108 protein-coding genes and 1 riboswitch (1 of these 109 running past the window's edge) are annotated in these 115,343 nt (G+C 56.9%); of the genes, 70 read left to right on the top strand and 38 right to left on the bottom strand.

Features of this window, described 5'->3' with window-relative positions:
• Positions 1–1,005, bottom strand: partial view of an ABC transporter ATP-binding protein gene (locus tag ACR0IU_RS15775; protein WP_480716911.1) — the 5' portion only. It extends 768 nt beyond the left edge of the window; 1,005 of the gene's 1,773 nt are visible here — the first part of the coding sequence; its start codon is at positions 1,003–1,005; the stop codon falls past the left edge of the window.
• A gap of 230 nt (positions 1,006–1,235) precedes the next feature.
• Between ACR0IU_RS15775 and ACR0IU_RS15770 the strand changes: the two genes are divergently transcribed.
• From ACR0IU_RS15770 to ACR0IU_RS15745, 6 genes are all read left to right on the top strand, one after another.
• Positions 1,236–1,733 (top strand): class I SAM-dependent methyltransferase, encoded by a 498-nt coding sequence (locus ACR0IU_RS15770; protein WP_029621662.1) that lies wholly within the window; start codon positions 1,236–1,238, stop codon positions 1,731–1,733.
• 91 nt (positions 1,734–1,824) lie between these two features.
• On the top strand, positions 1,825–2,454 hold the full coding sequence (locus tag ACR0IU_RS15765) for a glutathione S-transferase family protein (protein WP_480716910.1): 630 nt from the start codon (positions 1,825–1,827) through the stop codon (positions 2,452–2,454).
• Between the two features lie 99 nt (positions 2,455–2,553).
• Positions 2,554–4,956: a GcvT family protein gene (locus ACR0IU_RS15760; protein ID WP_480716909.1), complete on the top strand. Its 2,403-nt coding sequence runs from the start codon at positions 2,554–2,556 to the stop codon at positions 4,954–4,956.
• A 2-nt stretch (positions 4,957–4,958) separates the two neighbouring features.
• Positions 4,959–6,503 (top strand): trimethylamine methyltransferase family protein, encoded by a 1,545-nt coding sequence (locus tag ACR0IU_RS15755; RefSeq protein WP_480716908.1) that lies wholly within the window; start codon positions 4,959–4,961, stop codon positions 6,501–6,503.
• On the top strand, positions 6,504–7,187 hold the full coding sequence (locus ACR0IU_RS15750; protein WP_170545690.1) for a TetR/AcrR family transcriptional regulator: 684 nt from the start codon (positions 6,504–6,506) through the stop codon (positions 7,185–7,187). It abuts the gene before it with no gap.
• Positions 7,174–8,478: an NAD(P)/FAD-dependent oxidoreductase gene (locus tag ACR0IU_RS15745; protein WP_480716907.1), complete on the top strand. Its 1,305-nt coding sequence runs from the start codon at positions 7,174–7,176 to the stop codon at positions 8,476–8,478. The genes ACR0IU_RS15750 and ACR0IU_RS15745 overlap by 14 nt, the downstream gene beginning before the upstream one ends.
• On the opposite strand, the gene ACR0IU_RS15740 is transcribed toward ACR0IU_RS15745, so the two are convergent.
• A complete protein-coding gene (locus ACR0IU_RS15740; RefSeq protein WP_480716906.1) occupies positions 8,475–11,870 on the bottom strand; it encodes an indolepyruvate ferredoxin oxidoreductase family protein in 3,396 nt (1,131 codons plus the stop codon). The genes ACR0IU_RS15745 and ACR0IU_RS15740 overlap by 4 nt on opposite strands.
• Positions 11,871–12,014: 144 nt before the next feature.
• Between ACR0IU_RS15740 and ACR0IU_RS15735 the strand changes: the two genes are divergently transcribed.
• On the top strand, positions 12,015–12,476 hold the full coding sequence (locus ACR0IU_RS15735; protein ID WP_480716905.1) for an Lrp/AsnC family transcriptional regulator: 462 nt from the start codon (positions 12,015–12,017) through the stop codon (positions 12,474–12,476).
• A gap of 3 nt (positions 12,477–12,479) precedes the next feature.
• Here ACR0IU_RS15735 and ACR0IU_RS15730 read toward each other — a convergent pair whose 3' ends face one another.
• Positions 12,480–12,869 carry a DUF3307 domain-containing protein gene (locus ACR0IU_RS15730; protein WP_010437966.1) on the bottom strand — a complete coding sequence of 130 codons (390 nt, stop codon included), beginning with the start codon at positions 12,867–12,869 and terminating at the stop codon, positions 12,480–12,482.
• 169 nt (positions 12,870–13,038) lie between these two features.
• On the opposite strand from ACR0IU_RS15730, the gene ACR0IU_RS15725 reads away from it, so the two are divergent.
• Positions 13,039–16,080 carry an ABC transporter transmembrane domain-containing protein gene (locus tag ACR0IU_RS15725; RefSeq protein ID WP_170781557.1) on the top strand — a complete coding sequence of 1,014 codons (3,042 nt, stop codon included), beginning with the start codon at positions 13,039–13,041 and terminating at the stop codon, positions 16,078–16,080.
• 5 nt (positions 16,081–16,085) lie between these two features.
• Here ACR0IU_RS15725 and ACR0IU_RS15720 read toward each other — a convergent pair whose 3' ends face one another.
• The 8 genes from ACR0IU_RS15720 to ACR0IU_RS15685 all read right to left on the bottom strand — a co-directional run bounded on the left by ACR0IU_RS15720 (position 16,086) and on the right by ACR0IU_RS15685 (position 23,138).
• Positions 16,086–16,373 (bottom strand): ArsR/SmtB family transcription factor, encoded by a 288-nt coding sequence (locus ACR0IU_RS15720; protein WP_480716904.1) that lies wholly within the window; start codon positions 16,371–16,373, stop codon positions 16,086–16,088.
• Positions 16,374–16,486: 113 nt separating this feature from the next.
• On the bottom strand, positions 16,487–17,719 hold the full coding sequence (locus ACR0IU_RS15715; protein ID WP_480609257.1) for a mandelate racemase/muconate lactonizing enzyme family protein: 1,233 nt from the start codon (positions 17,717–17,719) through the stop codon (positions 16,487–16,489).
• 20 nt (positions 17,720–17,739) lie between these two features.
• The gene (locus ACR0IU_RS15710) at positions 17,740–18,834 is read right to left on the bottom strand and encodes a Zn-dependent alcohol dehydrogenase (protein WP_260023117.1); all 1,095 of its coding nucleotides are present in this window, start codon (positions 18,832–18,834) and stop codon (positions 17,740–17,742) included.
• Positions 18,835–19,064: 230 nt separating this feature from the next.
• Positions 19,065–19,778 carry an alpha/beta fold hydrolase gene (locus tag ACR0IU_RS15705; protein ID WP_480716903.1) on the bottom strand — a complete coding sequence of 238 codons (714 nt, stop codon included), beginning with the start codon at positions 19,776–19,778 and terminating at the stop codon, positions 19,065–19,067.
• Positions 19,779–19,789: 11 nt separating this feature from the next.
• Complete coding sequence (gene pcaD / locus ACR0IU_RS15700) at positions 19,790–20,578, bottom strand: 3-oxoadipate enol-lactonase (protein ID WP_480716902.1); 789 nt, start codon at positions 20,576–20,578, stop codon at positions 19,790–19,792.
• 75 nt (positions 20,579–20,653) lie between these two features.
• Positions 20,654–21,628, bottom strand: coding sequence for a threonine ammonia-lyase (locus ACR0IU_RS15695; protein ID WP_480716901.1), 975 nt, complete (start codon positions 21,626–21,628; stop codon positions 20,654–20,656).
• The gene (locus ACR0IU_RS15690) at positions 21,625–22,452 is read right to left on the bottom strand and encodes an alpha/beta fold hydrolase (protein ID WP_480716900.1); all 828 of its coding nucleotides are present in this window, start codon (positions 22,450–22,452) and stop codon (positions 21,625–21,627) included. The genes ACR0IU_RS15695 and ACR0IU_RS15690 overlap by 4 nt, the downstream gene beginning before the upstream one ends.
• Entirely contained in the window at positions 22,452–23,138 is a 687-nt protein-coding gene (locus ACR0IU_RS15685) for a haloacid dehalogenase type II (RefSeq protein ID WP_480716899.1), read from the bottom strand. The genes ACR0IU_RS15690 and ACR0IU_RS15685 overlap by 1 nt, the downstream gene beginning before the upstream one ends.
• Positions 23,139–23,262: 124 nt before the next feature.
• Here ACR0IU_RS15685 and ACR0IU_RS15680 point away from each other — a divergent pair, with 124 nt between their 5' ends.
• On the top strand, positions 23,263–23,691 hold the full coding sequence (locus ACR0IU_RS15680) for an FKBP-type peptidyl-prolyl cis-trans isomerase (RefSeq protein ID WP_480716898.1): 429 nt from the start codon (positions 23,263–23,265) through the stop codon (positions 23,689–23,691).
• 11 nt (positions 23,692–23,702) lie between these two features.
• On the opposite strand, the gene ACR0IU_RS15675 is transcribed toward ACR0IU_RS15680, so the two are convergent.
• The 4 genes from ACR0IU_RS15675 to fabA are packed head-to-tail and all read right to left on the bottom strand — an operon-like array spanning position 23,703 to position 26,517.
• Positions 23,703–23,891, bottom strand: coding sequence for a hypothetical protein (locus ACR0IU_RS15675; protein ID WP_170397589.1), 189 nt, complete (start codon positions 23,889–23,891; stop codon positions 23,703–23,705).
• A 59-nt stretch (positions 23,892–23,950) separates the two neighbouring features.
• A complete protein-coding gene (locus ACR0IU_RS15670) occupies positions 23,951–24,742 on the bottom strand; it encodes an enoyl-ACP reductase FabI (RefSeq protein ID WP_010437983.1) in 792 nt (263 codons plus the stop codon).
• A gap of 5 nt (positions 24,743–24,747) precedes the next feature.
• Positions 24,748–25,977 (bottom strand): beta-ketoacyl-ACP synthase I, encoded by a 1,230-nt coding sequence (fabB, locus tag ACR0IU_RS15665; RefSeq protein ID WP_480716897.1) that lies wholly within the window; start codon positions 25,975–25,977, stop codon positions 24,748–24,750.
• Between the two features lie 30 nt (positions 25,978–26,007).
• Positions 26,008–26,517 (bottom strand): bifunctional 3-hydroxydecanoyl-ACP dehydratase/trans-2-decenoyl-ACP isomerase, encoded by a 510-nt coding sequence (gene fabA / locus ACR0IU_RS15660; protein ID WP_170477575.1) that lies wholly within the window; start codon positions 26,515–26,517, stop codon positions 26,008–26,010.
• Between the two features lie 187 nt (positions 26,518–26,704).
• On the opposite strand from fabA, the gene irrA reads away from it, so the two are divergent.
• Positions 26,705–27,121, top strand: a complete 417-nt coding sequence (gene irrA, locus ACR0IU_RS15655) for an iron response transcriptional regulator IrrA (protein ID WP_170477572.1) — start codon at positions 26,705–26,707, stop codon at positions 27,119–27,121.
• 3 nt (positions 27,122–27,124) lie between these two features.
• Here irrA and ACR0IU_RS15650 read toward each other — a convergent pair whose 3' ends face one another.
• Entirely contained in the window at positions 27,125–28,021 is an 897-nt protein-coding gene (locus ACR0IU_RS15650; protein ID WP_480716896.1) for a LysR family transcriptional regulator, read from the bottom strand.
• An 85-nt stretch (positions 28,022–28,106) separates the two neighbouring features.
• On the opposite strand from ACR0IU_RS15650, the gene ACR0IU_RS15645 reads away from it, so the two are divergent.
• Entirely contained in the window at positions 28,107–28,904 is a 798-nt protein-coding gene (locus ACR0IU_RS15645; RefSeq protein WP_480716895.1) for a phytanoyl-CoA dioxygenase family protein, read from the top strand.
• Positions 28,905–28,907: 3 nt separating this feature from the next.
• Here ACR0IU_RS15645 and ACR0IU_RS15640 read toward each other — a convergent pair whose 3' ends face one another.
• A complete protein-coding gene (locus ACR0IU_RS15640) occupies positions 28,908–29,771 on the bottom strand; it encodes a hypothetical protein (protein ID WP_480716894.1) in 864 nt (287 codons plus the stop codon).
• A gap of 120 nt (positions 29,772–29,891) precedes the next feature.
• Between ACR0IU_RS15640 and miaB the strand changes: the two genes are divergently transcribed.
• From miaB to ACR0IU_RS15590, 10 genes are all read left to right on the top strand, one after another.
• Positions 29,892–31,211 carry a tRNA (N6-isopentenyl adenosine(37)-C2)-methylthiotransferase MiaB gene (gene miaB / locus ACR0IU_RS15635; protein WP_480716893.1) on the top strand — a complete coding sequence of 440 codons (1,320 nt, stop codon included), beginning with the start codon at positions 29,892–29,894 and terminating at the stop codon, positions 31,209–31,211.
• A 194-nt stretch (positions 31,212–31,405) separates the two neighbouring features.
• Complete coding sequence (locus tag ACR0IU_RS15630; protein ID WP_120981289.1) at positions 31,406–32,140, top strand: outer membrane protein; 735 nt, start codon at positions 31,406–31,408, stop codon at positions 32,138–32,140.
• 147 nt (positions 32,141–32,287) lie between these two features.
• Complete coding sequence (locus ACR0IU_RS15625; RefSeq protein ID WP_029621672.1) at positions 32,288–33,310, top strand: PhoH family protein; 1,023 nt, start codon at positions 32,288–32,290, stop codon at positions 33,308–33,310.
• Positions 33,311–33,352: 42 nt separating this feature from the next.
• Positions 33,353–33,847, top strand: a complete 495-nt coding sequence (gene ybeY, locus ACR0IU_RS15620; RefSeq protein WP_319545222.1) for an rRNA maturation RNase YbeY — start codon at positions 33,353–33,355, stop codon at positions 33,845–33,847.
• Between the two features lie 36 nt (positions 33,848–33,883).
• Positions 33,884–34,768: a hemolysin family protein gene (locus tag ACR0IU_RS15615; RefSeq protein ID WP_010438005.1), complete on the top strand. Its 885-nt coding sequence runs from the start codon at positions 33,884–33,886 to the stop codon at positions 34,766–34,768.
• A complete protein-coding gene (lnt, locus tag ACR0IU_RS15610; RefSeq protein WP_480716892.1) occupies positions 34,765–36,291 on the top strand; it encodes an apolipoprotein N-acyltransferase in 1,527 nt (508 codons plus the stop codon). The genes ACR0IU_RS15615 and lnt overlap by 4 nt, the downstream gene beginning before the upstream one ends.
• Positions 36,292–36,312: 21 nt before the next feature.
• A riboswitch (SAM-SAH riboswitch) is annotated at positions 36,313–36,361 on the top strand.
• 5 nt (positions 36,362–36,366) lie between these two features.
• Positions 36,367–37,548: a methionine adenosyltransferase gene (gene metK / locus ACR0IU_RS15605; protein WP_480716891.1), complete on the top strand. Its 1,182-nt coding sequence runs from the start codon at positions 36,367–36,369 to the stop codon at positions 37,546–37,548.
• A gap of 98 nt (positions 37,549–37,646) precedes the next feature.
• The gene (gene trmB / locus ACR0IU_RS15600) at positions 37,647–38,357 is read left to right on the top strand and encodes a tRNA (guanine(46)-N(7))-methyltransferase TrmB (RefSeq protein ID WP_480716890.1); all 711 of its coding nucleotides are present in this window, start codon (positions 37,647–37,649) and stop codon (positions 38,355–38,357) included.
• 69 nt (positions 38,358–38,426) lie between these two features.
• Positions 38,427–39,785, top strand: a complete 1,359-nt coding sequence (gene aroA / locus ACR0IU_RS15595) for a 3-phosphoshikimate 1-carboxyvinyltransferase (protein WP_480716889.1) — start codon at positions 38,427–38,429, stop codon at positions 39,783–39,785.
• Positions 39,785–40,408 (top strand): (d)CMP kinase, encoded by a 624-nt coding sequence (locus tag ACR0IU_RS15590; protein WP_480716888.1) that lies wholly within the window; start codon positions 39,785–39,787, stop codon positions 40,406–40,408. Before aroA ends, ACR0IU_RS15590 begins: the two co-directional genes overlap by 1 nt.
• Before the next feature lie 24 nt (positions 40,409–40,432).
• On the opposite strand, the gene ACR0IU_RS15585 is transcribed toward ACR0IU_RS15590, so the two are convergent.
• Positions 40,433–40,909: a YHS domain-containing (seleno)protein gene (locus tag ACR0IU_RS15585; protein ID WP_170774915.1), complete on the bottom strand. Its 477-nt coding sequence runs from the start codon at positions 40,907–40,909 to the stop codon at positions 40,433–40,435.
• A 218-nt stretch (positions 40,910–41,127) separates the two neighbouring features.
• Here ACR0IU_RS15585 and ACR0IU_RS15580 point away from each other — a divergent pair, with 218 nt between their 5' ends.
• The 9 genes from ACR0IU_RS15580 (at position 41,128) to ACR0IU_RS15540 (ending at position 47,963) form a co-directional block, all read left to right on the top strand.
• A complete protein-coding gene (locus ACR0IU_RS15580) occupies positions 41,128–41,664 on the top strand; it encodes a hypothetical protein (protein ID WP_480716887.1) in 537 nt (178 codons plus the stop codon).
• 88 nt (positions 41,665–41,752) lie between these two features.
• Complete coding sequence (locus ACR0IU_RS15575) at positions 41,753–42,103, top strand: DUF6525 family protein (protein WP_480716886.1); 351 nt, start codon at positions 41,753–41,755, stop codon at positions 42,101–42,103.
• 237 nt (positions 42,104–42,340) lie between these two features.
• Positions 42,341–44,017 (top strand): 30S ribosomal protein S1, encoded by a 1,677-nt coding sequence (gene rpsA / locus ACR0IU_RS15570; RefSeq protein WP_010438032.1) that lies wholly within the window; start codon positions 42,341–42,343, stop codon positions 44,015–44,017.
• A 270-nt stretch (positions 44,018–44,287) separates the two neighbouring features.
• Positions 44,288–44,572 carry an integration host factor subunit beta gene (gene ihfB, locus ACR0IU_RS15565; protein ID WP_008758048.1) on the top strand — a complete coding sequence of 95 codons (285 nt, stop codon included), beginning with the start codon at positions 44,288–44,290 and terminating at the stop codon, positions 44,570–44,572.
• A 6-nt stretch (positions 44,573–44,578) separates the two neighbouring features.
• Positions 44,579–44,929, top strand: coding sequence for a LapA family protein (locus ACR0IU_RS15560; RefSeq protein ID WP_170477764.1), 351 nt, complete (start codon positions 44,579–44,581; stop codon positions 44,927–44,929).
• Positions 44,930–44,937: 8 nt separating this feature from the next.
• The gene (locus tag ACR0IU_RS15555; protein ID WP_480716885.1) at positions 44,938–45,582 is read left to right on the top strand and encodes a phosphoribosylanthranilate isomerase; all 645 of its coding nucleotides are present in this window, start codon (positions 44,938–44,940) and stop codon (positions 45,580–45,582) included.
• A gap of 46 nt (positions 45,583–45,628) precedes the next feature.
• Entirely contained in the window at positions 45,629–45,964 is a 336-nt protein-coding gene (locus ACR0IU_RS15550; RefSeq protein ID WP_480716884.1) for a hypothetical protein, read from the top strand.
• Between the two features lie 68 nt (positions 45,965–46,032).
• Entirely contained in the window at positions 46,033–47,280 is a 1,248-nt protein-coding gene (gene trpB, locus ACR0IU_RS15545) for a tryptophan synthase subunit beta (protein ID WP_480716883.1), read from the top strand.
• A gap of 50 nt (positions 47,281–47,330) precedes the next feature.
• Complete coding sequence (locus ACR0IU_RS15540) at positions 47,331–47,963, top strand: class I SAM-dependent methyltransferase (protein ID WP_480716882.1); 633 nt, start codon at positions 47,331–47,333, stop codon at positions 47,961–47,963.
• On the opposite strand, the gene ACR0IU_RS15535 is transcribed toward ACR0IU_RS15540, so the two are convergent.
• From ACR0IU_RS15535 to ACR0IU_RS15505, 7 genes are all read right to left on the bottom strand, one after another.
• Entirely contained in the window at positions 47,960–48,340 is a 381-nt protein-coding gene (locus ACR0IU_RS15535; protein WP_170477497.1) for a DUF2237 family protein, read from the bottom strand. The two genes, ACR0IU_RS15540 and ACR0IU_RS15535, sit on opposite strands and share 4 nt — an antisense overlap.
• A gap of 9 nt (positions 48,341–48,349) precedes the next feature.
• The gene (locus ACR0IU_RS15530) at positions 48,350–49,513 is read right to left on the bottom strand and encodes a serine hydrolase domain-containing protein (RefSeq protein ID WP_480716881.1); all 1,164 of its coding nucleotides are present in this window, start codon (positions 49,511–49,513) and stop codon (positions 48,350–48,352) included.
• Positions 49,514–49,585: 72 nt separating this feature from the next.
• Entirely contained in the window at positions 49,586–50,269 is a 684-nt protein-coding gene (gene pth, locus ACR0IU_RS15525) for an aminoacyl-tRNA hydrolase (protein WP_170703638.1), read from the bottom strand.
• Between the two features lie 130 nt (positions 50,270–50,399).
• Complete coding sequence (locus ACR0IU_RS15520; RefSeq protein ID WP_010438055.1) at positions 50,400–51,059, bottom strand: 50S ribosomal protein L25/general stress protein Ctc; 660 nt, start codon at positions 51,057–51,059, stop codon at positions 50,400–50,402.
• Positions 51,060–51,312: 253 nt separating this feature from the next.
• Complete coding sequence (locus tag ACR0IU_RS15515; protein WP_170477489.1) at positions 51,313–52,479, bottom strand: alpha-hydroxy acid oxidase; 1,167 nt, start codon at positions 52,477–52,479, stop codon at positions 51,313–51,315.
• 160 nt (positions 52,480–52,639) lie between these two features.
• Entirely contained in the window at positions 52,640–53,431 is a 792-nt protein-coding gene (gene trpA, locus ACR0IU_RS15510; RefSeq protein ID WP_480716880.1) for a tryptophan synthase subunit alpha, read from the bottom strand.
• A 79-nt stretch (positions 53,432–53,510) separates the two neighbouring features.
• Positions 53,511–53,996: an acyloxyacyl hydrolase gene (locus ACR0IU_RS15505; RefSeq protein WP_480716879.1), complete on the bottom strand. Its 486-nt coding sequence runs from the start codon at positions 53,994–53,996 to the stop codon at positions 53,511–53,513.
• 201 nt (positions 53,997–54,197) lie between these two features.
• Between ACR0IU_RS15505 and ychF the strand changes: the two genes are divergently transcribed.
• The 4 genes from ychF (at position 54,198) to fdhF (ending at position 61,467) form a co-directional block, all read left to right on the top strand.
• A complete protein-coding gene (gene ychF, locus ACR0IU_RS15500; RefSeq protein ID WP_480716878.1) occupies positions 54,198–55,295 on the top strand; it encodes a redox-regulated ATPase YchF in 1,098 nt (365 codons plus the stop codon).
• A 700-nt stretch (positions 55,296–55,995) separates the two neighbouring features.
• Positions 55,996–56,877 carry a LysR family transcriptional regulator gene (locus tag ACR0IU_RS15495; protein WP_010438067.1) on the top strand — a complete coding sequence of 294 codons (882 nt, stop codon included), beginning with the start codon at positions 55,996–55,998 and terminating at the stop codon, positions 56,875–56,877.
• A gap of 85 nt (positions 56,878–56,962) precedes the next feature.
• A complete protein-coding gene (locus ACR0IU_RS15490; protein WP_480716877.1) occupies positions 56,963–58,666 on the top strand; it encodes an NAD(P)H-dependent oxidoreductase subunit E in 1,704 nt (567 codons plus the stop codon).
• 14 nt (positions 58,667–58,680) lie between these two features.
• Positions 58,681–61,467, top strand: a complete 2,787-nt coding sequence (gene fdhF / locus ACR0IU_RS15485; protein WP_480716876.1) for a formate dehydrogenase subunit alpha — start codon at positions 58,681–58,683, stop codon at positions 61,465–61,467.
• Positions 61,468–61,520: 53 nt separating this feature from the next.
• Here fdhF and ACR0IU_RS15480 read toward each other — a convergent pair whose 3' ends face one another.
• The 3 genes from ACR0IU_RS15480 to ACR0IU_RS15470 form a co-directional block, all read right to left on the bottom strand.
• A complete protein-coding gene (locus ACR0IU_RS15480) occupies positions 61,521–65,603 on the bottom strand; it encodes a translocation/assembly module TamB domain-containing protein (protein WP_480716875.1) in 4,083 nt (1,360 codons plus the stop codon).
• Positions 65,603–67,408 (bottom strand): autotransporter assembly complex protein TamA, encoded by a 1,806-nt coding sequence (locus ACR0IU_RS15475; RefSeq protein WP_480716874.1) that lies wholly within the window; start codon positions 67,406–67,408, stop codon positions 65,603–65,605. The genes ACR0IU_RS15480 and ACR0IU_RS15475 overlap by 1 nt, the downstream gene beginning before the upstream one ends.
• A gap of 153 nt (positions 67,409–67,561) precedes the next feature.
• Positions 67,562–68,785: a urate hydroxylase PuuD gene (locus tag ACR0IU_RS15470; RefSeq protein ID WP_480716873.1), complete on the bottom strand. Its 1,224-nt coding sequence runs from the start codon at positions 68,783–68,785 to the stop codon at positions 67,562–67,564.
• 96 nt (positions 68,786–68,881) lie between these two features.
• Between ACR0IU_RS15470 and ACR0IU_RS15465 the strand changes: the two genes are divergently transcribed.
• Positions 68,882–69,796 (top strand): LysR family transcriptional regulator, encoded by a 915-nt coding sequence (locus ACR0IU_RS15465; protein ID WP_480716872.1) that lies wholly within the window; start codon positions 68,882–68,884, stop codon positions 69,794–69,796.
• A gap of 2 nt (positions 69,797–69,798) precedes the next feature.
• On the opposite strand, the gene uraH is transcribed toward ACR0IU_RS15465, so the two are convergent.
• Entirely contained in the window at positions 69,799–70,155 is a 357-nt protein-coding gene (uraH, locus tag ACR0IU_RS15460) for a hydroxyisourate hydrolase (protein WP_480716871.1), read from the bottom strand.
• Between the two features lie 163 nt (positions 70,156–70,318).
• Here uraH and puuE point away from each other — a divergent pair, with 163 nt between their 5' ends.
• The 3 genes from puuE (at position 70,319) to ACR0IU_RS15445 (ending at position 73,714) form a co-directional block, all read left to right on the top strand.
• Positions 70,319–71,737 (top strand): allantoinase PuuE, encoded by a 1,419-nt coding sequence (puuE, locus tag ACR0IU_RS15455; RefSeq protein WP_480716870.1) that lies wholly within the window; start codon positions 70,319–70,321, stop codon positions 71,735–71,737.
• Positions 71,734–72,219 (top strand): ureidoglycolate lyase, encoded by a 486-nt coding sequence (locus ACR0IU_RS15450; RefSeq protein ID WP_480716869.1) that lies wholly within the window; start codon positions 71,734–71,736, stop codon positions 72,217–72,219. The genes puuE and ACR0IU_RS15450 overlap by 4 nt, the downstream gene beginning before the upstream one ends.
• 67 nt (positions 72,220–72,286) lie before the next feature.
• Positions 72,287–73,714 carry a nucleobase:cation symporter-2 family protein gene (locus ACR0IU_RS15445; protein WP_170774872.1) on the top strand — a complete coding sequence of 476 codons (1,428 nt, stop codon included), beginning with the start codon at positions 72,287–72,289 and terminating at the stop codon, positions 73,712–73,714.
• Between the two features lie 40 nt (positions 73,715–73,754).
• On the opposite strand, the gene ACR0IU_RS15440 is transcribed toward ACR0IU_RS15445, so the two are convergent.
• The 3 genes from ACR0IU_RS15440 to ACR0IU_RS15430 form a co-directional block, all read right to left on the bottom strand.
• Positions 73,755–74,744, bottom strand: a complete 990-nt coding sequence (locus ACR0IU_RS15440) for a type I glyceraldehyde-3-phosphate dehydrogenase (protein ID WP_480655068.1) — start codon at positions 74,742–74,744, stop codon at positions 73,755–73,757.
• A gap of 54 nt (positions 74,745–74,798) precedes the next feature.
• Positions 74,799–75,122 carry a hypothetical protein gene (locus tag ACR0IU_RS15435; protein ID WP_480716868.1) on the bottom strand — a complete coding sequence of 108 codons (324 nt, stop codon included), beginning with the start codon at positions 75,120–75,122 and terminating at the stop codon, positions 74,799–74,801.
• 91 nt (positions 75,123–75,213) lie between these two features.
• Positions 75,214–76,047 carry a bifunctional allantoicase/(S)-ureidoglycine aminohydrolase gene (locus ACR0IU_RS15430; RefSeq protein ID WP_170477427.1) on the bottom strand — a complete coding sequence of 278 codons (834 nt, stop codon included), beginning with the start codon at positions 76,045–76,047 and terminating at the stop codon, positions 75,214–75,216.
• Between the two features lie 744 nt (positions 76,048–76,791).
• Here ACR0IU_RS15430 and ACR0IU_RS15425 point away from each other — a divergent pair.
• From ACR0IU_RS15425 to ACR0IU_RS15410, 4 genes are all read left to right on the top strand, one after another.
• On the top strand, positions 76,792–78,027 hold the full coding sequence (locus ACR0IU_RS15425; RefSeq protein ID WP_480716867.1) for an acyl-CoA dehydrogenase family protein: 1,236 nt from the start codon (positions 76,792–76,794) through the stop codon (positions 78,025–78,027).
• Between the two features lie 16 nt (positions 78,028–78,043).
• Positions 78,044–78,844: a thioesterase family protein gene (locus ACR0IU_RS15420; RefSeq protein WP_480716866.1), complete on the top strand. Its 801-nt coding sequence runs from the start codon at positions 78,044–78,046 to the stop codon at positions 78,842–78,844.
• Between the two features lie 70 nt (positions 78,845–78,914).
• Positions 78,915–79,562, top strand: a complete 648-nt coding sequence (locus tag ACR0IU_RS15415; RefSeq protein ID WP_480456767.1) for a DUF1007 family protein — start codon at positions 78,915–78,917, stop codon at positions 79,560–79,562.
• A complete protein-coding gene (locus ACR0IU_RS15410; protein ID WP_480456765.1) occupies positions 79,547–80,485 on the top strand; it encodes a nickel/cobalt transporter in 939 nt (312 codons plus the stop codon). Before ACR0IU_RS15415 ends, ACR0IU_RS15410 begins: the two co-directional genes overlap by 16 nt.
• Before the next feature lie 2 nt (positions 80,486–80,487).
• Here ACR0IU_RS15410 and truA read toward each other — a convergent pair whose 3' ends face one another.
• Positions 80,488–81,255: a tRNA pseudouridine(38-40) synthase TruA gene (truA, locus tag ACR0IU_RS15405; protein WP_480716865.1), complete on the bottom strand. Its 768-nt coding sequence runs from the start codon at positions 81,253–81,255 to the stop codon at positions 80,488–80,490.
• A gap of 107 nt (positions 81,256–81,362) precedes the next feature.
• On the opposite strand from truA, the gene ACR0IU_RS15400 reads away from it, so the two are divergent.
• From ACR0IU_RS15400 to ACR0IU_RS15355, 10 genes are all read left to right on the top strand, one after another.
• Positions 81,363–82,778, top strand: coding sequence for a YcjX family GTP-binding protein (locus ACR0IU_RS15400; protein ID WP_480716864.1), 1,416 nt, complete (start codon positions 81,363–81,365; stop codon positions 82,776–82,778).
• On the top strand, positions 82,775–83,230 hold the full coding sequence (locus ACR0IU_RS15395; RefSeq protein WP_480716863.1) for an N-acetyltransferase family protein: 456 nt from the start codon (positions 82,775–82,777) through the stop codon (positions 83,228–83,230). Before ACR0IU_RS15400 ends, ACR0IU_RS15395 begins: the two co-directional genes overlap by 4 nt.
• On the top strand, positions 83,223–84,212 hold the full coding sequence (locus ACR0IU_RS15390) for a YcjF family protein (protein WP_480716862.1): 990 nt from the start codon (positions 83,223–83,225) through the stop codon (positions 84,210–84,212). Before ACR0IU_RS15395 ends, ACR0IU_RS15390 begins: the two co-directional genes overlap by 8 nt.
• A gap of 54 nt (positions 84,213–84,266) precedes the next feature.
• Positions 84,267–84,977, top strand: a complete 711-nt coding sequence (locus tag ACR0IU_RS15385; protein WP_480716861.1) for a VIT1/CCC1 transporter family protein — start codon at positions 84,267–84,269, stop codon at positions 84,975–84,977.
• Positions 84,978–85,063: 86 nt separating this feature from the next.
• The gene (locus ACR0IU_RS15380; protein WP_480716860.1) at positions 85,064–86,377 is read left to right on the top strand and encodes an SDR family oxidoreductase; all 1,314 of its coding nucleotides are present in this window, start codon (positions 85,064–85,066) and stop codon (positions 86,375–86,377) included.
• The gene (locus ACR0IU_RS15375) at positions 86,377–86,856 is read left to right on the top strand and encodes a DUF2269 family protein (RefSeq protein ID WP_480716859.1); all 480 of its coding nucleotides are present in this window, start codon (positions 86,377–86,379) and stop codon (positions 86,854–86,856) included. The genes ACR0IU_RS15380 and ACR0IU_RS15375 overlap by 1 nt, the downstream gene beginning before the upstream one ends.
• Before the next feature lie 101 nt (positions 86,857–86,957).
• Positions 86,958–89,666: a DUF2339 domain-containing protein gene (locus ACR0IU_RS15370; protein WP_480716858.1), complete on the top strand. Its 2,709-nt coding sequence runs from the start codon at positions 86,958–86,960 to the stop codon at positions 89,664–89,666.
• A gap of 164 nt (positions 89,667–89,830) precedes the next feature.
• Entirely contained in the window at positions 89,831–92,749 is a 2,919-nt protein-coding gene (gene ileS, locus ACR0IU_RS15365) for an isoleucine--tRNA ligase (RefSeq protein ID WP_480716857.1), read from the top strand.
• A gap of 136 nt (positions 92,750–92,885) precedes the next feature.
• Positions 92,886–93,344 carry a methylated-DNA--[protein]-cysteine S-methyltransferase gene (locus tag ACR0IU_RS15360; RefSeq protein ID WP_480716856.1) on the top strand — a complete coding sequence of 153 codons (459 nt, stop codon included), beginning with the start codon at positions 92,886–92,888 and terminating at the stop codon, positions 93,342–93,344.
• 76 nt (positions 93,345–93,420) lie between these two features.
• Complete coding sequence (locus ACR0IU_RS15355; RefSeq protein WP_480716855.1) at positions 93,421–93,888, top strand: hypothetical protein; 468 nt, start codon at positions 93,421–93,423, stop codon at positions 93,886–93,888.
• Here ACR0IU_RS15355 and ACR0IU_RS15350 read toward each other — a convergent pair.
• The 4 genes from ACR0IU_RS15350 to fsa all read right to left on the bottom strand — a co-directional run bounded on the left by ACR0IU_RS15350 (position 93,873) and on the right by fsa (position 97,115).
• Positions 93,873–94,586, bottom strand: a complete 714-nt coding sequence (locus tag ACR0IU_RS15350; RefSeq protein ID WP_170477379.1) for a CDP-alcohol phosphatidyltransferase family protein — start codon at positions 94,584–94,586, stop codon at positions 93,873–93,875. The two genes, ACR0IU_RS15355 and ACR0IU_RS15350, sit on opposite strands and share 16 nt — an antisense overlap.
• Positions 94,587–94,640: 54 nt before the next feature.
• Positions 94,641–95,561 (bottom strand): tyrosine recombinase XerC, encoded by a 921-nt coding sequence (locus ACR0IU_RS15345; protein WP_480716854.1) that lies wholly within the window; start codon positions 95,559–95,561, stop codon positions 94,641–94,643.
• Positions 95,558–96,265: a DUF484 family protein gene (locus ACR0IU_RS15340; protein ID WP_010438120.1), complete on the bottom strand. Its 708-nt coding sequence runs from the start codon at positions 96,263–96,265 to the stop codon at positions 95,558–95,560. Before ACR0IU_RS15340 ends, ACR0IU_RS15345 begins: the two co-directional genes overlap by 4 nt.
• Positions 96,266–96,461: 196 nt before the next feature.
• On the bottom strand, positions 96,462–97,115 hold the full coding sequence (fsa, locus tag ACR0IU_RS15335) for a fructose-6-phosphate aldolase (protein WP_010438122.1): 654 nt from the start codon (positions 97,113–97,115) through the stop codon (positions 96,462–96,464).
• Positions 97,116–97,203: 88 nt separating this feature from the next.
• Between fsa and ACR0IU_RS15330 the strand changes: the two genes are divergently transcribed.
• The 4 genes from ACR0IU_RS15330 (at position 97,204) to ACR0IU_RS15315 (ending at position 102,101) form a co-directional block, all read left to right on the top strand.
• Positions 97,204–99,399: a primosomal protein N' gene (locus ACR0IU_RS15330; protein WP_480716853.1), complete on the top strand. Its 2,196-nt coding sequence runs from the start codon at positions 97,204–97,206 to the stop codon at positions 99,397–99,399.
• Between the two features lie 79 nt (positions 99,400–99,478).
• A complete protein-coding gene (locus ACR0IU_RS15325) occupies positions 99,479–100,711 on the top strand; it encodes an MFS transporter (protein ID WP_170545492.1) in 1,233 nt (410 codons plus the stop codon).
• Between the two features lie 67 nt (positions 100,712–100,778).
• On the top strand, positions 100,779–101,657 hold the full coding sequence (locus tag ACR0IU_RS15320) for a 50S ribosomal protein L11 methyltransferase (protein WP_480716852.1): 879 nt from the start codon (positions 100,779–100,781) through the stop codon (positions 101,655–101,657).
• Between the two features lie 99 nt (positions 101,658–101,756).
• A complete protein-coding gene (locus ACR0IU_RS15315; RefSeq protein WP_170477760.1) occupies positions 101,757–102,101 on the top strand; it encodes a hypothetical protein in 345 nt (114 codons plus the stop codon).
• Between the two features lie 113 nt (positions 102,102–102,214).
• Here ACR0IU_RS15315 and ACR0IU_RS15310 read toward each other — a convergent pair whose 3' ends face one another.
• A complete protein-coding gene (locus ACR0IU_RS15310) occupies positions 102,215–102,427 on the bottom strand; it encodes a DUF1127 domain-containing protein (RefSeq protein WP_170477359.1) in 213 nt (70 codons plus the stop codon).
• 332 nt (positions 102,428–102,759) lie between these two features.
• On the opposite strand from ACR0IU_RS15310, the gene ruvC reads away from it, so the two are divergent.
• From ruvC to ACR0IU_RS15240, 14 genes are all read left to right on the top strand, one after another.
• Positions 102,760–103,257, top strand: a complete 498-nt coding sequence (gene ruvC / locus ACR0IU_RS15305; protein WP_170781487.1) for a crossover junction endodeoxyribonuclease RuvC — start codon at positions 102,760–102,762, stop codon at positions 103,255–103,257.
• Entirely contained in the window at positions 103,254–103,931 is a 678-nt protein-coding gene (ruvA, locus tag ACR0IU_RS15300) for a Holliday junction branch migration protein RuvA (RefSeq protein ID WP_480716851.1), read from the top strand. Before ruvC ends, ruvA begins: the two co-directional genes overlap by 4 nt.
• Before the next feature lie 4 nt (positions 103,932–103,935).
• A complete protein-coding gene (gene ruvB, locus ACR0IU_RS15295; protein WP_480716850.1) occupies positions 103,936–104,955 on the top strand; it encodes a Holliday junction branch migration DNA helicase RuvB in 1,020 nt (339 codons plus the stop codon).
• A 63-nt stretch (positions 104,956–105,018) separates the two neighbouring features.
• On the top strand, positions 105,019–105,642 hold the full coding sequence (locus ACR0IU_RS15290) for a hypothetical protein (RefSeq protein WP_480716849.1): 624 nt from the start codon (positions 105,019–105,021) through the stop codon (positions 105,640–105,642).
• Complete coding sequence (ybgC, locus tag ACR0IU_RS15285) at positions 105,639–106,022, top strand: tol-pal system-associated acyl-CoA thioesterase (protein WP_170545473.1); 384 nt, start codon at positions 105,639–105,641, stop codon at positions 106,020–106,022. The genes ACR0IU_RS15290 and ybgC overlap by 4 nt, the downstream gene beginning before the upstream one ends.
• Positions 106,023–106,127: 105 nt before the next feature.
• Positions 106,128–106,823 (top strand): protein TolQ, encoded by a 696-nt coding sequence (gene tolQ, locus ACR0IU_RS15280; protein WP_010438152.1) that lies wholly within the window; start codon positions 106,128–106,130, stop codon positions 106,821–106,823.
• 2 nt (positions 106,824–106,825) lie between these two features.
• Positions 106,826–107,296 (top strand): protein TolR, encoded by a 471-nt coding sequence (gene tolR, locus ACR0IU_RS15275; protein WP_010438155.1) that lies wholly within the window; start codon positions 106,826–106,828, stop codon positions 107,294–107,296.
• Positions 107,297–107,311: 15 nt separating this feature from the next.
• Positions 107,312–108,415: an energy transducer TonB gene (locus tag ACR0IU_RS15270; protein WP_480716848.1), complete on the top strand. Its 1,104-nt coding sequence runs from the start codon at positions 107,312–107,314 to the stop codon at positions 108,413–108,415.
• Positions 108,412–109,731, top strand: coding sequence for a Tol-Pal system beta propeller repeat protein TolB (tolB, locus tag ACR0IU_RS15265; protein WP_260023063.1), 1,320 nt, complete (start codon positions 108,412–108,414; stop codon positions 109,729–109,731). The genes ACR0IU_RS15270 and tolB overlap by 4 nt, the downstream gene beginning before the upstream one ends.
• 86 nt (positions 109,732–109,817) lie before the next feature.
• Positions 109,818–110,321 carry a peptidoglycan-associated lipoprotein Pal gene (gene pal, locus ACR0IU_RS15260; protein WP_010438162.1) on the top strand — a complete coding sequence of 168 codons (504 nt, stop codon included), beginning with the start codon at positions 109,818–109,820 and terminating at the stop codon, positions 110,319–110,321.
• A 4-nt stretch (positions 110,322–110,325) separates the two neighbouring features.
• Positions 110,326–111,156 (top strand): tol-pal system protein YbgF, encoded by an 831-nt coding sequence (ybgF, locus tag ACR0IU_RS15255; protein ID WP_170775036.1) that lies wholly within the window; start codon positions 110,326–110,328, stop codon positions 111,154–111,156.
• Positions 111,153–112,406, top strand: coding sequence for a tRNA lysidine(34) synthetase TilS (tilS, locus tag ACR0IU_RS15250; protein WP_480716847.1), 1,254 nt, complete (start codon positions 111,153–111,155; stop codon positions 112,404–112,406). Before ybgF ends, tilS begins: the two co-directional genes overlap by 4 nt.
• 77 nt (positions 112,407–112,483) lie before the next feature.
• Positions 112,484–114,400: an ATP-dependent zinc metalloprotease FtsH gene (gene ftsH / locus ACR0IU_RS15245; RefSeq protein WP_010438169.1), complete on the top strand. Its 1,917-nt coding sequence runs from the start codon at positions 112,484–112,486 to the stop codon at positions 114,398–114,400.
• Positions 114,401–114,495: 95 nt separating this feature from the next.
• Entirely contained in the window at positions 114,496–115,071 is a 576-nt protein-coding gene (locus tag ACR0IU_RS15240; protein ID WP_480716846.1) for an MOSC domain-containing protein, read from the top strand.
• Positions 115,072–115,343: the final 272 nt, after the last annotated feature.

The following is a 115,343-nucleotide window of genomic DNA, read 5'->3' as shown; positions in this document are numbered from 1 at the left end:
AGCGATACGCGCTGCGGTGGTTTTGCCCGATCCGCTTTCGCCTACGATCGCAAGTGTTTTGCCGCGCGCCAGCTTCATATCGACGCCGCGGCAAGCGTGGATCAGCTTGTCGGCTCTCCAGCCTTTGCTGGACCGCATTGTGTAGGTCTTCGAAACCCCGGTCATCTGCAATATCAGATCTTCATCGGGCATCGGCATGCCCACCGCATCCTGGTCAGGTATTTCTGGCGCTGCATCGAACAGTTGCTGGGTGTAGGGATGGGCCGGGTCGTTCAGGATCAGGGCGGCTGGACCGGCCTCCATCACACGACCTTTGTGCATGACAACAACCTGCTCGGCCATGTTGGCGACGACACCCAAATCATGCGTGACCAGAATTAGTGCCATACCGGTTTCACGCTGCAGTTCTTTGATGAGCCCAAGAACCTGCGCCTGAGTTGTTACATCCAGCGCAGTGGTTGGTTCGTCCGCGATGAGCAATTCAGGTTTGGAAACCATCGCCATCGCGATCATGGCCCGCTGTCGCATGCCGCCGGACAATTCAAACGGATAGCTGTCATAGGCGCGGGCCGGGTCGGGAAAGCCCACCCGTTCAAATTGCGTCAGTACTTCTTTGCGTGCCTCAGATTCAGATGCGCCGCGGTGCAGCCAAAGAACTTCGCTGACCTGGTTTCCAATTTTGTGAAGCGGAGAGAGCGAGCGCATCGGCTCCTGAAAGATCATCGACACCCGATTGCCTCGAATGTCACGCATTTGACGTTCGCTGAGTTGAGTTAACTCCGCTGTGCCTCTAGAATCGTTCAGGGTAATCGTACCGCTGCGGATTTGAGCGGTGCGCGGCAGGATGCGCAGAGCAGCACGACACGAAATCGTCTTGCCCGATCCAGATTCACCAACCAATGCAAGTGTCTGTCCAGGCTCAACATCAAAGCTGACATCTTGAACCACGGAAGGACCCTTGCCGAAGCCGATGCTGAGATTCCGAACGGACAACAACGCACTCATGCGGGTTTTCCACCCGTCTGGCCGCTAGGTAACATCGGCTTTGTGAACTCCCTGTCTTTTTTTTCGTAGTTTCGCGCGGTTCGGGCGGGGTAGTCAAACACCTTCTGCACCTGAAACGTCGCGGAATCGTGAATTCTTGGCGGTGCGCCTACACATTCCCTTGAGAATTTGTCACTACCTGATCGAAAGGCACACGTAAGGTGCCGTGTCTACAAATAGGGGTAATCGTTGTGCCGGAAGCTCAAAGTCGTCTAGATTTGTTTATTGATCGCATGGTTTCGCAGCGTGCTTGTTTGGATTATGCAATCGCGCAGACCACTGGGCATGAAGGCCCGGTATTTGAGCTTGGACTGGGAAATGGGCGCACTTATCATCACATGGTTCAGCATATAAAGGACCGCCCAGTTTATGTTTTTGAACGTGCGGTCGCCTCGCACCCCGATTCAACACCGCCGGATGATCGCGTAATTTTGGGTGACGTGCGTGAAACGCTGCCCGCATCGGTCGCGCAGTTTGGCGCGTCGGCCAGTCTGATCCACGCCGATCTAGGGGGACATAACCGGCAAAAGAACGATACATTTGCTCGTCTCGTCTCACCTTTGATCGAGCCGCTGTTGGCGCGTGGTGGGTTGATGGTCTCGAGTGATCGCATGTATTTCGAGGATTTGACCGAGCTGCCGCTGCCGAGTGGTGCGGTTGAGGGTCGCTGCTTCATCTATCAACGCTGATCTGCCGTAGGGTCACTTTGTGATCGGACTCGCGCTGTTGCACTGGGGCGGTCTAACGTTTGGGGTGTGAAGCCTCAGAAGGGATCGTCAAATGCTGTTCTATGATTGCTCGACCGCGCCCAGCCCACGCCGAGCCCGGATGTTCATTGCAGAAAAAGGGTTGGAGATTGAGACACGCGAAATCTCGATCGCAAACGGCGAGCAACTAAGTGATGCTTTTCGGGCGGTAAACCCCGGCGCGACGATCCCGGTGCTGATCACGGATGAAGGTACCGTGCTCACCGAAAATCTCGGCATTGCGGCCTATCTCGAAACGCGTTTTCCTGAACCTGCGTTGATGGGCCGAACAGCGGATGAAAAGGGCGAAGTTTTGATGTGGAACGCCATCGCCGAGCAGCAATGCGGTGCGCCGATTGCCGAGACGTTGCGCAATACCCATCCCTCTTTCAAAGACCGTGCCATCACAGGAACCGCGAACTATGCGCAGATTCCCGAACTGGCGCAGCGCGGAACTGCACGGGTGGTCGCGTTTTTTGATTTATTAGAAGCTCGTCTGTGCGAAAACGAATTCGTATCAGGCGGCTCATTCACGCTCGCTGACATCACCACATTTGTATTTGTCGATTTTGCACGTGTCATCAAGATGCGCATTCCTGACGACAACACAGCCACACAAGCTTGGTTTGATTCCATTCGCGCGCGACCAAGTGCTCGGATTTAAAGCGCGTTTTTATAGAACGCACAGAACTGTACAGAAATGTCTAGACAGAAGTGAACAGTGCGTCTAGCGTCCCTTGCGAGTCACCCGGGGGAGGTTGGGATGAAATCGCAGTATCGCGTAGTGGTAATTGGCGGCGGCGTTGTGGGCGCTTCGGTTCTGTATCACCTTGCCAAGTTCGGCTGGTCGGATGTGGTGATGTTGGAGCGTCGGCGCCTAGCCTCGGGCTCGTCCTGGCATGCGGCGGGGGGCATCCATGCGCTGAACGCCGATCCCAACATGGCATCGCTTCAGGCCTACACGATTGATCTGTTAAGCGAGATCGAAAAGGAATCGGGTCAGAACATCGGCCTGCATATGACCGGCGGCCTGACGTTGGCCGGAACGCCTGAACGGTGGGAGTGGTTGCAGGCCAACTACCGCATCTTTCAATCTATCGGTATTGATGATTGCGAATTGTTATCCCCGGAAGAGGCACAGAAACGCTGCCCGATCATGTCAACCGACGGCGTGCTTGGCGCAATGTGGGCGGACCGCGAAGGCTATATCGATACCACTGGAACAGTTCAGGCCTATGCCACAGCAGCCAAAAAGCGCGGAGCCGAGTATTACGAGGAAACCAAGGTCGAACGCCTGACGCAGACTGCGGATGGCTGGGAAGTTGTGACCGACAAGGGCACCATCACGTGTGAGCATGTGGTCAATGCCGCAGGTCTCTGGGCCAAGCAGGTGGGCCGTATGGCAGGGGTGGAACTGCCGGTGTCGCCGCTCAAACATCACTATCTTATTACTGATACCGTGCCCGAGGTGGCTGAGGCAGATTTCGAGATGCCGATGACCGTGGACCTCGAAGGTTTCACCTATATGCGGCAGGACCAGAAGGGTGTTCTGGTTGGTATCTACGAAGTCGATCATGAACACTGGGCCATGGACGGTGCGCCTTGGAATTACGGCGAAGAGCTGTTTCAGGAACAGCTTGACCGGATTGAGAATGAGCTGACTTTGGGCTTTGAACGGTACCCGTCGATCCAGAATGTTGGCATCAAAACATGGGTGAATGGCGCGTTTACCTTCTCGCCTGATGGTAACCCGTTGGTCGGTCCGGTCCCGGGCAAGCGCGGTTATTGGTCAGCCTGTGCGGTGATGGCCGGGTTCCTACAGGGCGGTGGCGTCGGCAAGACGCTGGCCGAGTGGATGATCCATGGCGAGCCCGAAGCCGACGCTTGGCCGATGGACGTGGCACGTTATGGTGATTTCGCTCAGAACAAACGCTACATCCGCGAAACAACTGGTCAGTTCTATTCCCGTCGTTTCGTGATGACCTACCCGAACGAGCAACTGCCCGCAGGCCGCCCGCTGAAAATGGCTCCGGCCCATGACGCGATGACCGAGGCAGGTTGTAAATGGGGTGTTAGCTGGGATCTTGAAGTGCCGCTTTATTTCGCGCCGAACGGGTTCGAGGAGACGCCGACGCTCAAGCGGTCCAACGCGCATGACATCGTGGCTGAGGAGTGCAAGGCCATCCGCGAAGGTGTGGGCCTGCTTGATATCTCGGGTTTCTCGCGGTTTGAGGTCTCAGGTCCGAATGCCGAGGCGTGGCTCGACAAAGTCATGGCCTCAAAACTCCCCGCGCCGGGTCGGGCTAAACTGGCTCCAATGCTGGGCGAGAACGGACGGCTCAAGGGTGATCTGACTGTGCTCAACTGGGGCGATGGCACCTGGTGGATCATGGGCAGCTACTATCTGCGTGCCTGGCATTTGCGTTGGTTCGATGATCACATGATGGATGGCGTCACGGTCCGCGATTTGGGTGAAGAATACTGTGGATTTGCCGTGGTTGGGCCGAGGTCAGAGACTGTGGTCGAGAAGCTGGCAGAACAGGACATCTCGGGCCTGAAATTCATGGGTTGTGGTGACTTCGATATCGGACTGGTCCGCGCCCGCGTTGCCCGGATGTCAGTGACGGGCGAAAAGGGATATGAGATCAACTGCCGCTATGGCGACCATATCAAGCTACGCCGTATGCTGTTGGAGGCCGGGGCCGATGAGGAAATCCGCGAATGCGGTTTCAACGCGATGCTGTCGACGCGGCTTGAGAAGAGCTTTGGTATCTGGTCTGCAGAATTCACCCAACTCTATACGCCCGGCATGACCGGGATGGATCGCTGGATCGACTGGGACAAGGAATTTGTCGGCAAAGATGCGGCGCTGGCCGAGCGCGATGGCAACGGACCAGCGCAGGTACAGGTGACGCTTGAGGTCGACGCGTTGGACGCGGATGCCAGCGGGTATGAACCCATTTGGGCAGGCGGCGAACGTGTGGGTTTTGTGACGTCGGGAGGCTATGGGCACTACACTGGCAAGTCCTTGGCCATGGCTCTGGTAGATCGCGACAAGGCTAATTCAGGGACAGAGCTGTCGGTGCATGTGGTTGGCGTTGAACGCCCAGCCCGCGTGGTTGAGCCGTCGCCGTACGACCCGCAGGGCAAAGCGATGCGGGGTTGATCATGGAAGCAGAGGCCGGAAGACGCCGTCGCCGAGGGCGTGGGGCCGAGGCGGTCCCGCAACCCAGTCGTGACGTGAACTATCGTCAGCTGCGCAACCCGTTTCCGCAGATGGAAGTATTTCCGGCGGATCAGATTGCTGAGATGCACGAGACGGCCTTGCGCACGCTGGAAGAATTGGGTGTTAAGGTCCTGCTGCCCGAGGCGCGCCGGATTTATGCGCAGGGTGGTGCGCGCGTGAATGAAGATAATGAGATGGTCTTCATCGGGCGCGACATGGTCGAGGCTGCGGTGGCGTCGGCCCCGAAATCCATTGCCTGCCGCGCCGGGGCGCGGCGCAGGGATTTCACGCTGGAGCTAGGTTCTTTGGTGTTCCAACCCGGGGCTGGTGCTCCGAATGCGACTGACCTGGAGCGCGGGCGCAGGCCTGCAAACGGGCAAGACTATTTGGAGTTCCTCAAGCTCACGCATCATTTCGATGTCTTCCAGATGATCTCGCCTCAGGTCGAACCGCAGGACGTACCCACCAACGTCAGGCACTATTTCACCACCCAAGCGCAAATGGAATTGACGGACAAGTTCCCCTTCTTCTTCTCGCGCGGAACGCCTCAGGTGATCGACTGTTTTGAGATGCTGTCCATCGCGCGCGGGTTTAGCGATGATGAGTTCCGTGGCAATCCGCATTGTTACACGATCATCAACACCAATAGCCCGCGGACGCTGGATATTCCGATGGCGCAGGGGCTGATCGATTTTGCGCGCCACGGGCAGATGTCGATTATCACTCCATTTACCCTGATGGGTGCAATGGCGCCAATCACCGTTGCCGGAGCCATCACCCTGTCGCATGCCGAGGCGCTCGCTGCTTTGACACTGACGCAGTTGACAAACCCCGGCGCGCCAGTGTGCTATGGGACCTTCACCAGCAACGTTGATATGAAATCCGGTGCGCCTGCGTTTGGAACGCCTTCGCATTTTCAGGCGTCGTTGGCCGCGGGGCAACTCGCACGATACTTAGGCCTGCCTTGGCGATCGGCGGCAGGGTCGGCTTCGAACCTCAATGACGTACAGGCAGCCAACGAGAACCAGTTCGGTCTTTGGGGCTGCCTAATGGCCGGAGCGACAGTGATCATTCACTCAGCCGGTTGGCTTGAAGGTGGCCTGACGGTGTCCTTCGAAAAGATGATCTGTGATGCAGAAGTCCTGAACATGGTGGCCGAACTTTGCGCCGGAGCGCAGGCGGGTAGTTCAGAGATAGGTTTCGATTCCGCGCTGAGCGAAGTTGACCCCAGCGGGCATTTCTTCGCGACCAGCCAGACGATGGAACGCTACAACACTGCATTTTACGAGCCACATATTCATGACTACGCCAATTTCGGGACTTGGACCGAGCGTGGTTCGGTCGACGCAAATCACCGGGCAACAGGCGTTTGGAAAGAAATTCTAGCGAATTTCGAAGCCCCAACCCAGGATGTGAGCCGTCTTGGCGCGTTGCATGAATTCATCGCACGTCGCACGGAAGCAGGCGGTGCACCGCCGGAGAGTTGAATGAGCACAAAACCAATCCTCCACCGGGACGATCCGGAAGCTGAACCCTTGACCGGCAATATCAAGGTCACACGTGATGACTGGTTGAACGTCGCCATGGACGTCTTGATCTCGGATGGGGTCGAGCAGGTGAAGGTCATGAACCTGGCGGAACGTATGGCGGTCTCGCGCTCCTCGTTCTACTGGTACTTCAAGTCCCGGCAGGAGTTGTTGGATGCGTTGCTGGCGCGATGGCAGGCGACCAACACGGCAGCATTGATCGCACAATCCGAACTGCCTGCAGAGACGATAACGGCGGCCGTTTGCAATGTTCAGCGTTGTGTCGTGAACTCAGAGCTTTTTGATACGGCGCTTGATTTTGCCGTTCGAGATTGGGCGCGACGATCGGGAAAGGTGCGACGCATGTTGGATCAATCCGACGCGAGACGTCTGGCAGCGCTGTGCACGATGTTCATCCGTTTCAACTATGATGAGACCGAAGCCGAGACTCGTGCACGCGTACTGTACTATATGCAGATCGGATATGATCTGGCGCAGTTGAACGAGCCGATGGCGACCAGGCTATCGATGGTGCCACACTATCTTTACGTCTTCACTGGGGTTGAGCCGCGACCCGAAGAAGTATCCGAATTCAGCGACTATGCGAAACGCCTTTGGGAGAGGACAGGACATGAGCCAACCTGATGCAATCATTATCGGAACCGGCGTAATTGGGGCCGCCATCGCCTTCGAGATGGCTAAGGCGGGTTGGAAGACTCTGTCACTGGACCGCAATACGCAAGTTGGGCATGGATCGACCGCCGGTTCATGCGCCATCGTTCGGATGCATTATTCGACTTTTGATGGCACGGCCTTCGCCTGGGAGGGATACCATTATTGGCGTGATTGGGCAGATTATCTGGGATTGTCCGATGATGCCAATCTGGCACAGTTCCGTGAAACCGGCTGTATGGTCATGAAGACGGAGGCCAATGGATTTCTTGAAAACCATAAGAAGTACAGTACCGAACTGGACTGTCCTTTTGAAGAATGGACACCGGAGAAGATTACGGAACGTCTGCCGATTTACACGTTAGACAGCTTCGCTCCGGCGCGGCGCATGGATGATCCAGAGTTTGGGCAATCGAACGGGGCACATGTTCAAGGCGCGGTTTTCTGGCCTAACGCGGGATATGTGACAGATCCGGCGTTGTCTGCCCAAAACCTGATGGATGCGGCGAAGTTGCATGGTGCCGACGTTCGCACCGGTGCTGAGGTGCGTGAAATACTGACCAGCGAGGGCCGCGTTGCGGGTGTCAAACTTGCCTCGGGTGAAGAGATCCATGCCAAAGTGGTTGTAAACGTCGCTGGGCCCGGGTCGGCAATTGTTAACGAAATGGCTGGGGTTCTGGGTGACATGACCATCCAGACCCGCCCGCTGCGGCAGGAAGTCGTGCATGTACCGGCACCCGAAGGGTTTGATTTTGAGACACAAGGAACAATTGTCTCAGATAGCGACATCGCCCTTTATTGCCGCCCTGAGCATGGCAACCACATTCTGATCGGCTCGGAAGATCCGGCGTGCGATCCGCATCAGTGGTGCGAAGATGACGTGAATTATAACCACGAATTTACAGACCAGTGGACAACGCAAGCAATGCGCTACGCGCAGCGCGTTCCCAGCCTGGGGATACCCTCACGCACGCGGGGCGTCGTGGATTTGTACGATGCATCGACAGATTGGATTCCGATCTATGATAAATCCAGCCTTCCGGGGTTCTACATGGCCTGCGGCACCAGCGGGAACCAATACAAAAATGCTCCGATCGCGGGCAAGATGATGACCGCTTTGATCGGCTATGTCGAAGGCGGCGCAGATCATGATGCCAATCCGTTGCAGTTCGAGTTGCCCTATTTAGGCCGAACAATCGACACTGGATTTTATTCCCGCAAACGGCCCATCAATACCGAAAGCAGCTTTTCGGTTCTCGGTTAAGACACCTCTGCGCGCGCTGTTTCGAAGCTCTCTTCGCGTACCGGTCCGAACCCTCGTATCTGGTCCGCCGCCGAGAACGCGCGCAACCACTCTGCTTCTGATCGTGCTGTCGGATTGGTCTGATACATGTTCAGAAGCTCTTCAAACCAATTCAGGATATTACGGCGCAGCCGCGCTTCGGCGTGATATCCGAACGGGTTCAGAGGTGATCCGCGCAATCCGCGCAACCGTGAAAGACCACGCAGAACCGGGTGCATCCATGCGCCCAACGCAATCTTGACCGGTCGCCCGCGCTCATCCTTGCGCCAACTCAGCAGCGGCGGGGCGAAATGGTATTTGGCTTTGAAATCACCTTCGAACTGCTGTGCCAACTCCTCAGAAAAGTCAGAAGATGTCTGCAGTCGGGCGACCTCAAACTCGTCCTTATAGGCCATGAAACGGAACAGATTTCGAGCAATCGTCTCAACAAGGCGGTCCGAGATATCAGACTTTGACGATCGGATCGCCTTGATCCGCTGTGCGTAGCAGTTGGCATATTCGGCGTCCTGATAGTCAGTAAGAAAGGCAACCCGCCGCTCGATCATCTGGTCCAGTGTGTCCTCTGTCTCGGTCGGCTGAGCCAATCCCTGAACGCGTTCCGGATCAACTGCCAAACACCGTCCAAGGGCAAAAGCCAGTCGGTTCTTTTCGACCGCGACACCGTTTAGAAGAATTGCCTGCGACAGCGCGGTGTGTGACACAGGTACCAGCGCCTTTTGCCAAGCATAGCCCAACATAATGACATTGGCGAAGACCGTATCGCCTAACAGCGCCTCGGCCATCGCGTTTGCGTCAAGGCTGGTTAAATTTTCCGCACCCACTACGTCTGCAATCGCCTGCTCCCGCGCGTCAACCCGTAGTTGGGCATCACGATGCAGCACAAGATCTCCGGTAGGCATCTCGGCCCGGTTCAGAACGACGCGCGTCCCCGGCGCATAGTGAGCCGATGCTTTGGGGGCCGAGCTTACGACCACATCGCATCCGATCACCGCATCCGCAGCGCCCTGATCAATGCGCACCTGGTTGAGCGTATCAGGTTCTAGACCGAGGCGGATATAGCTCAGTACGGTTCCGAATTTTTGTGCAAATCCGGTGAAATCCAGAACCGAAGCACCCTTACCTTCTAGATGCGCCGCCATGGTGATCAAGGCCCCGACTGTAACCACTCCGGTGCCTCCGACGCCTGTCACCAGCAGATCAAAGGGGGACTCCAAAGATGCGGCTGAGGGCAGGGGCAGTTCCGCCACAAGCGCATCAAGATCCATATTAACGCTCTGCCTGCGCCGAGTTGCGCCCTCAATGGTGACGAAACTGGGGCACAACCCGTTCAGGCACGAGAAATCCTTGTTGCAGGAGCTCAGATTAATCTTGCGCTTGCGGCCCAGCGGCGTTTCACGCGGCTCAACGCTTAGGCAGTTCGACGCGACGGAGCAATCGCCACAGCCTTCGCAGACGAGATCATTGATCCAAACAAATTTCTGTGGGTCTTCCATCGTGCCGCGCTTGCGGCGGCGTCGCTTTTCGGTCGCGCAAGTCTGTTCGTAAATCAGAACGGTGACACCGGGTATGTCGCGCAGCTCGCGTTGCAGGCTGTCCATTTCTGCCCGGTCATGAAATGTAGTTCCCGCAGGGAATTCGGCACGGCCGAACTTGGTGATGTCATCCGAGACCAGTGCGATCCGCTCGACCCCCTCGGCGCGGCAGGTTTGCGCGATGCCTGCCACGCTGACTGGCCCGTCCACTGGCTGCCCTCCGGTCATTGCGACCGCATCATTGTAGAGGATTTTATAGGTGATGTTCGTTCCTGCCGCGACCGCCTGTCGGATCGCGAGGGATCCCGAATGGTACCACGTCCCTTCGCCCAGATTCTGAAAGATATGCTTGCCGCCATTGAATTGTGAGGCCACCACGTGAGGCACGCCTTCTCCGCCCATCTGAGCGTAGCCGACGGTTTCGCGATCCATCCATGATGCCATGACATGGCACCCGATGCCGCTGGCAGCAGTGGAGCCTTCGGGTACTTTAGTCGAGGTGTTGTGCGGGCAACCCGAGCAGAAATAGGGCGTTCGCGTTGCACCCGGGACGTTGATCACGGGCGCTTCCGTCTCGGTCAGCGCGCGCGCTTTAGCAGGCAGGTTTTCTTCTGGAAAGAACGTGTCAAGGCGGGCGGCTACGATGGGGGCTAGCATCAACGGGCTGAGTTCCCCGGTCCACGGGATCAGCGGTTCACCATGGCTGTCATATTTGCCCACCATCTTGTGGGGTTTGTCGCCGGGCCAGTCATAGAAATACTCTTTGAACTGGCTTTCGATGATGCCGCGCTTTTCCTCGACGACCAGAACCTCGGCCTTGCCTTTCACAAAGCGCAACGCGTTGCGGCGGGCCAGCGGCCAGACCATCCCGACCTTGTAGATGTCGATCCCCAAGCGACGGCAAGCGGCTTGATCAAGGCCCAACAAACGCAGCGCCTCCATCAAATCAAGATGACCTTTGCCGGTGGTCACAAATCCGAATTTGGCGTTGTCGATGTCATAGATGCGTCGGTCGATGGGGTTTTCTTCGGCAAATGCCCGGACGGCACGCAGTTTGTGTTGTATGCGGGTCTCGATTTCAGGCGAGGGCAGGTCGGCCGTCCGCACATGCAAGCCGCGTTCTGGCAGATCGATCCGGGGCAGGGTGAAACTGCGGTCCGGGCGCAGGTCGACCGAACGCGCGCTTTCTACTGTTTCCGAGATCGCCTTGAACCCGACCCATGTGCCCGAAAAGCGGGAAAGAGCGAATCCGTATTCGCCGAATTCCAGATATTCCTCGACCGAGGCCGGGTTCAATGTGGGCATAAACCACGCCATGAAGGCCACGTCCGATTGGTGCGGCATCGACGAACTGACGCAACCGTGGTCGTCGCCCGCCACCACAAGCACGCCGCCTTTCGGGGCGGAACCATAAGCATTGCCATGTTTTAACGCATCGCCTGAACGGTCGACGCCAGGGCCTTTGCCGTACCACATCGAAAAGATGCCCTCGACTTCGCAATGTGGGTCCAACGTGGCCTGCTGAGCACCCAGTACGGCTGTTGCGCCCAGGTCCTCGTTCACAGCGGGCATGAAGGTGATTCTGTCTGCTATTAATCGCTCTCTGGCACGCCACAGCTCTAGGTCCAACCCGCCCAGTGGCGATCCGCGATAGCCAGAGACAAAACCTGATGTATTCAAACCTGCCTGCCGATCGCGCCGCGCCTGATCCATCATGATCCGCGCGAGGGCCTGAGTGCCCGTCAAAAAGACCCGGCCTTGAGTTAGGGAATAGCGATCGTCGAGTTGATAGGTGCGAATATTTCGGTCGAGGTGGCTCATTGCATCGGGTCCATGGGATTAGGCCTTTGGTTGAGGATATTTTAACCCAGTTCGAATGGTTAACCGTTCCATTTTGTGTGCCGAGATATGATATTTTGGAAAAAAAACTCACAATATATCAAAATTCCGATTAGAATATCCAATATGATTGCTCTAGATGACCGAGACCGCCGAATTCTGACGCTGCTGCAGAATGACAGCCGAATTTCGAATGCAGATTTAGCCGACACAGTGGGGATGTCGGCCTCGGCGCTTTGGCGCAGAGTGCGCGCTCTTGAAGACGCAAGGATAATCGAACGCTATGTTGCCTTGGTGAACCCACCGGCGATGGGATTGACGTTCGAAGCAATCGTACATGTGCATCTGACGCGACACGATCCGGACAAAATCGTCGACTTCATCCGAGCGGTGGAACTAAGCCCCGAAATCCAGGAATGCTATGCAACCACGGGGCAGGCGGACTACCACTTGCGTGTCCTTTGCCGAGATCTGGCGGCTTACAATACGTTTCTGGAGGACTTCCTGTTTCGGCTGCCAGCAGTTGCCAGTGCGCAGACCAATGTGGTGTTGCGTACAATCAAAAGAAATCAACCGATCGTGCCTTAAGCTTCAGGCTGCAAAGACCACCCAGGCCCAGGCCATCCCGATATAGGTCAGGTTATGAAGCAATTGATCCAGACCAGCAGCGCGCCAGAAAGCTGCCTGATTGGGTTGTAGCTGTTTGCGATCTGAGTAATTGGCTTTTGCGAAATCTATGTGGAAATGCACGATCCATTCCAATGCAGCAATGATCAGAATAAATTCTATCGGCGCACGAAAGAGCGCAAAGATAATAACAGATCCCACAACATGCACAGCTGCATGTTGCGCGCGTCCCATGTGGAAATACGTGCCACGCCCGGAAAGCATTTTGGGCGTCTGTAAATAATAATCGGCGAACATGTGCTTGATCTGAAGCAGGCAGAGCAACAGAAACACAGCGCCAAAGTTGGCAGGCAAATGAATCCTCCCGATATCGTCCTGAATCAGAAGATTAGGGGGTAATGGCCTGCCGCGCAAATGAACTTGTTCACACAACGCGAAATAAGCGCAAATCGGATTTTCATTTGCGTCTGAGGATACGATTGCGGTAAATTCGTGCCGTTGTATTCACACCAAAATCAGTGATTTGAGCGGTGGGTCATTAGTAGGGGCGGGTTCAATCGAGCGAACGATCTTTCGGTTCATCTGGAAATACTCCAAACGCGATCAGCTGATTCTACTGGCCGTGACTGCGACGCTATTTCCATTACTTTATCTCACCTTGGAGCTCCCCAAACGCATCATCAATGATGCAATCGGTGCGACCAGTCAGATTGTCGACGTTTGGGGATATAGCCTGACACAAACTGCATTCCTGACGATTCTCTGCTTTGCCTTTCTGGCTGCGGTGCTGGCGCATGGTCTGATGAAAATGCGCATCAACACCATGAAGGGTGTTTTGAGCGAACGGATGCTGCGTCGATTTCGGTATCAGTTGATCAATCGCGCGCTTAGATTTCCGCAGCCCTATTTTGAGCGTGTGAGCCAGGGCGAAATGGTGTCGATGGTCACCGCTGAAAGCGAACCCATGGGAGGCTTGATGGGGGATGCGATCAGTCAGCCTGTGCTGCAGGCAGGTCAGATGATCACGATTCTGTCCTTTCTGTTTCTGCAAAGCGTCTGGTTCGGTCTGGCTGCCGTCGCCCTGATTCCTTTACAGGCCTGGTTGATCCCCAAACTGCAGCGTCAAATCAATTTGCTGAACAAGAAGCGCATTCAGGAGGTCCGCGTACTGGCCGCCCAGATCGGTGAGAATGCCGCCGGTGCATCGACTTTGCGTGCCAATGGGGGGTGGCGGTATCGTCGTGCGATGATCTCGGATCAGCTGGGGCGGTTGTTCGCCATCCGCTTTGAGATCTATCAGAAAAAGTTCTTTATGAAGTTCATCAACAACTTCATCTCGCAGCTGACGCCCTTTATGTTTTATCTCGTCGGAGGCCTTCTGGTATTGCAGGGATCGGTTTCTTTGGGCGCATTGGTGGCCGCGCTGGCCGCCTACAAAGATCTGAGCTCTCCTTGGAAGGAACTGCTGACCTACTACAACCAAACGCAGGATATGTCGCTGCGGTGGGATGTTGTGATCGAGCGATTCGCACCGGAAGGCATGATTGACGAGTCGCTGTTCGAAGGCGAGCCTTCTGAACGCCCCCACTTGAATGGTGATATCGTGCTGGACCGGGTCTCGGTTCGCGATATTGATGGCAATCAGGTGCTTGACGATCTGAACCTGACTTTTCCGGCCGGCAAGACCATTGGTATCTCGGCAACCAGCGAAGAAGATCGTGATGCACTGACCGAATTGCTGATCCGAGAGATTGCACCGACCTCTGGACGGATCGAAATCGGCGGCATCAATATGGCAGGCCTGCATCAGAGCGTTGTGGCAGCGCGGATCGGCCTGGCTACCTCTCGGCCGGTGATGTTTCAGGGTACGTTGGGCGAGAACGTGATTATGCCGATGCGCCCCCGCCCATTGTCCACCTCATCTGATGATCCGAATTTTGCGGAAACGCTGCGCGCGGGTAACAGCGCGGATCCAATAGATACCAAATGGTTTGATCCGGGATTGGCCGGTTTTGACGATACCGATCAGTTGCGTGAATGGTGGCTGCAGTTGATAGACGGCATGGGTTCAGGTGCCGCTCTGTTTCAGCGCGGGGCAGAACAGGCATTTGATCCCAATGAACATCCGCAGTTGGCGGCCAAACTGATTGAGCTGCGGCCATTGGTGCAACAGGCAGTGCGCGAGGCTGGTCTAGCCGAGCAAGCTTTGGTTTTTGACCGGTCCACTTATAACCCCGCATTACCGGTTGCTGAAAACCTCTTGTTCGCGACGCCCTGCGTGCCAGTCAATCAACAACTTTTGGCGCGCCAAACCGTGTTTCTGGGTCAGTTGCGTGAGCTGGGGCTGGATGAAACTCTGGTCAGTCTGACCCGTGACGTGATTGAAATGCTACGCCAGATCTTCGGACTGGATGGAACCGACCACCCATTGTTCCGCAAACTCGGGCTCGAGGCTCAAACCTACGAGGCGGCGGTCGAATTGGTTGAGCAAACCCGCAAAGAAGGCACACAGGGCTTGGACGACGAGCAATTGGCCAGCTTGTTGTCGGTGCCGTTTGTGATCTCGGCGGAACAGATCGGTCCTGCGTTTTCGGACGAGCTAAAAAATCGCATCCTCGAGCTTCGCCACAGCCACTCGGAAAAATTGCTGGAACCTCTGCACGATGTTTTTGTGCCTTTGAATGAGAACGCCTTTGCGCCTGGCCTGACTGTCATGGAAAATGCGTTATTCGGTAAGGTCAGCCAGATTGGTGGTGCGCGAACCGATGAGGCACGCAAGCTGATCGTCGATGCGTTGGCTGAAAATGGCGCGCGTCCGTTGGTGGTTGAATTGATCTATGATGTGCCGGTTTCACTTGGTGGTCAGAACTTGCCGGCGGTGTTTGCTGAACCCTTGGCCTTTACGCGCGCAACAATCAAAAAGCCGGACATTTTGATCCTGGAAACTGCGTTGGCCAGCTATGACATGGAAACGCAGGTCGCGGTTTACAAAAATCTGCGTGAACTTTTGCCCGAAACTACGGTAATCTACCTGAATGATACATTCGAAAATCCAGATGTTTTCGACATGCATGTCGAAATTCGTCAGGGTCGGGTCGTGACTGGCGAAGGCCCAACCGACGTCGAGGGTGACAGCGCTGCATCTGCCGACCTGAGTCGCAAATTGCGAGCGCTGGAACAAACACCGTTGTTCTCGGGTCTTGACCGCCGTCAGCTCCGCCTGCTGGCCTTTGGTGCGCGTTGGTTCGAGGCCAAGGCCGGCCAGGTGGTGTTTCTAAAGGACGACCAGCCAACCGATGGGGCCTATGTCGTCCTCGAGGGCGAAGCGGGTCTTTATCTGCCGCGTTCGGGCGAGGACGACCAACTTATCATAACCGTTGGCGCTGGTGCTTTGGTCGGTGAGCTCGGATTGATCCGTAAAGAGCCACGGGCCTTGAGCATGGTGGCAGAAACGGACCTGTCCTGTCTGCGAATTGGTGAAGAAGAATTCCTGGCCGTGGTCGAAAATGATGCTGCCACAGCCTTCAAGCTGCTGCAGGTTATCGCAGGATATGTCTCGAACTGATCGGCCTAGGCATCTGGCTCACAAAACAGGCTATAGAGAAGTTCGATCATCTGCGCAGCTTTGCCATCATTCAGTGCGTAATAGATCGTTTTACCATCGCGTCGGGTTTTTACCAGTCCTTCGTCGCGTAAGCGTGCAAGCATTTGGCTGACCGCTGCCTGCCGAAGCTCCAGCAAATCCTCCAACTCTCCAACAGAACGCTCGCCGTTTCCCAGATGGCACAGGATCATCAGGCGACCTTCATGTGCCAGGGCCTTGAGGAATACCGCTGCCCGTGCCGCACTTTCTTTCATATCTGCGGGGGTTTCCCCCGACAAAATTTGAGTGTCGTTATCCTGAGGTCTCACGCAACAACCTAAGATCTACTTCTGGGTCGGATCAATATGCCTTACTTGCCGTCCGATTGTCACCCCTCGACCACAGGAGCGCCGCCCTGAAATGCATTTCCATTTACATAGTCGCAGGGCGCTTCCTGCATCTCTAAGTGCAGACCATCACCTATGTAGGGGTGTGCGCGCGCAAGGTCCTCGTCAACGTCAATACCAAGCCCGGGCTTGGTGGGAGGAGTGACAAAGCCCTCGTTGACGCGGATGCTTCCTTTGATCAGTTGGTCGTGAAACGGCGTTTCGATACTTTCCAGAAGCAACAGGTTTGGAATCGATGCGGCCAGATGAATGTTGGCAGCCCATTCAACCGGGCCCGCATATAGATGCGGCGCCATCTGCGCGTTAAAAACCTCAGCCATGGCGGCGACCTTCTTCATCTCCCAGATACCGCCTGCACGGCCAAGTGCGGGTTGCAGTATTTCGGCGGCGCCTGCGCGCAATACCGCGCCGAATTCGGCCTTGGTCGTCATCCGCTCACCCGTCGCGACAGGTATGCGGACATTGCGCGCCACGCGCGCCATATCTTCAATCATGTCCGGAGGAGTGGGTTCCTCAAACCACAAAGGTGAATAGGGCTCCAGCGCTTGCCCTAGACGAATTGCTCCGGCGGTGTTGAATTGGCCGTGGGTGCCAAATAGCAGGTCGGCCTTGTCTCCGACCGCCTCGCGGATGGCCTTACAGAATGCGACTGACATTGAGATATCCGACATAGCAGGCATATGCCCACCGCGGATCGTGTAGGGCCCGGCCGGATCGAATTTGATAGCTGTGTAGCCGCGTCGAACCATTTCCGCCGCACTTTCACCGGCCTGTTCCGGCGAGGTCCAGAAGTCAGCCAGATCGTGCTGAGGAAGCGGGTAGAGATAGGTATAGGCCCGGATACGGTCGTTCATCCTGCCGCCCAGAAGTGCATAGACCGGTCGGTCCCGATCTTTGCCAAGAATGTCCCAGCACGCGATCTCTAAGCCCGAAAACGCGCCCATGACAGTTAGATCCGGGCGCTGCGTAAATCCGCTGGAGTAGGCACGGCGGAACATCAATTCGATATTCTCGGGATTCTCCCCTTGCATGTGCCGCTCGAACACATCGCGGATGACATGGGTCATAGCATCCGGTCCGACTGAGGATGCATAGCATTCACCCCATCCCACCACACCCGTATCGGTCGAGACTTTGACCAGAATCCAATAACGCCCACCCCAGCCTGGGGCCGGAGGGGCGGTAACGATGACATCGAGATCCTGCAGTTTCATCAGGCGCTCCTTTCAGGGGTTCAGTCGTGGTCGAACATGATCACATTGCGCTTGGCAGCACCGGTCTTGGTATCCTCGATGGCTTCGTTGATCTGTGAAAGGGTCCAGCGACCCGAGATCAATTCGTCCAGTTTCAGCCGCCCCTGTTCATAAAGATCAATCATCCATGGAATATCGCGCTGGATCACGACGTCTCCCATTTTTGACCCAACCATGCCTTGCCCAAGCGCTGCCAAAACAACGGGTTCATAGCTGGACATGTCACCAGAATGCGGCATCCCGATCATGATCGCTTTGCCACCGCGGCCCAGATAGCGCGGGGCCTGGTCATAGGCTGGGATTGCGCCAACGGTAATCAGAACCGCGTCTGCTCCACGCCCGCCAAGCGCTTTATACGCGGCTTTCCACGGCTCCCTGAGGTTGCCCAGAACACCATGCGTCGCTCCGAACTCTTTAGCGATCTCAAGCTTTTCTTCGGTCATGTCGACAGCAACGATACGGCGCGCGCCGGCGATACGTGCGCCTTGAATCGCATTTAGGCCAACCCCACCGGCACCAATCACTACAACATCCTGCCCGGGGCGCAATTCAGCGGCGTTGACGGCTGCACCGACCCCGGTGATCACGCCGCACGAGAGCAGGCTTGCGAGATCCTTTGGTAGTGTTTCGGGAATTCTGACGATCTGACGATGGCTGACCACGACTTTCTCGGCAAATGCACCGCAAGCCATCGCTTGTTCCAATGCGCCCCCGTCTGCGGTTCGTAGCGGTCCTTTGATCGTGTCATAGGGCGTTTCGCAAATTGTGGGTTTTCCCCCAGCGCAAGAGGGGCATGACCCGCACGCACGGATCAGTGTCACGACCACCGGATCACCAACCTTAAAATCGCCCGCACCGTCTCCGACTGCCGAGATTATCCCAGCGGCCTCATGCCCGTAGACGGCAGGTAGGTGACCGCCCCATGCCCCGCTGGCGAATGAGATATCCGAATGGCAGATTGCCACGGCCTCCAGCGTAACTTCTACCTCACCCATTCCAGGTGGCGCGATCAGAATGTCTTCGATGATCAGCGGTTCACCGAACGCCCGGCACACGGCTGCTTTGATGGATTGCATGTTTTTCCCCGTTCCCGTTTGAGCTCACGGTGGCCCGTCCTGGCCTAACCTGCAAGGTGGTTTCCGTCACGTATATGTCGTTGTTATGCCAATGCGGCGCGCGCGTTCATAAATGCAGCAGGCTGTTATCAATCTTTCCGCCTCGCATTCCACAAGAGCCGAACGAATAGCTGGGCCAGTTTTACACCCCGCCTTCGCGGTGATTGCAATCGCTTGTCATCGGGCCCCGGTCACATTCGTTCCGAGATCTGGTGCATCAATCCGGCCAGATGCTCAGGGTGCGAGAAGAACGGTGAATGAGAACTGTCGATGGTCAGGCACATACCGGCGTCTGCGCATCCAGCCATTTCGGCTTGATACTCGGTCGGCACTGTACGGTCATCAGTCGTTCGGATGTATCCTTTTGGGACGCTGGCGAAGTTTTTGCCTGTATCTAATGGTGTCGCTTGCGGCGCGATAGCTTGGGGGCATAAGCGACCAAACGCGTAGGCCACAACCTCATGCGGGCAGTCATGATAAAACAGATCATGAACCCGATCCGGCACAACCGTATACGATAGACCATCAGAAGATTTTTCGACGGCATCACCTATCAGCTGGCGAGGCGCGCGTTTACGCATTTCAATCATGGAAAGCCCGGATTGCGGGACATATGCGCTGAGATAAATTACACCCCGCATGACGTCCGGATCAGCCTCGGCAGCTGCGCTGACGGGATAACCGCCCCAGGAGTGTGCCACGATGATCGATTGTGGTGTTGAGGCTTTCAAAATTGAATCCCGGCACGACTCGAGGGTCACATCCTGAATTGGAGTTGGGTCCGAACCATGGCTTGGCATATCGATAGCGCGGGCAGAATGCCCGAATGTGGTCAATTCCGGAATCAGGTCACGCCAGCACCAGGCACCGTGGCATGACCCGTGGACAAGCAAGAAATCCGCCAACTGTTTCTCCCTCAGATATGGCCGATCTCGATCAGGAAATTGCCAAGCAATTCGGCATATTCCTGCGGGCGCTCGACACATGGCAGATGACCCGCCCGTCGGATCAGTGCAAAGCGCGAGCCAGGTATCAGATCAACCGTTTCACGTACTAGATCGGGCGGAGTCGAACCGTCCTCGCTGCCGGCAATTCCCAATGTGGGCAGCCGCAGGCCGCTAGTGGGCGTATAGAAATCTGTGCCCGAAATTGCGGCACAACACCCCAGATAGCCCTCAACTGGTTGCCGAACCATCATGTTTCGCCACAAGGGCATCTCAGGGCCGGACTGGAAGTGTTTCGAGAACCAACGCTCCATTGTGGCGTCAGCAAGCGCTTCGATCCCACCGGCGCGAACGGTTGCCATACGGTCTTGCCAGATCTTAGGCGTCCCAATCTTGGCAGCGGTATTCGACAGCACCAGTGCGCGGATCTGGTCCATGCGTTTTACCGCCAATCCCTGCGCAATCATACCGCCGATGGACAGGCCGACAAACACGCAGTCTTTTACCTCGAGATGATCCAGCAGTTGTTCAGCATCTCGTACCAAGCTCCCCATTGAGTAGGGGGCGGCCGGTTGGGACGATAATCCGTGTCCGCGTTTATCGAATCTGATGATCCGTAAACCTTTGGGCAGAACGGGTATAATCGGGTCCCAAAGGCGCATGTCGGTACCCAGTGAATTGGCGAATACAATGGGGGCTCCATCGACATCTCCGTCAATTCGATAGTGTAGACTTACGTCTTTCAGGTCAGCGATACGCATGTAATCGGTCCCCGTCTGTTCAGGGTGCCTAATAAAACAAACTCGATCAGATTTTGCACCGATCGCTTCCGATTGTCAGGTAAGGAATTCCAACGCCTGTTCAAATATCTGCGGATCTACATTCCCGCCCGAGGCCACGACGATCACGGTATCCCCTTCAATCTGATCTTTCCGAAACAGCGCTGACGCCAAAGACACCGCTCCACCTGGTTCCAGCACAATCTTGAGGCGCAAAAAGGCGAGGGCCACGGCGTGCAGTGCCTCTTGTTCAGATACTGCAAGTCCGGGGCCGCAAAGCCGTTGAAGAATCGGAAAGGTAATTCGCCCCGGTTGCGGTGTCAGGATTGCGTCGCAGATGTTGCCGGATGAGGCATTGTTGCTCTGGATCACGCCAACCTGCAGAGAGCGTTTAACATCGTCAAACCCCTCGGGCTCACATGGGCGCGCGCGTAGGCCGGGTGCATGAGGTTCCAGAGCCAGTGCAATGCCAGAGGTCAACCCACCTCCGCCGCAACATACGAGGACATCGCCTTCGGTCACGTCAAGCTCGAGCGCCTGACGCGCCAACTCCAATCCCGTCGTACCTTGCCCTGCAATCACTTGCGGCTCATCATAGGGTCGGATCAGCGTCAAACCGCGCTCAGTAGCCAGCGCTTCACCGATGTCTTCGCGGCTTTCGGTTGCACGGTCATAGAGGACCACTTCACCCCCCAGCGCGCGGGTGTTTTCAATCTTCAGCTTCGGCGCATCTGACGGCATGACGATGACCGAAGATATCCCGTGTTGTGCTGCTGCATAGGCAACGCCCTGCGCGTGATTGCCCGAGGAATAGGCGATCACCCCGCGGTTGCGCGCCGCGTCATCCAGCGCAGAGATGGCTGACCACGCGCCGCGAAACTTGAAACTACCGGTGTGTTGCAGGCATTCGGGTTTTACCAATACGCGGCGACCCGCGATTTCATCCAGAAAAGGTGATGACAGAAGCGGGGTCTCGCGCGCGTGCCCCTTCAGCCTGTCGGCTGCGGCTTCGATCATGTCAATGTTGCTCATGTGGCATCCAATATTTGGTGGATAAGGTTGAGGGATTGCAGTTCGTTCAGGAATGGAACGTGACCACGGTCCGGTACTTCGGTTGAGATCAGTTTAGGGTGGCGCGCGTGCATTTCTTGTACTGTGGCAGTGCTCAGCAGGTCGGAATTCGCACCCCGGATAACGCCAGTCGGGATATCGTGCAACGCGTCGAACATAGGCCAGAGGTCAGGAGCGGGCGTGTTTGCCGCCTGTTCGATCAGAGCGTTTCTCAGGGTAGGGTCATAGCGCAGGTCCAGTCCGGTATCGGTCTGGATGTATTGGTTCTCAACCTGCTGCCTCCAGATGTCCAAAGAGATACCTGGGAATTGCGATTCCATCATGACCCCAAGGGCGTGAGCCGCATCGTCGTAGGTTTTTGAGGTTGGGCGGTTGCCGACATAGCCCATGATCTTGGCAATACCACCGAGTTCGATCACCGGACCAACGTCGTTTAGGATCACACCTGCCAGACGGTCAGGATGGCTGGTGGCCAGCGCCATGGCGACCAGCCCACCGCGCGACGTGCCCAACAGGGTCACATTTTCCAAGCCCAGATGATCCAGCAGTTCAACTGCATCCTGCCCCTCGCGTAGAATGTTGTAGTTCATATAGTCCGCATCAAAATCGGATTTTCCGCGCCCGCGATAATCCATCGAAATCATTCGAAGATCCGCCACATGCGGTGCAAGAAATGAAAAGTCTCGGCAATTTCGGGTCAAACCCGCCAGGCAAAGCAGTGGCTGACCTGTACCTGTATCTTCGTAATAGAGGCGCTTGCCGTCCGAAGTGGTGAAATACGCCATCAAAGCCCCGCCAATTGCGGGATCGTTGTCAGGTCAGACAGCACATGGGCAGGTTTCCAGGGCAGGCGGTCCATCGGTTCCCCTGCGCGATTCACCCAAGCGGTAACAAATCCATAACCGCTTGCCCCAGCGGCGTCCCAGCCGTTTGAGCTGACGAACAGCACTTCGTCACGCGCGCAGCCAAACCGGTTTTGCACGAGATCATAGACGCTGGCATGGGGTTTGAAGACCCCGACGCTTTCAACCGACAACACGTCATCAAGCACATCTCCGATCCCAGCAGATTGAACCGCACCATCCAACATAGGAGGCGAACCGTTGGACAGGATGGCCGTCTGCATCCCGCCCGCTTTCAGTGTTTTAAGCATCTCGGGGACCTCAGGATAGGCCTGCAACTCCCAATACAAATCCAGCAGGCGCTGCCGAAGGGTGGTATCCCCTTGCAGGCCAACCGCTTCCAACGCCCAATCCAGCCCATCTTGCGTGACGTCCCAAAAGTCACAGTGCGTATCAGCGACAGCACGCAGCCAAGTGTATTGCAGTTGCTTCAGACGCCAGTGACTGGCCAATTCGGGCCATTTATCCGCCAGCGCCTCGAACCCCTGTTCCGCTGCGGCCTGCCGGGCAGCAGCAGCCACGTCGAACAGAGTGCCATACGCGTCGAATACACAAGTGGTGATAGCCATCCGATCCTCCCCTGATCGGGCGCAGGTAACCACAACCGGTTCCCGGGTTAAAGAGGGCAGGGTTTACAATGCCGTGTCAGCCTCTAGGCTGCGCCGTTCATTTCTTTTCAGGCCGGAGGCCATCATGACCGCAATCAAACAAGGCGACACGGTTCGCATCCACTACACCGGAACTTTGTTGGACGGCAAAGTCTTCGACAGTTCCGAGGGACGCGATCCGCTTGAGTTTGCGGTTGGTTCAGGCCAGATCATCAAAGGGCTTGATGTTGCGTTACCGGGCATGGTGGTCGGTGAGAAGAAGCGCGTCGAAATCGATTGTGTTGACGCCTATGGGCCGATCAATCCGGGCATGCGGCAGCAGATCCCGCGTGAAGGCATCCCGGATGACATTTCGCTTGAACCCGGCACGCAGTTACAGATGCAAACCCCTGACGGTCAGGCACTGCCAGTGACTGTTGTCGAAGTAGATGAGGCGACGGTGACCTTGGATGCAAATCATCAACTAGCGGGGCAAGATCTGGTCTTCGATATCGAAATCGTTTCGATCAACTGACGCTGATTGGATCAAAGGCCCGGGATATGTGACAACAACGGCTCAATCGCATCGCGCACGGGCGGTTGGGTCAGAAACACAAAGGCAATCAGCAGCGATGTGAGAATCAGCAGCAAAAGACGCGCACGTCCGCTTCCTGATTTGCGTTTCAAAGCTGGCGAGCGCGTGTTGCTCGCAAGGATCTGTTCAAGTTTGCTCATATCGTAATCCCTGCGGGGCAAAGATGTTCAAATCTTGGCACCCGCAGGGAAAGATATGGTCACATGGCCTCTGGCTGGGGCATGCCCAGAATATGATACCCGCCGTCGACGCGGATGATCTCACCCGAGGTGTAGCTTCCCGCATCTGAAGCCAGATAAACGGCAGTGCCGCCAACGGCTTCAAGCGTTGCATTTGAACGCATCGGAGCGTTTTGGTCGCAGAACTTGTAGGTTTTGCGCGCTCCGCCGATGGCGGCACCGGCCAGCGTCTTCATAGGGCCGGGTGAGATGGCGTTGACGCGGATGCCGTCGGGGCCCAGATCGTTTGCAAGATAACGGGTCGCGGATTCCAGCGCCGCTTTGGCTACGCCCATGACGTTGTAATTCGGCACCACCTTGTTCGAGCCCTGATAAGTCAGGGTCAGAAGCGTGCCGCCATTGTCCTTCATCAGCGGATAGGCGCGGCGCGCGACCTCGATAAACGAATAGGCCGACACATCCATTGAATGCTTGAAGTTCGCGCGCGTGGTGTTCAGGAAACGACCCGTCAGTTCGTTCTTGTCCGAATAGGCGATAGCGTGGACGACAAAATCGATGGTCGGCCAGCGCTTTCCCAACTCACCAAACGCGCGGTCTAGTGAAGCGTCATCGGTGACATCCGCATCGACCATGAAGTCGCTGCCAAGGCTCTGGGCCAGAGGTTCCAGCCGCTTACCGAACGCCTCGCCCTGATAGGTGAAAGCCAGTTCAGCGCCCGCCTCGTGCATGGCTTTGGCGATGCCCCATGCAATCGAGCGGTCGTTTGCCACGCCCATGATCAGGCCGCGTTTGCCCTTGAGAATATCCGACATCTTGTTCACCCGTTATACTTCGACAGAACCATGGATCCGTTGGTGCCGCCAAAGCCGAAGCTGTTGGTCATCACGCTGTCCAGGCCTGCATTTTCAACTACTTGAGTTGCAATTTCACCGGGCAGGATGCCTTCGGCAAGTGTGTCGACATTGATCGACGAAGTAATGAAATCATGTTCTAGCATCAGCAGACAGAAGATCGCCTCAAGCGCGCCAGCCGCGCCCTGCGCGTGACCAGTCATCGATTTGGTCGATGAAATCGGAGGGACATTGCCTTCGCCAAAGATACGGCGCACCGCTTCGACTTCTCCGACGTCGCCAACCGGGGTCGAGGTGCCGTGGGCGTTGATGTATCCGACCTTGCGGTCTTCGGGCACGGTCGACAGCGCCAGACGCATCGCGCGCTCGCCACCTTCTCCAGAAGGGGCCACCATATCGTGCCCATCCGATGTAGCGGCATAGCCGGTCACTTCGGCATAGATTTTCGCACCACGCGCCAGCGCATGTTCGAGGTCCTCAAGAACTACGATGCCGCCACCACCGGAAATCACAAATCCATCGCGGTTCTGATCGAATGCGCGCGAGGCTTTGTCGGGCGTGTCGTTATATTTGGACGACATCGCACCCATCGCGTCGAACAGGCAGGAGAGCGTCCAGTCCAGTTCCTCTCCGCCGCCCGCGAACATTACATCTTGCTTGCCCAGCATGATTTGTTCCGCAGCGTTGCCGATGCAATGCAGCGACGTCGAACAGGCCGAAGTGATCGAGTAATTGATGCCCTTGATCTTGAACGCGGTCGCAAGGTTCGCTGAAATCGTCGAGCACATGCATTTAGGCACTGCAAACGGGCCGATCCGTTTGGTCGCGCCGGTTTTCAGCACGGTTTGGTGTGCGGTCAGCATCGCGCTGGTCGAAGGTCCGCCCGAACCCGCGACCAGACCCGTGCGCGGATTGACGACCTGATCTTTGGTCAGCCCGGCATCAGCGATGGCCTGGCTCATCGCGATATGGGCATAAGCTGCGCCCGGTCCCATGAACCGCAGCGTGCGCTTGTCGACGTGATCTGCCACGTCGATTTTCAGCGATCCGGCGATCTGGCTGCGAAAGCCATGTTCGACCATCTGTTCGTTGGCCTCAATGCCGGATTTGCCTGCTTTCAGCGAGGCAAGCACCTCTTCAGCGTTGTTCCCGATCGAGGACACAACCCCCAAACCGGTGACGACTACTCGACGCATGTGCGTACTCCTTGTTTCGGCCGGTCAGGCTCAGGCGTCTGACAGAACGACCTTCATGTCCTTGACGTCGTATATCAATTCACCATCGGCTTCGACGATGCCATCTGCCACACCCATCGTCAGACGGCGCGTTTGGATCGCTTTTTTGAAATCAATTTTATAGGTCAGCATCTTCCGGTCCGGGCGTACCATCCCGGTAAGCTTGACCTCACCGACGCCAACGGCCATGCCACGGCCTTGCCAGCCGCGCCAACCGAGGTTGAAGCCGGTCAGTTGCCACAGACCGTCCAAGCCCAGACAGCCGGGCATGATCGGGTTGCCGGGGAAATGGCAGTCAAAGAACCAAAGGTCGGGTTTAATATCAAATTCGGCCAGTACATGGCCTTTGCCATGCGCACCACCATCGCCCGAGATATCGGTGATCCGGTCCATCATCAGCATCGGCGGGGCGGGCAACTGCGCGTTGCCAGGGCCAAAAAGCTCGCCGCGGGCGCATTTCAGCAGATCGTCCTTGTCAAAACTGCTTGGGAATTGGGCCATTCTGCCGCCTCTCCTGCCTGGGTCTGTTCGTTATATCTGGTCTCGTCTAGCACCCGTTTGCAAGGTCCTGCAAGACCAGCACGCCATATCATGCCGTGACACGTATACTTCTTGCGAATGAATTTCATTTGAAATTGCAGGTCGGGCGCACTTATATTAAGGGCAGCAAAACACAGGTATCGGATTCATGACACCTCAGAGCCGTGACATCGCTGCAAATTGGTTGGTTGACGCAGGTTTGCGCCCCACGCGCCAAAGGGTTGCTTTGGCCGAATTGCTTGTGGGTGACGGGTTGCATCGTCATGTGACCGCAGAAAGCCTGTTTGAATCCGCAAAAGCCAAAGGTGACGCGGTTTCGCTGGCGACCGTATACAACACATTACGCGCGTTCTGCGATGCCGGGGTTCTGCAGGAAATCACTGTGGACGGATCCAAAAGCTATTTCGACACCAATACGCACGACCATCCGCATTTCTATTGGGAAGACGAAAGCCGCCTAAGCGATGCGCCGTCAGACCAATTGGTGATTCAGCAACTGCCGGAAGCGCCTGAAGGCGTCGAAATCGCATCGGTCGATGTGGTGATCCGCTTGCGGAAGAAATAACCGCTAATCCTTTCGCAACAGCGTAACCAATGCATGTTCGGCCTGCGTGATCAGTGGATCAGTAGGCCCCGTGCCATGCCGCGCCAAAACGACGGATTCGGTTGCGTCCGGATCGATGATCGGCAGGCTTACCAGGCGGACCTGATCATAGCTGAAGCCGCTTTTAGGGCTGGTATAACTTATCCCGATACCTTCCCCATGAGCAGCCAGACTACGCGAAAGCTCGAGTGATTCCGCCCGGTGCGAGATTGTGGGATTCAGACCTTTGCGTCTGAAGAGCGCGAGCACATGTTGCGCGGACAGACCCTCTTTGGACAGAATCAATGGATGTGCCGCGAGCTCGGTTAGGGTCACCTGCTCGGCCCTCGCCAGTGTATGATCGGGTGAAAGCAGTGCATGTGGCGTGCTGTCGAACAGCTTCTTGCACAAAAAACCGGCGTCCATGCCCAGATCATACGTAAACGCAAAATCATATCTGCCATCGATCAGGCCGGAAATCAGACCTTCGAACGTTTCAACCCCGTGTGTCAGGACGACATCGGGCAAGGACTCTCGCAGACGGTGCAGAGACTGGGCCAGAAGAAATGGGGCCAGATCGACGAAGCATCCCAGGCGCAATCTGTTCTCGCCGGTTAGCGGCTGCTTTGACTGTTCTAACAGGGCTGCTCGGTTCAACAAGGTTTCGGCTTCTTCGATAAACTTGCGGCCTTGCGGGGTTAATGCCATCGCGGCACCCCGCCTTCGGGCAAAGAGTGGATATCCCAAATGTGATTCGACCCGGGTCAGTGCATTGGACAAGGCGGGTTGCGAGACGTTCAGGTGCTGTGCTGCCGCAGACAGGCTGCCATGTCGACCAATGGCGCAGACATATTCGTATTGGCGCAGAGTGAGATATAACATCAAGTTAACACCTAAATCGAAAGATATGATTTGAACAGAGGGCTCATTCATGCGCAGATCGGGCGACAAATCCAAGGAGACCGCGATGACTCACCCTCTTGTTTCCCAAGCCATAATTGACGACTTCCAGACGGACGGTGTTGTGTTGGTCAAAGGTCTGTTCGCCGATCACATTGAAACCCTGCGGGCTGGGGTTGCGGCAAATATGGATGAACCGGGTCCCTATGCGTCAGAGAACAAGAAAGACGGTGAGACTGGCCGTTTTTTTGACGACTATTGCAACTGGTCTCGTATCCCGCAGTTTCGTGAAGTGATCGAAACATCCCCTGCTGCCGAAGTTGCAGCCGACCTTATGCAATCGCAATCCGTGCAGATGTTCCACGACCATGTACTGGTGAAGGAGCCCGGAACCTCAATGGCGACTCCGTGGCATCAGGATGGGCCATACTATTTTGTCGATGGCCAACAAAATATAAGCTTCTGGTCTCCACTGGACCCGGTGAAACAAGCGACCTTGCGTTGCGTCGCCGGTTCGCACCGCTGGGAAAAAGAAGTGCTGCCTACTCGCTGGGTCTCGGAAGAAGGGTTCTTTCCTGATGAGGGGCAATACATGCCGATCCCGGACCCGGATGCCGAGGGTATGAAGATTGTGGAGTTTGAAATGGAGCCCGGTGACGCCGTGGCCTTCAATTATCGCACGCTACACGGGGCCCGAGGCAATACTTCTGACAGTCGGCGCAGGGCCTTCTCGCTGCGGTTGGTTGGTGATGACGCGCGTTATGTTGAACGTCCGGGGCGGACTTCGCCGCCATTTCCGGGGCATGACATGGTGCCGGGGCAACGGCTGCGCGAGGACTGGTTTCCGGTTCTGTTGCAGCGTTAGGACCTAGAACCACTGGCCCGATTCAATCAGGCCCAGATCCAGCAACTGGCGCGAATCCCACTCGAACGGAGTTGAATGGTTCCAGCAGAAGTCAGAGATATCGTACGTCGACCCGGCGTTCGTCTTCAACGCCTTGGCCGCACGGAAGGAGCAGATCGCGGCGGTCAGGTTGTTGTGCCAAGGGCATGCGTAGGTGTTGTATTCCGCCTCGTTGAACGTGTGATCCGGCAGAAGCTTCAGATCGGATTTTGCTTTAAACAGCGAAATCCGATCGATGCGGCGCCGTTCATAGGGGATATGATCTTCGAACCGCCAGCGGAGGCCACCGGACATATCCAGCTGCCGCTCTAGCGGCTTGCCAGATGCATCATGCCGCGTGTGGGCGTAGTATCCGGTCTTGTCCAGCATTGCTTGATCAGGGGCCACGCCGTTGGGAAAGGCCGTCAGATCGTTCGCATACAGATCGATCACATGGGTCAACATCGCCTGACGCCGCTCTTCTGAATGGAAGGCGAGCAATTCGCCAACCGAGCGGGTCTCGCAGAACGGATAGAACAGGTATTCCGCGTTGTAGCAGTAGTATATCCAGACGCCTTGCGTGGCTTGGATGATCCGGTTTACGGCGTCAAAAACGACTGTTCTGGGCGCGCATGTCATCACAACCCGGTAGACCCTCTCGCTCAGATCATCGTCGATCGCAAATTCCTGTGGCAGGAACGCGATCACCGATTTGAACCCCAGTTTTAGGTGGTGATGCAGCGTGCTTTCCAATTCGACTTCATCTTCGGCGAAGATCAGCGCTATAGGGCCCTTGTTCAGGGCCTCACCGCCGGATTTCAGAAGGTGATCAAGGGAATCGTACTGCATCGTTGGCTTTGTTTCCGCCTCGCTGGAAATTCCCGCCAAATTCGGGTAATTGCGCCAGCATTGCAAGCGGCGTTCGATACGTATAGACGACGCCGACCCAGCGACTGCAAAGGCCAACCCATGTCTGAACCGAAAAAGCTGTTTATCAAGACCTATGGCTGTCAGATGAACGTCTATGACAGTGAACGCATGGCCGAAGCGCTGGGCGGGCAGGGGTATGTCGAGACCAAGTCGGCCGATGATGCGGATATGATCCTTCTTAATACTTGCCACATCCGTGAAAAGGCAGCTGAGAAAGTCTATTCCGAACTGGGCCGGTTCAAGGGTCTGAAAGCAGACAAGCCGGATTTGAAGATTGGTGTCGCGGGTTGCGTAGCCCAGGCCGAGGGCGAAGAGATTATGCGCCGTCAGCCTCTGGTCGATCTGGTGGTGGGTCCGCAAAGCTATCACCGCCTGCCTGAGATGGAGGCGAAGACGCGCGCGGGTGAAAAGGCGCTGGATACCGATTTCCCCGAAGAAGACAAATTCGAGAAGCTCAAGAACCGTCCCAAAGCGAAGCGCGGCCCGACTGCTTTTCTGACCGTGCAGGAAGGCTGTGATAAATTCTGTGCATTCTGCGTGGTGCCCTATACCCGCGGGGCCGAGGTCAGCAGGCCTGCAGACCGCATTATTCGTGAGGCGCAGGATCTGGTCGAACGCGGCGTGCGCGAGATCACGTTGCTGGGGCAGAACGTAAATGCCTATCACGGGGCTGGGCCGAATGGGGACATGACCCTTGCGGGCCTGATCTGGGAGTTGAACAAGGTCGATGGGTTGGAGCGCATCCGCTTTACCACCTCGCACCCGAACGACATGGACGATGCGCTGATCGAGGCACATGGGACCTGCGAAAAACTGATGCCTTATCTGCACCTGCCGGTGCAGTCGGGATCGGACAAAATTCTGAAACGCATGAACCGCAGTCATACGGCTGAAAGCTATCTGCGATTGATCGAACGCATCCGCGAAGCGCGGCCCGATATTCTAATGTCCGGCGATTTCATCGTAGGCTTCCCCGAAGAGACAGATGAGGATTTTCAGGCTACTCTGGATTTGGTGGAAGAGGTCAAATACGGCTACGCGTATTCATTCAAGTATTCTACCCGCCCCGGTACGCCTGCGGCAGAACGGCCACAGGTCGATGCCGAAGTGGCAGACGAGCGTCTGCAACGGTTACAAGCCTTGATTACACGTCATCAGCGAGTGATTCAGGATTCCATGGTTGGCAAAACAGTCAGTGTCCTCTTTGAGAAAACTGGGCGTCAACCGGGCCAGATGGTTGGAAAATCCGAGTATCTTCACGCGGTTCACGTTTCGGATGCAGATGTGGCACGTGGAGATTTACGTAAGGTAAGGATCAAATCCTCTGGCGCGAACTCGCTGGGCGGCGACGTGATTTAATCCAATATACGGATGCTGCAAGGGTTCCTTCCGACCAAATTTAACCCTTGATTTATGACTTGGAACTATGCTCCGAGAGAGGCCAGATTTCTCGGGTGTGGGTATTGCGGCCTACGAAACTGTTGACCCGAAGAGGCAAGCCATGATGGCGGAGGGTACGAGTAGTGAGCTGGATATGTTTTCCAAAATCGAAGATGTCCCGCGTTTTGACGGCCCTCTTATTGATGTTATCTTGCGCTGCTCCGACTTTGGCTGGGGATGTGACCGGGGAAGTCACTGAACCTGACGTGATTTCGTCCGAACGATATGCCAGCGATATCCGGGCGTTTTATCTGGGGGTGAGCGCCAGTCGTGCAACGGGTGGTTCCGATGAGTTTGGCTTGCAGGTCAATGGCGGCTCAGTTTTCGGGATCGGAGAGGTCAGTACCGACGGCAACTTTGCCGGGTTTCGCGGGGGTTGGCGCGGGATTTTGCCTGCGAGAGGCGGGCGCGACTATGTCTATGGTCTGGAAGTCGGCTACGACTTTGGCACTCTGGACGGAAGCACGTCGGGACAGATCGGCGGAACACCCGTCAGCGGCAGATCTGCGATTTCCGATGTATTCTCGATCCGCCTTCGAAATGGACTTACAAACCGCAGCAAGAGTGTCCTTTACTTCGTTACAGTGGGCTATGTGCGTGGTGATATCACAACGTCGGCTTCTGTGACCGAAGTGGGTGGGACTACCCGCTTTGAAGACGTTGATCGACGTCAGGGTTTTTCTGCCAGCCTGGGTGCCGAGCATAGACTGAATGACGATTGGTCGATTACAGGTGAGCTCGAATATCTGCAGTTCGAATCAAAAACCGTAGAACTGGGCCCTTCTTTCAGCACCAAATCGACGCCAAGCTACCGCGGATTGCGGATCGGATTGAATTATACATTCTGAACCATTCGCAAAAACTGATATTTTATGCGCAACAACGGCGTTGATCGGCGCATTTGTCATCCCGTTTGCAAAAAACGAAACTGCGCCTTGCGTCCACCTCAATATGTTGTCTACGCTCGGGGTGAAACGCCAAGACAGGAGAACGGATTGGCCATCGGTGCCCTGACCCCACCGCAAGAAGATATGCCCCAGCGTGAGGCGCTTGTTGAGTTCCCAGACAACAGACTACTAATCGATTTGTGCGGCGAATATGACCGTAACCTGACCGATATCGAGCAAAAGCTTTCGGTGCAGATCGTGCGGCGTGGAAATCAGTTGGTCGTGCTGGGTGATGAAGAATCGCAAAAGCAGGCCATTGAAGTGCTGCAGGCGCTCTACACTCGGCTTGAAGGTGGGCGAGATGTCGAGGCAGCAGATGTCGATCGCGAGTTGCGCATGGGCACTTCCGAGGCCGGAACTGGTACACGGGATGGTGACCAGCTTGAGATGTTCAAGGGCGGAACGGTCGAAATCAAAACCCGTAAGAAGCTGGTTGAGCCGCGGACAGACGCCCAGAAGGCATATGTTCAGTCGCTCTTTAACAATGAGCTGGCCTTTGGAATCGGCCCCGCAGGTACGGGTAAAACTTATCTGGCTGTTGCTGTGGGTGTGTCGATGTTCATCGGAGGCCATGTGGACCGGATCATTCTCAGCCGTCCAGCGGTAGAGGCCGGCGAAAAGCTGGGTTACCTGCCCGGTGACATGAAGGATAAAGTCGATCCCTACATGCAGCCGCTTTATGATGCGCTGAATGATTTCCTCCCGGGCAAGCAGCTGGCCAAGCTGATCGAAGAAAAACGGATCGAAATTGCGCCTCTGGCGTTTATGCGTGGGCGGACGCTGGCAAATGCCTTTGTCGTGCTGGACGAGGCGCAAAATGCCACCACCATGCAAATGAAAATGTTCCTGACCAGACTTGGCGAAGGCAGCCGCATGGTGATCACCGGAGACCGGTCACAGGTCGATTTGCCGCGCGGTGTGCAATCGGGTTTGGCGGATGCGGAAAGACTGCTGAAGACGATCCCGAATATCAGTTTCAATTATTTCACGTCGAAAGATGTCGTGCGCCACCCGCTTGTCGCCGCCATTATTGAGGCGTATGAGGCCGACTCGGGCCGCGAAACGGGGTGAAACCCAAGGTTCCGATGGGTTTTGGAGCCTTGGAGAGCCGGTATGATTCTGGATGTAACGATCGAAGACGAGCGCTGGAGGGAATTGGAGCCGCTGGCGCAACGCGCACTCATTGAAGTTCTTGATTATTGCGGTCTCAAATCGGATCTCTGCGAAATCAGCTTGTTGGGTTGTAACGATGAACGGATCGCAGTTCTGAATGCCGAATTCCGGGAAAAACTGAAGCCGACAAATGTTCTAAGCTGGCCTGCCGAAGATTTATCCCCTGATCAGCCTGGGGGCATACCAATGTTGCCCGAGCCCGATTTCACTGGGGAAATCGCATTGGGAGACATTGCGATTTCATATGACACCTGCGCGCGTGAGGCCATCGCAGCGGGTAAATCAATGGAAGATCATGTGACCCACTTGATAATTCACGGCACGTTACATTTGTTAGGATACGATCACATTCGTGACCTCGACGCCACTTTGATGGAACGGGTTGAGATCGAAATACTTGGCAAACTGGGTATAGATAACCCATATAATGTATGACAGGGGCAGCATTGCCCGATCATTTGGAACAGGATAATGGGCGATACAGACGGCAGTTCTAGGGCAGCGCAAGGCGCGCATTCACAGAACAGCAACACGGATAGCGATGAAAAAGGCGGGCTTTTATCCCGGATATTCGACGCATTTTCACCTCCGGGCGATGAAGCCAGTCAGGTGAACGGGGCTAAGGTCACGGATTCACAACCGAGGGGTATGATCAACCTGCGCAGAATGCGGGTCGAAGATGTCGCGATACCCACGGCCGAGATTATCTCGGTTCCCTCGACAACACCCAAGGACGAGTTGGCGCAAATTTTTCGCGATAGTGGATTGTCGCGAATCCCTGTGTACGAGGGAACGCTCGACACGCCACTGGGCTTTGTCCACCTCAAGGATTTCGCGCTGACCCATGGATTTAATGGCAACTCGTCCGAGTTTGATTTGACGTCAATGCTAAGGACCTTGCTGTTCGTTCCGCCCTCGATGCCGATTGGCGTACTTTTAACCAAGATGCAAACTGAACGTCGTCATATGGCGCTGGTCATTGACGAATACGGTGGTGTCGACGGCCTGTTGACCATCGAAGACCTAATCGAACAGGTTGTGGGCGAAATTGCCGACGAACATGACGCCGATGAAGATCAGCTTTGGATACAAGAAAAACCGGGCTGCTACGTGGTTCAAGCTCGGGTTCCGCTTGAAGATTTCGAAGCCGAAATTGGTCGTTCATTGACCAGCCACGAAGATGTGGACGAAGAAGAGATCGACACCTTGGGCGGTTTGGTCTTCATGCTATCCGGGCGCGTCCCGGCGCGTGGTGAGGTGGTATGCCACCCCGAAGGTCCTGAATTCGAAGTTCTTGACGCAGACCCACGCCGCATAAAGCGGTTGCGCGTCATGTTGCCGGATATCGCTGCATGAATCCTGCCCAGGGGTGGCCCTATTGGTTGCGGTTGCTGCTAGCGGCATCCTTGGGAATCGTGGCTGCTTGTGGGCTTGCCCCGTTGGGTTTTTGGCCAGCGGCATTGGTGGCGCTGATCCTGCTTACTCCATTGTACTTGAACTCTGAAACATCCCGCCGCGCGGCTTTGCTGGGGTGGGTGTTCGCCACCGGGTATTTTGCCCATGCGCTAAACTGGATCATCGAACCATTCTTGGTTGACGCAGAACGCCATGCCTGGATGGCACCCTTTGCACTGATCTTCTTGTCAGGCGGGTTGGCATTGTTCTGGGCGCTGGCCTTTGGAGTTGCAAAACGCATCGATGGATCGCCGATCTTGCAGGGTATGCTACTGGCTTTGACGCTCTCTCTGGCCGAGTTTGCGCGGGGTTACATACTAACAGGGTTTCCTTGGGCGGGTATTGCCCAGATCTGGGTGGATACGCCTTTTGCTCAACTCCTGTCGCTGATAGGACCTTATGGCTTGGGCGCGCTGACGCTGATTGCGACTTTGCCACTCGGTGCAGCCATCGCCAGTGATCGGACTCCCCGCGGTCTGGGGATGCCAATCTTTGTGCCTGCGGGGTGCGCTGTATTGGCTCTGGCTTACGCCGCGAACCGGCCGTCGGTTGAATACACCGGCCGTATCGTGCGGCTGATACAGCCTAATGCTCCACAGCACCAAAAGTGGGACCCGGAATATGCACCCCTGTTTTTTGCCCGCCAACTTGAATTCACGGTAGCCGAGCCCAGGCCAGATCTGATTGTCTGGCCAGAAACTTCGGTTCCGGCGTGGCTTGGCAGTGCGCAGCCCTATCTTTCAGCAATTGGTGAAGCGGCGCAGGGTACGCCTGTTTTTCTAGGTATCCAGCGTGCTGACGGACGGCAGATCTATAACTCGATGATCTATTTGAATGGAGATGGTCAACAGGCAGGGCTGTATGACAAACACCACCTGGCCCCATTCGGAGAATATGTGCCCTTTGGTGAATTGATGGCGCGGTTTGGAATTCACGGAATGGCGGCAACCACGGGAAGTGGTTTCAGCGCTGGGCCGGGCGCTGCCCTGATGGATGCAGGAGGGCTTGGGAAAGCTCTGCCGCTGATCTGTTATGAGGCCGTATTCACACAAGATGTTCTGTCCGCGCCGGGCCGGGCAGATTTTCTGTTGCAGATCACTAACGATGCGTGGTTCGGGACTCGCTCCGGTCCGTATCAGCATCTTGCACAGGCACAGATGCGCGCTATCGAGCAGGGTCTGCCGATGTTGCGCTCGGCCAATACCGGTGTTTCTGCGATGATTGACCCTTTGGGGCGAATTACTGACGCGTTGCCGCTTGGGCAGGCTGGGTTTATCGATGCCGAATTGCCGCAGCCCCAAGCCGCGACGATATATTCCCGGATCGGGGACAAACCTGTGTTTTTCCTTCTATTAGCAGCTTGGGCGTTGCTCTGGCGTCATACCCGTAGGTTCAACGATCAAATACCGATTGACCCTACCTGACTGCGCGCGTATTCGGTCAATTGCCCTTCACAACGGCTTCCTGACGTGATGGGAAAATCTTAATGGAGCACATTTATGTCCCGACAGAATTACACTTTTACTTCGGAGTCCGTATCCGAAGGACACCCTGATAAGGTCTGCGATCGTATTTCCGATGCGGTGCTAGACGCCTTCCTGCGTGAAGAGCCAGAAGCCCGCGTTGCGTGCGAAACTTTTGCCACAACGGACCGTGTGGTCATCGGTGGCGAAGTGGGATTGTCGGATCAGGACAAGCTCCACGATTACATGGCGCATATCGATGATATCGCGCGCGCCTGCATCAAAGATATCGGATACGAGCAAGACAAGTTTCACCACGAAACCGTCGAGGTGACCAACCTGCTGCACGAACAGTCGGCTCATATTGCGCAGGGCGTCGACGCCGCTGACAACAAAGACGAGGGCGCAGGCGATCAGGGTATCATGTTCGGGTACGCCACGACCGAGACACCTGCGCTGATGCCAGCTCCGATCCAGTATTCGCATGCAATCCTTCGGCGTCTGGCCGAAGTTCGTAAGAACGGAACCGAGCCCGCGCTGGGTCCGGACGCGAAATCGCAGCTGTCGGTCATCTACCGGGATGGCAAACCAGTTGGTGTCAGCTCAATCGTGCTGTCCACTCAGCATCTGGATGAGGCGCTGACCTCGGATGATATCCGCCAGATTGTCGAGCCTTACATTCGCGAAACCCTGCCCGATGGCTGGCTGACCGCACAGACTGAGTGGCATGTAAACCCCACCGGCAAGTTTGTTATCGGCGGGCCGGACGGCGATGCGGGGCTGACCGGACGCAAGATCATCGTTGACACCTATGGTGGCGCTGCGCCGCATGGCGGCGGTGCGTTCTCAGGCAAAGACCCGACCAAGGTTGACCGTTCGGCTGCTTATGCTGCCCGCTATCTGGCTAAGAACGTGGTCGCTGCAGGCATGGCGGAACGCTGCACCATTCAGTTGAGCTATGCGATCGGTGTCTCCAAACCCCTGTCGATCTATGCCGACACACACGGGACAGGCCAGATCGCTGACGCGGTTATCGAGAAGGCTGTCGGTCAAGTCATGGACCTGACACCACGCGGCATTCGCGAGCATCTGCAACTGAACAAGCCGATATATCAGCGTACTGCAGCCTATGGCCATTTCGGACGCGAACCCGATGCAGATGGCGGATTCAGCTGGGAGCGCACCGATTTGGCCGACGCTCTAAAGCAGGCTGTCTGAGCGCCGTTCACCTATTCAAAAAATACGCCGGAGGTGTGGGGGCCAGCCCCCAACCTCCACCCTTGCCTCAGGCACGAGTCAGCAGTATGGGCACGGGCATGAGCAACCAGACCCCTCAACGCCCCCGCAGGAACTTTTATGGCCGCTTCAAGGGCAAGACCTTGAAGCCCAGTCAAAAGACTTATCTTTCAGAAGATCTGGCCGCCCTGTCTCCAGGCGCGGTAGATTGGGACACCAACCCAGAACGCACCGCTTTGGACCTAGAGGGCCTGTTCGGTGGCAAGCCTGTCTGGCTCGAAGTCGGATTTGGCGGTGGCGAGCATTTGGTGCATCAGGCGCAAAACAATCCCGGTATCGGCATTATCGGGGCAGAGCCCTACATCAATGGTGTCGCAATGTTGTTGGGCAAAATTCGTAAGGCTGGTGCCGAAAATCTCGCTGTGCACCCTGGCGATGCGCGGGATCTGTTTGATGTGCTACCCGAGGCCAGCATCTCTCGCGCCTTTCTGCTCTACCCTGATCCGTGGCCGAAAACACGTCATCATCGGCGCAGGTTCGTGACCCCTGAACATCTGGAACCTCTCGCGCGTGCATTGAAACCGGGGTCGATATTTCGTGTTGCCACCGATATCCCCGACTATGTGCGCCAGACTCTTGAAGAGGTACCGCGTGCCGGTTTCGAGTGGCTGGCCGAGCGCCCTGCTGACTGGCGCGAGCCTTGGGATGACTGGATTTCCACCCGCTACGAACAAAAAGCCCTACGCGAGGGGCGTACCCCACATTATCTGACCTTCCGACGCAAAGACTGATTGCCGCTGGACCAACCGGCCCCAATTCGCTAATCGGCCTGAGGACTGATAGCGAAAACAGGAGCCCCCATGTCCGGACACGGCACGCCCATCCCGATGACGTCGCATCCATGCGGCCCGCTGACCGGCACGGCAGAGGTGCCTGGCGACAAATCAATCTCGCACCGGTCCCTGATCCTGGGGGCGATGGCTGTTGGCGAAACCAGGATTTCGGGCCTGCTTGAGGGCGAGGATGTGCTGGACACGGCCAAGGCCATGCGGGCCTTCGGGGCCGAAGTTACGGATCACGGAGGCGGCGAATGGTCGGTGCACGGCGTAGGCGTAGGCGGCTTTGCGGAACCCGATCAGGTGATCGATTGCGGGAACTCGGGCACCGGTGTGCGCCTGATTATGGGAGCAATGGCAACCTCTCCGATAACGGCGACCTTTACCGGGGATGCCAGCCTGAACAAGCGTCCGATGGCTCGGGTCACCGACCCTCTGGCGCTTTTCGGCACGCAATCTGTCGGCCGGGATGGTGGACGCCTGCCGATGACCATAGTTGGCGCTGCGGACCCCATCCCGGTTCGTTACGAGGTGCCTGTGCCATCGGCTCAGGTGAAATCCGCTGTTCTGCTGGCAGGGCTGAATGCTCCCGGCAAGACCGTGGTAATCGAGAAAGAGGCAACCCGTGATCATTCCGAACGGATGCTGGCCGGGTTCGGCGCAGAAATCACCGTCGAGGATACCGACGAGGGTCGAGTGATTACCCTGACCGGGCGTCCAGAATTGAAGCCGCAGGTCATTGCGGTGCCGCGTGACCCATCTAGCGCAGCCTTCCCGGTATGTGCCGCACTGATTACCCCCGGATCGGATGTTTTGGTGCCGGGCATCGGATTAAACCCCACGCGTGCAGGTTTGTTTACAACGCTACGCGAGATGGGTGCGGATCTGACCTATGAGAACGAGCGCGAAGAGGGTGGTGAGCCCGTTGCGGATCTGCGGGCAAAATACTCGCCGAATATGAAGGGAATTTCCGTCCCACCAGAACGCGCTGCCTCGATGATTGACGAATACCCTGTGCTGTCCGTTGTTGCCGCCAATGCAACCGGCACAATGATGATGAGCGGCGTCAAAGAGTTACGCGTCAAGGAAAGTGACCGGATCGATGCAATGGCGCGTGGCCTGCGCGCGAATGGCGTGACGGTAGACGAGGGTGACGATTGGTGGTCAGTCGAGGGCCTGGGCATTGGTGGTGTTCCCGGCGGCGGCATTTGTGAGAGTTTCCTCGATCACCGCATTGCCATGTCTTTCATGGTGATGGGTATGGGCGCGAAAAAGGCGGTTTCGGTAGATGATGGTGGTCCGATTGCAACTTCGTTCCCGATCTTTGAGCCGTTGATGACGGGTTTGGGTGCCAAGCTGCTTCGCGACAACCGGCCCGTCTGATGCTCGAGCAGCGGTATACGGTTGCGATCGACGGCCCTGCTGCGGCAGGTAAGGGCACGATCTCGAAGGCGGTAGCCTCGCATTTTGGGTTTGCCCATCTGGATACTGGATTGCTTTACCGAGCGGTTGGACGACGCATGCTGCAAGGTGAAGAGCCTGTTACGGCGGCGCAATCTCTAACCGCAGAAGAGTTGGGTCAAGGTGACCTTCGTACGGCCGAGATCGCAAAGGCGGCCTCAAAAGTGGCTGTTATACCCGAGGTTCGCAGCGCACTGGTTGATTTCCAACGTGCCTTTGCGCGACGTGTCGGAGGCGCAGTTCTTGACGGGCGTGATATTGGAACCGTTATTTGTCGGGACGCCGAGGTCAAACTGTTCGTCACGGCCAGTGCCGAAGTGCGCGCGGAACGGCGATATCTGGAGCTTGCAGCCAAAGGCGATGATGTCTCGCGCGAACAGGTGCTGGCAGACGTCAAAGAACGCGATGCCCGTGACGCTGAACGCAGCATTGCACCGATGAAGCCCGCAGTTGATGCTGTGCTGCTGGATACCTCGGACCTGAGTGTCGATGCTGCACTGGCCCGTGCGATCGAAGTCATCGAAATGACCCTGCCTAAAGCATAATCGCCTTCAGGCAGGGCCAATTCCTTACAGCTCGCCTACAGCGATGCTTTTGATGTTGGCCCACTGATCATCGGCGGTTTTTGCTGTCCCGGTGACGTCTTTCAGGAAAGATGCACGGGTGTCTGCGTTCAGGAACAAGAACAGCTTTCCGTCGGCAACCAGATATTGATCCGGGTCGCCGTCAAATTTCTTTCCGACCGAAACACCGAATGAGCAATATCCGCCGTGTTGAGGCAAGTATGCTGCTGGGTTGGCCTCAAACGCTTCAAGGTTTGCTGCACTGGTGAAATAGTAGGACGCGCCGTCATAGGTCGCTGTATGGGTTGCAAAACCCTCGACCGGATTGCCGTCATTCACCAGGGCCACCAGATCTACACCATGTACCGCCAATGGAGCGCCAGCAGCAGAGATACCCTTTGAGACGTTTATTTCATCCGCAGCAAATGCAGGGGCAGTTAGGGCAAGTGTCATCGCAAGGGCCGTAAGGGCAAGAGATTTCATTTGGTTATTCCTTTCCATTTGGTTCTTGGCCGCAACAGTCGTCGGCCGATGGGGTGAAAATAGGAAAGGCTTTTCGGACGTGTAATCGCCGATAGGACGCAAAGTATTGCAGATCGTCCTAACCGATGCATGATATGTGATAAGTGTTCACAGAGCTTTGTTTGGTTCGTCAAAGCTGAACGTCATATTGTCGTTTCTATATCTGTAGGAGGCGCCACATGATCCGAATAGTTCTGTTTCTGGTGTTAACAGCCACCGGCATCGCTGCTCAGGAAGCTGAAACCCCGTCTCCGATCAATGAACCCCCGATGACCTACGAACGTCTGGGTAAAATCCTGTTTGCACTGGATCCCGAGGCGCAACCCCACGGGCCTGGTTTTGAACTGACGATCTCGGAGGTGCGCGTATTTGTTGTGACGGATATCAATGCGGACCGTATGCGCGTGATGGTTCCGATCCGACCTGCAGACGGTCTGAGTCAGGCTGACATGCAACGGATGATGCAGGCCAATTTCGATACGTCATTGGATGCGCGATATGCGATCGCGAACGGTAGGGTTTGGGCGGTGTTCTTACACCCGCTTTTGTCGCTGGAAAGGGATCAATTGATTTCGGGTATCGCGCAAACTGTGAACATCGCACAAACATATGGCACCCTCTATTCCAGCGGAGGAGCACAGTTTGGCGGCGGCGACAGCGGTGAGTTGCAGCAAGAGCTGTTCAAGGAACTGTTAAAAAAGGGCGAGGAAATCTAATTTCCGACTGTACGGCCCAAAGAACGTCTTGCTAAACAGCTTATGTTATATGATATCGTAACGCAGGCTCGAAAGATGGAGTTTCTTTGTGTCTGTGCGTTACGATGTAAAACGAGGTGTGATCCCTGCCAACGCCGGTAGGGCGATCAAAGGCAATTCAGGCCGTAATTTGCGGACTCAGCTCAAACGTCGTAGGCGCCGGGGCTCGCCGATGCAGGCCTTTGACGCATTACCGCAAGGCCTTAGGCAGTGGCTGGCGTCTGCATGTTTGCCATGGAGTCCGGCCTCGGCTCTCAAAATCTGGGACCAAGCTGGGGGTTCGGCAAATCCCATGACCGCTATTCTGCGGCTTGACGCCATTGAGCGATCCATGTTGCAGCAAGATGCGTTGATCTGGGGCACGCCGGGTAAGCAATCAAGCGCTGATCCCGCCGCATAAGCCAGCGTTTGTTGGCTTTGCACTTGCGCAAGCATTGGAATCCGCCTATACGCGCGCTGTCGATACAAGGGCGGTCAACGTCCGGATGACGTTTCTGAGCAGGGCCGGGTAACCTCGGCCCTTTGTGTTTGTTTGCTCAGGGGCGCACCGGATCACGCCTGAAGACATCATGAAACAAGACCGGCGGAGACAACCGCTCGGCCAGCAAAAACGTACTGTAAAGGAAAACAACGCCACATGGCTAACGCATCCATGGAGGAATTCGAAGCCCTCCTGAATGAAAGCTTCGAAATGGACACACCCGAAGAGGGTTCTGTTGTCAAAGGCAAGGTTCTGGCGATCGAAGCCGGCCAAGCCATCATCGACGTAGGCTACAAAATGGAAGGCCGCGTTGATCTGAAAGAATTCGCAAATCCCGGCGAAGCCCCTGAAATCGCTGTTGGTGACGAGGTCGAAGTTTACCTGCGCGCCGCAGAAAACGCCCGCGGCGAAGCCGTCATCTCGCGCGAGATGGCCCGCCGTGAAGAGGCATGGGACCGTCTGGAAAAAGCATATGCCGACGACCAGCGCGTCGAAGGTGCAATCTTTGGTCGCGTCAAAGGTGGCTTCACCGTCGATCTGGGTGGCGCAGTTGCGTTCCTGCCCGGCTCGCAGGTTGACGTTCGCCCCGTGCGTGACGCTGGCCCGCTGATGGGTCTGAAGCAGCCGTTCCAGATTCTGAAAATGGACCGCCGCCGCGGCAACATCGTTGTTTCGCGTCGCGCAATCCTGGAAGAATCGCGTGCCGAACAGCGTGCCGAAGTTATTGGCAACCTGTCCGAAGGTCAGACCGTCGAGGGTGTTGTCAAGAACATCACCGAATACGGTGCATTTGTTGACCTGGGCGGTGTTGACGGCCTGCTGCACGTCACCGACATGGCATGGCGTCGTGTGAACCACCCGTCCGAGATCCTGACGATCGGCGAAACCATCAAGGTTCAGGTCATCAAGATCAACAAAGAGACCCACCGCATCAGCCTGGGCATGAAGCAGCTGCAGGAAGATCCGTGGGATCTGGTTGCTGCCAAGTACCCGCTGGGCTCGGTTCATCAGGGTCGCGTCACCAACATCACCGACTACGGCGCGTTCGTCGAGCTGGAAGCCGGTGTCGAAGGTCTGGTGCACGTGTCCGAGATGTCCTGGACCAAGAAAAACGTCCACCCCGGCAAGATCGTTTCGACCAGCCAGGAAGTCGACGTCATGGTTCTGGAAATCGATGGGGCCAAGCGTCGCGTCTCTCTGGGCCTGAAGCAGACTCAACGCAACCCATGGGAAGTGTTTGCAGAAACACACCCCGAGGGCACCGAGGTCGAAGGCGAAGTCAAGAACATCACCGAATTCGGTCTGTTCATTGGCCTCGAAGGCGACATCGACGGCATGGTTCACCTGTCGGACCTGTCCTGGGACGAGCGTGGCGAGGATGCGATCCAGAACTACCGCAAAGGCGACATGGTTTCGGCCGTCGTTTCGGAAGTTGACGTTGAGAAAGAGCGTATCTCGCTGTCGATCAAAGCCCTGGGCGGTGACAAGTTCGCCGAAGCCGTGGGCGGCGTGAAGCGTGGCTCGATCGTAACCGTCGAAGTGACCGCGATTGAAGATGGCGGCATCGAGGTCGAGTACGAAGGCATGAAGTCGTTCATCCGCCGTTCGGACCTGAGCCGTGACCGCGCCGAACAGCGCCCCGAGCGTTTCTCGGTCGGTGACAAGGTCGACGTCCGCGTCACCAACGTCGACAGCAAGACCCGCCGTCTGGGTCTGTCGATCAAGGCACGCGAGATCGCCGAAGAGAAAGAAGCCGTGGAACAGTACGGTTCTTCCGACTCGGGCGCATCGCTGGGCGATATCCTGGGTGCAGCGCTGAAGTCCGGCGACTGATTCAGGGCGAAAGCCTAACCAAGAATTTCGGCTCCGTGCGCATGCGCGGGGCCGTTTTTGTTGCGAATCAATATGTTCCAATTATCCGGGTTTTTTCCCGTCATGTTCGCTCAATAGGTGTAGAAAACGAGCTTGTGCGCTAATATTCGCGTTAGAATGTGGCAAAATAAGTCCAATCGATGCAGAGTATGCGTTCCCCCAAACCGGGTTTTTTCCTATACTGTCAAATCAGTAGGCCAGACATACCGGACGCCTGGGAGGGTATTACGCATGATCCGTTCAGAACTGATTCAAAAAATCGCCGACGAAAACCCGCATCTTTATCAGCGTGACGTCGAACGGATTGTAAATACGGTTTTTGAAGAAGTGACCGATGCAATGTCGCGCGGTGATCGCGTTGAGCTGCGTGGATTTGGCGCTTTCTCCGTGAAAAAACGCGATGCACGTGTCGGACGGAATCCCCGTACTGGAGAAACCGTACAGGTTGAAGAAAAATGTGTTCCGTTTTTCAAGACCGGCAAGTTGCTAAGGGATCGGTTGAACGGTAAAGCGTAAGTCATGATGCGCTACATTCGTTATGCTTTTCTTGCTGCCTTAGGGATCATATTGGTTTCAATCTCTCTGGCCAATCGTGAGCTGGTTGAATTAAAGCTGATGCCGGATGCACTGGCAGAGTTGCTTGGGTTCAACTTTTCAACCTCGCTCCCTTTGTTCTTGGTTGTCCTTGGTGGCGTTGTGGCCGGTCTGGTCATCGGCTTCCTTTGGGAGTGGCTGCGTGAGCACAAGCACCGTAAAGACGCCACTGTGAAGAAAAGCGAAGTGCGTAAGCTTGAGCGCGAGGTCAAGAAGCTCAAGAAAAAGCAAAATGAAGGACAAGACGACGTTCTTGCCCTGCTGGATGAGGCAAGCTGAGGCCGACTATGTCCGGTGAAATCAGTGTCAAAATATGCGGTCTTACCGCACCTGATCATGTGCGTGCGGCAGTTGAAGCAGGTGCACGGTATCTTGGCTTCAATTTCTTTCCTAAATCGCCGCGTTATGTATCCGCTGAGCAAGCAGCAGAGTTGGTGCAATCTGTACCTGTTGGGGTTGCTAAGGTGGCTTTGGTTGTGAATGCGTCGAACGAGGTTTTGGATCAGATTACCGAATCCGCACCGTTCGATATGTTGCAGTTGCACGGTGGCGAAAGCATCGAACGGGTCTCGGAAATCAAATCACGCTATGGGTTGCCAGTGATGAAGGTCATTGGAGTGGCTGATGCTGAAGACTTGGATGCGATTGATGCCTTTAGCGACGTCGCTGACCAGATTTTGATCGATGCCAAACCACCAAAAAATGCTGTTCTACCGGGCGGCAACGGCTTGGCGTTCGATTGGCGTCTTATGGCCGGGCGGAAGTATTGGCGCAAGCCGTGGATGCTGGCGGGTGGTTTAACTCCCGACAACGTGGCGGAGGCCATTCGTACCACGGGAGCCCGGCAAGTGGACGTCGCTTCGGGCGTTGAAAGTGCTCCGGGTATCAAGGATGAGGCCTTGATCAGCGCATTTATCGACGCCACACGGTGATCTGAACAATTGTCTGCTGCGTATCTCCGGAAAAGGGGAGGAGACAATGCTTGCGGCAATTGGCGGTGTTTCGTTAAGACGATGGTACTACGGGCCGGAACTATTCTGGCGGGCGCGTCAGGCGTTGCTTCAGGCGCGCGGCGATCCATTGTGCCTGGAAGCACAGGTCTTTTTACATCAGGGCATGTTTTTTTCACTCAGTGTTTGGGAAGACGTAGAGGCTATGCTGACATTTGCCCAATCGGGCCCGCATCGAAGTGTGGTGGATGCGGCTTCGCGCTTGGCCAAAACCTATGAATTCCACCATTTTCCCTGCATTGCTATCCCTAGCAGGGATCAGGCTTTGAAGGTCTGGGCGCAATGCGTCCAGGATCAGCAATGATGCGTTTTGCCATGGCAAATCCTGCCGCTACCACCTATGAAAGTCGCGTACGACGAGTGGAGACACCCATGGCCAACGATCTTTTTAATTCCTTCATGTCCGGCCCGGATGAGCAGGGCCGTTTCGGCATCTTCGGTGGACGGTTCGTCAGCGAAACGCTGATGCCGCTGATCCTGTCGCTGGAAGAGGAATACAACAAAGCCAAGGATGACCCTACTTTCTGGGCCGAGATGGATGATCTGTGGGCCAACTATGTGGGCCGCCCCTCGCCGCTTTATTACGCGGAACGCCTGACCGAGCATCTGGGCGGGGCTAAAATCTATCTGAAGCGCGATGAACTGAACCACACTGGTGCGCATAAGATTAATAACGTGCTGGGCCAGATCATTCTTGCGCGCCGCATGGGTAAGACCCGGATCATCGCGGAAACCGGGGCAGGGCAGCACGGCGTAGCCACCGCTACCGTCTGCGCCAAGTTCGGCCTGAAGTGCATCGTTTATATGGGCGCGCATGACGTACAGCGTCAGGCCCCGAATGTATTCCGTATGCGCCTGCTTGGGGCTGAGGTGATACCGGTGACAAGTGGTAGGGGTACGCTGAAAGACGCAATGAATGACGCGCTGCGTGACTGGGTGACCAATGTGCGCGACACGTTTTACTGCATCGGAACCGTCGCTGGTCCGCACCCGTACCCGGCGATGGTGCGTGATTTCCAATCGATCATCGGTAAGGAAGCCAAAGAGCAGATGCACAGGGCCGAAGGCCGTCTACCCGACACCATCATCGCAGCCATTGGCGGTGGATCGAATGCGATGGGCCTGTTCTATCCGTTCCTTGATGACAAAGAAGTCAACATCATCGGGGTCGAAGCAGGCGGCAAGGGTGTGAACGAGAAGATGGAGCATTGTGCCTCGCTGACCGGCGGTCGACCGGGAGTCCTGCATGGCAACCGCACGTATCTGCTTCAAGATGACGACGGGCAGATTCTGGAAGGCTATTCCATCTCGGCGGGTCTGGACTATCCAGGGATCGGGCCCGAGCATTCGTGGCTGAACGATATAGGACGCGCCAACTACGTCTCGATCACCGATAAGGAAGCGCTAGAGGCATTCCAGCTTTGCTGTGCGACCGAAGGGATCATCCCGGCGCTCGAGCCCAGTCATGCGCTGGCGCATGTGATGAAGATCGCACCAGATTTGCCCAAAGATCACCTGATCTGCATGAACATGTGCGGACGCGGGGACAAGGATGTGCAGACAGTTGCGAAATACCTCAACTTCGACATGTCTGACACTGAGGGCCGTTCGGCAGACTGATCATTAAAACAGGCTTTGCGCCTTTGAGGAACTGTGCCAGTTTGCTAGTCATGAGCGGCGCATCCTCAAAGGCTGAACTTGATCGGCTTGACCAAAAATACGATCAGGCAGCCCCCGGCTGGGCGGATAAGATGCGGCTGCTGGGGTATTTTGATGCCTACCTGGGATTTCTGTCGTCAGATCCGCGTGCAGACTTGGGGCGTAATGCGCTGGATATCGGGTGTGGGACGGGTGCTTTCGCCGAAGCACGCACAGTCATCCGGCCCGAAGGTAACATCGCGCTGCTCGAGCCTTCTGGCCGGATGCTGCACTTGGCGCATTCAGCTTTGCAGCGCCGCGGATTCGATGCGACGCTCATTCAATCCCGATTGGACGATTTTCAACCAGAGGCCCGATTTGACTGCCTACTGGCCGCGCACGTTCTGGAACATTGCGCCGACCCTACTGAGGCTCTGCGCCAAATGCGCGATCTTGCCGAACCCGGTGCGACGCTCTGGCTGGTCGTGAGCAAACCGCATTGGTGCAATGCGATCATATGGTTTCAGTGGCGGCACCGGACCTACAGGCCAGAGACGGTGGTGGAGATGTTGTCCCGCTCAGGATGGGATCTGCAAGCTGAACACAGCTTTCCGACCGGGCCTCCATCGCGCACGTCACGTGGATATCGGGCGACCGCGATCTAGGTCTCGTCTTCGGAACGCTGCGCCTGCAGGATATGCAGGGGAACGATATCCAACGCTCTCTGATGGGTGGCTTCCAGGTGGACCAAGGGTGCACAGCCCTCGTCATAGGCTTGCAAGAAGCGCGACGCACATAGGCACCAGCTATCGCCGGGTTTGAGACCTGGGAAATCGAATTCAGGTCGAGGCGTGCTCAGGTCATTGCCGACATATTTCGAGTACGCCAAAAACTCAGCGGTCATTACTGCGCAAACCGTGTGGCTGCCCTGGTCTTCCGGGCAGGTGTTGCACACGCCGTCACGAAAGAACCCGGTCAGAGGATCGCGAGAGCAAGGGGCGAGTACGCCTCCCAGAACATTGATGCTGTCTAGCTTTTGCATGGCTGCATCTTACAAGCTTTGCGCAATTTTGCGGAACATTTCGACATTCAGATCGTTGACGCCGGGATCGCGGAACTTTCGGTCAGCGCCAGTTGTCACGATCAAGACCCCGCGTGGCTGGTCGAAATAGATATACTGGCCATAGATGCCGCGCGCCATGAATTCACCCTCATGCGCCCCAACAGGTATCCACCACTGATAGCCATAACCGATCTCGCCGGGGTCTGTCGGGGCGCTAGGCCAAGTAGATGTGTCGATCCAATCCGCAGGTACAATCTGCCGGCCATCGCGTTCGCCACCCTGCAAAATCAACTGCCCGAACCGTGCAAAATCGCGCGTTGTGAAGTTGAGACCGCCCAAAACAAATGCAACGCCTGCGCCATCGGTGATGTAGTAGCCGTCCCGCTCCAACCCCAGCGGCTCGATCACTTTCTCGGTCAGCAGCTCTGCGACGCTGCGCCCTGTCGCGCCCCGGATAACCATTCCGATTACATGGGTGTCTATGGACACATATTGCCAAGTTTCGCCCGGCGCGACGAAGCTGTCTTGCAATGAGGCTGCAAAATCATCCAACTCACCCCCCAAGGCAACGACGCGCCCCATTCGGTTTATATCAGAATTGTAGTCCAGATAGTCTTCGTCGAAGGTCACACCGCTGGCCATGTTCAGCACATTGCGGATCGTCGCAGTCTCATATGCGCTTTCCTTGAGATCCGGGGCGTATTGTGCAACCGGGTCATCCAGCGATGAAATAGCACCCTCGGCCATCAGAATACCGAACAGGGCCGACAAATAGCTTTTTGCAACTGACCACGAAATCCTCCGGTCATCGGGTCCGGTGCCCAGATAATATTCCTCAAACCGGATCGCTCCGTCTTGCATCACAAGCAAAGAAGTTACCGCGCGATCTTCGATCCACTGGTCAGTTCCATCGGGCAGATCGAAACCGGGGCCATAAGGCAGTTCCCAGGTCGGGCCGTCACCGCGCGGCAAATCGGTGGTCAGAAACGCCTCGTCCATGTGCGAAAAATTATTCACGATCTTTTCTTCTGAAAACAGAGAGTTCACGGCCATCAGGCGTTGAATCTCTTCGCGTTTCCAAAAGCCGACCACCAACGCCGCTAACGCCAGAGCAAACACAAGACGTAGCAGCCACTTAAAAGCAGATCTCATCCGTAGTCTCCTATTACACCTGACAGTGGACCCCGGTCAGTTCCATTACGCAATTACTACGTTGCGGAAGCATTACCTGAATTTGTCCAACAGCTTCTGCATGGCTGAACGCTCATCTGGCACAGATGCGGCCTCGACGCTCGTTTTAGGGGGGCTTTCAGGTTTGCCAGACTGCTTCGACGATCTTGGCGGAGCGGTTCGCAATGCAACAGCATTCATGAACTTGCCGCTTTCGTCATCGGCAAGATAATCCGCACCATCCGAAACCCCGCGCAGGACGCTATCCAGCCAGTCTGCATCGGCTTTGGCAAAATCACTCAGAACATAGGGTGAGACCATTTCCTTACGGCCCGGATGCCCAATGCCCAGCCGCACGCGATCATAGGCCGGGCTGATATGTTCGTGGATCGACCGCAACCCGTTATGTCCCGCATGTCCGCCGCCAGCTTTCACACGTACCTTGCCCGGGGCCAAATCAAGCTCATCATGGAAGACGGTCACATCGGTCGAATCGAGTTTGTAGAACCGCATTGCCTCGCCCACGGACTGGCCCGAACGGTTCATAAATGTCTGAGGTTTGACCAGCAGCACTTTCTGCCCACCCAAGCGACCTTCGGCGATCTCAGCCTGAAACTTAGATTTCCACGGGCCAAAGCCATGGTCTTCGGCGATCCGCTCCAATGCCATAAACCCGATATTGTGCCGGTTACGGGCGTATTTCTGCCCGGGATTTCCTAAGCCGACAAACAGTTTCATCGCATCGTCCTTAACAGCGTAATCTCAGCGGTTGATGCCACATCTTACCGTCTCGTTTCCAGCCCAACATCTGCATAAAAAAACGGGGCTACAAACGAGCCCCGTTACACTATTCGGATATGATCCGAACTTATTCTTCAGCTTCGTCCTGGCCGATGACTTCAACTTCATCAGCTGCAACTTCGCCCTCTTCACCCTCTTCATCGTCGCTTGTCGACAGACCGGTGGGTGCCGAAACGTTGGCGATCACGAAGTCACGATCGATGGTTGGTTTGGTGCCAGCAGGCAGATCAACCGAAGAAATGGTGACAACGTCGTTGATTTCCATGCCTGTCAGATCAACGGTGATCTTCTCAGGAATGTCACCCGCGGTGCACAACAGTTCAACTTCCGGGCGCACAACCGTCAGAACGCCACCCTTCTTGATGCCGGGGGCCGCTTCTTCGTTGACGAATTCAACAGGTATGAACAGCGCGATCTTTGTGGTCCGACGCAGGCGCATCAGGTCCAGGTGGGTCGGCAGGTCTTTGACCACGTCACGCTGAACGTCGCGGCAGATGACGCGAACGTCTTCGTGGCCTTCAACCTTCAGGTTCCACAGGGTCGACTTGAACCGGCCTGCTTTCAGTCGCTTGAACAGGACGTTGAACGGGATTTGGATCGGCAGCGGGTCTTTGTCGCCACCAAACACAATGCCCGGAACCATGCCGTCGCGGCGTGCTTGACGAGCGGCGCCCTTGCCTGTCCCCGTCCGTTCCAGAGCTACGAGATCAGGAATCTCTCCAGCCATGATAATTCTCCAATGTTAGGGCGGGCATCCTCCAAGGCTGTATGCCCGCGTGAAGCCGCGTCCTTAGCTTGATTCAATTGGTTTGGAAAGGGCTTTTTGTGGCTTGAGGAAATTTGCGAGGCTCTGCCTCGCGCTCCGGGATATTTAGGGCCCGATGAAGATGGGATCCACTTCTTCATCGGGTTGCAAATATCTCGGGGGAGACGCCCAAAGGCGGAGGCGGCAGCGCCCCCTTTTTTTGGTAAGTCGAGGATCAGGCCTGCCAGCGGCCGCCGAAGTCTTCCGGGACCAGAAGATTGTGGCGCCCCAGATCAGCCACGTTGCGCTCACCGCAAAGTGCCATCGTTGTATCGAGCTCTTTCTGGATTACCTCCAAAGCCGTCGTCACACCCTTCTGACCCATCGCACCCAGCCCATAAACAAAGGCGCGGCCTATGAAGGTTCCTTTGGCCCCAAGCGCCAGAGCCTTTAGCACGTCTTGCCCCGAACGAATGCCGCTATCCAGATGCACTTCGACATCATTGCCAACGGCATCCATGATCTCAGGCAGAACCCGGATTGAACTGAGCGCACCGTCCAGCTGTCGCCCGCCGTGATTTGATACGACGATGGCGTCCGCACCCAGCTTGGCGGCCATCTTTGCGTCTTCGGCGTCCAATATACCCTTGAGGATTACTTTGCCGCCCCACTGTTCCATCAGCTTCTCAACCTTGCCCCAGTCGAGGCTGGGATCGAACTGTTCAGCAGTCCATGTTCCCAGTGAGCGGGTATCGGTGATGCTGTCGACATGACCGACGATGTTACCGAATTCCCGGCGCTTGGCGCCCAGCATTTCGATACCCCAGGCCCATTTTGTCATCAGGTTGGCAATGGTTTTGGGGGTCAGCTTTGGAGGGGCGGAGAGGCCATTCTTCAAATCCTTGTGTCGCTGACCGAGGATTTGCAGGTCGAGCGTGATCACCAAGGCTGAGCATTTCGCATCCTTCGCGCGCTGGATTAGTCGCCCGACGTAGTCCTGATCCTTCATTGTATAGAGTTGGAACCAGAACGGAGCGGTCGTGTTTTCAGCAACATCTTCGATCGAGTTGATTGACATCGTCGAAAGGGTGAAGGGCACGCCAAAGGCCTCGGCAGCTTTGGCCGCTTTGATCTCACCATCTGCGTGTTGCATGCCTGTGAGACCTACCGGAGCCAGTGCCACCGGCATCGACACATCCTGTCCGATCATCTGCGACGCGGTCGAGCGCCCGGTCATGTCTACGGCCACCCGCTGACGCAGACGGATGTCTTCGAAATCCGAGGTGTTCTCGCGGAATGTTTGTTCCGTCCAACTGCCGCTTTCCGCATAGTCAAAAAACATGCGGGGCACCCGGCGTTCATAGATCCGTTTGAGATCTTCGATATTGGTAATTGTAGGCATGGATCTGGCTTCCGCAGGATTGGTTAGGTTTCTTTACCAATTTTTTTGTCACTCTGCAATGCCCACAAACTGCGGTTGGTGCCTTGTGGTTGAAAACGAAAACACCGCAGCAAGTTAAACGCCTACTACGGTGGATGCCGAGATAAAAAATAGTGAGTTATCAGGCGGTATGCGCGCCATCAGCAAGTGATTTGACGAAGTCCAACACCTCGGACACTGGTTTTCCAGACCCGATTTGGCTGACAATCGCGGACCCGACAACGGCACCATCTGACACGCTGGCAATGTTACGTGACTTCTCTGGCGTATTGATCCCGAACCCGACAATGACCGGCAAATCGGTCGCGGCTTTGATCCGTGCAACCTCGGGTCCGACATCGGTCGCCTGCGCCTCAGCAGCGCCGGTGATGCCGGTAATCGACACGTAATAAACAAAGCCAGACGTGTTCTGCAGCACGCGAGGTAAGCGGTTATCATCGGTTGTCGGTGTTGCCAGCCTGATAAAGTTCAACCCGGCAGCCTGTGCTGGCAGGCAAAGCTCTTCGTCTTCTTCAGGTGGCAGATCGACGACAATGAGCCCGTCAATTCCGGCAGACTTTGCGTCCGTCAAAAAGGTCTCAACTCCTCGACTGTAGATCGGGTTGTAGTATCCCATCAGCACAATCGGCGTGGTATCATCGGTTTCGCGGAAAGCGCCCGCTAAATCCAGCGTGCGTTGCAATGTCATCCCGCCATCCAACGCCCGTTGACCAGCGGCCTGGATGGTGGGGCCATCCGCCATCGGGTCGGTAAAGGGCAGACCCAGTTCGATCACATCGACGCCTGCGCCGGGCAAACCCTTTACGACCTCCAGCGACGTTTCATAGTCGGGATCCCCGGCCATGACATAAGCTACAAAGGCCTTTTTGCCCTGTTCTTTCAGAGCGGCGAATTTGGCGTCGATACGGGTCATCGGAAGTCCTTGCACTCGGGTTTGGACCTGATGTGCAGAAACTTTCGCTGAAAATCAATCCCGCTTGATGGGCTGGCGATCAGAACGAGTAATGATAACGCAGCAGTAGTGAGTTCACACCGGGGTTATCGTCCTGCGTACTAGCATTGGATTTGTGCATGATGGCAACCGACAGTTTGTTCCCACTTTCAAGCGTATAACCAAGACCCAACAGGCTGCGAATCTGAAAACTGCCTCCCAAATCATTCTGATCGCTTCCTTCGCTATAGTAGCCGGGCATGACGCTGCCTTCGATAAACCATCGGTCGGCAAAGCTATATACTCCGATCAATCCGGCACCAATATGCGTGTCGCCGTCAGTATCAACCGAGAGAGCCCCTCCCCATGTTGCGCTGAACCGAGTTGCCTCGTGAAACGGGCGATGCTGATACTCAAGCGAAAAAATGGCCTGATCGTCTCCGTCGCTGTGGGAGTAATCTGCGTAGCCAGCGCCGAAAATGATCGATTGTGCCTGCGCAGAAGTAGCCGCCGCCAGCGCGAAGGTCAGAATAACAAGGGTTTTCATCGTACCTACTATGTCCGTCGTTCGTTGGTATTAGTTTTATTGGGGACTGTAAGTGCATGAATTCAATGAGGGCAAGAACACAATGTCATGCCGATTTCGTGATGTGGCAGATCAGACTCGGAGGTGGGAGGGAGTGCTACGCCTTGCGCATTGCGCCAGACCTGCCTAGAAGCATCGCTCGAATGGTATCAGGAGGCCGTCATGGGCTTTAAAATGGGAATCGTGGGTTTGCCGAATGTGGGCAAGTCGACCCTCTTCAATGCGCTGACAAAAACTGCGGCAGCCCAGGCTGCGAATTTCCCATTCTGTACCATTGAACCTAACGTGGGTGATGTCGCTGTTCCTGATGATCGCCTGGACAAATTGGCGGCAATCGCCAGTTCGAAACAAATCATTCCGACGCGCATGACCTTTGTAGATATCGCCGGTCTGGTAAAAGGCGCATCAAAGGGCGAAGGACTTGGCAACCAATTCCTGGCAAATATCCGTGAGACCGATGCGATTGCTCATGTTCTGCGTTGTTTTGAGGATGGCGACGTAACCCATGTGGATGGTCGTGTCGATCCCGTGGCGGATGCGGACACGATCGAAACCGAGCTTATGCTGGCCGATCTGGAAAGCATCGAAAAGCGCCGTGCCAATCTGGTGCGCAAGCTGAAGGGTAACGACAAAGAGGCACAGCAGCAGGATCGCCTTCTGGCCGAGGCACAGGTGATGCTGGAAAACGGCAAGCCCGCGCGATTGGTCGAAGTCTCGGACGAAGACGCCAAAGCCTGGAAGATGTTGCAGCTTCTGACGACTAAGCCGGTGCTCTACGTCTGCAACGTGTCCGAGGAAGAAGCCGCCGAGGGTAATGAGTATTCCGCCAAGGTTGCCGAGATGGCCGCTGCGCAGGGCAATGCCCATGTCATCATCAGCGCTAAGATCGAAGAAGAGATCAGCCTGCTGGAAGACGAGGAAGCGCAGATGTTCCTTGAGGAAATGGGGCTGGAAGAACCCGGCCTCGACCGCCTGATCCGCGCGGGTTACGATCTGCTCAAGCTGGAAACCTATTTCACCGTAGGCCCGAAAGAGGCCCGCGCCTGGACCATCCGCACCGGCACCGCCGCACCACAGGCCGCTGGCGTGATCCACGGCGATTTCGAGAAAGGCTTCATCCGCGCCGAAACCATTGCCTATGACGATTTCATCGCCGCCAATGGGGAACAGGGCGCGAAAGAAGCGGGCAAGATGCGGGCCGAGGGTAAAGGTTACATCGTCAAGGACGGCGATGTGATGCATTTTTTGTTCAATACTTGAACAGCGGTAGCTTCACCGCTCCAATGCTAGGATGTCATTGAGCAAGCACCCGAGCCATGACCGCTTTGAGCCCTAAGTGACCAAGCACACCGTCACACCTATGCCAAAAAGCGAAATGCCAAAATAATAGTTACAAGACCGAAGAGCCCCCCGAACAATAGCCCGAAGAAATGTACAAAACCAATCAGCGCTATCCGTATGTGGGAGCGCCTTAGTGGATCGTTCTTTTTTCGGAGCCATGCCGACGCAAGCGTAAGTAAATTGAGGTTTATGAGCTGACCAGACTCCATTAGTGCTTTATATTCTGGCCTCTTTGTTTGGCGACGAAAGCACAGCGGCATCAAAACAAACAAGAAAATAATCCAAATAAGACCCACTAGATTCCTGTACTCGATTGCGTCCATAGAACAGTTCCGACAATTATCCCAAGACAAAGCGGTTCGTCGCAATAGACCTTGGGACAGTACCAAGTGCCTTGGCTGTGAAGAGTGGTTGGCACAAAATACCCGTTCCGTAACAGTAAGCAATGGCAGCTTGGTCCGCTTCTCTGACATTCAGATACCATCTCAGGAAGTTTGCCTGCTCGTAATTTGCTCTGCATACTCGCGTTAGGCTGAGATTCCAGTCAGATCTCGCGTTTCTACGCATTGAAAACCTCGCTAGAATAACTTTTTTAGCTTGCCGTTCGAGAAGACCCCAAATGATCGAAATCCGCGACCTGCAACTCCTCAGCGCCCTTGCCCGACACCGCCACTTTGCCAAAGCGGCTGAGGAGTGCGGCATTTCCCAGCCTGCGTTCTCAATGCGCATCCGAAATCTCGAGGATCGATTGGGTGTCTCTATTGTCCGGCGCGCCAACCGGTTTCAGGGCCTGACCGAAGAGGGCGAGATGATCGTTCAGCGGGCGCGACGCATTCTCGATGACACCAAAGCTTTGGAACAGCAGGTGTTGGCTGCCAAGGGCGAGATCACCGGCACGCTTATTCTGGGCGTGATCCCTACGGCGATCGCCTTCACCGGTCGTCTGACCAAACGGTTGCGCGACGCCCACCCGCGTATCGTGACCCGGATCGAGACCATGTCCGCGACCGCGATCCAACACCGGTTGGACGAAGGCAGCCTGGACGCGGGTATTACCTATGGTGACAGCATCGGCACCGACTTGCGGCAGGTGCAGCCGCTTTACGAAGAAACCTACGTCCTGTTGGTTCCTTCGCATATGACCGATGAGACAGGCCCTATCCCATGGGCGCGCGTGGCCGAGTTCCCGCTCAGCCTGTTGGAGCCTCAGATGCAGAACCGGCGAATTCTGGACCGGATATTTGCCGAACAGGGCTTGCACCCGGATATTGTGGCCGAGACCAGTGGGTTCACTGCCTCGATGGTTATGGCGCGCGAGGGGCTGGCTGCCACTGTGATCCCGCGCGTGCTGGTGCGGGCGCTGGGGGATTTGAAAGATACCAAAGTGCTGCCTTTGGTCGACCCGGTGGTCAGCAAGCCGATTTGTCTGGCGACCCTGACTCGCGACCCGGAATTGCCCACGGTCGGCGCATTACGTGATGTGGTGGCGTCTTTACGGTGATAATCTGTCGTTATCGTACGATTGAGATATGCGATTTGACGATATGCTAGTCTGATGAGACACGGAGCCTTAATCGGAGGGCATCATGGCACCATTAGATACCAAGCCATCAGGCGCACCCAAGGGCGTCTGGAAGTCAGGTAAAGGCAAAGGGCGGCACACGCCTAAAGGCCGTCAGTTCACGGATGAGGCGCAGGCTGAAATCGCGCGTCTGCTGGGCGACCGCCCGCGTCGCCGCGACCTGCTGATCGAATTCCTGCATTTGATTCAGGACGAACACGGCCATATCAGCGCCGACCATATCGCCGCACTGGCGGTCGAGATGCGGATCGGTCAGGCCGAGATCTATGAAACCGCGACCTTCTATGCGCATTTCGATGTGGTGAAAGAGGGTGAAACCCCTCCGCCCGCGCTGACGATCCGGGTCTGCGATTCTCTTTCGTGTGAAATGGCCGGTGCCCAGCAACTTCAAAAGGCGCTTGAAGATGGCCTCGACCCGGCTGAGGTCCGCGTTGTTCGCGCGCCTTGTATGGGCCGTTGCGATACTGCTCCGGTGTTGGAGATCGGTCACAATCATATCGATCATGCGACCCCTGAAAAAGTACAGGCGGCGATTGCGGCCGAAGACACGCATGCGCATCTGCCCGACTACGAAGCCTTCGCCGATTATGAAGCTAATGGCGGCTACGCCAAGCTGAATGAGCTCCGCGACGGCGGTGACTGGGAGAAGGTGCAGGAAGACGTTCTGTCCTCGGGCCTGCGTGGTCTGGGTGGCGCTGGCTTCCCATCCGGCAAGAAATGGGGCTTTGTTCGCATGAACGAAGGTCCGCGCTATCTGGCTGTAAACGGGGATGAGGGCGAGCCCGGCACATTCAAAGACCGCTACTACTTGGAGCGTACACCGCATGTCTTCCTCGAAGGTATGCTGATCGCCGCATGGGCAGTCGAGGCCGAGACCTGCTTTATCTACATGCGTGACGAATACCCTGCAGTTTTGGAAATCCTGCGCCGCGAGATCGCCGCGCTGGAAGCCGCGGGCATTGTCGAGCCGGGCTATATCGACCTGCGCCGGGGCGCTGGCGCTTACATCTGCGGTGAAGAATCCGCGATGATCGAGTCGATTGAGGGCAAAAAGGGCCTTCCGCGCCACCGTCCTCCGTTCGTGGCGCAGGTTGGGGTCTTTAACCGCCCGACTTTGGTCCACAACGTCGAGACTCTGTATTGGGTTACCAAGGTTTGTCGAGAGGGGCCGGAATGCCTCAACAGCACTGAAAAGAATGGCCGCAAGGGCCTGCGCAGCTACTCGGTTTCGGGTCGCGTGGCGAAACCCGGCGTATACCTGTTGCCCGCCGGATCAACCATTTTAGATGTGATTGAAGCTGCTGGAGGCATGGCCGAAGGGCAAACCTTCAAGGCCTATCAGCCGGGTGGCCCGTCCTCGGGCCTGCTGCCTGCGTCGATGGACGATATCCCGCTGGATTTCGATACATTGCAGCCACATGGCACCTTCATCGGCTCTGCCGCTGTGGTGGTTCTGTCCGATCAGGATACCGCCCGCGATGCGGCGCTGAACATGCTGCGGTTCTTCGAGGATGAGAGCTGTGGCCAGTGTACCCCCTGCCGCGCGGGCTGTGAAAAAGCGGTCAAACTGATGCAATCCGACAAGTGGGATCAGGACCTGCTGGAGGACCTGTGTCAGGTCATGGGCGATGCCTCGATTTGCGGTCTGGGGCAGGCCGCCCCGAACCCGATCCGCCTTGTCATGAAACATTTCGCTGACGAAATCTGAGGGGAGACAAAGCCATGCTTGATGCAAGCCCGAACAAAACCGTCACCTTCAACCTGAACGGCGAAGATGTCACCGTACCCGAAGGCTGGACCATCTGGGAAGCCGCCAAGGGGCAGGGGTTCACTATCCCGCACCTGTGCCACAAGCCACAGCCGGGCTACAAACCCGACGGCAATTGCCGCGCCTGTATGGTCGAGGTGGAAGGCGAGCGCACGCTGGTCGCCTCCTGCATCCGCCCGGCGGCGGAGGGTATGGTCGTGAAGACCGACAGTGATCGGGCCGAGAAATCGCGCGCCATGGTCATGGAACTGTTGGTCGCGGATCAGCCTGAGGAAGCACACGACACCTCCAGCCACTTTTGGGATATGGCCAAGCTGAACCATGTCAGCGACAGCCGTTTCCCGGCGAAAGAGGCCGAGAAAATCCCGCTGTTGGATGACAGCCACGTTGCGATGCGCGTCAATCTGGACGCTTGCATCAACTGCAACCTCTGCGTCCGAGCCTGCCGCGACGTGCAGGTCAACGACGTGATTGGTATGGCCGGACGTGGCCACACAGCGCAGGTGGTGTTCGACCAGAACGACCCGATGGGTGCTTCGACCTGTGTGGCTTGTGGTGAATGCGTGCAGGCCTGCCCGACCGGTGCTTTGATGCCCGCCACTGTTCTGGATGAGAACCAGCAGGGCGACAGCAAGGATTACGACAGCGAAACCGAAAGCGTCTGCCCGTTCTGCGGCGTCGGTTGCAAGGTTTCGCTCAAGGTGAAAGACGGCAAGGTCAAATATGTCGAGGGCATCAACGGTCCTGCAAATGAAGGCCGTCTGTGCGTCAAAGGCCGCTTCGGTTTTGACTATATCCATCACCCGCACCGCCTGACCACGCCGTTGATCCGTCGTGAAGATGCGCCTGAGAAGGGCCTGAACGTCGATCCGGGCAACCTGAGTACCCATTTCCGCGAAGCGACTTGGGAAGAGGTGATGGATCTGGCCGCCACCAAGCTGAAGGCTCTGCGCGACGAAGACCCGCGCAGCGTTGCAGGCTTCGGCTCGGCCAAGTGCACCAATGAAGAAGCCTATCTGTTCCAGAAGTTCATCCGTCAGGGTTTCCGCCACAACAACGTCGACCACTGCACCCGTCTGTGCCACGCGTCGTCTGTTGCGGCCCTGATCGAAAACGTCGGCTCCGGCGCTGTTACTGCGACCTTCAACGAGATCGAAAACGCGGATGTGGCGATCATTATCGGGGCCAACCCGATCGAGAACCACCCCGTAGCCGCGACTTATTTCAAGCAGTTCACCAAACGCGGCGGCAAGTTGATCGTGATGGACCCACGCGGCGTCGGCATGCGTAAATTTGCTGATGAAATGCTGCAATTCCGTCCGGGAGCGGATGTCTCGATGCTCAACGCGATCATGAATGTGATCGTGGAAGAGGAGCTCTATGACAGCCAGTATATCCACCGCTGGACCGAGAACTGGGAAGCCGAGAAAGAGCACCTGCGCCAGTTCACGCCCGAAGCGATGTCGCCGATCTGTGGTATTGATCCGGATCAACTGCGCCGAGTGGCGCGCACCTTTGCACAAGCCAAGGCCGGTCTGATTTTCTGGGGTATGGGCGTCAGCCAGCACATCCACGGAACCGATAATTCGCGCTGCTTGATCTCGCTGGCCTTGATGACCGGTAACGTTGGCAAGCCGGGCGCGGGTCTTCACCCGTTGCGGGGTCAGAACAACGTTCAGGGCGCCTCAGATGCGGGTCTGATCCCGATGTTCCTGCCGGATTATCAGTCAGTCACCGATGACAGCATCCGGGCCAAGTTCAACAATGTTTGGAACGATGAACGCGACTTCTCGAACGAGAAGGGCCTGACGGTCACCGAGATCATCGATCAGGCTTACGCAGGCAACATCAAGGGCATGTACATTCAGGGTGAAAACCCTGCCATGTCTGACCCGGATGTAGGCCACGCGCGTGAGGCTCTGGCCAAGCTGGAGCTGATGATCGTGCAGGATATCTTCCTGACCGAAACGGCGAACTATGCCGACATCATCCTGCCCGCCTCGGCGCTCTATGAGAAGAACGGCACCGTGTCCAACACCAACCGTCAGGTACAACGTGTGCGTCCTGCTGTGACGCCTCCGGGTGAGGCGCGCGAGGATTGGAAAATCACTGTCGAGCTTGCGCAGCGCATAGGTCTGAACTGGGAGTACACGGATGTGTCCCAGGTCTTTGCCGAGATGAAGCTGACCATGGCCTCGCTCGACAATATCACTTGGGAAAGGTTGGAGACCGAGACCATCACGTATCCCTCGCTCAGCGAAACCGATCCTGGACAGGCCATCGTGTTCGGTGACGGGTTCCCGCGCGCAGATGGTCGGGCCCGGTTCACCCCGGCCAGCGTCATTCCGCCGGATGAGGCGCCGGATGACGAGTACCCGATGATCGCCACCACGGGCCGGCAGCTGGAACACTGGCACACCGGGTCGATGACCCGCCGGGCCACTGTTTTGGACGCCGTAGAACCTGAAGCGAACTGCTCGATGAACCCGCGTACGTTGAAACGGATGGGGATTGAGCCGGGCGAGATGATCCGTCTGACTACTCGCCGCGGTTCGATTGAAATCATGGTGCGAGCCGACCGAGCGATTGCCGAGGACATGGTGTTTATACCATTCGCCTATGTCGAGGCGGCGGCGAATATCCTGACCAACTCGGCCATCGACCCATACGGCAAGATCCCCGAGTTTAAATTCTCGGCCATTCGTGTCGAAAAGATCGAAGACGCCATCGCGGCGGAATAAACTTCACGTACTCTTAGAAAGGGCGGCTCATTTGAGGTCGCCCTTTTTTGTGATCAGTAATCCCGTTCGAAGAATATACCCAACCCCGTCTCACCCCGGCCATCCACCGTACCACGCACTGTAAAGCTGTCGGTGACGTCCAGGTTCAAATTCACTTCGGTATCGCCTTCGGTATTGACGGTGAAATCGGTATAGAGGTTGTCGCTTAGATATGCGCCTGCCCCTAGGCTGCCACCGCCGCCTTCCGTTGCGCCAAGGTCTACAGTGTCAAGCCCCGTAGCCTCGCGCACGCCCTTGGTTGCATCCCCACCCGCGCCGCTGAGCTGGGCCAGTGAAGCCGCCATCTGCGCGATCACAAAAGGCGACAACTCCGAAAAACGGTTGCCGAATAGCAGCATGGCCAGTGCTTCTTCGGTCGGGCGTTCGGGGTCTGAGAACACGTCCACTTCGGGCGAATCCAGAGGACCTGCGATCTCAATGGTGGCTGTACCGTCCGAGGTGCTGGTCGAAGATTCAAACTCGATATAGGGGGTCAGGTCGCCTTGCAGTGTCACCAGACCCTTGGTCAGCGCAAGACGACGGCCCAGAATGTCGATGTTACCCCGGATCAATTCGATCTGACCCGATGGGACGACGGATGTGGTGGTTCCGCCAATCTGAATGCGCCCTCCCAATTCGGCGTTGACACCTCGGCCTCGAACAAACACGGCTTTGGGGGCAAGCAGGCCGATGTCCAATGACATGCGCGAGTTGCTTTTGGCTTTGTCTTCGGTTTCGACCAGATTGGCACGTTCCCGCGTCACAAAACCGGCACGGCTTTCGTTAATATGGTCGATTGTTGGGATTGGTGCTGCGCCAACTGCACCTGCCGCTGCGGCAAGGTTTATGTTGGTTTCGCCAAAGTTTATCTGACCGGCCAGAGCACTGTTTCCAGACAATGCCCCGGTCAGGGCAATCTGGCCGTTCAATGTGGTCTCATACAAAAGCCTATCGGTCAGAACGAGATTATTGAGTTTCGTGGTGATCTGAGTGTTGAAGGGCGAGGTCAGATTGATCGGGCCATTGACGGTGAATCCTCCTCCTGCCCGCAGGCCACCCTGCAGTGCAACAGTTGCACGGCTTTGCGCGATGTTGACCGTTCCGCCGATATCGGTGATCGTTTGCCCCACATCTGGCAGCGCCATTGATGCGCCGGATGTTGAAATCGTTCCGCTGAGTGCATCCAGTGCAGGCGCCCCTTTCAGGGCTAGATCGAACCGAGCTTTACCTGCCAGGCTATTGGGTGAAATAAACGCATTGGCGATACCTATGTTGATACCGCCTTGCAGCTTCAATTCTGCCTCGCCGCTACTTTCATCAAAGGTACCCGCGACCGTAGTGTTGATCTCGGCGGGGCCGTCGGCTTTGGCGTCGATAGTCCACTTGCCTGCATCACGACGAGCATTTCCATTGGCAGACAGGGTTCCAGGGAAATCGGGGATCAGACGTTCGAGCCGATTGATCTTGGCCTCAAAATCAAAGTCGGCTGAACCATTGGTGTCAACGGTTCCCGACAAGTCGGCATAAGAGCTCTCAGGTCCTTGCAAGCGGGCGTTGCCCTCAAGGCCAGACCCGGTCGGGGCGACATTGCCATCAAGTTTTAGCGGGCCGGACAGAGTAGGCGAGACCCGACCCACATTGTCCAGCATGGCCGAGAAATTCAGGCCACCTGCTTCACGGTCCAATCGTCCCGATGCATCTGCAGTCAGGGCTGTTCCGTTCAGATTGAACGTGCGGATGTTAAGACCTTGATCGTCGTTTGCGGCATCCACGTTTAGCGTTGTTCTGCCCTGAACAAGCGCATCGATCACGTTAATACCTGTTCCAAGATCATCCGCGCTGAGGTTGCCAATGATCTCAAAAGTCTTGCTACCTTGCGCGGCTCTGCCTGTGACATCAGCATTGATTGATCCCGTCAGGTCGCGCCCGACGAGGCCTGAGAACACTGACAAATCCGGTGCCGTTACCTTGGCACTGCCGTCTACGGCAATGTCGCCGATAGGATCATTAATCGTAGCACCGACCTCGGCGGTCAACGCGGCGCTTTTGATTGTAGCATTTCGGACGACGACCCGATCGCCGGAATGTGCGCCGTCCAGATTGATCGATACCCGGCCTCTCAACAGCGGATCGAACTCACTCATCCCTGTTTCGATATTTGTTCCGATTACGCTGGCCTGGCCGTCAAACTCCAGTGTTTGTACGGTGCCCTTGCCATCCAGCCGGGCCTGCACCGCACCGGAGAGATCACGCTTAGCGAGGCCCGAGAATACCTTCAGATCGGGGGCGTTGACGTTGGCCTGCCCATCGATCGTCATGTTGCCATCAAGGGTCGTGACCGTACCGCTGGCCTGAGCAGTCAGTGCATCACCACTGATCGAAAGCTCCCGTATGGACACGCCATCGGTTCCGCGTTTGGCATCTAACACAATGTCGGTTTTACCGGTGATCATTGGGTCGATATCGTCGCGGCCAGTAACCAAATCGCGCCCGTTTACTGTTAGCTTGCCATCAAAGCTGCGTTCCAGCGGTGAGCCTTTGCCTTCGACTTTGATCGAAGCTTCGCCACCTAGCTGCAGCTGTGCGAGGTTCGAAAACCTCGATAGGTCGGTGGCCTGCAGCAATGCCGCGCCATCAACCTGCAACCCTGTCTCAAGCCCGCTGATCACGGCATCGGTTTCAAGGGTATAGTCGCTGCCAACCAGTTCGAAACCGGTCAGTTGTAAGGACTGGTCACTGCCATAATCGAACCGTCCATCCAGCGTGATCTGATCCCCAACGGCAGCTTTCAGCGCTGGGTCAGTCAAATCGATGCCATCAAGCACGGCCTGGACGTCTCCATCCATCGATAAGCCGCTGGACTGATCCAAGGTGCCCTGCCCAGTAATTCTGGCGTGATCAATATTCAGATTGGGGGTCTCAACGTTGTCAGTTGTCAGGCTCAGATCCCAATAGTTACCGTTTTTGGAGTTGTACAAGGCCGAAATCTGCGCCGCGCCAATGGACGTGTCGCCGCCACTGACGGGCAGAACAACTTTGTCGCCTTCTGGTGGCGTGATGCGGCCTTGAAGGGCAACCAGTTGCAAAGCACCGCCCGAGGCAAGGCTCACCTCGCTTTTCAGTTCCAATGCTTCTGAGGTGATCTCAATGTCCGAGATGTCCAGCGCGCCATCGGAATGGGTGCGCCCGTCCACGAAAAGCCTCGTGTCTGTGCCAAAAAACGTGTCCATCTCTTGGGCCAGGAACGGAGTCAGGTCGCCGCCGACATCGGCAGTAAATGCAATCCCATCGGATGCAGTGCCATTCTCTTCGGCTGTCCGCAGTCGAACTTGGCCAGATACGCGAAGCTGTTGATCGCTGCTCAGCCCGATATCGGCGTTGAAATCTGATACCGGCCCCGAACCTTTTGCGGTCAGTTTTAGCGGCGGGGCATCGGGGATGGACAGGGCCGTTGCGATCAACCCGCCCGAGGCTTCGGCGACGGTGAGGTCCAGGTCGATCTGGCTGTTATCGTTCTGGAATCCGGCTTTAAGATCAATCGTATCACCCGCTCGATCCAGCCGGTCGATATCCAGCGTTGTATCCAGCGTTCCGTCCGCCAGCGAGAGGTTACCATTCACGGCAAGATCAGCCGCAACGCCGATCAATGACTCACCCAAAGACAAGTCATCGACCCGAAGCTCGCCAATTTCGATGGAAACCGGAAGCTCGGGCAGTTGAAAGGGTTGGGTCTCAGCTGAAGGCGGCGGTGTGTCCTTAGTCGTCGTGCCCGGGGCACGGGCGATGTCAATCTCTTGCGCCGACAATGTATTGACTGAGAATCGACCCCGCAGCAACGCCAGCCGGTTCCAATCCAGCTCAGCATTTTTGATGGTCAGCCAGACACCTTCGTCATCGGCGACGGTAATTTCCTGAATCGTCGCTCGTGAACTCAGCGCACCTTCCAGACCGATCACCTGAACATTTTGATCATCGCCTGACAGGGTATCCTGCAGGAACCGTTCGATCATGCTGCCGCCTTCGTCCTGCGCGGTCGCTGCGAAGGGGACGATGATCACTGCTGAACTCAGCAACAGAGGGTATAGAAAGCGACGCATCAGAAGGCCTGCCCGATCCCGAGGTAGAACTGCAGCCCATTGCCCGTGTCACCCTGAACTGGGACGGCAAGGTCAAAGCGCAATGGCCCGAAACCGCCCAGATCATAGCGAATACCCAGCCCGGCGCCAGAATGCTCTTCCGCGCCGCTGCCGATGAACGAGGACGTGTCGACGACGCCATAGTCATAGAAGCCGACCAACGAGATTGTGTCGGTGACTTTGCCGCGAACTTCAGCTGACAGTCCCAGAAAGGACTTGCCACCAGCCACACCGTCTCCGACTGGAATGCCGAGGCTTTCATAGGGTTGACCGCGTACCGTTCCCGCGCCGCCCGAGAAGAACAGGAAATCCGGCGTCACACCGTCTGGCGGCGGGCCAAGGACTGATCCAAGTTGAACGCGCCCGGCGAGCACCAACCGGCCGCCTGTGCCTATGTCGTTATAGTAACGCCCGTCAAAAAACATCCTCAGGCCAGTGTCAGAACCAGAGAACCCGACAAAGGGCATTACCTGCGAATCCAGATAGTAGCCACGCGTGGCGCTGACCTTGCTATCCCGTTCATCCCATTCAGACCGGAAGGGCAGGATGAAGTACCGGAACTTGCGGCCATCGCCATAGGCGTCATCCGCGTCTGACCATTGGAAACCGGCTGAGGCTTCGGCATAAAGACGGTCCGAAAAAGTGCGGCGGGCACCATAGGCAAGCGAGGCGATAGTGACGTTATAATTCTCGGTATTTCGCCGTTCCAGCAGCGCGCTCCAGAATGTATTGTCATCTGGGCCGAGCCGGTCTGGTTGATCCAAACGCAGGCCAATGCGCCCGTCGATATCCTCGGCGCCGCCAATGTTGCGGATCGCAGCCTCGAACCTTAACCGCTCTGCCCGCCGGAACACATTTCGATGGGTCCACGTGGCAGTTAAATCCAGCCCATCGCGCGAGGCGACCTCGGCCCCGAATGTCAGCCGACGGGGGGGGAGGTCTTCGAATGTGGCATCGAAATCCAAAGTGCCGTCCGGGTTGGGCTCATCATGTTCCTTTATAGAGACCGTGCTGAAAGTGCCGGTGCGCCGCAGCCGGGTTCCAACCTTTTGTACCTGTTCTGGCGAATAAACTTCACCCGAGGGGAAGCCTGCAATTTTTTCGATCGACCGATGGCGAACGTTAGTGTCGCCTTGGATGTTCATTTTGCCGAACCGCAGCCTTGGCCCCGGTGCCAGATCAATTGTGGCATCCAGGCGTGCCTGCGCATGTCGCGCGATTACTTTTTGGTCCGACACCTCTGCCTTTGCGTGGCCCGTATCGCGCCAGCCTTGGACCCCTGCGGATGCTGCTTGCTGGATTGCTCCGGTGGTGGCCGTTTTGCCTGTGGCAAATTCCTCGGGTAGCACGGTTTCTGGTGCCAATGGTTGAACGACAGCCGTGCCAAATTTGAACTTCGGCCCTGAGTTGACCAATATCGTTGCACGTTTGAACTGGGTCGGAACATTCAAAGAGTTGATATTTGCAGCTTCCTGCCCGTCTAACTTGATGCTGACAACGGGGCTGAAATACCCTTCGTCATACATGATTTGAACGATGGTGCGGTAGTCGGACAGAGCAGCCGACAGGATTTCCAGCGACGTATCCAGTCCACGCGATTCTGAGGTAAAAACCGATGAGGTCTCTTCCAGTCGGTCAATCAGATCTTTAGATGCGCCGGGAGCGGAGAGGGTGGTTTCCAGCGCGGATGCAAGATTGGGAGACAATGCCAAAAGGGCGCAAAAAAACCAGCTTCTCAGAACGCTGCGCGGTCTGCTCCCTATCATTGTCTGGCTCCAACTGCCCCAAGTCGAAATCACTATGGCCGCGAAACAATAGAAATGCGGCTTGTTGAATTCATTTAGAGCATTTGGCGACGCCAAGGGGAAGAACTAAACCAAACTCAGTTGCTATTATTGGCTCGACCGTGTCCCAATTTTTCACAGATTGGCATTTCGGAACCACCTAATGATTGCGTCGCGATCTTCGGGCTCCATGTAAGTGACGTTTGCGGGGGGCATTGCGTGGGTGACGCCGGATTGCAGATATATCTGCTGCGCGTTCTGCGCGATGTCGGCCTCGGTTTCCAGCAACACACCTTTGGGTGCCCACAGGATGCCTTCCCAGACAGGCTCACGCGCGTGGCACATGGAACAGCGCCCCAAAACAATGTCGTGCGCTTCTTCAAAGCCATCCGCCGCTGCAAATTTCTGTTCATATGGTGTAAGCTCTTGCGCTTCGGCCTCTTCCAACGGGTCGTGCATGGAAGCGGTCGACAGCCACATGATGGCCATGAACAGCAGTGCAGTCACCAGCCAGGTCCAGGTTGGATTACCGGCGCGCGCATGGCGGGTGTTGAAATAGTGGCGAATAGTGACGCCCATCAAAAAGACCAACGCGGCGATGATCCAATTGTACTCGGTGGCAAAGGCCAGCGGGTAGTGGTTCGACAGCATCAGGAACACAACGGGCAAGGTCAGATAGTTGTTGTGAGTCGAACGCAGTTTGGCGATTTTGCCGTACTTGGGATCAGGCGTACGTCCGTTTTTGAGGTCATCCACAACAATGCGCTGGTTTGGCATAATTATGAAGAACACATTCGCCGTCATGATCGTGGCTGTGAAAGCCCCCAGATGCAGCATCATCGCACGGCCGGTGAAGATTTGGTTATAACCCCAGCCCATGGCCACCAGCAGGACAAACAACAGAACCATCAGCAGCGTCGGGCGTTCACCGAGGCCAGATTTGCACAGAAAATCATAGACCAGCCAGCCAATGGTCAGCGACGCAGCCGAGATAAGGATGCCCTGCCACAGCGCCAGATCAGCTTTATGCGCATCGATCAGATAAAGCTCGCCGCCAACCCAGTAGACGATCATTAATAGCGCGGCGCCGCTCAGCCAAGTCGCGTAGCTTTCCCATTTGAACCAGGTCAGGTGGTCAGGCATGCGCTCCGGCGCGACAAGATATTTCTGGATGTGATAAAAGCCACCGCCATGGACTTGCCATTCCTCGCCGTCCGCCGGTCCGGGAATATCGCGGTTCAGGCCAAGGTCCAGCGCGATGAAATAGAAGGATGATCCGATCCAGGCGATCGCAGTGATGACGTGCAGCCAGCGCACGCCAAAACCAATCCAATCCCAGAACACGGCGAAGTCGTACATTGATGAGGTCTCCGATAAGTTATCGCCACACTAGGCAAACGGGCTTTTCTTCGGTATTCCCGTATATTGTCAAACTGTATCAAAAAAAACGATAAGATGTCCTATCTCGACAACATTCGAACCTTTGTACGGGTTTATGATCTAGGCAGTATGTCAGCCGCCGGACGCGATATGCGAATCTCACCTGCAGTGACATCAGCGCGGATTTCGCAGTTAGAAGATCACCTCGGGGTTCGTCTGTTCCAGCGAACCACACGCAACTTGACCCCGACTGAGCAAGGGCGTGCATTTTACCCCGGTGCAGTCGCAGTTCTGGATGCGGTGGATGAGGCCGAAGCGCAAGTCACACATCTGACCGAAGCGCCGCGCGGGTCGCTGTTCGTCGCAGCGCCCCTGGGTGTCGGGCGCCGTCTTCTGGCACCTCATGTGCCTGATTTTCTGTCAGAATACCCTGAGATTGATGTGCGTCTAAGGCTGACAGACCGCTCTGTCGACCTAACCACCGAAGGGTTGGACCTGGCCTTTTTCATCGGTCAGCCCGAAGACAGCACATTGCGCATCCGCAAGATCGCGGATTGCCAGCGCGTGCTATGCGCGGCCCCTGATTACGTCAGCCGTTGTGGGATGCCCGAATCTGGAACGGATCTGATTTCAAGCAAACATGAGTGTTTGAACCTACGCTTCCCCGGAGCGGCAGAGTTTCAGTGGATGCTGGAAACGCCTGATGGCCCGAAACGGTTCGCTGTTTCAGGCCGATATGAGTGCGACGATGGCGATGTTTTAACCGATTGGGCGTTATCGGGGCAGGGAATTGCTATGAAGCCTGTGTTCGAAGTGTCCGAACATCTGAAGGCAGGACGATTGATCCCGGTGGCGATGCAAACGCCACCGGTGCCGGTTCAAATGGCTTGCTTATATACCCATCGCCGCCACCAAGATCCCAAGGCACGGCTGTTTATGGATTTCATGATTGATCGTATCGGCAAGGTGGTCCGCAGCGCCGAAATCTAGGTCTAGCTGCCCCGATAGGTCGAATACCCATAAGGGGATAGAAGCAGCGGTACATGGTAATGGGCATCCGGGTCGGACATACCAAAGCGGATAGGCACCTGATCCAGAAACAGAGGATCATCGCCGTCCTGACCCGTCGCGCGTAGGTAATCGCCAGCAAAGAAAATCAGTTCATACGTGCCGGTTTTGAAGTCGTCCTGCGGTAGGATCGGACTGTTGGTGCGACCATCCTCGTTGGTTTCCATCTCAGCCAGTTTGCGACGAGAATCTCCCGACACTTCGTAAAGAGAGATTTTCAACCCCTCAGCGGGGCAGCCGCGTGCCGTGTCCAGAACATGGGTCGTCAGATAGCCAGCCAAGGGTCTCTCCTATGTGTTTCTTTTGGTGTGCCACAGTCTGGGCCAAACAGCAAAATGGTTGAAATGCCGAAAGAACTGGAAACAGTGTTCGGATTGATTTGATAATCAATGGACCGTTTCTGCGGTAAAGCTGTCAAAACACCTAATCGGACTGGAAGACCCTATGCAGCCGCCTCGTTACCCCCGCGATATGATCGGATATGGAGCCAACCCGCCTGACGCCGCATGGCCCGGCGGGGCGAAACTGGCTGTACAGATCGTGCTGAACTACGAAGAGGGTGGTGAAAACTGTGTTCTGCATGGGGATGCTGCGTCTGAGGCGTTCTTGTCCGAGATAGTCGGGGCGGCGCAATGGCCGGGCCAGCGTCACTGGAACATGGAATCGATCTATGAATACGGCGCGCGGGCAGGGTTCTGGCGCCTTCATCGGTTGATGAAAGATCTGCCGATCACTGTCTACGGTGTGGCGACGGCTTTGGCGCGCTCGCCAGATCAGGTGGCCGCAATGAAATCGGCAGGGTGGGAGATTGCCAGCCACGGGCTGAAATGGGTCGAGCACAAGGACATGCCCGAGGATGAAGAGCGGGCTCAGGTTGCAGAAGCTATCCGCTTGCATACCGAAGTTGTGGGGGATCGCCCGCGTGGCTGGTACACCGGGCGCTGTTCGGACAACACTGTGCGTCTGGTCGCCGAAGAGGGTGGTTTTGCCTATGTCGCGGACACCTATGCGGATGATCTTCCATACTGGATGCAGACCGGTGGCCGGGATCAGTTGATTGTTCCCTACACGCTGGATTGCAACGATATGCGCTTTGCCACACCGCAGGGGTTCAACGCCGGGGATCAGTTCTATTCTTATCTGAAAGACAGCTTCGATGCGCTTTATGCAGAAGGCGAAGCTGGCGCACCCAAGATGCTGTCGATTGGTCTTCATTGTCGCTTGATCGGGCGTCCGGGACGCGTCATGGCGCTGAAACGGTTTCTGGATTACGCGCTCGGGTTCTCGGATGTGTGGTTTGCAACGCGATTGCAGATTGCGGAACATTGGGCTGAAACGCACCCGCCGGCTGAGCGCCCAAAACCCTCACAGATGGGCCGCGACGAATTTGTCTCCGCTTACGGAGGTATCTTCGAGCATTCCGCATGGATCGCCGAGCGTGCGTTTGGTCTGGAACTGGGCGCGGCACATGACACGGCGGGTGGATTGCACAATGCTCTGACCCGCATGTTCCGGTCCGCCTCGGACGAGGAACGGCTGGGTGTGTTAACGGCCCACCCCGATCTTGCTGGTAAACTGGCGCAGGCCAAGCGGCTGACACAGGAAAGCACGTCTGAGCAGGCTTCGGCCGGTCTCGATGGGCTGACGGATGACGAACGCGCCACCTTTACCGAATTAAATCAGCGCTACACCGAAAAATTTGGTTTTCCGTTCATTATCGCCGTTAGGGACCACAACAAGGCCTCGATCCTGGGCGCATTTGAGCGGCGGATCGAACAGGATCGCGAGACCGAGTTCGCAGAGGCATGCCGACAGGTCGAACGGATCGCCGAATTCCGTCTGCGCGATGTGCTGCCCTCATGACCCAGATTGTCGCTGAAACGATTTCGGCAGCAGCGTTCGCGCCATTTGGCGATCTGATTGATATCTCAGGTGAGCCTGACAAGATCATCAATCAAGGCCAATGCGGCCGTTATCACGACCGGGCTGGGCTGGATTTCGGTAACGCGCGTGCCGGTATTAGCCTGTTTAACGCCAACCCGCGCGAATTGCCTTACCGGCTGGAAATGGTCGAGCGTCATCCCGATGGCAGCCAGGCCTTTATTCCGATGACTCACCAGCCTTTTCTGGTGATCGTCGCACCGGATGAGGGCGGAAAACCCGGGCAACCAAGGGCTTTCATCACGCTCCCCGGGCAAGCTGTGAACTATCACCGAGGCACTTGGCACGGGGTTCTAACTCCTCTGCACGGGCCCGGCCTGTTCGCGGTCGTCGATAGGATCGGGGACGGTCCAAATCTAGAAGAATACTGGTTCAGCACTCCGTACGAGGTGGTCGACCGCTGAATCCAAATACGAAGCCGCCAAAGAAGCGGTAAGAACCCCATTGGATCTTAGGGAGGACAATGAGATCATGGCCGAAACTTCGATAGGGACCCCCGAACAACTTCGGGACCCGAACTATACGCCCGCCTTACACAAGGCGATACCGCTGGGCATTCAGCATGTGCTGGCGATGTTTGTTTCAAACGTCACACCGGCCATCATCGTGGCCGGAGCCGCCGGGTTTGGATTTGGATCCAATTCCCCCGATTTTCCTGAGCTGCTCTACCTGATCCAAATGTCGATGCTGTTCGCGGGTCTGGCAACCTTGTTGCAGACTGTGACGCTGGGCCCAGTTGGCGCGGCTCTGCCGATTGTTCAGGGAACAAGCTTTGCCTTTCTGCCCATCATGATCCCGCTTGTCGCTGGTAAGGGTGTTGATGCTTTGGCAGCCCTGTTCGGTGGCGTCTTGATCGGTGGTCTTTTTCACGCCTTTCTAGGCCTGTTCATTGGCAAGATACGTTTTGCGCTTCCGCCGCTGGTGACTGGGCTTGTCGTGACAATGATCGGTTTGGCACTGGTCAAGGTTGGCATTCAATATTCTGCTGGTGGCGTGCCTGCGATTGGTACTCCGGAATACGGATCGCTGCTCAACTGGTCGGCGGCGTTGGTCGTGGTTGTCGTGACGCTGGGCCTCAAGTTCTTTGCGCGTGGTATGCTGTCGGTGTCTGCCGTACTCGTCGGATTGGCGGTTGGCTACGTCTATGCCCTAATGGTCGGCATGGTGACGTTCGAAGCCATCGGCAACAGCTGGTCGCGGGCCTCTGCATTCGCACTGCCAGTCCCGTTCAAATATGGCTTTGAGTTCTCATTGGCGGCCATTATCGGATTCTGTCTGATGTCTTTCGTCTCGGCCATTGAGACCGTCGGTGACGTATCGGGGATCACCAAGGGTGGTGCAGGTCGCGAGGCGACAGACAAAGAAATCGAAGGTGCAACATATGCCGATGGTTTTGGAACTGCACTCGCCGGTATGTTCGGCGGGTTTCCGAATACATCGTTCAGCCAGAATGTCGGCTTGATCGCGATGACAGGCGTCATGAGCCGTCATGTTGTGACCTGCGGGGCCTTGTTCCTGATCCTGTGTGGTCTCGTGCCGAAGGTCGGAGCGATCATTCGCACAGTACCCATCGAAGTGCTGGGTGGCGGCGTGATCGTCATGTTCGGCATGGTGGTTGCGGCAGGCATCTCGATGCTGTCGGACGTGGATTGGAATCGCCGCAACATGGTGATCTTTGCGATCTCACTGTCGATTGGTCTTGGGTTGCAGCTGGAACCTGGTGCGGTCCAGCACCTGCCGGATACGCTCCGCATTCTGATGACAAGCGGCCTGCTGCCAGCGGCTCTGATCGCCATCGTGCTGAACCTGGTCCTGCCTGAAGAGCTGGCAGAAGAATCGACCGAGGAAGTTTCTGGCGGAATGGCCGGTCACGGCTCTGGCAGCCTGCCTCACGAATGAGGCCTATGAACAATCCCGCAGCGCGGCTCAGCGCTGCGGGTCACCCCGCTTCGGCCATCAAGCGTGCGACATCCAGCATGCGGGCCGAAAACCCCCATTCATTGTCATACCAACCAAAGACCCTGATTTGGTTCTCTCCGATCATACGCGTCTCGGGCCCGGCCAAAACGAGTGATTCAGGACGGGAGCGCAAATCAGATGATACCAAGGGCAGATCGGTCCAGCCCAGTACGGCAGAAGCTGCGACCGCGTTGCGAAACGCTTGGTCGAACTGATCCGCGCTCTTGCCCCGTTCAAGGGTGGCGACAAGATCGACAGCAGATACGCTGGCCGTGGGAACACGCACCGCAGCCCCTGAAATGCGACCGGCAAGATTTGGCAGCACAACATCGATCAGATGTGTGGCGCTTGAGGTCGTGGGCACCATCGACAATGCTCCGGCGCGCGAACGGGCCAGATCCCCGCGTGGCGCATCGACCATAGGCTGGCTGTTTGTATAGCAGTGGATCGTGGTCATGTGCCCGGACACAAGCCCGCCCATTTCATCAATCAGTTTGACGAGCGGTGCCAGCCCATTCGTGGTGCATGACGCATTCGACACGATCCGTGCGTTGCCCAATTGATCTTCGTTTGCACCCAGTACAACCGTGACCTCGGCAGCAGGTGAGGGGCCGGAAATCAGCACTTTGCCCGCCCCGGCAGTCAATCCCCGGCTGGCAACATCCGATGTGCGCGCGATGCCGGTGCAATCGAGCATGACATCGACGCCGGACAGATCGACCTTTGCCAAATCTGCGCTGTGGGACATTGGAACAATCCGGCCATCGATGTTCAATGCTCCACCTTCGGCTGCCACCGAACCTGGATAAGGTCCGAATGTGCTGTCGTACTTGAACAAATATGCGCAGGTTTCGAGCGGTGCGATATCGTTGATCAGCACCAGTTCGATATCCGAATGCTGCGACGGGCCTAGGACCTGTCGCAGGATGGTGCGGCCGATACGGCCGAATCCGTTGATCGCAAGTTTCATGCGCAAGCTATGGCAGGCAGATCATGCGATCTCAATCAAAGTATTGTACCAATTTCAGTTGCAGCTGACCTGTGAAAAGAACTGGCCCGAGATGTTCTGATACATGCTGGAATAGATCGCCTTGCATCCGGTCGCCTGCTGTATCGCAGCCATCGCCTGAATGGTGCGCAGACGTGGCGGGGGGCCAAAGGGGTTCAGATTGTTGTTGTCCCGCGTGGCCCGATAGACCACAGGCGCGTCCGAGACCTGCGTCACCGCCCAGGTACGGTTCATGACGAAAACGGACTTGGTTTCTTCCTTGGCAGCGACCGGCTCGGCGTTGAACGCCGAAAGGCCAAGGGTGGCAACCAGTGCAATCATCGTACCGCGCAGTAACATTGAACAATCTCCAGTGCTGAAAACTCACGTAATTTCATCAGATTCCAGCGATTCTGTGAACCCCTATACCGGACATTAACGCTATGGTCGTCTATCGCGAGGGAACCGACAGAGGCATATGCCGATTTACATCTTTATATAGCAGATATCGGAACCGACCCGGACCACCCGCATAACAGGCTTGGGGGCAGAAAGCGCGCAGCCACATATAATCTCCGGCCTCGACCTCGACCCAATCCTGATTGAGTCGATAAACTGCCTTGCCCTCCAGCACGTAAAGGCCGTGTTCCATCACATGGGTTTCTGCAAATGGGATTACGCCACCGGGCTCGAAATTGACGATATTGACATGCATGTCATGCCGCAGGTCATGCGGATCGGTAAAACGCGTGGTAGACCAACGCCCTTCGGTGCCGGGCATCTCGACGGGCGCCACATCGCATTCGTTGGTGATGATCGGATCAGGGGCTGGCAGGCCGGGCACGGCCTGATAGGCTTTGCGAACCCAATGGAACCGGGCAACGGAATCGGCGCGATTGTGTAGGGCCCAGTCACTTCCGGGTGGGATATAAGCATATCCTCCGGTCTCAAGTACGTGCTCCGCTTGGTTCAGCGTCAGGGTTACAGAGCCTTCGACTACAAAAATCACACCTTGTGCGTTTGGGTCTGTTTCCGGAGTATCACTGCCGCCACTGGGCTGAACCTCCATGATGTATTGCGAGAATGTCTCTGCAAACCCACTCAGAGGCCGCGAAAGAACCCACAGGCGTGTCCCTTCCCAGAAAGGAAGAAAGCTGGTGACGATGTCGCGCATCGTGCCTTTCGGGATAACCGCATAGGCGTCGGTGAACATGGCGCGGTCAGTCAATAACTGCTCTTGCCCCGGGTGACCGCCTGTAGGTGCATAGTATTTTGGATGTGTCATCAAATGCCTCTGGTTCGTCTTGGGATAATATGAGGCGAACGGGCGGAGGGACCTAGCACCCGCCTTGCAATAGGTTTGTTCGGGATAATTTGAAGGTGACCAAGTTGGGCTTGGCCACACACGCACAGAGGTATATCTATGAGCGTGAAAGTTGTTCAGATCGGCGAGGCCCCATATGAAAGCCTTCTTTTATTCAGCGCTCGTTACCGTTCTATTACTGGGTTCGAGTGGAATCGCTCAGGCCAAACCGATTTCCCGAATCATCGCGGAAATGGGGTTGAGCCCCGCGGATTTCGAAGTGCTAAGCGCCACCTCGAATGCGTTGTTGTCCTCAGGTTCGCCCTCGGTTGGGCAAGAGAGGGCTTGGCTTAATCAAGATACAGGCTCAAAAGGGACGATCCGGGTTCACAGCGTTCAGAATAATTGCGTAATACTCCAGCATATTGTGCAGCCCGAAGGCGCGGAACAGGCTCGGGATATAAGAACACGCCGTTGCAGAACTGCCTATGGTAACTGGATACTGGCACCTTAAAGGCTGTCACTGGGTCGGCGTCTGACCTCATGTATCTACGCCCGATCCAATCGAACGTTTCTGCCGCGACCTCAGGCACCTCACTGTGATGCAGTGTATGGTATCGTTTTATCTGAATGACGTTCCGTCACCCAACTGGACAGTGTCATAGGTGCTGAGCCATCCTCGGACCCAAGCGTCGGGTGCGCGCGGTGCTGTAGAGAGGACTATACATGACCATGACATTCGGACTGCGCGATGAAAATCGCGCCTTGTTGCAACGTGTTGCTGATATGATCCGGGATGAGGTCATGCCGCTTGAACAGGAGTATCATGCGGAGATCAACAAAGGCGATCGCTGGCAATACACCGAGCGTCAGGCCGGAATCCTCGAAGGTCTAAAGGACAAGGCCAAAGCGGCAGGGCTGTGGAACTTCTGGCTGACGGACAGTGATAAGGGCTTTGGCCTCAGTACAGTTGAGTACGCCTATTTTGCCGAAGAAATGGGTAAGACCCCTTTGGGGGCTGAAGTGTTTAACTGCTCAGCACCTGATACCGGGAATATGGAGGTCTTTGAGCGCTACGGCACCGACGCGATGAAGGAACAGTGGCTGAAGCCGTTGCTCGATGGCCAGATCAGGTCGGCCTATCTGATGACCGAACCGGATGTGGCGTCGTCGGATGCAACGAATATCTCGATGTCCTGTGTGCGGGACGGTGCTGACTACGTTCTGAATGGTGAGAAATGGTGGTCTTCCGGGGCAGGTGATCCGCGCTGCAAGGTCTATATCGTGATGGTCAAAACGGGCGGAGATGATCTGCCGAAACATCAACGCCAGTCGATGATCGTGGTGCCAGCAGGCACGCCTGGCATCGAGATATTGCGGCCGATGGAAGTCTACGGCCACGACGATGCACCTCATGGTCACATGCATATCCGTTTCACAGATGTCCGGGTTCCAGCCGAGAACATCCTGCTGGGCGAAGGGCGCGGGTTCGAGATCGCGCAGGGTCGTCTGGGGCCGGGTCGCATTCATCATTGCATGCGCGCCATCGGTCAGGCCGAAGCTGCATTGGAGCAGATGTGCAAGCGGTCACTGCAACGCCAAGCATTCGGGAAGAAGCTGGCGCAACTGGGCGCCAATTACGACATCATTGCCGAATGTCGGATGGAGATCGAAATGGCCCGACTGCTCTGCCTAAAGGCGGCATGGTACATGGATCAGGGCGATGCGCGGGCGGCGGCCCCTTGGATCAGCCAGATCAAGGTCGTGGCGCCCAAAGTAGCGCTGAAGGTGATCGACGAAGCTGTGCAGATGTTTGGCGCGCAAGGGATCAGCCAGGATACACCTTTGGCCAACGCGTGGACCCATGTACGCACCTTGCGTCTGGCGGATGGACCCGACGCGGTGCATCGTCGCCAGGTCGCCCGTGCCGAACTAAAGAAATACACGCAAGAAAAAGTCTGAGGCAGAAGCAACCGCGATGATATCGGATGTGTTGGGGCAGGCGTATTTTCATCAGAATACGCAAGGTGAGTTTGTCGGCAATGATCCCGCGCGCGGGCCCTGGTCAGCAGATCACTGTCATGCGGGGCCAGTCAGTGGCCTGATTGTGCGAGCGGCCGAGACCGAGGTCGGACCAGATAAGATGTTGACCCGTCTCACGGTCAATTTGCTGCGCCCGCTGCCTTTGGCCGGTTTGCGGGTCGAGGCGGAGACCACGCGCCACACAAAAACGCTGGCGACCACACGCGTCACCGTTCATGACCTAGATGATACGCTTTGTGCAACGGCAACTACCATGCATGTGGTGCGCAGGGACCTTGGGTCTGTTCCCAATGTCGACCTGCCCGCACCGCGATTGGAAGATGTCGTCGATGGCCCATTTCCAATCGGTGAAATGCGGCATGATCTGCCTGGATTTGCCCATCACTCAGAAATTGGCTATCCAGCCGGCGGCAATCAGGGCGCTGGTCCCAAAATCGTGTGGATGCGCACGCCCCCCTTGGTTGATGGCGAAGATCCCTCGCCGATACAGGCGCTCTGCCCGCTCGCGGATTGTGGTAATGGCATATCATGGAATGCGCCCACGACCGAGATGGGATTCATGAACACCGATCTGACGATACAAGTCCATCGAGAGCCCACCTCAGACTGGCTGGCCTCCGATTCGATTTCGCACTGGCAGCCGTCGGGGATTGGTATGTCGCAGTCGGTTTTGTTTGACGCGAAGGGACCTGTGGGAACGGCACTACAGACTCTGGTTCTGTTTCCGCCCAATTAACTCGGCTGGAATCAGCGATACTCTGGGGAACCGGATTGCCGATGCCTGCCCCGCACCCTATCTTTGCGCTATGCGTTGGATTGCGACCCTTCTAACCTGCTGCCTGCCATTTCCGGTTTTGGCCCACCCGCACGTCTTTATCGACACGGGACTGGAGTTCGTCGTCGATGACGCAGGCAACCTGACCCATGTGCGTGTGACCTGGGCCTATGATGAATTCTATTCGCTGCTGGTGCTGGAAGACATGAGATTGGATCAGGACGGCGATGGCGTGCTGACCGAAGAGGAAGAAAAATTTCTAAGCGGCTTCGATGCGCAATGGGTTGAAGGGTACAATGGCGATTTGGTCATTCGTATGGGCGAGACCGTGATCCCCCTGTCTGGCCCGCTAGAGCCACAAGCGACGACTGAAGATGCACGTATCGTGACCACGCATTTGCGCTCGGTAGAAGGCACGCCCGTTCCGGCAAGTGACCTGTCGATCAAAGCCTTTGATGAGAGCTTTTACACCGCCTACGAGGTGACCCGGCCTGTGACGGTTTCGGGTCCTGTCATCTGTCAGATTGATCGGAGCGATCCGGACATTGACGCAGAACTGGCGCAGATGCAGGCGTTTTTACGGACACTCGATGCCGACTATGACCTCGAGGAGAATGACATCCCCCTGGTTGGTGAGAAATTCGCAACTGAGATCAGACTTTCATGTCCAAATACCTGATCGTTCCCGTCGTCATCGCTTGCGGGTTGCTCCTTTGGTTCTGGGGCAGCGGTGGCTTTGACCATCTGGCGGCATGGGCTGCTGGTGAGCAGCGGGAGTTCCAGAACCAGATCGCTCGCGCCTTACGTGCAGCCCGGGCCGAGCAGCCCGAAGCTATCGCGACGCTACTGACCGTCTGTTTCGCCTATGGTTTTTTCCACGCCATTGGACCAGGCCATGGCAAGGTATTAATCGGGGGGTACGGGTTGGGCCGTCGTGTCGCGTTTTGGCGACTATCCGCGATCAGTGTTTTGTCGAGTCTGGGTCAAGCAGTCACGGCAATCGTGTTGGTTTATGCCGGTGTGCTCGTGTTCCAGATGTCGCGCGAGTCGTTGGTAGGCACGACCGAACAGGTCATGGCACCGATCAGCTATGGCATGATTGCGGTAATCGGCTTGTGGTTGATCTTTCGCGCGCTGCGCAGCTTTGTACGGCATCGCAAAAGCCAGACATCGCATACGCACGACCACCATCACCATGCGCATGATCATGACCACCATCATCACGACCACGAGGTTTGCGCTGACTGCGGCCACCGCCACGGCCCGACTGCCGATGAGGTCGCTCAGGTGGGCAGCCTGCGCGAGGCGTTGATCCTGATCGCTGGCATAGCCGCGCGCCCCTGTACCGGCGCGTTGTTCGTGCTGATCCTGACATGGCAGATGGGTATCGCAATGGTCGGCATCGCGGGCGCATTCGCCATGGCTTTAGGCACCGCAACTGTCACCACTTTGGTCGGTTGGACGTCTTTTGGGTTGCGTGGCGGTTTGTTGGCCTCTGCCTCGGCCACGCGCTTTGCATCGGTGCTGGCTCCGACCATCGAACTGGTGGCGGGTCTTATCATCGCCGTGATTGCTAGTGGGTTGCTGTTGCGGGCTTTGTAGACTTAGTCGAAAACCGGCTCTGGATACCCGACCCTTGCCAGATACAATCCTTGCGGCGGGCAAACCGGGCCACAGGCCGCTCGGTCAACCGCCTCAAGCGCATCGCGAACGTCCTCAGGCGTCCATGCCCTAGCTCCCACACGCTCCAACGTGCCAACAAAGCTACGTACCTGATTGTGCAGGAACGATCGGGCGCGAACATGGAAGTGGATTTCGGGGCCAGAGAAGCCCTGCACCCGTTCCACCCGCAACTCATCCAGCGTTTTGATCGGGCTGGCGGCCTGACAGATGGAGGACCGGAAGGTGGTGAAGTCATGCCGCCCGATCAGCATATCCGCCCCGGCCTGCATCGCCGCGACGTCCAGAGAATGATTGATCTGCCAGACCTGCCCCTTGTCATGGGTAGCGGGCGCGCGGCGCATCAGGATGCGGAACAGATATTGCCGCTCAAGCGCCGCGAACCGCGCATGCCAGTCATCATCCACCCGTGCGGCTTTCACGATGGCAACGGGCTGCGGCTTGAGGTGATAATTCAACGCCTCAGACAGGCGGAACGGGTCCCAGTCCTTAACCAGATCGCAATGCGCCACTTGCCCCAGCGCGTGCACACCCGCATCCGTACGACCGGCGGCTGCGATGGTGTGGTCTCCGGGTTCGATCCGCGAAAGCGCTAGTTCGATCGCGCCCTGAACCGACGGCAGTTCTTTCTGCCGTTGCCATCCGGCGAACGGTTCCCCTTGGTATTCGACTTGCAGCGCGTATCTGGGCATGGGGCGCTGGTATCGCGCCTTGGTCGGTCGGGCAAGGGGGCGAAAGCTCTGGCAAGTGCGGTAACCGCTACCTATCTTGGCACAAACGATAATTGCGGGGCGACGGCTTGGTCATCTCATCATTGGCAGACAGTTTGGTACGCAGCGTCGAATCCGTCGGCGACCGCGTGTCCGAAACGTTCTTTGAGCCGGTCATACGGCTGGGCGTCACGGGATTGGCGCGGTCTGGTAAAACCGTATTTATCACATCGCTGGTGGCCAACCTCCTGGACCGCGGCCGTATGACCGGGTTGGTGGCGCAGCAAGAGGGGCGGATCACCGCCAGCTATCTGCAACCCCAACCCGACGATACCGTGCCCCGATTCGATTTCGAATCCCATCTGTCAGCGCTCACGGGGCCTACGCCGCACTGGCCGGAAAGCACAAGGGCGGTGTCTGAGCTGCGCCTGTCCTTCAAAGTCCAGCCCGCAGGTCTGCTTTCAGGGCTGCAAGGGCCGCGAACATTGCATCTGGACATTGTGGATTATCCCGGTGAATGGCTGCTGGATCTGGCCCTGCTGGACAAATCCTACGATGACTGGTCGCGGGGAACGCTGGAGCACATATCCAACCGTCCACAAGCAGAGGCGTTTCTGGCCAAGGCCAAAGCGGCCGATCCAAACGCGCCGCATGATGAGCCGCAGGCGCAGGACTTTGCTCGCAGCTTCACAGACTATCTAAATGCCGCGCGTGAGGCCGGGTTCTACGACTGCACTCCCGGTCGGTTCCTTTTGCCGGGAGATCTCGCAGGCTCTCCAGTGCTGACCTTCGCGCCTTTGCCGGTGTCTGAAGCATCACGCCGAAGGTCGCTGCACCGCGAGATGGAACGGCGCTACGAGGCTTATAAATCGCGGGTGGTCAAACCCTTCTTCCGCGATCACTTTGCCCGGATCGATCGGCAGATCGTACTGGTTGATGCACTGGGCGCGATCCACAAAGGCCCGCAAGCGGTTGAAGATATGCGCCGCGCCATGGCCGATATCCTGTCGGCCTTCCGCCCCGGTCGCAATGCGTGGCTGAACAGGCTGCTGCTTGGCAAGCGGGTCGAGCGTATCCTGTTTGCGGCCACTAAGGCGGATCACCTGCATCATTCGCAGCACCCACATCTGACAGCGATTATCGAGGCCCTGACCCGTGAAGCGCGCGATCGCGCCAGCTTTGCGGGTGCTGAGACGGCGGCCTTATCGTTGGCTTCGCTTCGAACCACGACGGAAGAGATGCGCAGCCATAACGGCGTTGAACTCCCTTGCGTGCGCGGCACACTACTGGATAGCGGCAAGCAGGCGGCGTTCTATCCCGGTGATCTGCCAGAAGACCCGGCCCATCTGCTTGGCCCTGCGCGCAACGGGGCCGAAGGATGGCTGGGCGAGGATTATGGCTATATGGCCTTCGCGCCGGCGCATCTGACCCTGAATCCCGGAGACGGTCCGCCGCATATTCGGTTGGACCGGGCCGCGCAGTTTCTAATTGGAGACAGGTTGTGAACGTGATCCTCCGCCCCGCGCGCAGTACAGATGCCGGAAAGACGGGCGCTATTCTGCACGGTTTCGCACGGGAAAACAACTGGATGCCAGAGCTGCATTCCGAAGCTGAAACCATTGCATTTTGCGGTCGCATGATTGATTTGGGCTGGGTCACTGTCGCCGAGGTGCAAGGCCAGGTCGCCGGATTTCTGGCGTTGGACGGGGAAGAAGTTCAGTCGCTCTATTTGACAGCACCGGCGCGTGGGCAGGGGATCGGACAGCAATTGCTTGATCTCGCGAAGACGCAGCGCCCCAATCTCAATCTATATGCGTTTCAGGCCAATCACCGCGCCTGCCGGTTCTACGAACGCAACGGGTTTGTCGAGGTCGCGCGCAGCGACGGGTCCGAGAATGACGAAAACCTGCCAGATATCAAATATGTCTGGACACGTAAGGAGGAGGTCGATGGCTAAGGGCCCTGTGCTGATTGATCTGGAAGACGACACTCCGGCAGCCGATGTTTCAACCGCGCCTCCCGTACCTGATATCGCACCTCCGCAGAGGCAGGCGATACAGGCCGCCGTTCGGTTTGCAGCCCGAAAACCATCAGCCTTGGCGCGCTGGTTCTGGGGTTTGGCGCTTGCGGTCGTAGGCGCGGTGGTCTCGGTTGCGGCGTGGGATTTTGCCATGTCGCTGCTGGAACGCGCCCCAATTCTAGGGTGGATTGTCACGGGCCTTATCTCCGCGCTTTTGCTGGTCGTGCTGGTAATCGCACTACGTGAACTGGGCGCGATTAGTCGCCTTTCTCGCGTGGACGGGTTGCGCCGCGCTGCCGATGCTGCGTTAGCAGACGAGGACTTGACGCAAGCCCGCACCGTCACCACACGGCTGATTGCATTCTACAAGGGGCGTGATGAAACCCGCTGGGGCAGCGATCGTCTGAACGAACGCATGGGCGAGCTATTCGATGCCTCAACCCTGCTTAGCTTGGCCGAAGATGAACTGCTGGCCCCACTGGACGCCGCCGCCAGTCGCGAGGTCGAGGCCGCAGCCCGGCAGGTCGCTACCGTGACCGCTCTGGTGCCACTTGCGCTGGCTGACGTCGCAACGGCGCTGGCAAGCTCATTGCGCATGATCCGACGCATCGCCGAGATTTACGGCGGTCGGGCAGGCTTTCTTGGCAGTTGGCGCCTGACCCGTGCTGTGTTTGTGCATTTGGTTGCGACCGGTGCCGTAGCTGTAGGGGATGATTTACTGGAGCCGATCCTGGGCGGCTCAGTCCTCAGCAAACTGTCGCGCCGGTTCGGCGAGGGCTTGGTCAATGGTGCGTTAACAGCTCGCGTTGGCGTCGCCGCGATGGAGGTGTGCCGACCTCTGCCCTTCTCAAAACGCCACAAACCCTCGACGCGGGGCATGATCAAACGCGCACTTAGCGGGCTGTTTTCCAAGAGTTGATCTGGCGCAAGGCCACAATAGCATGGATCCGTCATAAAAAAGTCGGAGCAAGCCATGACCGATCACGGCCACAGCCAGCGAGAAATTACTGAACGGATCAATGCCCCGCCTGGACGCGGTGTGCTGCGTGATGTGGTCTATGGCGGCATCGATGGATCGGTCACCACGTTCGCCATCGTCGCCGGTGTCGCAGGGGCGGGGCTGTCGCCATTTGTCATCGTTGCGCTAGGGCTGGCCAACGTTCTGGCGGATGGGTTCTCGATGGCAGCGGGCAACTATTCTGGCACCAAGGCTGAGATCGACAACATCCATCGCATCCGCGCCATCGAAGAACAGCATATCAGGCTTTATCCGGACGGAGAGCGCAAGGAAGTACGCGAAATCCTTATGCAAAAAGGTCTGTCGGGCCGCGTGTTGGACGAGGCCACAGATGAGATCACCTCAAACCACGACAATTGGATTAACCTGATGATCGAGGGCGAATACGGGTTAGGCAGCGTCGACCCGCACCCGATGAAAGCCGCAATGGCGACGTTCTTTGCCTTTCTGGTCGCGGGTATGATTCCACTGCTGCCATTCCTTTTCTCGATTGAAGGTGCGTTTACCGTTTCGGCCTGGATGACGGCAGGTGTATTCTTTGCCATCGGAGCCATGAAAAGCCGCTGGTCCCTTGCGCCTTGGTGGCGATCCGGAGCCGAAACACTTCTGATCGGTGGTCTGGCCGCTGGGATCGCATTCTTGGTCGGTTCCCTGTTCCATCCCTGATCGTTGCTGTTGTCGCAGACGGCTCAATCAAGCTGGTCGCAGCGGTTTGTTCCGCTAGGGTGACGAAAACACGTGTGGGTCATCCTGTGGCAGTGAAGTTCGAAGAAAAAACAGTATTGGTGCTGGGCGCCTATGGTTTCATCGGTGCGGCTGTTGTTCGGGCGCTGCATGCGGACGGTATCGCGGTCAAGGGCCTTATACGCAGCCGAAAGACAGCGGGACGTGTCTTGCCCGATATTGATCTGGTGTCGGGCGACCTGCGTGATTTTGGATCAGCCGGGGACTGGAGGCCACTCCTCACAGGTGTCGATGTTGTGGTGAATTGCGCCGGGGCGCTGCAGGATGGGGGACAAGACGATCTGCGCGCCGTGCATTACACGGCTCTTGCATCGCTGGGACAGGCTTGTGCCGAGGAAGGCGTTTCAATCGTCCAGGTCTCGGCAATCGGGGCCGACACCGATGCCACGACCGAGTTCATGCGCTCCAAGGCGGACGGGGATGCGGCCCTACGCGCAAGTGGCGCGACTTTGTTGTGCTTCAAGCCCGGGTTGGTGATCGGACAGAGCGATTATGGCGGCACGGCGCTGTTGCGGATGCTGGCGGCAGTGCCTTTCGTACAGCCGGTCGCCTTTCCTGCAACTCCGGTGCAATGTGTCGGGATGCGAGACCTGTGCGCCGCCGTCTTGTCTGCCATTCGCGACGAACTGCCGCCAGGTAGCTATGATCTGGTGGAAGATACGCCGCAACCGCTGTCGCGGGTTTTGTCAGTGACACGACACTGGCTTGGCTTTTCGCCTGCACACTTAACTATCACAATGCCACCACGGGTAACCAATGCAGTCGCCGCCGTGGCTGATCTGCTTGGCCACCTTGGGTGGCGATCACCGCTGCGGAGTACGGCGATGATGGTAATGGCTCAAGGGGTGACAGGCGACCCTGAGCCATATCGCCGTGCCACGGGCCGCTCTCTGGCCGGATTAGAGGAGATTTATGGCGGGCTGGCTTGCGCGAGAGAACACAGGCTGACAGCTCGGATGACGTTGCAGATGCCGGTCGTTATTGCTGTGCTCTGCATCTTCTGGGTTCTATCTGGTGTGTTCGGACTAACGGGTCTTTCTCAGGCAGCCGAAGTCCTTACGAGGAATGGTTGGTCAGGCGCCATCGCAAATGCAAGCGTAGTGTTCTGGTCATTGATTGACATAATGCTGGGGCTGGCAATTCTGTGGCGCCCTTGGGCGGCCCGCGTTTGTTTGGCTCAAGCCGCGATCGCCATGTTTTATTTGATCGCCGCAACGTTGATGGCACCAGAGCTTTGGCTAGATCCGCTGGGACCATTGGTCAAAATCGCGCCCGCATTGATGCTGTCATTGGTTGCTCGACCCATGTTGGAGAGCCGCTAATGGACCCGGACCTGTTTCTGCGCTGGCTGCATGTGATCGGAGCGTGTGTTCTGTTGGGAACAGGCGCGGGCATCGCCTTTTTCATGCTGATGGCGCATCGAACGGCAGACGCGAGGATTATCGCCCATACTGCAGGTATCGTGGTGTTGGCCGACATGATTTTCACCGCAACCGCGGTCGTACTACAGCCTGTGACGGGCGCACTGTTGGCATGGCGCTTAGGCTGGTCTCTGACAGAGGATTGGATCGTGGCGTCTGTGCTGCTTTATATTCTGACCGGCCTGTTCTGGTTGCCTGTGGTTTGGATACAAATCAGGCTGCGGGATTATGCAAGACTGGCCAATCACGATGGGACTGCTTTGCCGGTTGCATATTTCCGATTGTTCCGCCTTTGGTTCGCCTGCGGCATTCCGGCCTTTGTTGCTGTGCTGACAATCGTCTGGTTGATGCTGGCGCGCCCCAACTTGGCGCTGTTCTAGGCAGGCTTGCAAAGCAACATACGGTAATCATGTGGATTTCCTTACTATAAACCTGCCGATCACCGCGATACGTTTGATGTATCCTACCTCGGAGGTTTCGGTTGGAATCCTTGCTTGTTCTCATTGGCCTAATCGTTCTGGCCATTCCTGCTTCGATCATCGTATTGCTGGTTGGCCAATCGCGGTTGCGCAAACGGGTAGAACAGCTTGAGCGGCAACTTGCAGGGCAAATGCCCGAAAGCACTGCTGAGGCACCCAAAACGTCCCGATCAGAACCCACGACCGCGCAAGCTAAGCCTGCGCCTTGGGCAGCGGCAAAAGCTTCAACCACCACCGACGAAGGTCTGACGGAGACACCGCTAGCTCCCGAGATTAAAGATCCTCCAGCCAGTATCGTATTTCGCGAAGAAAAAATCGCAGCGCTGGGCGCGTGGTTGCGCGAGAACTGGTTCTACGCGGTATCGGCGCTTTCACTGGCGTTGGCGGGGATCTTTCTGGTTCAGTATGGGGTCGAAAACGGGTTGTTGCCCCCCACCGCGCGGGTCGCTGCGGCGCTGGTCTTTGGCTTGCTGCTGATCGGCGCGGGTGAGGTGATCCGCCGTCGGTTCGGCGATGATGAGGAGGCCTCAACCGCTTATCTCCCATCGGTATTTTCAGGCGCAGGGCTGGTTACCCTGTTCGGCGGCATTCTGGCTGCACGCCAGCTTTATGATCTGATTGGGCCCGAGGCAGCATTGGCCGGGTTGGTTGTCATCGCGCTGTTCGGGCTCGTGTTGGGTTGGTTCCATGGGCCGCTATTGGCGGCTGTTGGCCTGATCGGAGCTTTTGCCGCCCCCTTTGCCGTGGGTGGTTCCTCGGATGATCCTAGCTGGCTCTACGGTTACTTTTTCATAATCGCCGTATTGGGTCTGGGAATTGATACAGTCAGGCGTTGGGCGTGGATTTCGGTGTTGACCCTAATTGGCGCCTATGGGGCCGCGTTTCTGCTGGTACTGTCTTCGCCGTCGACCGAGCCCGGGTATCTAACCTGCGTCACGGCACTGGCGATCATTGCGATCGCGATACCCATACGGCGTATCTGGCCAAACCACTCTGGTGCGATGGTGACCGAGATTATCCGACGCCGGAAAGGAGAACCATGGCCCGAGTTTCCAACTCGGATTGCCTTTGGTGCGGTACTTGTTTCCTCAGTAATTTTGTCGCTGCATTGGCCAGATTCAGGTGGTGAATTCTGGTTGGGCGTCGCGCTGTTCACAGGCTTGGTATTGGCGCTGATGCTCTGGGCAAAGGATGCACGGGCATTACAGGATGTGACCGCATTCCCAGCACTGGGACTAATCTGGTTTGTCTTGGTGCACGGGTTGGATGGAGGTGCAGTATGGCTTCGCTTTGTGGATACTTATGCGGAAACAGCCGAGGCAGATTATCCTTGGAGCGTCACGCAATTGGTGGCCTTAGGCGCTTTGGTCACTTTGATTGCAGCTTGGCGATCCTTTCGGGCCGGGCGCTATAGCGTGGTCTGGGCCGGAGGGACGGCGATATTCGCTCCGGCCCTGGCGATCGCGCTTGAGATCGGATGGCACCCTGCTGAGGTATTCGGAGCCTACCCATGGGCGCTACATGCCATCGCTTTGGGCGCGATGATGGTAGTTCTGGCCGAACGGTTCGCGCGGGTCGATGGTGAAAACCGGATGCGCGCAGCCTTGGCGACTCTGTCCGCGCTTTCTTGTCTCAGCTTTGCCTGCATTATTGTGCTCAGTTCGGCTGCTTTAACCGTGGCGCTTGTCGCCATGATCGTTGTGGCCGCCGCGTTGGACAGACGATTTGAACTGCCTCCGATGAGCTGGTTCATCTGGGCAGGCGTATTCACCGTCACAGTCCGACTGGTGTTGGACCCAGGGCTTATTTGGGCCGAAAGCGCTCCATTGCTCGAAATGACGTTGGTCTATTCGGCTGCGGTTGTCGGTTTCATTGTGGGCTGGACGTTACTGAAGCCCCTAGACCGCCCGATTGCTTCATTGCTCCTTGAAAGCGCGGCCTGGGCGACAGCGGGGATACTGCTATCGCTGCTGTTGCTGCGCTGGCTGGAAAGTTTCGGCGAAGGCGGTGCCACCAACAGCCACTGGGGGCTGGGATTGCTTGCGGTCATCTGGCTGTTGCTGGCTTTCGCACAGGTGCAACGGTTCAAGTTGGGCGGTAAGTTAAACTATCTGCGCTACGCCTTGGCTGCTTTCTTCGGTGCGCATGGTGTGTATCGCCTGGGTCAGGCGTTGTCAGAAGCCAACCCGCTGCTCAACCCGTTTGCGGACCCGGTACTGGGACCAATGGTTTTGAACACGCTCGCCGTTGCCTATTTGTTGCCCGCGCTGGCAATTGGTTTCTCGGCCTGGCGTGTCGTTACACAGCCCGTTCTGCTGAAACAAATCAGCTATGGAGCAGCCACTGCTCTGGCGACTGTTTGGCTGGGATTAGCGATCCGGCATGTCTGGCAGGGCGCGGGCGGTATGTATGAAGGCAACGGCGTCACTCAGCCCGAGCTTTATACTTATACAATCACGTTGTTGGTGGTCGGAGCGGCGTTGTTTTATCAATCACTGGCCCGCCACTCTGATTTGATGCGCAAGGCTGGCTTGGCTGTTATCGGGTTGGCGGTGGCGAAGGTATTTCTGATCGATATCGCTGGATTGGGGGGGCTGATCCGCGTCTTTTCTCTGCTTGTGTTAGGGCTCGCTCTGGCAGGGCTGGCATGGCTCAATCGCTGGGCCAAGCTGCGCCATTCGCCTCAGGATGCGGAACCTCTGGACCATTGAGGGCTGGCGTCCTATAAGCGCGGCCATGTTTGACCGTCTGGCCATCATTATTCGAATTATATCCCCGGCGCTCTGATATCGCGAGACGCCGGGCAAAGGTGCTTGAGATATCGCACTGACCGCTTCGATCCATACACGACAAGATCATCCTGAGGACGCCCCAAATGTGCGCCGACACACCCCAAACACCTGACTACAAAGACACGCTTAATCTGCCCAAGACCGAATTCCCGATGCGAGCTGGCCTGCCCAAGCGCGAGCCTGCATGGCTGGAGCGCTGGGAAAAGATCGGTGTCTATGACCGCCTGCGCGAGAAAGAGGGCCGTAAACCCTTTACCCTACACGATGGCCCCCCCTATGCGAATGGGCATCTGCATATCGGTCACGCGCTGAACAAGACCATCAAGGACATGATCGTGCGGTCGCATCAGATGATGGGCTTCGACTCGCGTTATGTGCCCGGCTGGGACTGCCACGGCTTACCGATCGAATGGAAGATCGAGGAACAGTACCGTAAGAAGGGCAAGAACAAGGATGAGGTGAACATCGTCGACTTCCGTCAGGAATGCCGCAAGTTCGCCGAAGGTTGGATCGACATTCAGCGCGAAGAGTTCAAACGTCTGGGCATCACCGGTAACTGGCCCGATCCCTACATCACCATGGACTATCACGCCGAAGCCGTGATCGCCGACGAGTTCATGAAGTTTCTGATGAATGGCACGCTTTATCAGGGTTCGAAACCCGTCATGTGGTCGCCCATCGAAAAAACCGCGCTGGCCGAGGCCGAGGTCGAGTATCACGACAAGGAAAGCTTCACCATCTGGGTGAAATTCAAGGTTGTGAACACCGGCGATGTGACGTTGGACAACGCCTATGTGGTGATCTGGACGACGACCCCGTGGACCATGCCGTCGAACAAGGCTGTGGTTTATGGTGAAGACATTTCGTACGGCCTCTACGAAATCACCGGCCGCCCCGAGGAGTGCTGGGCGCGGATCGGCGACCGCTATCTGTTGGCCGATGATCGTGCAGCGGATGTTTTTGCACGTGCGCGGCTGGATGACTCCATGTACCGTCGTCTGTGTGATGTGACGCAGGAAGATCTGGCCAAGATCCAGCTGGCACACCCGCTGGCCGGGGCCGAGGGCGGCAATGGCGAATGGGACGATATCCGTGACTTCCGCGCTGCTGAGTTTGTGACCGATACGGAAGGTACCGGTTTTGTCCATTGCGCGCCCTCGCACGGTATGGAGGAATTCGAGCTATTTCGCGATCTGGGCATGCTGGAACAGGTCATCACCTATAACGTAATGGATGATGGCTCTTTCCGCGCTGATCTACCGTTCTTCGGCGGCAAATACATCCTGTCCCGCAAGGGCGGTGAGGGTGACGCAAACAAAGCGGTCATCGACAAGTTGGCCGAGGTTGGCGGGCTGCTGGCGCGTGGCAAGATCAAGCACAGCTATCCGCATTCGTGGCGCTCGAAAGCTCCAATCATCTACCGCAACACGCCGCAGTGGTTCGCATCCGTGGACCGCAAACTGGATGACGGCATGGGCGAAATGGGTGATACCATCCGCGAACGCGCCCTGCGGTCTATCGATGAGTTGGTCAAGTGGACCCCACAAACGGGCCGCAACCGCCTGTATTCGATGATCGAGGCGCGCCCGGACTGGGTACTGTCCCGTCAGCGCGCCTGGGGTGTTCCGCTGACCTGCTTCACAAAGAAGGGGGCTTTGCCCACCGACGCGGACTACCTGCTGCGCAACGAAGAGCTCAACGCCCGTATCAAGGCAGCGTTTGAGAAGGACGGCGCAGACGTCTGGTACAAGGACGGGTTCAAAGAAAAGATTCTCGACGGAATCGTTAACCCGGACGAGTACGATCAGGTGTTCGACGTGCTGGACGTATGGTTCGATTCGGGCTCGACCCACGCCTTCGTTCTGCGTGATCGTGAGGACGGGACCGAGGACGGTATTGCCGACGTTTATATGGAAGGTACTGACCAGCACCGCGGCTGGTTCCATTCTTCGATGCTGCAGGCATGTGGCACCAAGGGTCGTGCACCCTATCGCAATGTGGTGACCCACGGTTTCACCTTGGATGCCAAAGGCAACAAGATGTCAAAATCGCTGGGCAACACCATCGTGCCGGAAGAGGTCGTCAAGCAATACGGCGCTGATATCCTGCGGCTGTGGGTGGCTCAGACCGATTATACCGCCGACCAGCGGATTGGGCCGGAAATCCTGAAAGGCACCGCCGACAGCTATCGCCGCCTGCGTAACACCATGCGGTTCATGCTAGGCTCGCTGGCGGATTTCACCGAAGCGGATCGCGTCGCGCCCGAGGACATGCCACGCTTGGAGCGTTGGGTGCTCAGCCGTCTTGCAGAGCTGGATGAGCAGGTGCGCAAGGGCTATGCATCCTTCGATTTTCAGGGCGTGTTCAGCGCCGTGTTCACCTTTGCCACGGTCGATCTGTCGTCGTTTTACTTCGATGTTCGCAAGGATGCGCTTTATTGCGACGGTGACAGCCAGCGCCGCCGTGCTGCGCGCACGGTTCTGGATATCCTGTTTCACCGCCTGACCACATGGCTGGCCCCGGTGCTGGTCTTCACCATGGAAGAGGTTTGGCTGGAACGATTCCCGGCCGATGACAGCTCAGTCCATCTGGTCGATTTCCCTGAAACGCCCGTCGACTGGCGCCATGAAGAACTGGAAGCCAGCATGGCCAAAGTCCGCCGTGTCCGCCGTGCTGTGACCGCAGCGCTGGAAATTCAGCGTCAAGACAAGGTGATCGGATCCAGCCTTGAGGCCGCTCCGATCGTGTATGTCGAAGATCAGGAAACCCGCGACCTGCTGGCATCCTTCGACGTGGATGACATGTGCATCACTTCGGGCCTGGCCGTCACAGGCGATCCGGCCCCCGCCGAGGCGTTCCGGGTTCCGGAAATCGAAGGCGTCGCCGTGGTCTTCGAAAAGGCCCAGGGCGACAAATGCCAGCGGTGCTGGAAAATCCTGCCCGATGTGGGATTGCATGCCCATCCGGGCGTGTGCGGGCGCTGTAACGAAGCGCTGAGCTGACACCCAAACGGTGCGCGTAGGAGAGTTCGCTGATGCGAGGCTCTGCCTTGCGCTCCGAGGTGTTTTTGGCCAGATGAAAGGCGGATCGTCAGGATTCGGGTTGCAGGTGTGACGAAACATCTGCAACCGTTCTCTTATGCCGATGATCGCCGTAGAAACTCAGTTTGGTTGCCTTGGTGTCGAAGAGATCGATGGCGCCATTACACGACTTGTTTGGAATGGCCGAGACGAAGGCCCGGTCACCCTGGTTCTGCGAGAGGCGGTGGCGCAATTACGCGCTTATGACGAAGGGCGTTTGCAGCAGTTCGATCTGCCCTATCGGATCAAGGGGTCAGAATTTCAGCGTCGCGTGTGCGATGCGATGTATGCCATCCCGTTCGGGGATACGCGCACCTACGGCGAGTTGGCCGACGAGCTTGGATACTCTGCGCAGGCGGTTGGGCGGGGATGCGGTGGGAATCCCATCCCGATCATCATTCCCTGTCACCGGGTTCTGGGCGCGGATGGCAAGATGGTCGGGTTTTCAGGGCATGGTGGAGTAGAGACCAAAGTGGCTCTGCTGCGTCACGAAGGTGCAGCCAGCCTGTTGATCTGATCCGCACTTACCTGTTGCATTCAGAGCGACACGGCCCCAACCTATATCAAATAGTGAATTTGAAGGACCGAATTGCATGACCGGCCACACAGATCCCGCCGCACGTAAGAAAGCCATTGTTGATCATTTGATGTCTTTGGAAGAACAGGAACTGGCAACCGCACAGGCGCATTATGATGCCTTTCTGAAGGATTCCCAACTGGATGACCGGGAAGGGCATGACAAGGATGACATTGCTGCCTCGCGCGAGAATGCGGACCTGGCGGCCGCCTTTGATGCACCCGTTCATGCGCATCACGCCAAGATTGACGTCATCGAAAACACTGATTTCAGCGTCACGGACACGGTGCAGCCCGGCGCGGTGATCAAGTTCAACAATCGCCGCTTCGTCGTATGTGTCTCAACAACTCGGTTTGACGTGGACGGCAAAACTTATATGGGCATTTCGACCCAAAGCCCGATCTATCTGGCTATGGTTGGCCTGCAAGAAGGTGATGTATTCACCCATAACGGGACTGAGTTTGAGGTTCAGGAAGTCTTGTAATCCCTGGCTTTGCGCGGTGGGATGATCTGCTGCGCTATTCCGGCTGAAACCAGATACAGGCTGGTGATCACCAGCCCCCAATGGGCCCAGCTTTCAGGGTGAAAGTCGACCCATGCTGCCCAGCCTGCAAAGAAGGTCCACGCAAAGGCCATCGGCAGCGACAAGGTGCGCCAACGCTCGGTTCGGACCGGGTGAATGAATTTCAGCGGCAGGAACATTGCGACTGACAGCAAGGTGACCAGCAGCAGGATGACCCCGAAGTTGGGCTCCAAAGCGAAGATCACGATGACGAACATGTTCCAGCAGCCCGGAAAGCCGGAGAAGGAATTGTCTTTGGTTTTCATGCGCGTATCCGCAAAATACATCGCGCTGGCAAAGGTGATAACGATGATAGCGAACCAGCCGGTCCAACCATCCATCAGTCCTGACTTAAACAAGGCGAAAGCGGGAATGAACACATAGGTCAGATAGTCGATGATCAGATCCAGCAACACGCCGTCAAACTCTGGTGCGTTCTTTTTGACGTGATAATGCCTCGCCAGCGGGCCATCGATTCCGTCCACGATGAACGAGACAACCAGCCAGAGATACATCAGGCTCCATTTCTCTTCGACTGCGGCCAACATGGCGAGCATTGCGAAAACGGCACCTGTGGCGGTGAAGAGATGAACGGAAAGCGCTTTGAATCTAAGTGTCATGGTGGTGTCATGACGGAAGCAAGGCGCAGATGCAAAGCAAAAAGGGGCTTTGCTTCAGGCTTTTGGGTGCGTGCGGTTGTAGACTTCCATCAACCTGGCCGTGTCGACCGCGGTATAGGTCTGTGTGGTCGAAAGCGAGGCGTGACCCAAAAGCTCTTGGATCGCACGTAAGTCACCGCCCGCAGACAGCAGATGGGTAGCAAAGCTGTGGCGCATCGCGTGCGGGGTGGCTGTGGCGGGTAGGCCAAGCTGCATTCGCGCTTTGGCGACCACGGCCTGAATGATCCCGGGGTTCAGAGGGCCGCTCCGAACGCCTCGAAACAGCGGGGCATCAGGTGTTTGCGGATGCGGACATAGCCGGAGATAGCGATCAACTGCTGCCCTAGCGGCCGGAAGAACCGGCACGATTCGTTCTTTGCCACCTTTCCCTGAAATGCGCAGAGTATCCGGCAGGGGCGCATCCGATCCGGTCAGGGAAAGTGCCTCGGAAATGCGAAGCCCACAACCGTATAGGAGTGTTACGACCGCGACATCCCGGGCGGCAACCCAATCGGAAGATGATTGCAACTCGACCGTTTCGATCATGGCGCGGGCTGCGTCTTCGGCCAGAGGACGCGGCAATTTCTTAGTAAATTTAGGCGCGCGTGTGGACAGGACAGCGGTCGGCTCGAACCCTTCGCGCTCAGCCAGCCAACGATAGAAGTTTTTGACCGCAGACAGTTTGCGCGCCAGAGATCGCGCGCCGACGTCTGAATTGCGCTGATCCGCCATCCAGGCCCGCATATCCGAGACGGTAATACGTTCCAGTGCTGCTAGCCCTTGGCGCTCGCTGTGATGCAGGGTCATGAAGGACAGGAATTCGGTCACGTCACCGCGATAGGCCTCGAGCGTATTCTCTGATCGCCCAGCGAGCGCCCCCAGACTGTCCAGCCAATGCTGCAAAGCATCGCGGCAGGCTGGGGAGATCAGGCTCATGACAACCAGTGGCGCATCGAGCGTTCAAAGACACCGGCAAAGAAGGCAAGAAGATCTGTGCCAAGCTGAGGTGAGAAATGCCGTGGGTCGTTGGCACCCATGACAATCATGCCGGGCAAGCGTCCCGCGCCGAGATCAAGTTTGAGGCAGGCTTCGGATTGCAGTTGATCAGCCTGTTCACCGTAGACTTGAGGATTGGGACAGCGAATTTCGCGCAGCGTTACTTCGCGCGGTTGGCCATTGCGGTCCGAGGTCAGGTAGCTGTCGATAAATCCGGGCTCGACCACGGTCAGAACACCACCAAGCTGGTTCACTACAGGATCGTCGCGCACGATAGTTGTTTCAAGAACCAATGTGATGTGATCGACGCGCAGGATCTCGGCCACGTCATTGCCAAGCGCGCGCAAGAAATCTTCGAATACTGTGGGCTCGAGAAGCCGGAGAATGGCACGATGCACCTGATTTGTGCCTGCCAGATTTTCGTAAGCTGCTGCGATGACTGAGCGATGGGTATCCTCAAGTCGATCGAGCCGTGCCTCAAGGCGTTGCATGGCGATGCCGCGCAGATCAACGACATTGTCACCGCGGGCTTGTTCATTTGCCGCCACAAGGGCTTGCATTAGGTCTTTGTCATCCAGCACTGCGTCAGGCTCAGCCAGAATCGCGGCGCGGAGATTGTCCTTGAGTTTAGGATCGCTGCTCATGTCCCGTCCGGTCGTTTTTTGTTTTGGCGGGCTTATAACACGGGTTGCCGGATTTGCCTTGGGAAAAATGCACGCGAAAGGCGAATTTCATCGCTGCTGTGGCGGGAGCTCCCGCCAGCCTTGCGCTGATTGAAATTCGGCTTTGGCCGTTGGGCCGGGCGCGGTGCCTGGCAGCACCGCGCGGCAGCGCTTGGGATCAGAGGATTTTCTGACCTGTTTTGGCCCAGTCGGCCAGGAATGTTTCCAGACCTTTGTCGGTCAGCGGGTGGTCGGCCAGTTTCTTGATGACACCCGGAGGAGCGGTAATCACGTCGGCCCCGATGCGTGCGCTATCGGTAACGTGGTTCACGGTACGGATCGAGGCGGCCAGGATTTCGGTTTCAAACCCGTAGTTGTCATAGACCTGACGGATATCTGCTATTAGGTCCATGCCGTCGAGGTTGATATCGTCAAGGCGTCCGATGAAGGGCGAGATGAAGGTCGCGCCCGCCTTGGCGGCCAGAATCGCCTGATTGGTCGAGAAGCACAGGGTCACATTGACCATCTGGCCTTCGTCGGTCAGCGTTTTACAGGTTTTTAAACCCGCCCATGTCAGCGGTACTTTGACAGCAATGTTCGATGCAATCTTTGCCAGTTTGCGGCCTTCGGCGATCATGTCGTCGGCTTCGGTGGCGACAACTTCGGCCGAGACGGGGCCGTCGACCAGATCACAGATCTCTTTGGTGACTTCCAGAATGTCGCGGCCCGATTTCAGGATCAGCGAGGGGTTGGTGGTTACGCCGTCCACCATGCCCAGATCGTTCAGTTCGGCGATGGCGTCGATCTCGGCGGTGTCTACGAAGAATTTCATGAGGGCAGTCCTTTGATGGGTTGGCCTTGGTCGCGGATGGCTTTACCTCAAAGAGACCCATGCTGGAACCCCCTGCGAAGGATATGCCGTGAGCGCTAACGGATTTTTCGACGAAGGAGAGCTGGTTGCGGTGCTGACCACGCAACCGCTGGACCGGACGTTGGACTACAAAGCGCCCGAGGGCGGGTGCTTTCTTGGGGCGTTTGTCGAGGTGCCTTTGGGGCCGCGTAAAGTCTTGGGTGTGGTCTGGGGGCAGGGGCAGGGCGGTTTTGATCTGGCCAAGGCGCGGTCGGTGATCCGGGTGCTTGAAGTCGCGCCGATGCGCGAGGAGATGCGTGTGTTTCTGGGGCGCGTAGCGGATTACACGCTGACGCCGATGCCTGCGGTGCTGCGTCTGGCAACGCGCGCGCCGGGATTGGGTGATCCGCCGTCAATGCGCAAGGTTTACCGGCTGGGAAGCGCGGAACCGGACCGGATCACTGATGCGCGAACCCGTGTGCTGGAGGTGCTGCGCGACTACGGGGGGTTGGCTTTCACACTGAAAGAACTGGCCGAGCAGGCGGGTGTAACCTCGTCTGTAGTGAAAGGGCTGGTGAAGCAGGGCGCTGTGCGGGAAGAGGACAGCCCGCGAGATCTGCCCTATCCCCATCTGGACCCTGATCTGCCGGGGAAAGACCTGACCGAGGATCAGGCAAAAGCCGTTGCGCGACTTCAAGCCGGGCAGCGCACGGGTGACTATGGGACCACGCTGCTGAAGGGCGTGACGGGGTCGGGCAAAACCGAGGTTTATCTGGAAGCCGTGGCCGAGGCGCTGCGCAAGGGGCGGCAGGCTCTGGTCCTGCTACCCGAGATTGCGCTGACGGCTGAATTTCTGACCCGTGTAGAGGCACGTTTCGGTGCGCGTCCGGCAGAATGGCATTCGGGCGCAACAATGACAGAACGACGTCGGGTCTGGCGGATGGTTGGACAGGGGGATGCTCAGCTGGTTGTGGGCGCTCGGTCGGCGCTGTTCCTGCCGTTCCGCGATCTGGGGCTGGTTGTGGTCGATGAAGAGCACGACACGTCGTACAAACAGGAAGATGGCGTGCATTACAGCGCGCGCGATATGGCGGTGCTGCGGGCCTCCATCTGCGGGGCGCGCGTGGTTCTGGCCAGCGCGACGCCGTCGCTTGAAAGCTGGGCGAATGCCGAGGCTGGGAAGTATGAGCGTCTCGACCTGACCGCACGCTTTGGCGTGGCAGTCCTGCCCGAGATGAAGCCCATCGACATGCGGGCCGAACAGACGCAGGCGGGGACTTGGATTTCCCCCTCGCTGCGGCAGGCGGTACGGCAGCGGATTGAGCGGGGCGAACAGTCGCTGCTGTTCATCAATCGCCGCGGCTATGCACCGGTGACCCTGTGCCGGGCCTGCGGAGAACAGATTGCCTGTGACCATTGCGATGCGCGGATGGTGGAGCACCGGTTCCTCAAACGTCTGATGTGCCACCAATGTGGTGAGACCAAGCCGATGCCCGAGACCTGCCCGTCCTGCGGGGTCGAGGGCAAGCTGGCACCGGTCGGGCCGGGGATTGAACGACTGGCCGAAGAGGCCGAGGCGACCTTCCCCGAGGCCAAGATCGCTATGCTCAGCTCTGACCTGTTTGGTTCGGCCCGTGCCTTGAAGGCCAAGATCGAAGAGATTGCCGAGGGCGATGCGGATATCGTTATCGGGACGCAACTGGTGGCCAAGGGGCATAACTTTCCCAAGCTGACGCTGGTGGGGGTGATCGATGCGGACCTCAGCCTGCACGGGGCCGACCTGCGCGCGGCGGAACGGACTTTTCAATTGATGCGACAGGTTGCGGGCCGGGCAGGCCGTGCGGATAAACCGGGGCAGGCGTTGCTGCAAACCTTCCAGCCTGAGCATCCTGTGATCCGGGCGATTCTATCGGGCGATGAAGAAGGGTTCTGGACGGCTGAAGCCGCTGGGCGTCAGGCCGCTGGGGTGCCGCCTTACGGCCGTATGGCCGGGATTGTCCTGTCGGGCCCCGAGGTTGGGCCGGTCTTCGATATCGGCAATGACATGGCGCGCAACGATGCACCGCTGCGCGACGTCGGAGCGCAGGTGTTTGGCCCGGCTCCGGCCCCCATCGCGCGCATACGTGGCCGTCACCGCGTCCGGCTTTTGGTCAAAGCCCCGAAAGGCGCGCCTATTCAGGACGCCATCGCCCGCTGGATTGCCCCATTGAAGTTGAAAGGCGATATCCGCCTGGCCGTGGATATCGATCCGCAAAGCTTCTACTGACCCCTGCATCAGTGCAGAGCCACTGTGCGCCAGCCGCTTTCCACTCGCCAAAAGGTGCAAATCGGCGTAAGGCAACCTCATGCTGAAACCCATGCCCTTGTCTGAGGCGCAGAGTCTTCCGCTCTGGCGCCGTCCTATGACGCTCTTGTTCGTGATGGCGTTGACCATGCCGATTGCGTTCAACGCGTGGAGTGCGTTGCTGAACAATTTTGTCATAGAGGCTGCGAACTTTGACGGGGCGGATATCGGTCTGTTGCACACGGTGCGCGAAATTCCGGGGTTTCTGGCCGTCGGCGTTATCGCAGTGATCATCTTCATCCGCGAGCAGGTTCTGGCCATGATCTCGTTGATGATGCTGGGCGCTGCAACTGCGGTGACCGCGTGGTTTCCAAGCCTTGGCGGTCTGTTGTTTGTCACTCTGTTCAGCTCAATCGGGTTTCACTACTACGAGACGGTGAATCAGTCGTTGCAACTGCAGTGGTTGCCCAAGGATCGTGCGCCACAGATTTTGGGCTGGCTGGTTGCGATGGGTTCGGCTGCGACGGCTGTGGTCTATGGCTTGATCGTGTTGACATGGGATCGGTTCGATCTGTCTTATAACTTCGTCTTCATGGCTGCTGGCGGCGTAACCGTTCTGCTTGCGCTGTTTTGTCTGATCGCATTTCCGCAGTTCGATTCGCCGACACCCCAGACCAAAAAGATCGTACTGCGCAGACGTTACTGGTTGTATTACGCCCTGCAATTCATGGCAGGCGCGCGGCGTCAGATTTTCATCGTTTTCGCGGGCTTCATGATGGTTGAGAAGTTCGGGTTTGAGGTGCACGAACTGACCAGCCTCTACCTCATCAACCTGATGATCAACATGGCCGCAGCGCCGATGTTGGGCAAAGCAGTTGCCAGATTCGGGGAACGCCGCACGCTGATCTTTGAATATACCGGCCTTGCAATCGTATTCGCAGCCTACGGTGGTATCTATTGGTTCGGATGGGGCGTTTTGCTGGCGGCAATATTATATGTGATCGATCATGTTCTGTTTGCGCTGGCACTGGCACTGAAAACATACTTCCAAAAGATCGCCGATCCGGCAGATATTGCACCCACTGCGGCCGTTGCCTTTACCATTAACCATATCGCGGCGGTGTTCCTGCCTGCGCTATTGGGTCTGCTTTGGGTCATTTCACCGGGCGCCGTATTTGGTCTTGCCGCTGCGATGGCGATGGTGTCGTTGGGCTTGTCCCTTCTGATCCCACGGCATCCGGAGGCCGGGAACGAGACAATCCTGTCGAAATACGCCACTGCACCCGCCGAGTAGTCACCGGCGCTTGACCTCGGCGCCGCGCCGCCCTACGCGCAGGGGCAGCTTGAGACAGGAGGCCCCCATGCCCACATTCACCGCACTGACCACCCTGACCGGCAGAGTAGCAGCCGAAGGTCTGGGCGAGGCGATGGAACGTCTGAACCCGGAGCCCACCGGAGTGGGGGTGTTTGAGGTCGAGGATGGCTCGGGCCTATGGGAGATTGGCGGGTACTTTACTGAAGCACCAGACGAGACGGCGTTGGCCGTTTTGGCTGCAGCATTTGAGGCCAAGCCATTCGTCGTCTCAGAGCTTCCCGAAACTGACTGGGTTGCACACGTACGTCGCGAACTGGCCCCGGTCGAAGCAGGTCGTTTTTTTGTTTATGGCAGCCACGACGCAGACAAGCTGCCCGATGGTCGTATTCCATTGTTGATTGAAGCCGCGATGGCCTTTGGCACGGGGCATCATGGAACGACCTTAGGATGTCTCAAAGCTCTGGACTTTCTTCTGGATGAAGGCTTCGCGGCCACCAAAGTTGCCGATATCGGTTGCGGTACTGCCGTGCTGGCGATGGCCGCGGCTCGGGTTTGGGTTGGCGATATCATCGCCAGTGATATTGATGAGGTTGCTGTTGATGTGGCCGAGGCCAATTTGAAGGCAAACGGTATGGCAGGAGCCGTGAAATGCGTCGAAGCTGCGGGATTCGATCATCCCGACCTGAATGAACATGCGCCTTATGACCTGATATTTGCAAACATTCTCAAAGGGCCCCTGGTCGCGCTATCACCAGAGATATCGGCGAATCTGCGGGTAGGCGGACACGCAATCCTATCGGGAATCCTCAATGAACAAGCTGATGATGTGCTCACAGTTTATATCCAAAATGGCTTCAATCAGGTGCGCAGGAGTGAGATTGGTGAGTGGACGACGCTAATCTTAAGCAAACGGGGCGAAAGCTAGGCCATTTGCGGGAGTTTTGTGGATTTTCGCCACGTTTTTGTCGCATTCTTCTTTTACCGTCATTGGACGCAATCGGGGGGCGGTTTTTTGGAGGCTGCCATGACTGGAAAACAACTGGAATTTGATCAACGCGTTACGCGCTTGAACAAAAAGCATCAAAAACTAAGCCGTGGGTATCGTGCGACCATGCGGTCGGATGGGCTGGTGGTGATGAAGCCGCAGCGCGTGCGCTCGGCAGTTCCGGCCAAGGTTTTACTCATGTGTGTGGTGGGCTTCTTTGGTTTCAAAGCTTTCCTTCTGTCCCATCTGGGCCCGTCTGCCTACGACACGCGCGTGGATGCCTTGCACCAAGGCACTGCAGTTGAACAAGCTGGTGCATGGATCATGCAAGCCGATCCTGTGACTGCATTCTTCGCCACCCAATTAAACAAGGTAATGTTCTAGCCTAAGTTTGAACGCCCTCCTCAATCAAAAACACCGCGTGTCTTGAGGCACGCGGTGTTTCTGTTCGCCCCACAGGGAGGAAGTAGGGGCTTATTTGGAGCAGCGACAATTTGTTATCGACGGCCCTCGGCGACTTCGTCGATGTCGCCACGGCACAAGCCGATATCAGCCAGTTCACGATCGGTCAGACCGTTCAGCGCGTTGCGTGTTACACGGGCGTCATTCCATTCGACTACGGTGCTTACAACCGATGCGAAAGTCGCGCCGATACGGCCGACGAGGCCGAATGAGCCAGTGGTGGTGCGGGTGGTGTCCAGTGCAGCCATATCCTGTTTCCTTCTGGTTTGTGTTAAACTCTGATCTTGCGATCTGAGCGGCATCTAGTGATCTCAATCTTGCCGCGCAAGCGCTGAAATTGCATGTGTCCTATGCGTTTTTTGCAATGCTCAGTATCTCTGAAAGCCCTTTAAATCATTGGTTAATTTTCCTTCATATCGAGGTCGAAAATGAACCCGTCCGTGTCGCAAATGAACCCGGGAAGACCAGGGGCGACACAAATGTCGTTTTTCACCCTGCGACCATTTTGCTTGGAAAATGTTCACGCTTCGTGCTAATCGATGGAAAAAGATCACGTAAACCCGAGCAGGCCGAAGCAAACATGCGAATTCTGGGCATTGATCCGGGTCTAAGGACCCTGGGATGGGGCGTCATCGAATCAACGGGCAGCCGCCTGAGCCACGTCGCGAATGGCTTGTGTAAATCCGATGGTGATGATTTGGGAGAACGGCTTTTGTCGCTCCACAACCAGATAGTCGAGGTTATCGCTGAACACCGGCCCGATCAGGCGGCCATCGAACAGACCTTTGTCAACAAAGACGGAGCAGGAACCCTGAAGTTGGGGCAGGCGCGGGGTGTTGCGCTATTGACCCTGGCACAAGCCGGTCTGCCGGTGGGTGAATACGCCCCCAACCGGGTCAAGAAAACTGTGGTGGGTGTAGGCCACGCCGAGAAAGAACAGGTGTTGCACATGGTTAAATTGCAACTGCCGGGTTGTTCGCCCAAAGGGGCGGATGCAGCGGACGCTTTGGCGATTGCGATTTGTCACTCCTACTATGGCTCCGCTCCGCAGGCTCGGTTGAAAGAGGTGCGTGCATGATCGGCAAACTCACCGGACGACTGGACTATCGCGCTGCTGATCACGTTCTGATCGACGTACGCGGGATCGGGTACATCGTCTATTGCTCAGATCGGACCATGGCGGCTTTGCCCGGAGTGGGTGAAGGTGTATCGATCTACACAGACATGGTTGTGCGCGAAGACCTGATGCAGCTTTACGGCTTTCTGTCCTTGGTAGAGAAGGAATGGCATCGCCTGCTTTGCTCGGTTCAGGGCGTTGGCGCGAAGGTCTCGTTGTCGATCCTCAGTGCGTTGGGACCGGATGGTGTCAGCCGTGCGATCGCCTTGGGCGATTGGGGGGCGGTCAAGGCAGCCAAGGGTGTCGGACCGAAGACGGCACAACGGATCGTGTTGGACCTGAAGGACAAAGCCCCAAGCGTGATGGCTATGGGTGGCACTGTAACCGAAGCAATGGAGGGTCCCGCTCTGGAAGTCATCGACGCGGGTGAGCCTGCGCCCGCGCCGAAACGAGCGGTAAAACCGGCCTCAGGCGCTGCTGCTGCTTCTGCGGGCGCGCTTTCGGCGCTGGGCAATCTTGGCTATGGCCCATCCGAGGCGGCTTCTGCTGTCGCCGAGGCAGCGGCCAATATGCCCGATGCGGGTGAAGCCGATCTGATCCGCGCCGCGCTGAAACTGCTGGCTCCGAAAGGGTAAGTTAATGGTAGACGCCGATCCCGCCTTGCGCCCCGAGCCGATGCCGGAAGACAATGATCGCGCCCTGCGCCCTCAGGGCCTTGATGAATTTATCGGTCAGGCCGAGGCACGCGCGAACCTACGCATCTTTATCCAGTCGGCCCGCAAGCGGGGTGAGGCGATGGACCATACACTGTTCCATGGCCCCCCGGGATTGGGGAAGACCACGCTGGCGCAGATCATGGCGCGTGAGTTGGGAGTGAATTTCCGCATGACCTCGGGGCCGGTTCTGGCCAAGGCGGGGGATCTGGCGGCGATCCTGACCAATCTGGAATCAAGGGATGTGTTGTTCATCGACGAGATTCATCGTCTGAACCCGGCAGTTGAAGAGGTGCTTTATCCAGCGATGGAGGATTTCGAGCTCGATCTGGTGATCGGTGAAGGCCCGGCGGCGCGGACGGTGCGAATTGAGTTACAGCCTTTCACGCTGGTCGGGGCGACCACACGCATGGGGCTATTGACGACCCCACTGCGGGATCGCTTTGGTATTCCAACCCGGCTGCAGTTTTACACGGTCGATGAGTTGCATGAGATTGTCACACGGAATGCGCGGAAGCTGGGAGCTCCTGCCGACGATGAAGGCGCGCGCGAAATTGCGCGACGGTCACGCGGAACACCGCGGATCGCCGGTCGTTTGCTGCGGCGGGTCGTAGATTTTGCCATTGTCGAAGGTGATGGTCGGATTACCCGCGAATTGGCGGATTGGGCGCTGACCCGACTGGGTGTCGACAATCTGGGTCTGGACGGGGCCGACCGCCGGTATCTGAAGCTGATTGCCGAGAACTATGCTGGTGGTCCGGTTGGAATAGAGACGCTATCGGCGGCGTTGTCGGAAAGCCGGGACTCGCTGGAAGAAGTGATCGAGCCCTATCTGTTGCAGCAAGGATTGATCCAACGCACCCCGCGCGGACGGATGCTGGCGCAGAAGGCATGGACGCATTTGGGTATGGCTGCGCCCAAAGTGCAAAGCGATCTGTTTGGTTGAAGCAGCTCGCAAGAGATTTTATGCCTCTACTGAGAGTATTTTTCAGAAGATGAAGGTTCAAGCGTGACTCCGGAAGAGATCCAAGCGCTGTTCACGCGCGAAAACGGTGAGTTTTTGTTTGCGCGCTGGGGGCGGCCCATCGCGCCAATCGTATTCGGTGTCGAGGATGAGACACTCGCGACCGTCAAAGGCGCGTTTGAAGCGGTCGTCACTCTGGCCGATCATAAGATGACCGAGACGGACCCTGAGCTGGGTGCCAACTGCATGGTCTTCTTCTTCCGAGATTGGCAGGAGTTGTTGGAAGTTCCTGATCTGGATCGCCTGATCCCGGATTTGGCTCCATTGGTCGAGCGATTGGTTGCCGCTGTTGCCAATCAGTATCGCATTTTCCGGTTCGAAGAAGATGGCGCAATTCGCGCGGCTTTTGTGTTTCTGCGCATGGACAAGGAGATGTCCAAGGTCCCGGCGGAAACACTGGCGCTCAGCCAGGTGGTGCAGACCATTCTGCTATGGTCCGATACGGCATTCCGTAGCGCGTCACCTTTGGCCATCGCAGGTGACGCAACGATCTTACGGCCTGATATTGCCGCCTTGATCCGCGCCGCCTACGATCCGGTTTTACCCGGGGCAGCGCAGGATTCCTCTCATGCGTTGCGTCTGTTTGCCCGATTGGAACAACCGCAATGAAACATGTTTACCCGGTTCGCGTGTATTACGAAGACACCGACATGGGCGGGGTAGTCTATCACGCGAATTACCTGAAGTTCATCGAACGCGCCCGGTCCGACTGGGTGCGCAAGCTGGGCAACGATCAGAACGCGATGCGGGATGCGGGTATTGTCTGGGTCGTGCGGCGGATCGAGGCGGATTATCTGGCCGCTGCGCGCTTCGAAGATGAATTGGTGGTGGAAACCGAGATGGTTTCACTATCGGGTGCGCGGCTGTCGATGTCGCAATTGGTTAGGCGTGGTGAAACCGAGATCTTTCGTGCCGCGGTCACCGCGGTTTGCATGAATGCGCAGGGTAAGCCCGTGCGCCTTCCGGCAGAGATTCGCGCATTGATGTAACATTTTCACCCTCAAGGGTGGTTCTGTTGGCTTTTCATATCCATCTGCGTTAGCGTTTGGCAAAACAAGGCCAAATGGCCATCAGGCAAAACAAAGAGCAGGTTCATGGAAGCTGAAACGCTGGCGCTGGCGCAGGAGATCGATTTCTCCATGTGGGGGCTGTTTGCCCGTGCGACATTTATCGTCAAAATCGTGATGCTGATCCTTTTGATCGCATCCTTTTGGTCTTGGGCGATCATCATTCAAAAGCTGATCAATTACCGGGCGGCGCGTCGTGAGGCTCAGGTGTTTGACGAAAGCTTTTGGTCAGGGAATCCTCTGGACGAGTTGTTCGAGAAGATCGGGACACAGCCGGATGGCAGTTCTGAGAAGATTTTTGCAGCCGGGATGATCGAGTGGCGCCGCTCGCATCGTAACGATGGTGGTTTGATCGCCGGGGCGACCGCGCGGATTGACCGCTCGATGGATGTGGCGATTGCTAAAGAAGCCGAAGGGCTGCAAAAAGGACTGCCCATTCTAGCCACGGTAGGTTCGACTGCACCATTTATCGGCCTGTTCGGCACCGTTTGGGGCATCATGAACGCCTTTATCGAGATTGCCGAACAGCAGAACACCAACCTCGCTGTTGTGGCCCCCGGTATTGCCGAGGCGTTGCTGGCCACAGGCCTTGGTTTGCTTGCTGCCATTCCGGCTGTGATTTTCTACAACAAGCTCAGCGCCGACAGTGATCGGATCGTAGGCGGTTATGAAGCATTCGCCGATGAATTTGCAACGATCCTGTCCAGGCAGTTGGATAGCTGACGATGGGTGCGGCGGTTCAGCAATCCTCGGGTGATAATGGACGCCGGCGCGGGCGGCGTCGCGGCCGTGCCCAGCCGATGGCCGAGATCAATGTGACGCCATTTGTGGATGTCATGCTGGTGTTGCTGATTATCTTCATGGTGGCTGCCCCTTTGCTCACCGTTGGTGTGCCCGTTGATCTGCCAAAGACAGCCGCAAGCGCCTTACCCGGTGACAACGAAGAACCATTGACTGTCACTTTGACGGCAGACGGCCGAGTACAGATCCAGACAACAGATGTGCTGCGCGAAGAGCTGATCGGCAAGTTGCGCGCCATTGCGGCTGAGCGCAGCAGTGATCGAGTGTTCCTGCGTGCTGACGGTGCTATCCCATATGCGCAAGTAATGCAGGTCATGGGTGCGCTGAATGCAGGCGGGTTCTCCAACGTGGGTCTTGTAACCGATACCGGCGGGCCAACGCTGGACGAAGGGTGAGAGTGAGGTCGCGCGGTGGAGACCGGCACCAAGATTTCGGCAATTGCGCATGTCAGCCTGATCAGCTGGGCGCTTTTCGGAGGGACCTTCCGGTCCGAGCCATTGCCGATGGCAGTGCAGGATGTCACCGTGATATCGTCTGAGCAGTTTGCGGCAATGACCGCCCAGCGGGAGGCACCAGAGGTGCCGACTGACCCGGCTGAACTACAACAACCCACAGAGCCGGACGAGATTGATACGCCGGACCCAGCACCGGAAGAACAGCCAGAGCCGGAACCGGTTGCCCAGCCAGAGCCGGAACCCGAGCCTGAGGTGGAGCCCGAGGAGGTAGAAATACAGCCCGAACCTGAGCTGATCGAACAGCCCCCGACGCTTGAACAGCCCGAGCCCGAGGTGGCGGCGCTTCCGGTTCCTCCGGGTCCCGAGGCGGAACCGAGCCCCGCAGATAAGATCGCACCTGAACAGATTGCACCACCCCCGCCGGAGGCGAAACCGGATGACATTGAGACCCCTCCCGTCTCTTTGGATGAGGGTGCTGAGGTTCGGCAAGAGCAGCAGGACCAGACTGCTCCTGAAGAAGCCGCGCCCGAGATCGTCACCGAGGCGGAAGAGGTCGAGGACCCGGCTCCCCGCACCTCGCCCCGCCCGCGCGTGCGTCCGAACCGTCCGGCGCCACCACCCGAGCCTGAGGTTGCCGAAGCACCTGAACCCGCTCCGACAGAACCCGCGCAAAATGATCAGGCAATCAACGACGCGCTTGCTGAGGCGCTGGGGAATGGTACCGAACCTTCGGGTCCTCCACTGACCAGCGGCGAGGAAGATGCGATGAGGGTTGCCGTGTCGCGGTGTTGGAATGTCGGATCTCTGTCGACGGATGCGCTGGAAACTATCGTCGTCGTTGGGTTCTCGCTTACCCGGGACGGTAAAGTGGTCGGTGGCAGCCTGCAGTTGCTGGACAGTACCGGCGGCTCGGCCGCTTCGGCAAAACAAGCCTACGAGGCAGCGCGGCGCGCGATTTTACGCTGTGGCGCCAAAGGATACGACCTGCCTGCTGACAAATACGATCAATGGCAGGATATTGAGATTACCTTCAATCCCGAGAGGATGCGGATCAAATGATGAAACTTCTGACCAGCCTCTTCGTTGGCCTGACCCTTCTTTCGACCTCGGCCTATGCCCAGAGTGGCCCGCTGCGCTTGGAAATCGATGAAGGGATCATCGAGCCGATGCCGTTTGCGGTGCCGAGTTTTGTGCCGGATGGGCCTTCTGCGGCACAATACGCTCAGGATATATCGCGCGTGATCGTGTCGGACCTGACGGGAACGGGCCTGTTTCGCGAAATTTCATCGGATGCGTTCATCAGCCGGGTCAGCAGTTTTGATGCCCCGGTGCAATTTGCTGACTGGAAAGCAATCAACGCGCAGGCATTGGTGACAGGCGCGGTCAATGTTTCGGGCAAACGGCTGACGGTTCGGTTCCGAGTGTGGGACGTATTCTCGGGTCAGGAACTGGGCAATGGGTTGCAGTTTGCAGGCACCACCGACGGCTGGCGTCGGATGGCGCATAAGGTGGCCGATCAGGTCTATACCCGGATCACCGGTGAGGGTGCTTATTTTGATAGCCGGGTTGCGTTCGTATCTGAAAGTGGCCCGAAGGATCAGCGGCGCAAGCGGTTGGCGATCATGGATTATGACGGCGCGAATGTGCAGTACCTGACTGACAGCGCCGCCATCGTGCTGGCGCCGCGCTTTTCGCCGACCGGTGACCGTCTGCTGTACACCAGCTATGAAACCGGTCAGCCACGCATCTACTTGCTGGATGTCGGTCGCGTGAAACGGCAGGAATTGCCAACGCAGGAAGGCACCATGAGCTTTTCGCCGCGCTTTTCGCCCGATGGTCGCTCGATTGTTTATTCGCTGACGCAGGGCGGAAACACGGATCTGTGGAAGATGGATCTGGCCTCGGGTCAAAGTGTGCGGCTGACAAACACACCTGCGATCGAAACCGCACCCAGCTATTCGCCGGATGGTGGCCAGATCGTGTTCGAGAGCGACCGCTCGGGCACTCCGCAGCTTTATATCATGCCCGCCAACGGCGGCGAGGCGACGCGGATCAGTTTCGGACAGGGACGCTATGGCACGCCGGTCTGGTCTCCGCGTGGTGACCTGATTGCCTTTACCAAGCAGAATAAGGGCCGCTTTCACATCGGCGTTATGCGCACTGACGGCAGTGAAGAGCGTCTTCTGACCGCTTCTTTCCTAGACGAAGGTCCCACCTGGTCACCGAACGGGCGGGTCATCATGTTCACCCGCGAAACACAAGGCGCGAGCGGTCGATCGACGCTTTACTCCGTGGATATTTCGGGAAGGAACCTGCGCCCTGTGCGAACGCCGGATGGGGGTAGCGACCCGTCTTGGGGACCACTGCAGAATTGATCGGAACAGGCAGCAGGTAAAGTTCACAACAAACCCGCAATGTGATAGAAGCGCGGCAATAAACAACGAAACACGAGGCACTTGAGATGAAACTGTTGAGCAAAGCCGCGGCTATCGGGGTGCTGACCCTGATTGCTGCCTGTACGAATAACGATCCGTCGGCACTGGGCGGAGGTGCCGGTGGCAGTGGTGCTCTGGTTCCGGGGTCTCCCAGTGATCCGCGCTCGCCAGCTTATTTCCAGCAGACAGTTGGCGACCGGGTTCTGTTTGCCGTCGACCAGTCCACGCTCAGTCCGCAGGCGCAGACGGTTCTTCAGGGGCAGGCCGACTGGCTGCTGGCCAACCCGGATTTTGTCGCCAACATCGAAGGCCACGCGGACGAGCAGGGCACGCGCGAATACAACCTTGCGCTTGGCGCCCGTCGCGCAAACGCAGCTCGGGAATATTTGATCTCGCGCGGAGTTGCGGGCAACCGATTGACCACCGTCAGTTATGGCAAGGAACGCCCTATCGAAATTTGCAGCACCGAGGATTGCTATTCCAAAAACCGCCGCGCGGTGACGGTGCTGACCGGCTCAACCTTGGGGTAAGATGATGCGATTTGCAGGATTGGTTCTGGCGGCGGTTGTGGCCGTCGCTGGTGTGGCACAAGCACAGGATCAGCAAACATTGGCGGATATCCGTCAGGAACTGACCGTGCTGCATGTTGAAATCCAGCGTCTCAAGCGCGAGTTTTCGACCACAGGCTCGCCCGCGCCGAACCTGTCCGGCAGTTCCGTTCTGGAACGTGTCGACGCGATCGAGGCCGAGTTGCAGCGTCTGACGCGCCAAACCGAGCAGTTGAACCAACGGGTGCAGAATATCGTCACCGACGGTACGAACCGGATTGGTGATCTGGAGTTCCGTCTGGTTGAGCTTGAAGGCGGAGACCTGAGCACATTGGGCGAAACCTCCACACTGGGCGGTGAGACACAAACGGAAGTTGCGGTAGCTCCTTCACCAACGCCGACGCAACCCTCGGACACGGATCAAGGTGAACTTGCTGTGGGTGAGCAGGCGGATTTTGACGCTGCTTCACAGGCATTGGCGGATGGGGATTTCCAAACCGCAGCCGATCTGTTTGCGCAGTTCGACCTGTCTTATCCCGGTAGCCCGCTGGCGAGTCAGGCTAATTTGCGGCGCGGGCAGGCGCTTAAAGGGGTGGGTGATACCCGGGAAGCTGCACGCGCGTTCTTGGCAAGTTTCACAGGCGATTCCGAAGGCCCCCTGGCCCCCGAGGCTTTGTTTGAGTTGGGCGCAGCGCTTGGACAATTGGGTCAAACAGATCAGGCCTGCATTACACTCGGCGAAGTTGGTGTGCGGTTCCCGACCTCGGCACCAGCGGCTTCAGCCGTGCAGGAAATGGCAACGCTGGGCTGTTCTTGAACATTGACGCCGATACGCTTCGGGCTGAAGTGCGGGCGCGCTTGCCGGACCCGCTACCATGTCGGCTGGGTGTGGCGGTTTCAGGGGGCAGTGATTCGACTGCCCTCATGCGTTTGTTGGCGGACATAGCACAGCAAGAGCAATTGGAACTATATGCGGCAACGGTCGATCATGGATTGCGGCCTGAATCAGCCTCGGAAGCTTTGGCTGCCGCGGCACTGGCGCAGCGCTGGGGTATCCCTCATGAAATACTGAAATGGCAAGGTTGGGACAAAGCCGGTAATCTGCAAGATCAGGCGCGGCGTGCGCGATATCGACTGCTTGTCGCCTGGGCCAAGGCCAAAGGGTTGCAGGCAATCGCACTGGGTCATACCGCAGACGATCAGGCCGAAACCGTTCTGATGCGGTTGGCGCGCGCGGCGGGCGTTTCAGGCCTTTCAGCAATGTCCGGGTCGCGCAAAGAAGGGGGGATAGCCCTATTGCGCCCATTGCTAACCACGACACGTGAGCGCTTACGAGACTATCTGACTGCGCAAGACATTTCTTGGATTGATGACCCCTCGAATCAGGACCAGCGCTTTGATCGGATCAAGGCGCGTCAGGTCCTATCCGGGTTGGATCAGATCGGCATCACCGCAGCGAACTTATCAAAGGTCGCTGAAAATATGGCACAAGCGCGTGAGGCTCTGGCGCGCTACACGCAGGAATCCGCTGCCAGATGCATCCAGGTGTCGGATGGCGATTTGTGTCTCGACCGCGGTGATTTCGAAACTTTACCCGAGGAAATTCGCCGGCGTTTGGTGATTGCGTCTGTCTTGTGGATTGCTGGCGCTGGCTATCCTCCGCGTCACAACGCGGTGGACCAAGTGATGGATGCGATCTCTTCTGGTCAGGCGACGACGCTCGGGGGTTGTATTCTGGTTCCAGAAGGCAAAAAAACTTGGATTTGCAGAGAGCTAAACGCCATCAGGGATCAACGCGCACGACCGCTTGAACCATGGGATCGCCGCTGGATCGTATCTGGTCCAAATCATGCAGATGCTGAAATTCGGGCGCTGGGTGAAGATGGAATTCGGCAGCTCGAAAATTGGCGCTCCACAGGCAAACCCCGTACTGTAGTGTTGTCGACACCCGCCGTTTGGGCTGGTGATACGGTTTTGGCGGCACCTTTGGCCAGTTTTGCGAATGAATGGCGCGTCGAATTGCTGCCAGAAAGGTCTGACTTTGCGGCTTTGATTTTATCGCATTGAACCTGCCACAATCCTCTCTATTTTAAGGGGTAACTCCGGCAGGTCCCCACCTGCCGAAACCTTTCGGGAGATTTTCCTTGGGCAACGCTCGCAACATCGCCTTCTGGGTCGTTCTGTTTCTACTGATCCTTGCACTGTTCAACCTGTTCAGCGGACCCAGCGGGTCGCTTCAGGGCAATGAAAAAACCTATTCTGATTTTGTGTCCGCCGTCGAAAGTGGTGAGGTCAACAAAGTCACGCTGGACGGTGAGCAGATTCGCTATTCGACTCAGAACGGCGCCAGTTACACTACGATCAAACCCGCCGATGCCGAGGTTACTAAGCTGCTAATCGACAAAAACATCCCTGTTGAGGCTGTGAAACAGCAGCAGTCAGGGTTCCAGTCGTTCCTGATCACATTGCTGCCCTTCCTGCTGCTGATCGGTGTCTGGGTCTATTTCATGAACCGGATGCAGGGCGGCGGCAAAGGCGGCGCTATGGGCTTTGGCAAATCCAAGGCTAAGATGCTGACTGAAAAGCATGGGCGCGTAACCTTCGACGACGTCGCCGGCATTGATGAGGCCAAGGAAGAACTGGAAGAGATCGTTGAATTCCTGCGTAACCCACAGAAATTCTCGCGCTTGGGTGGCAAGATCCCAAAAGGTGCGCTGCTGGTTGGCCCTCCAGGGACCGGTAAAACGCTGCTGGCCCGCGCGATCGCGGGTGAGGCGGGCGTGCCGTTCTTCACCATCTCGGGTTCAGACTTTGTCGAGATGTTTGTGGGTGTAGGTGCATCCCGTGTGCGCGACATGTTCGAACAGGCCAAGAAGAACGCGCCATGTATCGTGTTTATTGACGAGATCGATGCCGTAGGTCGCCATCGTGGCGCGGGTTATGGCGGTGGTAACGATGAACGCGAACAGACCCTCAACCAGCTTCTGGTCGAGATGGACGGGTTCGAGGCCAACGAAGGTGTGATCATTCTAGCCGCGACCAACCGTAAGGATGTTCTTGACCCGGCTCTGCTGCGTCCGGGCCGGTTTGACCGCAACGTGACTGTCGGCAACCCCGACATCAAAGGCCGTGAGAAAATACTGGGCGTGCACGCGCGCAAGACACCTTTGGGTCCCGATGTCGATCTGCGCATCATCGCGCGTGGTACACCCGGCTTCTCGGGTGCTGATCTGGCGAACCTCGTGAACGAGGCCGCGCTGATGGCCGCTCGTGTGGGTCGCCGCTTTGTCACAATGGAAGATTTTGAGAACGCCAAGGACAAGGTGATGATGGGCGCCGAGCGCCGCTCGATGGTGCTGACCCAGGATCAGAAAGAGAAGACGGCTTATCACGAGGCCGGTCACGCCGTCGTTGGTCTGGAATTGCCGATGTGCGATCCCGTATACAAGGCGACCATTATTCCACGCGGTGGAGCGTTGGGTATGGTTGTGTCCTTACCCGAGATGGATCGGTTGAACTATCACCGGGATGAGTGCGAGCAGAAACTGGCCATGACCATGGCAGGTAAGGCGGCCGAGGTGATCAAATACGGCGAAGATCACGTCTCGAATGGCCCTGCAGGCGACATCATGCAGGCCAGCCAATTGGCGCGGGCTATGGTGATGCGCTGGGGTATGTCGGACAAGGTCGGTAACATTGACTATGCCGAAGCCCACGAAGGCTATTCGGGCAATACTGCCGGATTCTCAGTATCGGCTCATACGAAAGAGCTGATTGAGGAAGAGGTGAAGCGCTTGATCCAGCAAGGTTATGAGCGCGCGCACCAGATTCTGACCGAAAAGAACGAGGAATGGGAACGCCTGGCTCAGGGTTTGCTCGAATACGAGACGCTGACCGGAGATGAGATCAAGCGGGTTATGAATGGAGAATCGCCAAGTGAGAGCGATGACGAAGGCGATAAGCCAGATGAGGGCAACGCGCCAAGCGTCACCGCGATTCCCAAAACCAAGGCTAAGAAGTCTCCACCCGAAGGTGGCATGGAGCCTGAACCCTCAGCTTAACCAGACAGACCCGGGCGTTGCTCGGGTCTTTTTTCTTTCCATCACATCATCCGCATGTTCTCTATGACCCACAAGGCGAGAGGGTGATGTAGGAAATGCCGGTACTGCGGAAAATGGAATACGCTGCCGAGGTTGTCTGGTTGGGTCACGTAGTGGTTGGTGGCGCTATTAGCGCACAGGCGGTCGAAGCGCTTGATCTCGAATTCGAAGGCGACCGGGGTGCACGCCATGAGGGGCATACCCGGGCGTCGTGTTCGCGGGTCAGGGACCTGTACCCGAACGGCACTGAGATAAGGAATGTGCGTCAGCTTTCTATTCTGTGCGCTGATGAACTGGATGTGATCGCTCGTGATATGCGGCTGGATGGGCTTGATCCCTCTTTGCTGGGTGCAAGTATGGTTCTCAAAGGGATCCCTGATTTTACCCACATACCGCCAAGCTCTCGGCTGCAGGCAGTGGGGGGCTTGACGATCACCGTTGATATGGAAAACCGCCCCTGTGTCCTGCCAGGGCGTGAAATAGAGGCCGTTTCCCCCGGTTATGGTGCATTATTCAAATCTGCGGCACAGGGCCGCAGAGGCGTGACGGCCTGGGTCGAACGGCCAGGCAAAGTGCGAGTAGGCGATTGCATGTCATTGTTTGTACCGGATCAACGTCCTTGGTCACCTTGAAAACATAAGACCTCTATAGGTAATGCCCGAAATGGATCGAAGCCGTTTCACGGCTTGATTATGTCGGAATCTGTGTTCACTAAGGCGCTGCACCATCGTAAGGACTGCATAGCGCCGACTCCCGCGCGTCGGCCGTGCACGGAATTCAATCAGGGACCCGACCCAATGAGCTATAAATCCGATATTGAGATTGCCCGTGAGGCAAACAAGAAGCCGATTCAGGAGATCGGTGCCAAGCTGGGCATTTCCAGTGATGATCTGCTGCCCTACGG

It is taken from the genome of Ruegeria sp. CL5 (genome assembly GCF_056536485.1).
Note: the sequence above shows the minus strand (reverse complement) of the source record. Positions and strands in the feature narration are given on the sequence as shown.

Excerpts from the sequence above, each read along its gene's own strand:
- ACR0IU_RS15765 (WP_480716910.1), top strand. The coding sequence starts at position 1,825 with ATGCTGTTCTATGATTGCTCGACCGCGCCCAGCCCACGCCGAGCCCGG.
- ACR0IU_RS15760 (WP_480716909.1), top strand. The coding sequence starts at position 2,554 with ATGAAATCGCAGTATCGCGTAGTGGTAATTGGCGGCGGCGTTGTGGGC.
- ACR0IU_RS15755 (WP_480716908.1), top strand. The coding sequence starts at position 4,959 with ATGGAAGCAGAGGCCGGAAGACGCCGTCGCCGAGGGCGTGGGGCCGAG.
- ACR0IU_RS15750 (WP_170545690.1), top strand. The coding sequence starts at position 6,504 with ATGAGCACAAAACCAATCCTCCACCGGGACGATCCGGAAGCTGAACCC.
- ACR0IU_RS15745 (WP_480716907.1), top strand. The coding sequence starts at position 7,174 with ATGAGCCAACCTGATGCAATCATTATCGGAACCGGCGTAATTGGGGCC.
- ACR0IU_RS15740 (WP_480716906.1), bottom strand. The coding sequence starts at position 11,870 with ATGAGCCACCTCGACCGAAATATTCGCACCTATCAACTCGACGATCGC.
- ACR0IU_RS15735 (WP_480716905.1), top strand. The coding sequence starts at position 12,015 with ATGATTGCTCTAGATGACCGAGACCGCCGAATTCTGACGCTGCTGCAG.
- ACR0IU_RS15720 (WP_480716904.1), bottom strand. The coding sequence starts at position 16,373 with ATGAAAGAAAGTGCGGCACGGGCAGCGGTATTCCTCAAGGCCCTGGCA.
- ACR0IU_RS15715 (WP_480609257.1), bottom strand. The coding sequence starts at position 17,719 with ATGAAACTGCAGGATCTCGATGTCATCGTTACCGCCCCTCCGGCCCCA.
- ACR0IU_RS15710 (WP_260023117.1), bottom strand. The coding sequence starts at position 18,834 with ATGCAATCCATCAAAGCAGCCGTGTGCCGGGCGTTCGGTGAACCGCTG.
- pcaD (WP_480716902.1), bottom strand. The coding sequence starts at position 20,578 with ATGCGTATCGCTGACCTGAAAGACGTAAGTCTACACTATCGAATTGAC.
- ACR0IU_RS15695 (WP_480716901.1), bottom strand. The coding sequence starts at position 21,628 with ATGAGCAACATTGACATGATCGAAGCCGCAGCCGACAGGCTGAAGGGG.
- ACR0IU_RS15690 (WP_480716900.1), bottom strand. The coding sequence starts at position 22,452 with ATGGCGTATTTCACCACTTCGGACGGCAAGCGCCTCTATTACGAAGAT.
- ACR0IU_RS15685 (WP_480716899.1), bottom strand. The coding sequence starts at position 23,138 with ATGGCTATCACCACTTGTGTATTCGACGCGTATGGCACTCTGTTCGAC.
- ACR0IU_RS15680 (WP_480716898.1), top strand. The coding sequence starts at position 23,263 with ATGACCGCAATCAAACAAGGCGACACGGTTCGCATCCACTACACCGGA.
- ACR0IU_RS15675 (WP_170397589.1), bottom strand. The coding sequence starts at position 23,891 with ATGAGCAAACTTGAACAGATCCTTGCGAGCAACACGCGCTCGCCAGCT.
- ACR0IU_RS15670 (WP_010437983.1), bottom strand. The coding sequence starts at position 24,742 with ATGTCGGATATTCTCAAGGGCAAACGCGGCCTGATCATGGGCGTGGCA.
- fabB (WP_480716897.1), bottom strand. The coding sequence starts at position 25,977 with ATGCGTCGAGTAGTCGTCACCGGTTTGGGGGTTGTGTCCTCGATCGGG.
- fabA (WP_170477575.1), bottom strand. The coding sequence starts at position 26,517 with ATGGCCCAATTCCCAAGCAGTTTTGACAAGGACGATCTGCTGAAATGC.
- irrA (WP_170477572.1), top strand. The coding sequence starts at position 26,705 with ATGACACCTCAGAGCCGTGACATCGCTGCAAATTGGTTGGTTGACGCA.
- ACR0IU_RS15650 (WP_480716896.1), bottom strand. The coding sequence starts at position 28,021 with ATGTTATATCTCACTCTGCGCCAATACGAATATGTCTGCGCCATTGGT.
- ACR0IU_RS15645 (WP_480716895.1), top strand. The coding sequence starts at position 28,107 with ATGACTCACCCTCTTGTTTCCCAAGCCATAATTGACGACTTCCAGACG.
- ACR0IU_RS15640 (WP_480716894.1), bottom strand. The coding sequence starts at position 29,771 with ATGCAGTACGATTCCCTTGATCACCTTCTGAAATCCGGCGGTGAGGCC.
- miaB (WP_480716893.1), top strand. The coding sequence starts at position 29,892 with ATGTCTGAACCGAAAAAGCTGTTTATCAAGACCTATGGCTGTCAGATG.
- ACR0IU_RS15630 (WP_120981289.1), top strand. The coding sequence starts at position 31,406 with ATGTCCCGCGTTTTGACGGCCCTCTTATTGATGTTATCTTGCGCTGCT.
- ybeY (WP_319545222.1), top strand. The coding sequence starts at position 33,353 with ATGATTCTGGATGTAACGATCGAAGACGAGCGCTGGAGGGAATTGGAG.
- ACR0IU_RS15615 (WP_010438005.1), top strand. The coding sequence starts at position 33,884 with ATGGGCGATACAGACGGCAGTTCTAGGGCAGCGCAAGGCGCGCATTCA.
- lnt (WP_480716892.1), top strand. The coding sequence starts at position 34,765 with ATGAATCCTGCCCAGGGGTGGCCCTATTGGTTGCGGTTGCTGCTAGCG.
- metK (WP_480716891.1), top strand. The coding sequence starts at position 36,367 with ATGTCCCGACAGAATTACACTTTTACTTCGGAGTCCGTATCCGAAGGA.
- trmB (WP_480716890.1), top strand. The coding sequence starts at position 37,647 with ATGAGCAACCAGACCCCTCAACGCCCCCGCAGGAACTTTTATGGCCGC.
- aroA (WP_480716889.1), top strand. The coding sequence starts at position 38,427 with ATGTCCGGACACGGCACGCCCATCCCGATGACGTCGCATCCATGCGGC.
- ACR0IU_RS15590 (WP_480716888.1), top strand. The coding sequence starts at position 39,785 with ATGCTCGAGCAGCGGTATACGGTTGCGATCGACGGCCCTGCTGCGGCA.
- ACR0IU_RS15585 (WP_170774915.1), bottom strand. The coding sequence starts at position 40,909 with ATGAAATCTCTTGCCCTTACGGCCCTTGCGATGACACTTGCCCTAACT.
- ACR0IU_RS15580 (WP_480716887.1), top strand. The coding sequence starts at position 41,128 with ATGATCCGAATAGTTCTGTTTCTGGTGTTAACAGCCACCGGCATCGCT.
- rpsA (WP_010438032.1), top strand. The coding sequence starts at position 42,341 with ATGGCTAACGCATCCATGGAGGAATTCGAAGCCCTCCTGAATGAAAGC.
- ihfB (WP_008758048.1), top strand. The coding sequence starts at position 44,288 with ATGATCCGTTCAGAACTGATTCAAAAAATCGCCGACGAAAACCCGCAT.
- ACR0IU_RS15560 (WP_170477764.1), top strand. The coding sequence starts at position 44,579 with ATGCGCTACATTCGTTATGCTTTTCTTGCTGCCTTAGGGATCATATTG.
- ACR0IU_RS15555 (WP_480716885.1), top strand. The coding sequence starts at position 44,938 with ATGTCCGGTGAAATCAGTGTCAAAATATGCGGTCTTACCGCACCTGAT.
- ACR0IU_RS15550 (WP_480716884.1), top strand. The coding sequence starts at position 45,629 with ATGCTTGCGGCAATTGGCGGTGTTTCGTTAAGACGATGGTACTACGGG.
- trpB (WP_480716883.1), top strand. The coding sequence starts at position 46,033 with ATGGCCAACGATCTTTTTAATTCCTTCATGTCCGGCCCGGATGAGCAG.
- ACR0IU_RS15540 (WP_480716882.1), top strand. The coding sequence starts at position 47,331 with ATGAGCGGCGCATCCTCAAAGGCTGAACTTGATCGGCTTGACCAAAAA.
- ACR0IU_RS15535 (WP_170477497.1), bottom strand. The coding sequence starts at position 48,340 with ATGCAAAAGCTAGACAGCATCAATGTTCTGGGAGGCGTACTCGCCCCT.
- ACR0IU_RS15530 (WP_480716881.1), bottom strand. The coding sequence starts at position 49,513 with ATGAGATCTGCTTTTAAGTGGCTGCTACGTCTTGTGTTTGCTCTGGCG.
- pth (WP_170703638.1), bottom strand. The coding sequence starts at position 50,269 with ATGAAACTGTTTGTCGGCTTAGGAAATCCCGGGCAGAAATACGCCCGT.
- ACR0IU_RS15520 (WP_010438055.1), bottom strand. The coding sequence starts at position 51,059 with ATGGCTGGAGAGATTCCTGATCTCGTAGCTCTGGAACGGACGGGGACA.
- ACR0IU_RS15515 (WP_170477489.1), bottom strand. The coding sequence starts at position 52,479 with ATGCCTACAATTACCAATATCGAAGATCTCAAACGGATCTATGAACGC.
- trpA (WP_480716880.1), bottom strand. The coding sequence starts at position 53,431 with ATGACCCGTATCGACGCCAAATTCGCCGCTCTGAAAGAACAGGGCAAA.
- ACR0IU_RS15505 (WP_480716879.1), bottom strand. The coding sequence starts at position 53,996 with ATGAAAACCCTTGTTATTCTGACCTTCGCGCTGGCGGCGGCTACTTCT.
- ychF (WP_480716878.1), top strand. The coding sequence starts at position 54,198 with ATGGGCTTTAAAATGGGAATCGTGGGTTTGCCGAATGTGGGCAAGTCG.
- ACR0IU_RS15495 (WP_010438067.1), top strand. The coding sequence starts at position 55,996 with ATGATCGAAATCCGCGACCTGCAACTCCTCAGCGCCCTTGCCCGACAC.
- ACR0IU_RS15490 (WP_480716877.1), top strand. The coding sequence starts at position 56,963 with ATGGCACCATTAGATACCAAGCCATCAGGCGCACCCAAGGGCGTCTGG.
- fdhF (WP_480716876.1), top strand. The coding sequence starts at position 58,681 with ATGCTTGATGCAAGCCCGAACAAAACCGTCACCTTCAACCTGAACGGC.
- ACR0IU_RS15480 (WP_480716875.1), bottom strand. The coding sequence starts at position 65,603 with ATGCGTCGCTTTCTATACCCTCTGTTGCTGAGTTCAGCAGTGATCATC.
- ACR0IU_RS15475 (WP_480716874.1), bottom strand. The coding sequence starts at position 67,408 with ATGATAGGGAGCAGACCGCGCAGCGTTCTGAGAAGCTGGTTTTTTTGC.
- ACR0IU_RS15470 (WP_480716873.1), bottom strand. The coding sequence starts at position 68,785 with ATGTACGACTTCGCCGTGTTCTGGGATTGGATTGGTTTTGGCGTGCGC.
- ACR0IU_RS15465 (WP_480716872.1), top strand. The coding sequence starts at position 68,882 with ATGTCCTATCTCGACAACATTCGAACCTTTGTACGGGTTTATGATCTA.
- puuE (WP_480716870.1), top strand. The coding sequence starts at position 70,319 with ATGCAGCCGCCTCGTTACCCCCGCGATATGATCGGATATGGAGCCAAC.
- ACR0IU_RS15450 (WP_480716869.1), top strand. The coding sequence starts at position 71,734 with ATGACCCAGATTGTCGCTGAAACGATTTCGGCAGCAGCGTTCGCGCCA.
- ACR0IU_RS15445 (WP_170774872.1), top strand. The coding sequence starts at position 72,287 with ATGGCCGAAACTTCGATAGGGACCCCCGAACAACTTCGGGACCCGAAC.
- ACR0IU_RS15440 (WP_480655068.1), bottom strand. The coding sequence starts at position 74,744 with ATGAAACTTGCGATCAACGGATTCGGCCGTATCGGCCGCACCATCCTG.
- ACR0IU_RS15435 (WP_480716868.1), bottom strand. The coding sequence starts at position 75,122 with ATGTTACTGCGCGGTACGATGATTGCACTGGTTGCCACCCTTGGCCTT.
- ACR0IU_RS15430 (WP_170477427.1), bottom strand. The coding sequence starts at position 76,047 with ATGACACATCCAAAATACTATGCACCTACAGGCGGTCACCCGGGGCAA.
- ACR0IU_RS15425 (WP_480716867.1), top strand. The coding sequence starts at position 76,792 with ATGACCATGACATTCGGACTGCGCGATGAAAATCGCGCCTTGTTGCAA.
- ACR0IU_RS15420 (WP_480716866.1), top strand. The coding sequence starts at position 78,044 with ATGATATCGGATGTGTTGGGGCAGGCGTATTTTCATCAGAATACGCAA.
- ACR0IU_RS15415 (WP_480456767.1), top strand. The coding sequence starts at position 78,915 with ATGCGTTGGATTGCGACCCTTCTAACCTGCTGCCTGCCATTTCCGGTT.
- ACR0IU_RS15410 (WP_480456765.1), top strand. The coding sequence starts at position 79,547 with ATGTCCAAATACCTGATCGTTCCCGTCGTCATCGCTTGCGGGTTGCTC.
- truA (WP_480716865.1), bottom strand. The coding sequence starts at position 81,255 with ATGCCCAGATACGCGCTGCAAGTCGAATACCAAGGGGAACCGTTCGCC.
- ACR0IU_RS15390 (WP_480716862.1), top strand. The coding sequence starts at position 83,223 with ATGGCTAAGGGCCCTGTGCTGATTGATCTGGAAGACGACACTCCGGCA.
- ACR0IU_RS15385 (WP_480716861.1), top strand. The coding sequence starts at position 84,267 with ATGACCGATCACGGCCACAGCCAGCGAGAAATTACTGAACGGATCAAT.
- ACR0IU_RS15375 (WP_480716859.1), top strand. The coding sequence starts at position 86,377 with ATGGACCCGGACCTGTTTCTGCGCTGGCTGCATGTGATCGGAGCGTGT.
- ileS (WP_480716857.1), top strand. The coding sequence starts at position 89,831 with ATGTGCGCCGACACACCCCAAACACCTGACTACAAAGACACGCTTAAT.
- ACR0IU_RS15360 (WP_480716856.1), top strand. The coding sequence starts at position 92,886 with ATGCCGATGATCGCCGTAGAAACTCAGTTTGGTTGCCTTGGTGTCGAA.
- ACR0IU_RS15355 (WP_480716855.1), top strand. The coding sequence starts at position 93,421 with ATGACCGGCCACACAGATCCCGCCGCACGTAAGAAAGCCATTGTTGAT.
- ACR0IU_RS15350 (WP_170477379.1), bottom strand. The coding sequence starts at position 94,586 with ATGACACTTAGATTCAAAGCGCTTTCCGTTCATCTCTTCACCGCCACA.
- ACR0IU_RS15345 (WP_480716854.1), bottom strand. The coding sequence starts at position 95,561 with ATGAGCCTGATCTCCCCAGCCTGCCGCGATGCTTTGCAGCATTGGCTG.
- ACR0IU_RS15340 (WP_010438120.1), bottom strand. The coding sequence starts at position 96,265 with ATGAGCAGCGATCCTAAACTCAAGGACAATCTCCGCGCCGCGATTCTG.
- fsa (WP_010438122.1), bottom strand. The coding sequence starts at position 97,115 with ATGAAATTCTTCGTAGACACCGCCGAGATCGACGCCATCGCCGAACTG.
- ACR0IU_RS15325 (WP_170545492.1), top strand. The coding sequence starts at position 99,479 with ATGCTGAAACCCATGCCCTTGTCTGAGGCGCAGAGTCTTCCGCTCTGG.
- ACR0IU_RS15320 (WP_480716852.1), top strand. The coding sequence starts at position 100,779 with ATGCCCACATTCACCGCACTGACCACCCTGACCGGCAGAGTAGCAGCC.
- ACR0IU_RS15315 (WP_170477760.1), top strand. The coding sequence starts at position 101,757 with ATGACTGGAAAACAACTGGAATTTGATCAACGCGTTACGCGCTTGAAC.
- ACR0IU_RS15310 (WP_170477359.1), bottom strand. The coding sequence starts at position 102,427 with ATGGCTGCACTGGACACCACCCGCACCACCACTGGCTCATTCGGCCTC.
- ruvC (WP_170781487.1), top strand. The coding sequence starts at position 102,760 with ATGCGAATTCTGGGCATTGATCCGGGTCTAAGGACCCTGGGATGGGGC.
- ruvA (WP_480716851.1), top strand. The coding sequence starts at position 103,254 with ATGATCGGCAAACTCACCGGACGACTGGACTATCGCGCTGCTGATCAC.
- ruvB (WP_480716850.1), top strand. The coding sequence starts at position 103,936 with ATGGTAGACGCCGATCCCGCCTTGCGCCCCGAGCCGATGCCGGAAGAC.
- ybgC (WP_170545473.1), top strand. The coding sequence starts at position 105,639 with ATGAAACATGTTTACCCGGTTCGCGTGTATTACGAAGACACCGACATG.
- tolQ (WP_010438152.1), top strand. The coding sequence starts at position 106,128 with ATGGAAGCTGAAACGCTGGCGCTGGCGCAGGAGATCGATTTCTCCATG.
- tolR (WP_010438155.1), top strand. The coding sequence starts at position 106,826 with ATGGGTGCGGCGGTTCAGCAATCCTCGGGTGATAATGGACGCCGGCGC.
- tolB (WP_260023063.1), top strand. The coding sequence starts at position 108,412 with ATGATGAAACTTCTGACCAGCCTCTTCGTTGGCCTGACCCTTCTTTCG.
- pal (WP_010438162.1), top strand. The coding sequence starts at position 109,818 with ATGAAACTGTTGAGCAAAGCCGCGGCTATCGGGGTGCTGACCCTGATT.
- ybgF (WP_170775036.1), top strand. The coding sequence starts at position 110,326 with ATGCGATTTGCAGGATTGGTTCTGGCGGCGGTTGTGGCCGTCGCTGGT.
- ACR0IU_RS15240 (WP_480716846.1), top strand. The coding sequence starts at position 114,496 with ATGCCGGTACTGCGGAAAATGGAATACGCTGCCGAGGTTGTCTGGTTG.